The 110,674-nt window shown below is 66.2% G+C and carries 119 protein-coding genes and 1 tRNA gene (1 of these 120 only partly in view); 63 read left to right on the top strand and 57 right to left on the bottom strand.

Annotation, left to right across the window (positions count from 1 at the left end; all coding sequences use genetic code 11):
* The 5 genes from BLU18_RS14730 to btuC all read right to left on the bottom strand — a co-directional run.
* On the bottom strand, positions 1–35 hold the 5' end (the start) of the coding sequence (locus BLU18_RS14730; protein WP_176791170.1) for a hypothetical protein. It extends 187 nt beyond the left edge of the window; 35 of the gene's 222 nt are visible here — the first part of the coding sequence; it begins with the start codon at positions 33–35; its stop codon lies beyond the left edge, outside the window.
* Positions 36–510: 475 nt separating this feature from the next.
* Positions 511–583 (bottom strand) — tRNA-Thr (locus BLU18_RS03485).
* 51 nt (positions 584–634) lie between these two features.
* Positions 635–1,630 (bottom strand): class I SAM-dependent methyltransferase, encoded by a 996-nt coding sequence (locus tag BLU18_RS03480; protein ID WP_092631524.1) that lies wholly within the window; start codon positions 1,628–1,630, stop codon positions 635–637.
* Between the two features lie 15 nt (positions 1,631–1,645).
* Positions 1,646–2,926: an ATP-binding cassette domain-containing protein gene (locus BLU18_RS03475; RefSeq protein ID WP_143025219.1), complete on the bottom strand. Its 1,281-nt coding sequence runs from the start codon at positions 2,924–2,926 to the stop codon at positions 1,646–1,648.
* The gene (gene btuC, locus BLU18_RS03470; RefSeq protein WP_092631521.1) at positions 2,923–3,933 is read right to left on the bottom strand and encodes a vitamin B12 ABC transporter permease BtuC; all 1,011 of its coding nucleotides are present in this window, start codon (positions 3,931–3,933) and stop codon (positions 2,923–2,925) included. Before btuC ends, BLU18_RS03475 begins: the two co-directional genes overlap by 4 nt.
* A 60-nt stretch (positions 3,934–3,993) precedes the next feature.
* Here btuC and BLU18_RS03465 point away from each other — a divergent pair, with 60 nt between their 5' ends.
* The 4 genes from BLU18_RS03465 to BLU18_RS03450 are packed head-to-tail and all read left to right on the top strand — an operon-like array spanning position 3,994 to position 6,715.
* Positions 3,994–5,085 (top strand): PGF-CTERM-anchored ABC transporter substrate-binding protein, encoded by a 1,092-nt coding sequence (locus BLU18_RS03465; protein WP_092631517.1) that lies wholly within the window; start codon positions 3,994–3,996, stop codon positions 5,083–5,085.
* 49 nt (positions 5,086–5,134) lie between these two features.
* Positions 5,135–5,413 (top strand): signal recognition particle subunit SRP19, encoded by a 279-nt coding sequence (gene srp19, locus BLU18_RS03460; protein WP_092631514.1) that lies wholly within the window; start codon positions 5,135–5,137, stop codon positions 5,411–5,413.
* A gap of 2 nt (positions 5,414–5,415) precedes the next feature.
* On the top strand, positions 5,416–5,643 hold the full coding sequence (locus BLU18_RS03455; RefSeq protein ID WP_092631511.1) for an H/ACA ribonucleoprotein complex subunit GAR1: 228 nt from the start codon (positions 5,416–5,418) through the stop codon (positions 5,641–5,643).
* 52 nt (positions 5,644–5,695) lie between these two features.
* Positions 5,696–6,715, top strand: a complete 1,020-nt coding sequence (locus BLU18_RS03450) for a presenilin family intramembrane aspartyl protease PSH (RefSeq protein WP_092631507.1) — start codon at positions 5,696–5,698, stop codon at positions 6,713–6,715.
* Here the strand turns inward: BLU18_RS03450 and BLU18_RS03445 are convergent.
* Positions 6,712–7,179 (bottom strand): PUA domain-containing protein, encoded by a 468-nt coding sequence (locus BLU18_RS03445; RefSeq protein WP_092631504.1) that lies wholly within the window; start codon positions 7,177–7,179, stop codon positions 6,712–6,714. The two genes, BLU18_RS03450 and BLU18_RS03445, sit on opposite strands and share 4 nt — an antisense overlap.
* A 90-nt stretch (positions 7,180–7,269) precedes the next feature.
* Here BLU18_RS03445 and BLU18_RS03440 point away from each other — a divergent pair, with 90 nt between their 5' ends.
* The 3 genes from BLU18_RS03440 to BLU18_RS03430 are packed head-to-tail and all read left to right on the top strand — an operon-like array spanning position 7,270 to position 10,749.
* A complete protein-coding gene (locus BLU18_RS03440; RefSeq protein ID WP_092631501.1) occupies positions 7,270–8,112 on the top strand; it encodes an MBL fold metallo-hydrolase in 843 nt (280 codons plus the stop codon).
* A gap of 44 nt (positions 8,113–8,156) precedes the next feature.
* The gene (locus BLU18_RS03435) at positions 8,157–9,785 is read left to right on the top strand and encodes a hypothetical protein (RefSeq protein WP_092631498.1); all 1,629 of its coding nucleotides are present in this window, start codon (positions 8,157–8,159) and stop codon (positions 9,783–9,785) included.
* A 49-nt stretch (positions 9,786–9,834) separates the two neighbouring features.
* A complete protein-coding gene (locus tag BLU18_RS03430; RefSeq protein WP_092631495.1) occupies positions 9,835–10,749 on the top strand; it encodes a phosphoribosyltransferase HisG-related protein in 915 nt (304 codons plus the stop codon).
* Here BLU18_RS03430 and BLU18_RS03425 read toward each other — a convergent pair.
* Positions 10,746–11,732, bottom strand: coding sequence for a transcription initiation factor IIB (locus tag BLU18_RS03425; protein WP_092631492.1), 987 nt, complete (start codon positions 11,730–11,732; stop codon positions 10,746–10,748). The two genes, BLU18_RS03430 and BLU18_RS03425, sit on opposite strands and share 4 nt — an antisense overlap.
* A gap of 186 nt (positions 11,733–11,918) precedes the next feature.
* On the opposite strand from BLU18_RS03425, the gene BLU18_RS03420 reads away from it, so the two are divergent.
* Positions 11,919–12,740, top strand: coding sequence for a TrmB family transcriptional regulator (locus tag BLU18_RS03420; RefSeq protein ID WP_218124050.1), 822 nt, complete (start codon positions 11,919–11,921; stop codon positions 12,738–12,740).
* A gap of 44 nt (positions 12,741–12,784) precedes the next feature.
* On the opposite strand, the gene panB is transcribed toward BLU18_RS03420, so the two are convergent.
* Together panB and BLU18_RS03410 are read right to left on the bottom strand one after the other, a co-directional pair.
* On the bottom strand, positions 12,785–13,552 hold the full coding sequence (gene panB / locus BLU18_RS03415; RefSeq protein WP_092631489.1) for a 3-methyl-2-oxobutanoate hydroxymethyltransferase: 768 nt from the start codon (positions 13,550–13,552) through the stop codon (positions 12,785–12,787).
* Positions 13,553–13,583: 31 nt separating this feature from the next.
* The gene (locus tag BLU18_RS03410; RefSeq protein ID WP_092631486.1) at positions 13,584–14,492 is read right to left on the bottom strand and encodes a ketopantoate reductase family protein; all 909 of its coding nucleotides are present in this window, start codon (positions 14,490–14,492) and stop codon (positions 13,584–13,586) included.
* 204 nt (positions 14,493–14,696) lie between these two features.
* Here BLU18_RS03410 and BLU18_RS03405 point away from each other — a divergent pair, with 204 nt between their 5' ends.
* Positions 14,697–14,981: a HalOD1 output domain-containing protein gene (locus BLU18_RS03405; protein ID WP_092631483.1), complete on the top strand. Its 285-nt coding sequence runs from the start codon at positions 14,697–14,699 to the stop codon at positions 14,979–14,981.
* A gap of 40 nt (positions 14,982–15,021) precedes the next feature.
* On the opposite strand, the gene BLU18_RS03400 is transcribed toward BLU18_RS03405, so the two are convergent.
* Entirely contained in the window at positions 15,022–15,639 is a 618-nt protein-coding gene (locus BLU18_RS03400; RefSeq protein ID WP_176791169.1) for a TetR/AcrR family transcriptional regulator, read from the bottom strand.
* 138 nt (positions 15,640–15,777) lie between these two features.
* Between BLU18_RS03400 and BLU18_RS03395 the strand changes: the two genes are divergently transcribed.
* The 3 genes from BLU18_RS03395 to BLU18_RS03385 are packed head-to-tail and all read left to right on the top strand — an operon-like array spanning position 15,778 to position 20,600.
* Positions 15,778–17,409 carry a COG1361 S-layer family protein gene (locus BLU18_RS03395; RefSeq protein ID WP_245697867.1) on the top strand — a complete coding sequence of 544 codons (1,632 nt, stop codon included), beginning with the start codon at positions 15,778–15,780 and terminating at the stop codon, positions 17,407–17,409.
* Between the two features lie 6 nt (positions 17,410–17,415).
* Positions 17,416–19,929 carry an efflux RND transporter permease subunit gene (locus BLU18_RS03390; RefSeq protein ID WP_394327317.1) on the top strand — a complete coding sequence of 838 codons (2,514 nt, stop codon included), beginning with the start codon at positions 17,416–17,418 and terminating at the stop codon, positions 19,927–19,929.
* A gap of 53 nt (positions 19,930–19,982) precedes the next feature.
* Entirely contained in the window at positions 19,983–20,600 is a 618-nt protein-coding gene (locus BLU18_RS03385) for a chemotaxis protein CheW (protein WP_092631477.1), read from the top strand.
* Here the strand turns inward: BLU18_RS03385 and BLU18_RS03380 are convergent.
* Both BLU18_RS03380 and BLU18_RS03375 read right to left on the bottom strand, forming a co-directional pair.
* On the bottom strand, positions 20,597–20,995 hold the full coding sequence (locus tag BLU18_RS03380) for a DUF8057 family protein (RefSeq protein WP_092631474.1): 399 nt from the start codon (positions 20,993–20,995) through the stop codon (positions 20,597–20,599). The genes BLU18_RS03385 and BLU18_RS03380 overlap by 4 nt on opposite strands.
* Position 20,996: 1 nt before the next feature.
* A complete protein-coding gene (locus BLU18_RS03375; RefSeq protein ID WP_092631470.1) occupies positions 20,997–21,701 on the bottom strand; it encodes an RAD55 family ATPase in 705 nt (234 codons plus the stop codon).
* Between the two features lie 128 nt (positions 21,702–21,829).
* On the opposite strand from BLU18_RS03375, the gene BLU18_RS03370 reads away from it, so the two are divergent.
* Positions 21,830–22,567 (top strand): RAD55 family ATPase, encoded by a 738-nt coding sequence (locus BLU18_RS03370; RefSeq protein ID WP_092631467.1) that lies wholly within the window; start codon positions 21,830–21,832, stop codon positions 22,565–22,567.
* On the opposite strand, the gene BLU18_RS03365 is transcribed toward BLU18_RS03370, so the two are convergent.
* Complete coding sequence (locus tag BLU18_RS03365) at positions 22,568–22,903, bottom strand: winged helix-turn-helix domain-containing protein (RefSeq protein ID WP_092631464.1); 336 nt, start codon at positions 22,901–22,903, stop codon at positions 22,568–22,570.
* 146 nt (positions 22,904–23,049) lie between these two features.
* Between BLU18_RS03365 and BLU18_RS03360 the strand changes: the two genes are divergently transcribed.
* The 13 genes from BLU18_RS03360 (at position 23,050) to BLU18_RS03300 (ending at position 34,541) form a co-directional block, all read left to right on the top strand.
* The gene (locus BLU18_RS03360) at positions 23,050–23,331 is read left to right on the top strand and encodes a DUF7521 family protein (RefSeq protein WP_092631461.1); all 282 of its coding nucleotides are present in this window, start codon (positions 23,050–23,052) and stop codon (positions 23,329–23,331) included.
* 196 nt (positions 23,332–23,527) lie between these two features.
* Complete coding sequence (locus tag BLU18_RS03355) at positions 23,528–24,199, top strand: archaellin/type IV pilin N-terminal domain-containing protein (protein ID WP_092631458.1); 672 nt, start codon at positions 23,528–23,530, stop codon at positions 24,197–24,199.
* Between the two features lie 70 nt (positions 24,200–24,269).
* The gene (locus BLU18_RS03350) at positions 24,270–24,854 is read left to right on the top strand and encodes a DUF7500 family protein (RefSeq protein ID WP_092631455.1); all 585 of its coding nucleotides are present in this window, start codon (positions 24,270–24,272) and stop codon (positions 24,852–24,854) included.
* Positions 24,855–24,936: 82 nt separating this feature from the next.
* Positions 24,937–25,296, top strand: a complete 360-nt coding sequence (gene cheY / locus BLU18_RS03345; protein ID WP_049936755.1) for a chemotaxis protein CheY — start codon at positions 24,937–24,939, stop codon at positions 25,294–25,296.
* Positions 25,297–25,298: 2 nt separating this feature from the next.
* Positions 25,299–26,525 carry a chemotaxis protein CheC gene (locus BLU18_RS03340; RefSeq protein WP_092631452.1) on the top strand — a complete coding sequence of 409 codons (1,227 nt, stop codon included), beginning with the start codon at positions 25,299–25,301 and terminating at the stop codon, positions 26,523–26,525.
* 1 nt (position 26,526) lies between these two features.
* A complete protein-coding gene (locus BLU18_RS03335; protein WP_092631449.1) occupies positions 26,527–27,027 on the top strand; it encodes a hypothetical protein in 501 nt (166 codons plus the stop codon).
* A gap of 137 nt (positions 27,028–27,164) precedes the next feature.
* Positions 27,165–28,595, top strand: a complete 1,431-nt coding sequence (locus BLU18_RS03330; protein WP_092631446.1) for a FlaD/FlaE family flagellar protein — start codon at positions 27,165–27,167, stop codon at positions 28,593–28,595.
* On the top strand, positions 28,585–29,016 hold the full coding sequence (locus BLU18_RS03325; RefSeq protein WP_092631443.1) for an archaellum stator protein ArlF: 432 nt from the start codon (positions 28,585–28,587) through the stop codon (positions 29,014–29,016). Before BLU18_RS03330 ends, BLU18_RS03325 begins: the two co-directional genes overlap by 11 nt.
* A complete protein-coding gene (locus BLU18_RS03320; RefSeq protein WP_092631440.1) occupies positions 29,016–29,462 on the top strand; it encodes an archaellum stator protein ArlG in 447 nt (148 codons plus the stop codon). Before BLU18_RS03325 ends, BLU18_RS03320 begins: the two co-directional genes overlap by 1 nt.
* Entirely contained in the window at positions 29,459–30,217 is a 759-nt protein-coding gene (locus tag BLU18_RS03315) for an archaellum protein ArlH (RefSeq protein ID WP_092631437.1), read from the top strand. The genes BLU18_RS03320 and BLU18_RS03315 overlap by 4 nt, the downstream gene beginning before the upstream one ends.
* Positions 30,217–31,890, top strand: coding sequence for a type II/IV secretion system ATPase subunit (locus BLU18_RS03310; protein WP_092631434.1), 1,674 nt, complete (start codon positions 30,217–30,219; stop codon positions 31,888–31,890). The genes BLU18_RS03315 and BLU18_RS03310 overlap by 1 nt, the downstream gene beginning before the upstream one ends.
* On the top strand, positions 31,890–33,638 hold the full coding sequence (flaJ, locus tag BLU18_RS03305) for an archaellar assembly protein FlaJ (protein WP_092631430.1): 1,749 nt from the start codon (positions 31,890–31,892) through the stop codon (positions 33,636–33,638). The genes BLU18_RS03310 and flaJ overlap by 1 nt, the downstream gene beginning before the upstream one ends.
* 33 nt (positions 33,639–33,671) lie before the next feature.
* Positions 33,672–34,541: a CheF family chemotaxis protein gene (locus tag BLU18_RS03300; protein ID WP_092631427.1), complete on the top strand. Its 870-nt coding sequence runs from the start codon at positions 33,672–33,674 to the stop codon at positions 34,539–34,541.
* Here the strand turns inward: BLU18_RS03300 and BLU18_RS03295 are convergent.
* From BLU18_RS03295 to BLU18_RS03275, 5 genes are read right to left on the bottom strand one after another with little or no spacing between them, the layout of a single operon-like run.
* Positions 34,538–35,404 (bottom strand): CheF family chemotaxis protein, encoded by an 867-nt coding sequence (locus BLU18_RS03295; protein WP_092631424.1) that lies wholly within the window; start codon positions 35,402–35,404, stop codon positions 34,538–34,540. The genes BLU18_RS03300 and BLU18_RS03295 overlap by 4 nt on opposite strands.
* Complete coding sequence (locus BLU18_RS03290) at positions 35,401–36,615, bottom strand: HEAT repeat domain-containing protein (RefSeq protein ID WP_092631421.1); 1,215 nt, start codon at positions 36,613–36,615, stop codon at positions 35,401–35,403. The genes BLU18_RS03295 and BLU18_RS03290 overlap by 4 nt, the downstream gene beginning before the upstream one ends.
* A 1-nt stretch (position 36,616) precedes the next feature.
* The gene (locus BLU18_RS03285; RefSeq protein WP_092631418.1) at positions 36,617–37,435 is read right to left on the bottom strand and encodes a CheR family methyltransferase; all 819 of its coding nucleotides are present in this window, start codon (positions 37,433–37,435) and stop codon (positions 36,617–36,619) included.
* Complete coding sequence (gene cheA / locus BLU18_RS03280; RefSeq protein WP_092631414.1) at positions 37,432–39,411, bottom strand: chemotaxis protein CheA; 1,980 nt, start codon at positions 39,409–39,411, stop codon at positions 37,432–37,434. The genes BLU18_RS03285 and cheA overlap by 4 nt, the downstream gene beginning before the upstream one ends.
* Positions 39,408–40,478 carry a protein-glutamate methylesterase/protein-glutamine glutaminase gene (locus tag BLU18_RS03275; protein WP_092633596.1) on the bottom strand — a complete coding sequence of 357 codons (1,071 nt, stop codon included), beginning with the start codon at positions 40,476–40,478 and terminating at the stop codon, positions 39,408–39,410. Before BLU18_RS03275 ends, cheA begins: the two co-directional genes overlap by 4 nt.
* Positions 40,479–40,730: 252 nt before the next feature.
* Here BLU18_RS03275 and BLU18_RS03270 point away from each other — a divergent pair, with 252 nt between their 5' ends.
* Entirely contained in the window at positions 40,731–41,162 is a 432-nt protein-coding gene (locus BLU18_RS03270) for a chemotaxis protein CheW (protein WP_092631410.1), read from the top strand.
* 216 nt (positions 41,163–41,378) lie between these two features.
* Positions 41,379–41,981, top strand: a complete 603-nt coding sequence (locus tag BLU18_RS03265) for a response regulator transcription factor (protein ID WP_092631407.1) — start codon at positions 41,379–41,381, stop codon at positions 41,979–41,981.
* Here the strand turns inward: BLU18_RS03265 and BLU18_RS03260 are convergent.
* Positions 41,978–42,406 (bottom strand): universal stress protein, encoded by a 429-nt coding sequence (locus BLU18_RS03260; protein ID WP_092631404.1) that lies wholly within the window; start codon positions 42,404–42,406, stop codon positions 41,978–41,980. The genes BLU18_RS03265 and BLU18_RS03260 overlap by 4 nt on opposite strands.
* 99 nt (positions 42,407–42,505) lie before the next feature.
* On the opposite strand from BLU18_RS03260, the gene BLU18_RS03255 reads away from it, so the two are divergent.
* A complete protein-coding gene (locus BLU18_RS03255) occupies positions 42,506–43,138 on the top strand; it encodes a halocyanin domain-containing protein (RefSeq protein WP_092631401.1) in 633 nt (210 codons plus the stop codon).
* Here the strand turns inward: BLU18_RS03255 and BLU18_RS03250 are convergent, their stop codons facing one another.
* Complete coding sequence (locus BLU18_RS03250) at positions 43,139–45,406, bottom strand: PAS domain S-box protein (protein WP_092631398.1); 2,268 nt, start codon at positions 45,404–45,406, stop codon at positions 43,139–43,141. It lies immediately after the preceding gene.
* A 138-nt stretch (positions 45,407–45,544) separates the two neighbouring features.
* Complete coding sequence (locus BLU18_RS03245; RefSeq protein WP_176791203.1) at positions 45,545–46,456, bottom strand: thiamine-phosphate synthase family protein; 912 nt, start codon at positions 46,454–46,456, stop codon at positions 45,545–45,547.
* Between the two features lie 109 nt (positions 46,457–46,565).
* Between BLU18_RS03245 and BLU18_RS03240 the strand changes: the two genes are divergently transcribed.
* Together BLU18_RS03240 and BLU18_RS03235 are read left to right on the top strand one after the other, a co-directional pair.
* A complete protein-coding gene (locus BLU18_RS03240; protein ID WP_092631392.1) occupies positions 46,566–46,910 on the top strand; it encodes a cupin domain-containing protein in 345 nt (114 codons plus the stop codon).
* A gap of 238 nt (positions 46,911–47,148) precedes the next feature.
* Positions 47,149–47,673 carry a plastocyanin/azurin family copper-binding protein gene (locus tag BLU18_RS03235; RefSeq protein ID WP_092631389.1) on the top strand — a complete coding sequence of 175 codons (525 nt, stop codon included), beginning with the start codon at positions 47,149–47,151 and terminating at the stop codon, positions 47,671–47,673.
* 11 nt (positions 47,674–47,684) lie between these two features.
* On the opposite strand, the gene rdfA (BLU18_RS03230) is transcribed toward BLU18_RS03235, so the two are convergent.
* From rdfA (BLU18_RS03230) to BLU18_RS03195, 8 genes are all read right to left on the bottom strand, one after another.
* Positions 47,685–48,416, bottom strand: coding sequence for a rod-determining factor RdfA (gene rdfA / locus BLU18_RS03230; protein ID WP_092631386.1), 732 nt, complete (start codon positions 48,414–48,416; stop codon positions 47,685–47,687).
* Positions 48,417–48,486: 70 nt separating this feature from the next.
* Positions 48,487–48,789, bottom strand: a complete 303-nt coding sequence (locus BLU18_RS03225) for a cupin domain-containing protein (RefSeq protein ID WP_092631384.1) — start codon at positions 48,787–48,789, stop codon at positions 48,487–48,489.
* 53 nt (positions 48,790–48,842) lie between these two features.
* Positions 48,843–49,757: an ABC transporter permease gene (locus BLU18_RS03220; RefSeq protein ID WP_092631381.1), complete on the bottom strand. Its 915-nt coding sequence runs from the start codon at positions 49,755–49,757 to the stop codon at positions 48,843–48,845.
* Positions 49,750–50,706: an ABC transporter ATP-binding protein gene (locus BLU18_RS03215; protein WP_092631378.1), complete on the bottom strand. Its 957-nt coding sequence runs from the start codon at positions 50,704–50,706 to the stop codon at positions 49,750–49,752. The genes BLU18_RS03220 and BLU18_RS03215 overlap by 8 nt, the downstream gene beginning before the upstream one ends.
* A complete protein-coding gene (gene nosD / locus BLU18_RS03210; protein WP_092631375.1) occupies positions 50,699–52,075 on the bottom strand; it encodes a nitrous oxide reductase family maturation protein NosD in 1,377 nt (458 codons plus the stop codon). Before nosD ends, BLU18_RS03215 begins: the two co-directional genes overlap by 8 nt.
* A 2-nt stretch (positions 52,076–52,077) precedes the next feature.
* Positions 52,078–52,806 (bottom strand): hypothetical protein, encoded by a 729-nt coding sequence (locus BLU18_RS03205; protein ID WP_245697863.1) that lies wholly within the window; start codon positions 52,804–52,806, stop codon positions 52,078–52,080.
* Positions 52,807–52,949: 143 nt separating this feature from the next.
* Positions 52,950–54,947, bottom strand: coding sequence for a TAT-dependent nitrous-oxide reductase (nosZ, locus tag BLU18_RS03200; RefSeq protein WP_092631372.1), 1,998 nt, complete (start codon positions 54,945–54,947; stop codon positions 52,950–52,952).
* A 1-nt stretch (position 54,948) separates the two neighbouring features.
* Positions 54,949–55,455, bottom strand: coding sequence for a plastocyanin/azurin family copper-binding protein (locus BLU18_RS03195; RefSeq protein WP_092633594.1), 507 nt, complete (start codon positions 55,453–55,455; stop codon positions 54,949–54,951).
* A gap of 184 nt (positions 55,456–55,639) precedes the next feature.
* Between BLU18_RS03195 and hemG the strand changes: the two genes are divergently transcribed.
* Positions 55,640–56,926: a protoporphyrinogen oxidase gene (gene hemG / locus BLU18_RS03190; RefSeq protein WP_092631369.1), complete on the top strand. Its 1,287-nt coding sequence runs from the start codon at positions 55,640–55,642 to the stop codon at positions 56,924–56,926.
* A gap of 20 nt (positions 56,927–56,946) precedes the next feature.
* Here the strand turns inward: hemG and BLU18_RS03185 are convergent, their stop codons facing one another.
* Both BLU18_RS03185 and BLU18_RS03180 read right to left on the bottom strand, forming a co-directional pair.
* Positions 56,947–57,180: a DUF2249 domain-containing protein gene (locus BLU18_RS03185; RefSeq protein ID WP_092631367.1), complete on the bottom strand. Its 234-nt coding sequence runs from the start codon at positions 57,178–57,180 to the stop codon at positions 56,947–56,949.
* A gap of 49 nt (positions 57,181–57,229) precedes the next feature.
* Positions 57,230–57,463: a DUF2249 domain-containing protein gene (locus BLU18_RS03180; RefSeq protein ID WP_092631364.1), complete on the bottom strand. Its 234-nt coding sequence runs from the start codon at positions 57,461–57,463 to the stop codon at positions 57,230–57,232.
* Between the two features lie 131 nt (positions 57,464–57,594).
* Between BLU18_RS03180 and BLU18_RS03175 the strand changes: the two genes are divergently transcribed.
* The 5 genes from BLU18_RS03175 (at position 57,595) to BLU18_RS03155 (ending at position 60,676) form a co-directional block, all read left to right on the top strand.
* The gene (locus BLU18_RS03175) at positions 57,595–58,251 is read left to right on the top strand and encodes a helix-turn-helix domain-containing protein (RefSeq protein WP_092631361.1); all 657 of its coding nucleotides are present in this window, start codon (positions 57,595–57,597) and stop codon (positions 58,249–58,251) included.
* 55 nt (positions 58,252–58,306) lie between these two features.
* Positions 58,307–58,723, top strand: coding sequence for a winged helix-turn-helix domain-containing protein (locus BLU18_RS03170; RefSeq protein ID WP_394327315.1), 417 nt, complete (start codon positions 58,307–58,309; stop codon positions 58,721–58,723).
* Entirely contained in the window at positions 58,720–58,992 is a 273-nt protein-coding gene (locus BLU18_RS03165; protein ID WP_092631358.1) for a DUF7521 family protein, read from the top strand. Before BLU18_RS03170 ends, BLU18_RS03165 begins: the two co-directional genes overlap by 4 nt.
* 75 nt (positions 58,993–59,067) lie before the next feature.
* A complete protein-coding gene (gene cysK, locus BLU18_RS03160; RefSeq protein WP_092631355.1) occupies positions 59,068–59,976 on the top strand; it encodes a cysteine synthase A in 909 nt (302 codons plus the stop codon).
* A gap of 61 nt (positions 59,977–60,037) precedes the next feature.
* Positions 60,038–60,676, top strand: a complete 639-nt coding sequence (locus tag BLU18_RS03155) for a helix-turn-helix domain-containing protein (protein WP_092633590.1) — start codon at positions 60,038–60,040, stop codon at positions 60,674–60,676.
* A gap of 102 nt (positions 60,677–60,778) precedes the next feature.
* On the opposite strand, the gene BLU18_RS03150 is transcribed toward BLU18_RS03155, so the two are convergent.
* The 3 genes from BLU18_RS03150 to BLU18_RS03140 all read right to left on the bottom strand — a co-directional run bounded on the left by BLU18_RS03150 (position 60,779) and on the right by BLU18_RS03140 (position 63,027).
* Positions 60,779–61,792 (bottom strand): tyrosine-type recombinase/integrase, encoded by a 1,014-nt coding sequence (locus tag BLU18_RS03150; protein ID WP_092631352.1) that lies wholly within the window; start codon positions 61,790–61,792, stop codon positions 60,779–60,781.
* Positions 61,789–62,157: a DUF5805 domain-containing protein gene (locus tag BLU18_RS03145; protein ID WP_092631349.1), complete on the bottom strand. Its 369-nt coding sequence runs from the start codon at positions 62,155–62,157 to the stop codon at positions 61,789–61,791. The genes BLU18_RS03150 and BLU18_RS03145 overlap by 4 nt, the downstream gene beginning before the upstream one ends.
* A gap of 171 nt (positions 62,158–62,328) precedes the next feature.
* Complete coding sequence (locus BLU18_RS03140) at positions 62,329–63,027, bottom strand: SOS response-associated peptidase (protein WP_092631346.1); 699 nt, start codon at positions 63,025–63,027, stop codon at positions 62,329–62,331.
* 233 nt (positions 63,028–63,260) lie between these two features.
* Between BLU18_RS03140 and BLU18_RS03135 the strand changes: the two genes are divergently transcribed.
* Genes BLU18_RS03135 through BLU18_RS03120 form a run of 4 tightly spaced genes read left to right on the top strand, consistent with a single transcriptional unit; the run spans position 63,261 to position 67,241 of the window.
* A complete protein-coding gene (locus tag BLU18_RS03135; RefSeq protein ID WP_218124049.1) occupies positions 63,261–64,844 on the top strand; it encodes a hypothetical protein in 1,584 nt (527 codons plus the stop codon).
* Positions 64,845–64,900: 56 nt separating this feature from the next.
* Positions 64,901–65,677: a DUF7847 domain-containing protein gene (locus tag BLU18_RS03130; protein ID WP_092631343.1), complete on the top strand. Its 777-nt coding sequence runs from the start codon at positions 64,901–64,903 to the stop codon at positions 65,675–65,677.
* Positions 65,678–65,720: 43 nt separating this feature from the next.
* Positions 65,721–66,470: a ribonuclease H-like domain-containing protein gene (locus tag BLU18_RS03125; protein ID WP_092631340.1), complete on the top strand. Its 750-nt coding sequence runs from the start codon at positions 65,721–65,723 to the stop codon at positions 66,468–66,470.
* A 42-nt stretch (positions 66,471–66,512) separates the two neighbouring features.
* Complete coding sequence (locus tag BLU18_RS03120; RefSeq protein ID WP_092631338.1) at positions 66,513–67,241, top strand: dolichyl-phosphate hexose transferase; 729 nt, start codon at positions 66,513–66,515, stop codon at positions 67,239–67,241.
* Here BLU18_RS03120 and BLU18_RS03115 read toward each other — a convergent pair.
* Positions 67,238–67,435: a DUF5800 family protein gene (locus BLU18_RS03115; protein ID WP_092631335.1), complete on the bottom strand. Its 198-nt coding sequence runs from the start codon at positions 67,433–67,435 to the stop codon at positions 67,238–67,240. The two genes, BLU18_RS03120 and BLU18_RS03115, sit on opposite strands and share 4 nt — an antisense overlap.
* Positions 67,436–67,567: 132 nt before the next feature.
* Here BLU18_RS03115 and BLU18_RS03110 point away from each other — a divergent pair, with 132 nt between their 5' ends.
* Together BLU18_RS03110 and BLU18_RS03105 are read left to right on the top strand one after the other, a co-directional pair.
* The gene (locus tag BLU18_RS03110) at positions 67,568–68,419 is read left to right on the top strand and encodes a polymer-forming cytoskeletal protein (RefSeq protein WP_092631332.1); all 852 of its coding nucleotides are present in this window, start codon (positions 67,568–67,570) and stop codon (positions 68,417–68,419) included.
* Positions 68,420–68,468: 49 nt separating this feature from the next.
* Positions 68,469–69,650, top strand: a complete 1,182-nt coding sequence (locus BLU18_RS03105) for a redox-regulated ATPase YchF (RefSeq protein ID WP_092631329.1) — start codon at positions 68,469–68,471, stop codon at positions 69,648–69,650.
* A 108-nt stretch (positions 69,651–69,758) separates the two neighbouring features.
* On the opposite strand, the gene BLU18_RS03100 is transcribed toward BLU18_RS03105, so the two are convergent.
* On the bottom strand, positions 69,759–70,883 hold the full coding sequence (locus tag BLU18_RS03100) for a pyridoxal phosphate-dependent aminotransferase (protein WP_092631326.1): 1,125 nt from the start codon (positions 70,881–70,883) through the stop codon (positions 69,759–69,761).
* 73 nt (positions 70,884–70,956) lie between these two features.
* Positions 70,957–71,115: a hypothetical protein gene (locus BLU18_RS14725; RefSeq protein WP_176791168.1), complete on the bottom strand. Its 159-nt coding sequence runs from the start codon at positions 71,113–71,115 to the stop codon at positions 70,957–70,959.
* Positions 71,116–71,166: 51 nt separating this feature from the next.
* Here BLU18_RS14725 and BLU18_RS03095 point away from each other — a divergent pair, with 51 nt between their 5' ends.
* The gene (locus BLU18_RS03095; protein WP_092631323.1) at positions 71,167–72,501 is read left to right on the top strand and encodes a DEAD/DEAH box helicase; all 1,335 of its coding nucleotides are present in this window, start codon (positions 71,167–71,169) and stop codon (positions 72,499–72,501) included.
* Between the two features lie 4 nt (positions 72,502–72,505).
* Here the strand turns inward: BLU18_RS03095 and BLU18_RS03090 are convergent, their stop codons facing one another.
* The gene (locus BLU18_RS03090) at positions 72,506–72,886 is read right to left on the bottom strand and encodes a hypothetical protein (protein ID WP_092631320.1); all 381 of its coding nucleotides are present in this window, start codon (positions 72,884–72,886) and stop codon (positions 72,506–72,508) included.
* Positions 72,887–72,968: 82 nt separating this feature from the next.
* Between BLU18_RS03090 and BLU18_RS03085 the strand changes: the two genes are divergently transcribed.
* On the top strand, positions 72,969–74,471 hold the full coding sequence (locus BLU18_RS03085) for a DUF790 family protein (protein ID WP_092631317.1): 1,503 nt from the start codon (positions 72,969–72,971) through the stop codon (positions 74,469–74,471).
* Here the strand turns inward: BLU18_RS03085 and BLU18_RS03080 are convergent.
* From BLU18_RS03080 to folP, 5 genes are all read right to left on the bottom strand, one after another.
* Positions 74,468–75,277, bottom strand: coding sequence for an alpha/beta fold hydrolase (locus tag BLU18_RS03080; RefSeq protein ID WP_092631314.1), 810 nt, complete (start codon positions 75,275–75,277; stop codon positions 74,468–74,470). The genes BLU18_RS03085 and BLU18_RS03080 overlap by 4 nt on opposite strands.
* A 58-nt stretch (positions 75,278–75,335) precedes the next feature.
* On the bottom strand, positions 75,336–75,845 hold the full coding sequence (locus BLU18_RS03075) for a DUF7122 family protein (protein ID WP_092631311.1): 510 nt from the start codon (positions 75,843–75,845) through the stop codon (positions 75,336–75,338).
* The gene (locus BLU18_RS03070; RefSeq protein WP_092631308.1) at positions 75,842–76,774 is read right to left on the bottom strand and encodes an RsmB/NOP family class I SAM-dependent RNA methyltransferase; all 933 of its coding nucleotides are present in this window, start codon (positions 76,772–76,774) and stop codon (positions 75,842–75,844) included. Before BLU18_RS03070 ends, BLU18_RS03075 begins: the two co-directional genes overlap by 4 nt.
* Before the next feature lie 47 nt (positions 76,775–76,821).
* A complete protein-coding gene (locus BLU18_RS03065) occupies positions 76,822–77,505 on the bottom strand; it encodes a 6-hydroxymethylpterin diphosphokinase MptE-like protein (protein ID WP_092631305.1) in 684 nt (227 codons plus the stop codon).
* Positions 77,506–77,613: 108 nt separating this feature from the next.
* Positions 77,614–78,753: a dihydropteroate synthase gene (gene folP / locus BLU18_RS03060; RefSeq protein WP_092631302.1), complete on the bottom strand. Its 1,140-nt coding sequence runs from the start codon at positions 78,751–78,753 to the stop codon at positions 77,614–77,616.
* Between the two features lie 116 nt (positions 78,754–78,869).
* Here folP and BLU18_RS03055 point away from each other — a divergent pair, with 116 nt between their 5' ends.
* Complete coding sequence (locus BLU18_RS03055) at positions 78,870–79,442, top strand: DUF8114 family protein (RefSeq protein ID WP_092631299.1); 573 nt, start codon at positions 78,870–78,872, stop codon at positions 79,440–79,442.
* Positions 79,439–80,212, top strand: coding sequence for an RNA methyltransferase (locus BLU18_RS03050; RefSeq protein WP_092631296.1), 774 nt, complete (start codon positions 79,439–79,441; stop codon positions 80,210–80,212). The genes BLU18_RS03055 and BLU18_RS03050 overlap by 4 nt, the downstream gene beginning before the upstream one ends.
* Before the next feature lie 4 nt (positions 80,213–80,216).
* On the opposite strand, the gene BLU18_RS03045 is transcribed toward BLU18_RS03050, so the two are convergent.
* Positions 80,217–80,654, bottom strand: a complete 438-nt coding sequence (locus BLU18_RS03045; protein WP_092631293.1) for a MaoC/PaaZ C-terminal domain-containing protein — start codon at positions 80,652–80,654, stop codon at positions 80,217–80,219.
* Positions 80,655–80,760: 106 nt separating this feature from the next.
* Here BLU18_RS03045 and BLU18_RS03040 point away from each other — a divergent pair, with 106 nt between their 5' ends.
* Positions 80,761–82,209 (top strand): ATP-binding response regulator, encoded by a 1,449-nt coding sequence (locus tag BLU18_RS03040; protein WP_092631289.1) that lies wholly within the window; start codon positions 80,761–80,763, stop codon positions 82,207–82,209.
* 1 nt (position 82,210) lies between these two features.
* On the opposite strand, the gene gatE is transcribed toward BLU18_RS03040, so the two are convergent.
* Complete coding sequence (gene gatE, locus BLU18_RS03035) at positions 82,211–84,079, bottom strand: Glu-tRNA(Gln) amidotransferase subunit GatE (protein ID WP_092631286.1); 1,869 nt, start codon at positions 84,077–84,079, stop codon at positions 82,211–82,213.
* A gap of 182 nt (positions 84,080–84,261) precedes the next feature.
* On the opposite strand from gatE, the gene BLU18_RS03030 reads away from it, so the two are divergent.
* The gene (locus BLU18_RS03030) at positions 84,262–85,179 is read left to right on the top strand and encodes an HpcH/HpaI aldolase/citrate lyase family protein (protein WP_092631283.1); all 918 of its coding nucleotides are present in this window, start codon (positions 84,262–84,264) and stop codon (positions 85,177–85,179) included.
* A gap of 114 nt (positions 85,180–85,293) precedes the next feature.
* Here BLU18_RS03030 and BLU18_RS03025 read toward each other — a convergent pair whose 3' ends face one another.
* The 3 genes from BLU18_RS03025 to BLU18_RS03015 all read right to left on the bottom strand — a co-directional run bounded on the left by BLU18_RS03025 (position 85,294) and on the right by BLU18_RS03015 (position 86,989).
* Positions 85,294–85,821 carry a hypothetical protein gene (locus BLU18_RS03025; RefSeq protein ID WP_092633586.1) on the bottom strand — a complete coding sequence of 176 codons (528 nt, stop codon included), beginning with the start codon at positions 85,819–85,821 and terminating at the stop codon, positions 85,294–85,296.
* 35 nt (positions 85,822–85,856) lie between these two features.
* Complete coding sequence (locus tag BLU18_RS03020; RefSeq protein WP_092631279.1) at positions 85,857–86,558, bottom strand: DsbA family protein; 702 nt, start codon at positions 86,556–86,558, stop codon at positions 85,857–85,859.
* A gap of 62 nt (positions 86,559–86,620) precedes the next feature.
* Positions 86,621–86,989 carry a VOC family protein gene (locus tag BLU18_RS03015; protein ID WP_092631276.1) on the bottom strand — a complete coding sequence of 123 codons (369 nt, stop codon included), beginning with the start codon at positions 86,987–86,989 and terminating at the stop codon, positions 86,621–86,623.
* Positions 86,990–87,242: 253 nt separating this feature from the next.
* Here BLU18_RS03015 and BLU18_RS03010 point away from each other — a divergent pair, with 253 nt between their 5' ends.
* The 3 genes from BLU18_RS03010 (at position 87,243) to BLU18_RS03000 (ending at position 91,798) form a co-directional block, all read left to right on the top strand.
* Entirely contained in the window at positions 87,243–88,166 is a 924-nt protein-coding gene (locus BLU18_RS03010; protein ID WP_218124048.1) for an acetamidase/formamidase family protein, read from the top strand.
* A 181-nt stretch (positions 88,167–88,347) separates the two neighbouring features.
* Positions 88,348–91,359 carry an FAD-binding and (Fe-S)-binding domain-containing protein gene (locus BLU18_RS03005; protein WP_092631270.1) on the top strand — a complete coding sequence of 1,004 codons (3,012 nt, stop codon included), beginning with the start codon at positions 88,348–88,350 and terminating at the stop codon, positions 91,357–91,359.
* Between the two features lie 52 nt (positions 91,360–91,411).
* Positions 91,412–91,798 carry a cyclophilin-like fold protein gene (locus BLU18_RS03000; protein ID WP_092631267.1) on the top strand — a complete coding sequence of 129 codons (387 nt, stop codon included), beginning with the start codon at positions 91,412–91,414 and terminating at the stop codon, positions 91,796–91,798.
* A gap of 17 nt (positions 91,799–91,815) precedes the next feature.
* On the opposite strand, the gene asd is transcribed toward BLU18_RS03000, so the two are convergent.
* Entirely contained in the window at positions 91,816–92,853 is a 1,038-nt protein-coding gene (asd, locus tag BLU18_RS02995) for an aspartate-semialdehyde dehydrogenase (protein ID WP_092631263.1), read from the bottom strand.
* Positions 92,854–93,074: 221 nt separating this feature from the next.
* Here asd and BLU18_RS02990 point away from each other — a divergent pair, with 221 nt between their 5' ends.
* Positions 93,075–94,862 (top strand): acetyl-CoA carboxylase biotin carboxylase subunit, encoded by a 1,788-nt coding sequence (locus BLU18_RS02990; protein ID WP_092631259.1) that lies wholly within the window; start codon positions 93,075–93,077, stop codon positions 94,860–94,862.
* A complete protein-coding gene (locus BLU18_RS02985; RefSeq protein WP_092631256.1) occupies positions 94,859–95,785 on the top strand; it encodes a biotin--[acetyl-CoA-carboxylase] ligase in 927 nt (308 codons plus the stop codon). Before BLU18_RS02990 ends, BLU18_RS02985 begins: the two co-directional genes overlap by 4 nt.
* Here BLU18_RS02985 and BLU18_RS02980 read toward each other — a convergent pair.
* Genes BLU18_RS02980 through BLU18_RS02970 form a run of 3 tightly spaced genes read right to left on the bottom strand, consistent with a single transcriptional unit; the run spans position 95,782 to position 98,540 of the window.
* Entirely contained in the window at positions 95,782–96,219 is a 438-nt protein-coding gene (locus BLU18_RS02980) for a universal stress protein (RefSeq protein ID WP_092631253.1), read from the bottom strand. The two genes, BLU18_RS02985 and BLU18_RS02980, sit on opposite strands and share 4 nt — an antisense overlap.
* A gap of 53 nt (positions 96,220–96,272) precedes the next feature.
* On the bottom strand, positions 96,273–97,286 hold the full coding sequence (locus BLU18_RS02975; RefSeq protein WP_092631250.1) for an amidohydrolase family protein: 1,014 nt from the start codon (positions 97,284–97,286) through the stop codon (positions 96,273–96,275).
* Positions 97,287–97,316: 30 nt separating this feature from the next.
* On the bottom strand, positions 97,317–98,540 hold the full coding sequence (locus tag BLU18_RS02970; protein WP_092631247.1) for an HD domain-containing protein: 1,224 nt from the start codon (positions 98,538–98,540) through the stop codon (positions 97,317–97,319).
* Between the two features lie 135 nt (positions 98,541–98,675).
* Here BLU18_RS02970 and BLU18_RS02965 point away from each other — a divergent pair, with 135 nt between their 5' ends.
* The 3 genes from BLU18_RS02965 (at position 98,676) to BLU18_RS02955 (ending at position 100,000) form a co-directional block, all read left to right on the top strand.
* The gene (locus BLU18_RS02965; RefSeq protein ID WP_092631243.1) at positions 98,676–98,858 is read left to right on the top strand and encodes a hypothetical protein; all 183 of its coding nucleotides are present in this window, start codon (positions 98,676–98,678) and stop codon (positions 98,856–98,858) included.
* A gap of 175 nt (positions 98,859–99,033) precedes the next feature.
* Complete coding sequence (gene sod, locus BLU18_RS02960) at positions 99,034–99,633, top strand: superoxide dismutase (protein ID WP_092631241.1); 600 nt, start codon at positions 99,034–99,036, stop codon at positions 99,631–99,633.
* Between the two features lie 100 nt (positions 99,634–99,733).
* Positions 99,734–100,000, top strand: a complete 267-nt coding sequence (locus BLU18_RS02955) for a DUF5827 family protein (protein WP_092631237.1) — start codon at positions 99,734–99,736, stop codon at positions 99,998–100,000.
* Here BLU18_RS02955 and BLU18_RS02950 read toward each other — a convergent pair.
* A complete protein-coding gene (locus BLU18_RS02950) occupies positions 99,997–100,569 on the bottom strand; it encodes an MBL fold metallo-hydrolase (RefSeq protein ID WP_092631234.1) in 573 nt (190 codons plus the stop codon). The two genes, BLU18_RS02955 and BLU18_RS02950, sit on opposite strands and share 4 nt — an antisense overlap.
* 54 nt (positions 100,570–100,623) lie before the next feature.
* Here BLU18_RS02950 and thyX point away from each other — a divergent pair, with 54 nt between their 5' ends.
* The 5 genes from thyX (at position 100,624) to BLU18_RS02925 (ending at position 105,226) form a co-directional block, all read left to right on the top strand.
* Entirely contained in the window at positions 100,624–101,367 is a 744-nt protein-coding gene (gene thyX, locus BLU18_RS02945; RefSeq protein ID WP_092631231.1) for an FAD-dependent thymidylate synthase, read from the top strand.
* 63 nt (positions 101,368–101,430) lie between these two features.
* Complete coding sequence (locus tag BLU18_RS02940) at positions 101,431–102,831, top strand: lamin tail domain-containing protein (RefSeq protein WP_245697859.1); 1,401 nt, start codon at positions 101,431–101,433, stop codon at positions 102,829–102,831.
* Between the two features lie 18 nt (positions 102,832–102,849).
* Positions 102,850–104,163, top strand: coding sequence for a glycosyltransferase family 2 protein (locus BLU18_RS02935; RefSeq protein ID WP_092631225.1), 1,314 nt, complete (start codon positions 102,850–102,852; stop codon positions 104,161–104,163).
* A gap of 63 nt (positions 104,164–104,226) precedes the next feature.
* Positions 104,227–104,433, top strand: coding sequence for a TRAM domain-containing protein (locus BLU18_RS02930; RefSeq protein WP_218124047.1), 207 nt, complete (start codon positions 104,227–104,229; stop codon positions 104,431–104,433).
* A gap of 52 nt (positions 104,434–104,485) precedes the next feature.
* Positions 104,486–105,226 carry an MBL fold metallo-hydrolase gene (locus BLU18_RS02925; protein WP_092631219.1) on the top strand — a complete coding sequence of 247 codons (741 nt, stop codon included), beginning with the start codon at positions 104,486–104,488 and terminating at the stop codon, positions 105,224–105,226.
* A gap of 33 nt (positions 105,227–105,259) precedes the next feature.
* On the opposite strand, the gene BLU18_RS02920 is transcribed toward BLU18_RS02925, so the two are convergent.
* From BLU18_RS02920 to BLU18_RS02910, 3 genes are read right to left on the bottom strand one after another with little or no spacing between them, the layout of a single operon-like run.
* On the bottom strand, positions 105,260–105,991 hold the full coding sequence (locus BLU18_RS02920; protein ID WP_092631216.1) for an isopentenyl phosphate kinase: 732 nt from the start codon (positions 105,989–105,991) through the stop codon (positions 105,260–105,262).
* Positions 105,988–107,010, bottom strand: coding sequence for a mevalonate kinase (gene mvk / locus BLU18_RS02915; protein WP_092631213.1), 1,023 nt, complete (start codon positions 107,008–107,010; stop codon positions 105,988–105,990). The genes BLU18_RS02920 and mvk overlap by 4 nt, the downstream gene beginning before the upstream one ends.
* 44 nt (positions 107,011–107,054) lie before the next feature.
* Positions 107,055–107,330 carry a hypothetical protein gene (locus BLU18_RS02910; RefSeq protein ID WP_092631210.1) on the bottom strand — a complete coding sequence of 92 codons (276 nt, stop codon included), beginning with the start codon at positions 107,328–107,330 and terminating at the stop codon, positions 107,055–107,057.
* A 476-nt stretch (positions 107,331–107,806) separates the two neighbouring features.
* Here BLU18_RS02910 and rdfA (BLU18_RS02905) point away from each other — a divergent pair, with 476 nt between their 5' ends.
* Entirely contained in the window at positions 107,807–108,430 is a 624-nt protein-coding gene (rdfA, locus tag BLU18_RS02905) for a rod-determining factor RdfA (protein ID WP_092631207.1), read from the top strand.
* Positions 108,431–108,433: 3 nt separating this feature from the next.
* Here the strand turns inward: rdfA (BLU18_RS02905) and BLU18_RS02900 are convergent, their stop codons facing one another.
* On the bottom strand, positions 108,434–110,365 hold the full coding sequence (locus BLU18_RS02900) for an archaea-specific SMC-related protein (protein WP_092631204.1): 1,932 nt from the start codon (positions 110,363–110,365) through the stop codon (positions 108,434–108,436).
* Between the last annotated feature and the right edge of the window lie 309 nt (positions 110,366–110,674).

Genomic DNA, 110,674 nt, shown 5'->3' with positions numbered 1-110,674 from the left:
GACTCTGAACCCGAATTGTATTTGTAGACTTTCATCAGGAAGGAAGTCTTCGTTACCACTCTCGGTCAGGGTCATATGAACTATCGGACGGAGATGGAAAGAGCCGGGGGTCCTTCGTAGGATTTGTTGAAGTTGATTGTTAGCGGCGAGAAGGGTGGAGAACAGAGAAGCCCCACAATCTCGCCAAATTTGAGATATTTTGTGAGCAGGTTACGTTACACAGCGGGCTTGCGAGATAGATTGATGTAACAACCGTGGGGCGAGCGACATGAGAAAGAGGGAATCACGCTGAGAAAGCCCTAATACCCGTTCTCGCTTGTTAGAGCCTCATTTTTGCTAATCGCAAGACAGCGCGGCTTCCCATAGTTGACCTAAAGAAATGTCACCGGCAATAGAGGGTGGGTAGACCTACTCAAATGTCTTTGTCGAATAGGCGATTTCAGGGGCAGACTCAAGTGTTAGGCCCTGAAAGGTACATTTACGCTCACAAGGGAGCCGTAGGCGACCTTAAGCCGGAGGAGGGATTTGAACCCTCGGCCTATTCCTTACGAAGGAATCGCTCTGCCAGCTGAGCTACTCCGGCGCCACCCAATCGTACTGCCATGGTTCAAATAAGGGTTCCGAAACGGATTGCCTATCGTGACAGGCGAACGTCCAGACAGACGTTGAGTTCGTGGGGGGCGTACGACCGGACGACGTGTCGAGTCGCCACCTCCACGTCGTACCCTTCGGCAGCCTCACGAATCGCTCGCTCGCCCGGGCCGAAGGGGTCGTCCTCGTGTTGGATGTCGTAGTAGTGGAGGGTGCAGTCGTCGCCGGCGAGGGTGACCGCGGCGTCGAGGAAGTCGTCGGCGCTGTGGGGGAGGTTCATCACGATTCGGTCGGCCCAGCCGTCGTAGTCGGCGGCCACGTCGCGCACGTCGCCCTCGATGGCGGTCACGCGGTCCGCGACGCCGTTGCGCCGGGCGTTCTCGCGGAGGTACTCGACCGCCGCGGGGTTGAGGTCGACGCCGACGACCGTCGCCCCCCGCGCGGCCATCGGGATGGCGAAGGGGCCGACGCCGGCGAACATGTCGACCGCCTGTTCGCCCGCCGCGACCTGTTCGGTGACGCGGTGGCGTTCGGTCGCGAGGCGCGGCGAGAAGTAGACTTCGGAGATGTCGAGCAGATACTCGAAGCCGTACTCGCGGTGGACGGTTTCGGTGACGGGGCGGGCGGCGTCGTCCGCGGCGGCGACCACGTCCCAGTCGCGAACGCGGAGGTCGCCTTTCACCTTCGAAGCGCGGTCGACGACGGCCGCGACGGGCAGGTCGGAGTCGAGGATGCCCGTGGCGATATCGCTCGCGCGTGCCGGGTCGTCCTCGTCGAGGATGGCGATGTCCCCGAGGCGTTCGTAGGAGGGGTCGAAGCCGAGGATGTCCGCGGGTGTCTCTTGGCCGTCGTGGGTGGGAACGTCGCGGTAGACGACTTCGTGGGCGTCGTCGAGGGCGTCGGCGTCGGTGACGGGGAGATAGAGCGTGCCGTCGTCGACGACGATTTGGTGGTCCTCGTCGAGCAGTCCCGCCGCGGCGAGTTCCTGTCGGGTCTGCTCCCCCGACTCGCGGGGGACGCGGACGCAGGGCCGGTCCATACTGACGACTCGCCGTCAGGGAGAGTAAGGGCTACGGTCGTGGATCGGTGGGGTGTCGATGGCCCGGCGGACCGCCGCGACGACTGCGTCTGCGTCGTCGTCGACGACGATGCCGCGAGCACGGAGGCGGGAGACGAGTCGTCGCCCCCGCGAACCGGCGACGTTGCGGGCGTCCACGGGACGACCGTCGACGACGACGAGCGGCGTGTCGGCACCGAGGACGGCGTCGAGCGTCGGGCAGTTACCCGGTGCGACGGTCACGTCGGCGACGACGACGGCGTCCGCGCGGCGGACTCGCTCGGACACTGTCGCGCGCGCCTCGTCGTCGACGGGCGCGAAGGGCGGGACGGTCACGAGGTCGGCGCCGATGGCCCGGGCCGTCTCGGCGTCGGCGTCGTCGGTGCTCACGACGCCGACCGAGCACTCGACACCGGCGGCATCGAGACGGTGGAGGTGGGGCGTGGCGGCCCCGCCGCCGCCGACGACGTGGACGGTGGCCGTGGTCGAATCCGGCGCGTCGTCCGCGAACGCGGTCACTGAGGCCGCCCCTGTGACCGGGTGTGTCGTCACCGTCGCCCGCGCGCCAAACGCCGCTTCGAGGGTCGCGGCAGTCAGCACCGACTCGGGTGTCCCGGCGGCGCGAATCCGGCCGTCGTGGAGGAGGCGGAGCTCGTCGCAGTAACGCGCCGCGAGGTCGAGGTCGTGGATGGCCGCCACGACGGTCCGTCCCTCGTCGACGAGGTCGGTCACGAGGTCCAGCGTTCGGACCTGGTGGTTCACGTCGAGGTCGGAGGTGGGTTCGTCGAGGAGGAGGACGGGCGTCTCCTGTGCGAGTGCGCGAGCGAGGAAGACCCGCTGGCGCTCCCCGCCACTCACCTCGGTCACGGGGCGGTCGGCGAGATGGGAGACAGCGGCGCGGTCCATCGCCTCGTCGACGGCGTCACGGTCGGCGCTCGTCCGGGTGCCGAACCGGCCGATATGCGGGGTGCGTCCCATTTCGACGATCCGCCGGACGGGGAACTCGAAGGTCGACGCGGTCGACTGCGGGACGGTGGCCACCAGCTGACTCGTCGCGCGCGAGTCGAGCGCCGACACGTCCTGCCCGGTGACTCGGACCGAACCCTGGTCCGGGTCGAGGACGCCATTGATCGCCCGGAGGAGGGTCGTCTTTCCCGCACCGTTCGGGCCGACGAGACCCACCAGCCGTCCCTCGTCGATGGTCGTCGATACCGAATTGAGGACCGCTGTATCGCCGAGGGTGACGGAGACCGCGTCGATTTCGATAGCGGGCGTCACGGCGCGTGTACCTCCCGCTTGCGGAGCAGGTAGAGGAAGAAGGGCGCGCCCACCGCAGCGGTGACGATGCCGACGGGGAGTTCTGCGGCGCCCGCACGGGCGACGGTGTCAGTGGCGACGAGGAAGGCGGCGCCCGCGAGCGCACTCGTCGGGAGGAGGATGCGGTGGTCCGGGCCGACGAGCAGGCGCATCACGTGGGGGACGACGAGGCCGACGAAGCCGATGACGCCCGCGACGGCGACGGCGGCCGCGGTCAGCAGACTCGATACGGTGAGCAGGAGACGTTTGGTTCGTTCGACCTCGATGCCGAGCGAGTGGGCGTCCTCTTCCCCGAGCAAGAGGACGTTCAAGTCACGCGCGTACGCGAGCAAGCCGAGGAAACCGGGGAGGACGACTGCGGCGGCGACGGTCGCCTCCGTCCACGTACTGTGATGGAGGTGACCCATCAGCCAGTAGATAGCCTCTCTGAGGTCGCGGCCGGCGCTGACGAGCATGAACGAGACGGCCGCACCGAGAAACGTCTGAACGGCGATGCCTGCGAGCAACAGGGTCTGGACGGGCGTCCGTCCGCCCTCCGACGCGAGGGCGTAGACGCCGAACGCGGCGACAAGGGCGCCGACGAAGGCGGCAACGGGGAGTGCGACCGGGACCGCGACGGGCGCGACGATGGCCGCGACGGCACCCGTCGCCGCCCCGGCGGAGATGCCGACGATGGAGGGGTCGGCCATCGGGTTTCGAAAGAACCCCTGCATCACCGTCCCCGCCGACGCGAGGGCGAAGCCGACGACTGCGCCGAGGGCGATCCGCGGGAGGCGAATCGACATGATGATCGTTCGGTGGCTCTCCGGGGCGGTCGCCGTGCCGCCGAGTGCCGCCGCGAGCGCAATCTCCGCGACACTCCGAGCGCCTATCTCGACGGGCCCGATTGTCGCACTGGCGAGCGTCACGGCCACGAGCGCACCGAGTAGCCCGCCGACCCACGCGCCCGTCCGGACGCTCGTTCTCATGGGTTACAGCCGCGCTTGCAGTAGGTAAATATTTGTTGCATACCCCCACAGAAGCGACCGATGCGACTCATTTCGGCGGTCCTCGTGTGCACGCTCCTCGTGGCGCTCGCGGTCGGGGGGACAGCCTCGACGGCCACGGCGGGCGATTCGCCTGCACAGCGAACTGCCGGCGACTGTTCGTTTCCGGTGACGCGAACCGACGCCACGGGGACCGCCGTGACGCTCTCTGAGCGCCCGGATCGGATCGCCACCCTCAGTCCGAGCGCCGCGCAGACGCTCTGGGAAATCGGCGCCCGCGCCCGCGTCGTCGGCGTCTCCGAGTTCGCGGGCTATCTCGACGGCACCGACGACCTCCCCGTCGTCAACACGGCAAGCGGCGGTATCCAGTCCGAACGGCTGGTGGCGCTCGACCCCGACCTCGTGATCGCACCCGGAACGATATCGAACGAGACGGTCGCGACGCTCCGCGACCAAGGGTTGACCGTCTACGCGATGGACACGCCGGCGACCGTCGAGGGCGTCGCTGACGCGACGACGCGTCTCGGCCGCCTCACCGGCGAGTGTACCGGTGCCGCCGAGACGAACGCTTGGATGCGCGCCAACGTCGCCGCCGTCCGCGACGCCGTCGCCGACGACCCCCGCCCGACGGCGCTCTACGTCTTCTCGGACGGCTGGACGGTCGGTGCGGACACGTTCATCAGCGACGTGTTCACGACGGCTGGAACGCGAAACGTCGTCGCTGGCACGGTGTCGGGGTACGCGCGGGTCAGTCCCGAGGTGGTCCGAGAGCGAAACCCCGAGTGGATCGTCTACAACTCCCGCGACGGCATCCCAGACACGGCGGCGTATCGGGAGACGACGGCAGTACGCGAGAACCAAACCGTCGAGGTGGACGTCAACTACCTCAACCAGCCGGCGCCCCGGAGTATCGTCCGCGCCACCCGAACCGTCGCCACCGCGGTCCACCCCACCGCCGTCGACGAAGCGAGTTACGTCCCGCGGTCGGCAGTCGAGCCAGCGAACGCGACTGCGACGACCACCGGGACGCCGACGGGCCGTCAGACGGCCGGCGATGGCCCGGGATTCGGCGTCGTCACTGCCGTCGTCGGTGTCCTGTTCGCACTCCTCCTCGTCCACGGACGCCGCCGTTGACGCCGCCGCCATCCAAAACGGTATTACGGCCGGCCCGCCGCGTACGCGTATGGTAGAGAACGTCATCTGGCCCGCCTACCTCGACGCGTCGAAGACGCGCGCCGAGGGGCGGCGCGTCCCCCGCGAGCAAGCGGTCGACGAGCCGACGGTCGACGAGATTGCGAAGGCCGCCCAGCAGGTCGGCTACGACGCCGTCATCGAACGCGACATGACCTATCCGCGGGAGTACGAACCCCGCGGGCGCGTCCTCGTGAAGGGTGCGGACGACGCGACGAAAAACGACCTCGTCCAGGCCATCGCGGCCTACGTGGACATCCTCCGGGACTGACCGTGCGCCGTCTCGGAACCGTCACCCGGACCGCCCAAGGGCTGGCTATCGTCCGCTACGAGGCGGACGAGGACCCCGACATCGGACTGACCGCCGTCGACGAATCCCTCTCGACCGTCGGCCGCGTCGTCGACGTCTTCGGCCCCGTCGACGCGCCGTATCTCGCCGTCTCGCCCGCGGACACGGTCAGCCTCACCGACCTCCTCGGCTCGAAGCTCTACACTCGATGACCCACGCTCGGAAGTCACAATCCCCAAGCCACCCCCCGCGCAACCGACAGCCATGAACGCGCGCGAGATTCGCGGCGTCGCCGTCGCCGCGGCGCTCTTCTTGTTCGTCCAGCTCGGCGCACTCATGCTGGTCGAACCGTTCGAGACGGCGGGCTACCAGGCCGTCGAGAATCCCTCCGACCCGACGAACAGCCTCGTCTACATCGCCGCCATCCTCGTCGCCACGGCGCTGATGCTCGCGGCCTTCAAGTACGCCTTCGAGTGGGCCGTCAAGGGCGTCGTCGTCTGCTCCAGCGCCCTCGTCTCGTGGTACGTCTTCGCCGTCGTCACCCCGCCGCTGGTCACCCTCGGCTCGCTCAACGTCCTCGCCGTCGCGCTCTCGGTGGGCGTTGCCGTCGCCCTCCTCGTCTACCCCGAGTGGTACGTCATCGACGCCGCGGGCGTCGTCATGGGTGCCGGCGCGGGCGCGCTCTTCGGCATCAGTTTCGGCCTGCTGCCCGCTATCCTCCTCCTCTCCGTGCTCGCCGTCTACGACGCCATCAGCGTCTACGGCACCGAACACATGCTCAGCCTCGCCGAGGGCGTGATGGACCTCCACGTCCCCGTCATTCTCGTGATTCCGCTCTCGCTGTCGTACTCCCTGCTCGACGACGATTTCTCGGGGGCGAGCGACGTTCACGACGACGACGGCGATGCGGACGACGACGCGGCAGTTGAGGGCGACGAGACGACGGCGGACGACCACACAGACGAGGGCGAATCCGACCGCGACGCCTTCTTCATCGGCCTCGGCGACGCCGTGATGCCCACCGTCATGATAGCCAGCGGCGCCTTCTTCTCCCCTGCGCCGTCGCTCGGGGTCACGTTCCTGCCCGCGCTCAACCTGCCCGCTCTGCTCGCCATGGTCGGAACTTTCCTCGGCCTCGGCGTCCTCCTCTGGGCGGTCATGAAGGGCCGGGCTCACGCTGGCCTCCCCCTCCTGAACGGCGGCGCCATCGGCGGCTACCTCCTCGGTTCCGTCCTCGCGGGCGTACCCCTACTCCGTGCGCTCGGACTCGCGCCGTACCTCTAGTCGTCGGCGCCGGCCCGCACTTTCACCGCCATCCCCGTGTCGAAGTCGTGCATGGCATCGGCGGCGAGTTCCGCCCGTCCGACGGCGAGGACGTCGCCCGTCTCGTGGACGACGGCCACCTCGTCGCGCGGGCGCACGTCGTCGTCGACTCGCTGGACGAACTTCGCGAAGACGTTCTTCCCCTCGCGGACGAAGGGTTCGCTCTCGGACCCGACGACGACGCGCCCGGCGGGGGCGTCGAGGGCGTCGACGAGACGGCGCCCACCCTCGAGTCCGAGCGTGAATCGGCCGTCGGTGCCGTAAGAGACGATGCGACCCGCGTCGGCCCGGACCTGTCGCGGCCGCCCGCCCGTCGAGTGCGTGACGGTGAGGTCGTCGCTGGGGGGAAAGAGCGCCGCGCCGGCGCCCGCGCCGAACTGGTAGTCGGCGATGGTTCGAAGCCGAGCGAGTTCGTCCTGCGTCATTGGCCTCCCTCGCGCGTCCACCGGCAAAAGCCTTCCCAGCCAGTCTCGCCCACCACAACGCTTAGACGGCGACCGGACCGAAAGAGGCCCATGGCACACGAACTCGGTGAGAGCGATTGGGGCGACTGGCTCCCGACGGCTATCGCCGACGCCGACCCGGACGGCGTCGCGGTCTGGTATCTCGGCTGCAACGGCTTCGTCCTCAAGGGGAGCGACGGGACGACGCTCTTTATCGACCCGTACTGTGGCCTCGGCGACCCGCCGCGGACGGTGCGGATGATTCCCGTCCCCTTCGACCCCGAGGACGTCGAGGATGCGGACGCGATTCTCGCCACCCACGAGCACTCCGACCACGTCCACGGACCGACGCAGGCGCCCATCCTCGCCGGCACGGGCGCGAACTACTACGCCCCCGACGCCAGCATGGCCGTCGTCGAACGCGTCGACTGGACCGACGACTGGGGCGTCGTCGCCGACCAGTTGGTTACCGTCTCCGAGGACGAGACGTTCGAGGTGGGCGAGTTCACGATTCACGTCGTCCCCGTGAACGACCCCGACGCCGACCACCCCGTCGGCTACGTCATCGAACACGAGGCGGGGACGGTGTTCCACGGCGGCGACACTCGACACGCGGACTCCTTCACCGACATCGCCGACCGGTTCGACATCGACCTCGGCGTCCTCGCGTTCGGGTCGGCGGGGCGACTCCTCGACAAGCAAACTCGCGAGCCGAAACGGACGCAGTGGTACGCCGACGAGAACGGCGTGATTCGGGCGGCGAACGACCTCGAACTCGACCGCCTCCTCCCGAGTCACTGGGACGTGTGGAAGGGGCTGACCGCGGACCCGACGGTCCTGCACAACCACGCGCGGAGCTTCGAGTACCCCCAAGAACTCGAAGTCGTGGAGATTGGCGACCGGGTCGACCTGTAGCGACCGCCGGTTGTTTTATACTACTACTGGCAGCAGTATGGCGCATGGCGAAGGACCCAGCCCCCGACGCCTCGGTATCCGTCACGACGGACGAGGTGCGCGTGGGGAAGACGTTCGAGGCCGAGCGATTTCCGGTCCCGGCCATCGCCTTCGACATCGAGTCGGTGGCCGACGAGCCAGTTCGCATCCGTCTCGTCGACGACATTCCGGAGTCGTTCGCGATGGAGGGCGTCGGCTTCCATCCCGACTACGAGGGGGACAACTGGACGGCGTACCGTGACAACCGCGTCGCCTACGAACGGACGCTGGACCCGGGCGAGGAAGTGCTCACGGTGTACGGCATCCGCATCGACGACTCTGACGAGGCCGCCGACTTCCTCGACGAACCGACGGTCGAACTCATCGAACACGGCGAGGCCGCGAACACGGGCGACGTACTGGGGCGCGAGACGACACAGGTCGTCCGCGACGCCCTCTCCGGCGAGTCGGACGACGAACTCGCCGGCCTCGGCCCCGACGCCGCGGCCGACGAGTCGGCGCCCGAACCTCGCGAACTCGACGACGACTCGGAAGCCATCCTCGGGGACCGGGACGAGTCGGTGACCGCCGTCGACACGTCGGCGGAGACAGCCGAGGAGTCCGACGCGGAGACGGATGAGGACGAGGACATGGAGACTGACGAGGCAACAGACGAGGACATGGAGACTGACGAGGCAACAGACGAGGACGCGGAGACTGACGAGGCAACAGACGAGGACGCGGAGACTGACGAGGCAACAGACGAGGACATGGAGACTGACGAGGCAACAGACGAGGACGCGGAGACTGACGAGGCAACAGACGAGGACATGGAGACTGGCGCGAGTGAGGACACGGAGACGGACGAAGGCGAGGACGAGGAGGCTGACGAGAGTGGTGAGACGGACGAGGACGAGGAAACGGACGAATCCGAGGACGAACCGGAATCCGTCTCTTCCTCGGCGGCCGCCAAGCGGTTCGACCCGCGGGACTGGGACCAGCGACACGAGACGACACACGCCACGGCGGACGAGACAGATGCGACGGCGAGCGAAGCGGACGAGGGTGACGCCGAGCCTACGGCTTCCCCGACTGCCACGCCGGGGTCCGTCGCCGCCGCCCTCGCGGCCGAGATTCGCGCGGGGACCGTCGACGACGACGATTTGGCCGTCATCGACGAGGCACTCGCGAGCGAGGTGCCGACCAGTATCGACGTGCGCGTGAGCCGACTCCAGTCACAGACCGAGGACTTGCTCGCCTACCGCGACGCCCTCGCCGACTTCCTCGACGAGAACGGTACCGCGGAGGAGGTACTGGGCGACGTGAGCGAGGGCCTCGCCGACCTCTCCGAACAGGTCGACGGCCTCGAAGCGTCGCTCGCCGACGCCGACGCGGAGCGGGCCGACCTCAACGCCGAGGTGGCGTCGGTCGCCGAGACGGTCGAGGACGTGTCAGCCACCGTCGAGGACGTGGCCGGCCGCGTCGACACGCTCGAATCCGACCTCGCGGCCGTCGAGACGACGACGGAGTCGCTGTCCGACCGCCTCGACGCCGTCGAGAGTCTGGAGGACGACATCGAGGCCATCCACGACGAACTCGAGGAGTTACAGTCGTTCCGCGAGCAACTGAACAGCGCCTTCGGCCCCGGGGAGTAGGCTCGCCGAAAGCGCAATCGGTAAAGCCCGCGGCCGCCTCGTGCCAGTAATGACCGAGACGGTCCGCGTCGCCGTCCCGCGCAAGGGACGCCCGCTGGAGGCGGTGCTCGAACGGATTGCGACCGTGGCCGACGCCGACGCTCTCGCCGACGACGTTTCTTCCACGCTTCGCTACGAGAAGGCAGTCACCAAGGGGAACGCGACCGCCGACCGGGACGTCTACGCCCGGCTGGCGGCCTACAGCGACCTCACCGATCCCGAGAAGCCGGAGTACACGCTCGTTCGCGACGACCGTGAGGGGAAGCCACGGCGGGTCGTCTTCGACAGCGTGACCGTCACCGTCGGCAGCGACGGACCGGGCGACGAGGTGCGGGTGGAGCTGATCGGGCGCGAGGAACCGTTCCGCGCCCTCCGCACCCACGAGTTCGGCCTCGGCTTCGACAGCGCCGACCTCGTGTTGGAGGAGGTGGTGACCCTCGGCGAGGCGGGCGTCGAATCCATTGCCGACGTGAACGCCCGCATCGACCCGCGAGATACCGACGTTCGCGTCGTGCGAGGGCTCGGTGACACGGTGTATCACACTCTGCTCGCGACGCCTGACGTGCTTCCAGCGGGCGCCGACCTTGACCGCGAGTTCGTCACCGACTACGAGGGGCCGCTCTGTATCTCGCCGCGCTACGAGCGCCTCGTCGAGGCCGTCCTCGGCACCGACGCCATCGAGGGTGTCGAATTCGTCTACCCAGACCCCGCAATCGAGGAGGAGGCCGCCATCGCGGAGTCGGGACTGGGCGTCTATCTCACGATGACCGGGTCGACCGCCCGGGACCACGGACTCGTCGTCGGTGAAGACCTCTTCCCGAGCGAAACGGTCCTTATGGAGAATCTCGCCGAGGCGGGCCCGGCGGCGGAGACGTTGAAGAAGGCGCTGGCGGACGTGGACTTGGAGACGGCGCTTCAGCCCTAGAGGGCGCGCGCTGCGTCGGGGTCCGTCCCTGCTTCGAGGAGTTCGGTGTAACGGTTGCGAACCGTCACTTCCGAGACGTCGCTCACGGAGCAGACTTCCTTCTGGGTTATCTTCTCGCCTTCCAGAATCGAGGCAGCGTAGAGCGCCGCGGCCGCGAGGCCGACGGGGCTTTTGCCGCTGTGGACGCCGCGCTCCATCCCCTCTTCGAGGAGCGAGCGCGCGCGACCGACGGTGTCTTCGTCTAACTCGAGGTCAGAGGCGAAGCGCGGGAGGTACTCCAGCGGGTTGGCCGGTTCGATGGCCAGTTCGAGTTCGCGGACGATATATCGGTAGGCTCGGGAGAACTCCTTGCGCTCGACCCGGCTGACGGGTTCGAACTCGTCGAGGCTGCGCGGGATCGACGCCTGTCGCGCGGCGGCGTAGAGCGACGCCGTCGCCATCGCTTCGATGGAGCGCCCGCGCAGGAGGTCATCCTCCAGCGCCCGGCGGTAGACGACACTCGCCGTCTCCCGAACGCTCTCGGGCAGGCCGAGCGCGGATGCCATCCGGTCGATTTCGCCGAGCGCCTGCTTCAGGTTGCGCTCCTGGGCGTTCTTCGAGCGGAACCGCTCGTCCCACGTCCGGAGCCGTTGGAGCTTCCGTCGCTTGTTGCCGTCGAGCGTGCGGCCCTTGGCGTCTCGGTCCTGCCAGTCGATGACCGACGACAGTCCGTCGTCGTGGAGGAGCTTCGTCGTCGGCGCTCCGACTCGACTCTTCTCCGCGCGCTCGTTGGAGTCGAAGGCGCGCCACTCGGGGCCGTGGTCGATTTCGTCTTCCTCGACCACGAGGCCACACGACTCACACACCGTCTCGCCGTGCGAGTCGTCGACGACGAGCGACGCTTCGCACTCTGGACAGACTCGTTCGCCAGCCTCCCCCCGCTTTTCGGTCGTCTCGTGCTGTTCCCCGCCGGCCTCTCGGAGGGTTTCGGACTCCTGGGTCATGATTGTCAGTTGCGGCGCGTGGCCGCGCGTCTCGTCTCATCCACCGATAGGATTGGTAGTATCTTAATAGTTTCCACTATGTTTTGATTCCAATCGAAACAGCGAGTGTGGTGGATGTTCATGCCACACGCCTTTCGACCCGACTCTTTTTGGTGGTGTCAGCCTTACGCGAGAGAGAGAGTCGTCGTGACGAACAACACCACGCCGGACGCCGGGACCGACGCCCTCGTCGAGGACGTCGTCAGCACGCTTCGAACGTTCGAACTCACCGAGTACGAGGCGAAGTGTTTCGTGGCGCTGACGCGGCTTCGCGAGGGCACGGCCAAAGAAGTGAGCGATGTCGCGGACGTCCCGCGCGCGCGCATCTACGACAGTATGGATGCCCTCCAGGACCGCGGCCTCGTGAGCGTCCAGGAGTCGAAACCCCGTCGCTTCCGGGCCGTCTCGCCCCACGAAGCCGTCGACTTGCTCGAACGCGAGTGCCGGAGTCGACTCGACCGACTCGGAACGGCGCTCCCCCGTCTCGGGTCCCCGAACCGGTCGACCGGCGCGGGCGAAGTCTGGACGATGGAGGGCGAGGCCGCCGTCGCCGAACGCCTCGCGACCCTCCTCGCCGACGCCGAGACGGAGGCGCTGTTCGCCGTCGCGACCGACACGCTCCTGAGCGACGACCTCCTCGACGCGCTGTCGGCGGCGACCGACCGCGGCGTCGACGTGGTGGTCGGTTCACCGAGCGACGCCATCCGCGACCAGATTCGCGAGGCCGACTCCGGGGCCGATGTGGTCGAGACGTGGACGTGGTGGGAGTCTCACCCCATCGACCCCGGTGCCGTCACCAGCGTCCTCATGGTCGACGGCGACGCGTTGCTCGTCAGCGCCGACGCCGCGACCGACCTGCCCGGCGTCCGCAAACACCGCGCGGTCTGGACAGACAGCGCGGAAGCGCCCGTCGTCGGCCTGATGCGCCCGCTCCTCACGAGCGCTATTCGCGACGCCAGTCGCGACTGAATTCCGTCGTTCTATCGCCCAGTCTGTGATTCCGTCAGTAACGACTACGGGAACGACCCGTCCTCGACGGCGTCGCGATACGCCGCCACCGCCTCCTCCATCTCCTCGCGCACGTCGCCGAACGACTCCGCGAAGGGTGGGACAGACTCCGAGAGGCCGAGTACGTCCGTCACGACGAGCACTTGGCCGTCCGTCTCGCCGCCAGCGCCGATGCCGATGACCGGGATGTCGAGCGCGTCGGTTATCGATGCCGCCAGTTCGTCGGGGACGTGTTCGAGGACGAGCGAGAACGCCCCGGCGGCCTCGTGTTTCGCGGCGAGGTCACGGATTTCGGCGGCCGCGTCGTCGGTGGTTCCCTGCTGTGTGTAGCCACCAACCTGATTGACTCGCTGGGGCGTCAGTCCGAGGTGTGCCATCACGGGAATTCCAAGCTCGACCAGTCGCTCGGTCAACTCGACGGTGTGGGTGCCGGATTCGAGTTTGACGGCGTTGGCGCCCGCCTCCTTGATCAGTCGCCCGGCGTTCTCGATGCTCTCGGCCTCGCTTGCCCCGTAACTCAGGAAGGGCATGTCGGCGACGACGAGGGCGTCGTCGACGGCCCGCGCGACGGCGCCGGTGTGGCTGGCCACTTGGTCCAGCGTGACGGGGACGGTGGTGTCGTAGCCGAGCATCGCGTTCCCCACGCTGTCGCCGACGAGCACCACGTCGATGCCCGCCTCGTCGACGATGGCCGCCGTCGGCGCGTCGTACGCCGTCAGCATCGTCAGCGGTTCGTCCCGCGCCCCCCGCTGTATCTCCCGGACCGTTGGCATGGTCACCGACTCGCCCGCCGGGAAATTAACGCTACTCCCTGCGACCCGCATCCGCCTCCCAGCCCCGAATCAGACTGGTGAGCACTCGATTGACCGGCACCGACTCGCCGCGGTCGGCCGCCCGGTCGACGACGAACCCGTTGATGGCGTCTATCTCGGTCCGCCGGCCACGCGCCACGTCGCGATGCATCGACGACTGGTTTCGCGCCGTCTCGCTCGCCACCGTCTCGACGGCCGTCGTCGCCGTCGCCGCCGAGAGGTCGACACCGTCGGCGCGCGCCACCGCCGCCGTCTCGCGGGCGGCCGCCGTCGCCACCGCCGCGAGCGGTCCTTCGCCCGCGACAGCCCCGTTCTCGACGCGCGCGAGCGCTGTCACCGGGTTGATGGCGGCGTTGACCGCCAGTTTCTCCCAGAGCCGACGCCGGATATCGCTCGTCACGTCGGTCGGGAAGTCGGCGGCGCGGAAGGCCGCAGCGACGCGCTCGACGGGGGCCGTGTCGCCCTCGGGACGCCACGGGCCGAGCGTGACGGTTCCGCGACCGAGCCACTCCACGTGTCCCGGGTCGGCCAGTCGCGCCCCGCAGGTCACCGTCCCCGCGACGACGGGCGCGTCCACGTGCGCGGCGAGGACGTCCTCGTTGCCCATCCCGTTCTGGAGGGAGCAGACGGCGCCGTACTCGCCGGTCGCGAGCGTCCGCGCCGCCGCCTCGGTGTCGTAGGCCTTCACGGTCACGAGGGCGAGGTCGGCGTTCGTCCCTGTCCCGTCCGTCGTCGCCGCTGGCTGGGTTTCGAACGTCTCGACGCCGGTGACGCGGAGCCCCGACCGCTGGACCGCCGAGACGTGCGGGTCGCGTCCCACGAGCGTCACGTCGTGAGCGCGCGCGAGGCGGCCGCCGACGAGACTGCCGAGACTCCCCGCGCCGAAGACGACGACTCTCATGTCGGCCGCGCCCGAGAACTGGCCCGCCAGACGCGCGAGGTGGGACCCACCGCGCCGCCCTCGGTGATTGGTTCGTGTGACCCGACGTGCATCGTCGCCCCGTTTCCGCGCGTGACGACAAATGCGTGCTGGTCGGGCAGTACGTGCTATCACTGTAGATAATTAGGCCATCACTTTTATGAGAGACGGTGCGAAGTTCCAAATATGGCTGCAACGGGTGAGAACGAACCGGTGACGACGGTTCCCCACCGGGTCGAAATCGATTGGGACCGTCGGGAACCGATTAGCTTCGCGATTCAGACGGCACTCAGTGAAATCGAAAACTGCTCGCCCGTCGAATTGGCTCCGCTCACCGAGTACGTCGACCCCGACGCACTCGAAGCCTTCTTCAGCGGCTCCGACGAGGAGATTGCGGCGCGGTCGCTCTCGTTCGCGTACGAGGAGTACACCGTCCACGTCGACGGCGCCGGCTACGTCCGAGTCGACTGACGGGGCTCCTAACTGGTCTGCCGAGAATTCTTCCGAACGCTCAATCGTCCGTCCCGTCGAGTAGTCGCGTCTCGACGTAGGTGTTCAGCTCCGCACACACCGCCTCGCTGTCGACCGTGCCGTCGGTCGTCGCTCGGCGCATCGTCTCGCCGGCGAGCACCGTCAGCAGGAACGACGCGACGCTCTCAGCGTCGACCGGCCGGTAGACGCCCTCGTCGACGCCGCGTTCGATGAGCGTCGCGAGGTCACGCCGGAAGCGGCGGTCGTTGGCGCTGAAATAGGAGCGAAACGTCTCGTTGTGCGGGGCCTGCCCCCGGAGTTCGGCCATCACCTTCGTGAGCGACGCGCGTGCTTCGCTCGGGTCCGGCGCCAGGACGAACGACAGGAGCGTCTGGAGGCAGTCGTCGGCGTCGTCGGTGGCCGGTTCGGGTATCTGTGACTCGAAGTGGTCGAGCAGGTATTCGAGGAGTGCGACCAACACCTCGTCTTTGCCGTCGTAATGCTGATAGATGAGCGACTTGCTCTTCGGGAACTCGTCACCGATGCGCTGGACGGTGAGGTCCTCGTACCCGTGTTCGATGAGGGCGGCGTAGGTGGCACGCAGTATCGCCGTCCGCGTCTCGTCGGTGTCGGTCCCGAAGGGGGCGTCGAAGGGCACGGTGACTGAACGTTCATTCACAAGTTATATACTTCGTTCCGTTGACCGTCGGGACACACCCGCCGGGAGTCGCGCCGCCAGGGTCCCCCACTCGCGTTCTGCGGCGACCACACGGTCGGTTCTCGGCCCGACCCCACTATGTCAGCCACTCATCGCTCGCTCCTCCTCGTTACGCTCGTCGTCGTCGCTGCCCTCGCTGCCACCGGTCTCGCGGCCGGGCAGTCCTCCTCCGGCACCGTCATCGGACGCCCGGACATCGACGTGTACGCCTCGACGACCGAAGTCGAACCGGGTACGGAAACCGACTTACAGCTCGTCGTCTCCAACGACGGCCAGCTGCGTCGCGGCGGCCCCGCGGAGTACGAGACCCGGGTCGTTACCGCCCGCGGCGTCTCTCTTGACGTGGCCAGCGGCGACACGCCCTTCGAAATCAACACCGGTCGCGTGGCCGTCGGCGACGTTCCCCGCGGCACGACCACCGCAGACCCCATCTCCATCACCGTCCCGGAGGACGTCTCTCCCGGGCGCTACCGAATCCCCGTCACCGTCTCCTACACCCACTCCGTCAGTGTCGAGTACAGTTCGGTCGGGTCACCAAAGTACAACGACATCAGTCGCGAGGTGACTCGGTACGTCACCGTCCGAGTGCGTGACCAAGCACAGTTCGACGTGGTCGACACCTCATCGGCGGCCCAAATCGGCGACACTGGCAACGTGTCCGTGACCCTCCAGAACGACGGGACGCGGCCCGCCCGCGACGCGAGCATCGTCCTCTCGTCGTCGACGGACGAACTCACGTTCGGGAGTGGGTCGACGAGTTCGACGGGCTACGTCGGGCGCTGGGAACCCGGCACGAACGCGACGCTCGACTACACCGTCACCTTCGCCGACGACGCGGCGGAGCGAAACTACAGTCTCACGGCGACGGTGGAGTACGAGGACACCGACGGTATCGCGCGCAGCGCCGAACCCCTCGCGGTCGGCGTCCGTCCCGACCCCGAACAGACCTTCGCCCTCCGTGACACCGACTCGACGCTCCGAGTCGGGACGGAGGGGCAGTTCTCCGGCACCGTCGTCAATCGCGGCCCCGACGCCGTCAGCGACCCCGTGGTCGTGTTCCAGTCGTCGAACCCCAACGTCAACGTCGAGTCCAGCGAGTACGCTCTCGACGCCCTCGGCCCCGGCGAGGCGAGCGAGTTCGACTTCGACGTGGCCGTCAGCGACGGGGCGAGCGCCACCACCCAACAGTTCAACGTCTCCGTCCGGTACCGGAACGAGCGCGGCGACACGCGCCGGAGCGACGCGCTTTCCGAGCGCGTGACAATCGCTCCCCAGCGCGACCGCTTCAGCGTCGAGGCGGTCAATCGCACCGTCGTCGCCGGGCAGACGACGACGCTCGAACTCCGCGTGACGAATCAGGGCGACGACCCCCTCAGCGACGTGGAGGCCAAGGCGTTCGTCCAGTCGCCGCTGAGTAGCGACGACGACGAGGGCCTCGTCTCCTCGCTCGCCCCCGGCGAATCCGCGACGTTCGTCATCGGCCTGAGCACGAGTGGGTCCGCACTCGAGAAATCCTACCCCGTCTCCGTCGACTTCCAGTACGAACTCCCGGACGGCGACACGGAGGTGTCGAAGACCTACCGCGTCCCCATCACGGTCGACCGACCGGAGAGCGGCGGCCCGCCCGTCGTCCCCATCGCCATCGGCGTCCTCGTCCTCGTCGGACTCGGCCTGCTCGTCTGGTATCGCCGGAGCGACGGAGGCGACTGACGACCCGTGTCGCTGCTCCCGCATCTCGACGTCCAGCGGGTCATCGACACGCTGGACGCGTGGATAGTCGACCGGCCCGGACAGGTCATCCTCTGTTTCCTGCTCGTCTCGGGGCTGTTCGTCGCCGGCCTCGGCGCCGGCGGCACCGACTCCGGGACCGACCAGTTCACGCAGGACGTGCCCGCCGAACAGGCGCTCCAAGAGGTCAACGACAACTTCGAGCGGATTACCTTCGGCGACGATAGCGGCACGACGCAGTTGATTCAGTCGGGGACGAACGTCCTCTCGAAGCCAGAACTGCTGCGGATGCTCCGGGCCCAAAATCGTCTGTCCGAGGACGACGACCTGCAGGTGACGCGCACGTCGAGCGTCGCCCGCGCCGTCGCCCAGACACTCGACCCCTCGGCCGACACCATCGACGACGAGATTCGGGCGGTCGAACGCGCGACGCCCGGCGAAATCGACCGCGCCGTCCGCACGACCGTCTCGAGCGAGCCCGGGCTTCGCGCCCTCCTCAGCGAGGACTACAACGCCCGGTCCGCGTCCGCGTCGGCCACCATCGGGACGGTGTCGCACCGACTCCCCGGCGGTGCGAGCGAGGGACCGGGAACGAGTGGGTCCAGCCCGCTCACGTCGATTCAGCTGCAGGCCCAGTACATCGTCCAGTCGGTCGGCGGCGACATCACCGTCTTCGGGAGCGGCATCACGTCCGAAGAGCTCGGTAACGTCATCAACGACTCGCTCCAGTTGGTGATTCCGGCCGCCGTCGCGCTCATCCTGCTCTTTCTCATCGTCGCCTATCGCGACCCGATCGACCTGTTGCTCGGCCTCGTCGCCCTCGCGATGACGATGCTCTGGACGTTCGGCTTCATGGGGCTCGCCGGCATCGCGTTCTCGCAGTTGCTCGTCGCCATCCCGCCGCTCTTGCTCGCGGTGGGTATCGACTTCGGCATCCACGCCATCAACCGCTACCGCGAGGAACACGTCGGCGACGTGGGCGTTCGCGACGCGATGCGGGTCACGACCGACCAGCTGTTGATTGCCTTCTTCATCGTCACCGGGACGACCGTACTCGGGTTCGCCGCCAACCTGAGCAGCGGCCTCAGTTCCATCCGCGAACTCGGTATCGTCGCGGCGGTGGGTATCGTCTTCACCGCGCTCGTGTTCGGCGTCTTCCTCCCCGCGACGAAGGTGTACGCCGACTGCTGGCGCGAGCGCCTCGGCCTCCCGTCCTTCGGGTCGGCGGCGCTCGGCGACGAGCGCTCGCTCCTCGGACGCGTGTTACCCGTCGGCGTCCACATCGCCCGCAACGCGCCGCGCGCGTTCCTCGTCCTCGTCATCATCTCCACGGCGTTCATGGGGCAGTACGGCGCGGGCGTCGACAGCCGGTTCACGCAGGACGACTTCCTCCCCCCGGAGGAGCCCCCGGCGTATCTGGAGTACGTCCCCGAGCCCTTCCGCCCCGGCGACTACACCGTCACCGAGACGACGAACTTCCTCGAACGCAACTTCCAGACGGGTGAGGAAGACACGACGACGGTGTACGTCGAGGGGCCGTTACACAAGGACTACGCGCTGGAGGCGTTGTGGCGGGCGGGCGAGAGTCCACCGGGGAGTTTCGTCGACGACGACGGTCACGCCCGCGAGACGAGCATCGTGACCGTCATCCGGTCGTACGCGGAGCGTGACCCCGAGTTCGCCGCCTTGGTCGCGCGCAACGACCGCAACGACAACGGCATCCCGGACGACAACCTGCGGACCGTCTACGCCGCGCTCTTGGACTCGCCGGCGCGTGACCGCGCGCTGAACTACATCACCGACGACTACTCCAGCGCGCGCATCGAGTACGCCGTCGAGGCCGACGCCTCCCAAGAGGCAGTCACGGAGGACACCCGCGAGGTGGCCGACCGAGTGCGGTTCGAAGCCACCGCCACCGGCGGCGTCATCGTCCTCAAAGCCGTCTCGGACGTCATCGGCGAGTCGGCCTTCCGGAGCCTCGTCATCGCCCTCGTCGCCGCGGCGGCCTTCCTCGTCGTCGTCTACGGCCTCTTGGAGGGGCGCCCGTCGCTCGGCCTCGTGAACGTCCTCCCCATCGCCGTCACCGTCGCGGCGCTCGCGTCGACGATGCGCTTTCTCGACATCCCGTTCAACGTCCTGACCGGGACCAGTCTCTCCATCGCCATCGGCCTCGGCATCGACTACTCGGCGCACCTCCTGCATCGCTTCGTCGAGGAGTACGACGAGTCGACGGACGTCGACGCCGCGTTGCTGTCGACGGTCCGCGGGACAGGCGGCGCCCTCACCGGCAGCATGCTGACCACCGTCTCCGGGTTGGGCGTGCTCTGGCTGGCGATTTCGCCCATCCTCGGCCAGTTCGGCCTGCTCATCGCCTTGAGCGTGCTCTACTCGTATCTCGCCTCGATTCTGGTCCTCCCGACGACACTCGTCCTCTGGGACCGCTACGTCTCCGCGGGCGCGGGGCGAGCCCTCGCCGGCGAGTGGGTCGAGTATCAGCCCTGAGAACCTGTCGCCCGAATTTATTACGGGGTGGTCCGAATCTCGGCCAAGACCACATGTCCGACCCGACCACACGATCCGACGCGGTGGGAGACGATGCCATCGACTCCGAAGTCGTTCAGGCGCTCTCGGGCGCCGATACGAGCGACGCCGAATCGTCGGTCGCCGCCGTCCTCGAAGCGATGGGCGACGACGAACACACAACTGACGACGACACGGCCGACGAGGAGACGGAGGACGACGACGAAACCATCTCCGTCTTGGAGTTCGTCTTGGGCGACGAGCGCTACTGTCTCGATATCACGTACATCGAGCAGATAGTCGAACGCGGCACCGTGACTCGAATCCCGAACGCGCCGGCGTTCGTTGAGGGCGTCATCGACCTCCGCGGCGACATCACGACGGTCATCGACCCGATGGAAACGCTGGCGGCAGAGTCCGGCGGGGACGGCGACCTCATCGTCGTCTTCGATTCGACGCAGATGGACGACGAGTGGAGCGTCGGGTGGGCCGTTGACGGTGTCCGGCGCGTCTCGACGGTGTCGCTGTCGGCGGTCAAGGAGTCACCCGTCGACGAACCGTGGATCAACGGCGTCGTCAAACGGCAGGAAGACGGCGAGTTCGTCATCTGGACGGAGCCGGGCGAACTGATGCGCGACGGCGACGCGGCCTAGCGCTGGCGAAGAAACTCTGGCAGTTGCAGTCGGTCCATCCCGTCGTCGGGGACTGCGGTCGGCTCGGGCCGTGACATCATGTCTGGCCGGCTCGTCCGCGACTTGGGGGCGTCGGCGGCAGTGTCAGCCTCGGACGCACCCGTCGGTTCGACGACCAGTTCTTCCCACACCGCGGTTCCGTCGCCGCTTCGCCCCGACGCCTTCCGTCGGCCTTCGTCGTACGAGAGTTCGATCAGGCTGCGCTCGTAACTCGTGTCCGCGTCGGCCACCACGCGGTCGTACTCCTCCTGATTGGGTTTACCGAGCGCACGCGCGACGCCGAGGGCGAAGGCGCGTTCGAGCGCCGCTTCCTTGCCCAGATTCTCCCAGTCGGTGCCGAACTCGGTGTCGTACATATCAGGCCTCGATGTCCTGCTCCGGTCGGACGTGCAGGCCATCGTCCTCGAACTCGATGGCGTGGATGTCGCTGTCGATGTCCGTCCCCCGCATCTTGATTATCTGGACGCCCCGTCGCATCCCGTCGCCCTCCATGTAGTTGTGCATGAAGATGACGCCGTGTGCGAGGTAGTGTTCGTCCGCGTAGGAGGTCGGGTCCGTCATCTCGGAGATGAGCAGTGTCGTCGCGTCGACGCGCTTCAGCGAGGTGAGGAACTGGACGAACGCCTCGTGGTTGTCCGGATAGAAATACTGGAGGATCATCGTCGAGTCGATGACCAACCGGTCTATCTCCCGGGAGTTGATGAAACTGACCAGCCGGTTGGTCATGTTCTGGACGCCGGAAGAGAAGTCGTTGCCGCCGGGGCCTTTCAGGAGGCGCTTGGCGTTCGAATCGAAGACGTTCCGGAACTGGAATTTACCGGACTGAGCGGCCTTCTCGAAGCCGAAATTGTAGGAACTCATGTCGTGAATCAGTTCCTCCTCGGTTTCGTGCATGCTCAGGTACAGACACTTCTCGCCGACGCGGGCCCCCTCCGTGACGAAATGCGAGGAGAGGGTCGTTTTTCCGCTCCCCGGCGGTCCGCTCAGGATGTACAGCCGATTTTGGAGGAGCCCCCCCTCGACGAGTTCGTCGAAACCGTCCACGCCGGTGGAAAGCCTCATTGACTGGTACTCGCCACACCCGATGAAATAGGTTGCGTCCGGGTTCTCAGGTCTGATAAGCCCCGGGGGAGCCGCCGTCTCGGGCGCGTTGCGAATTTATTTCAATCAGTCCGCGTAACGGGATTGTAATGACCGAGCTGACGCGAACTGGCATCGAAGGGCTCGACTCGATTCTCGGTGGCGGGATCGTCGACAACGCGACAGTCCTGATCAGCGGCAATCCGGGGACTGGGAAGAGTATCCTCGGGTTGCAGTACATCTACAACGGCGTTCAGGAATTCGACGAGACGGGCATCTATCTCTCTTTCGAGGAGAACCGGGAGGACATCGCCCAAGCTGCGGAGTCCATCGGCTTCGAGAACTGGCGCGAACTCGTCGAGGACGACCAGATTCTCGTCTACGACAAGCAGGAACTCCTCCGACACAACGACTTCAACGACACGCTGGACCTGCTTCTCGAGGAGTTCGAGGAGATGGACTACGACCGCTTCGTCCTCGACTCGCTGACGATGTTCGAGTTGTTCTTCACGGACGAGCAGGAAAAGCGGACGTACCTCCTCAAGTTCTCCGACATCCTGAAGGCCAACGGCTTGACGTCGTTGCTCATCGCCGAGCAGTCCGCCGTCTTCCCCGAACAGGACATCGGCCTCGAGAACTTCCTCACCGACGGGAACATCTACCTGATTCAGACGCCGACGGAGTCGGGCGTCAACCGATACATCTGGGTCGCGAAGATGCGCAAGCAGAACATCGAGACGGACATCTTCCCCATGGACATCACCGACGGGGGCATCACCGTCCACGAGCGAGCCGCGGGCTTCTCGATGATGGGTAGCGGTGGAAACTCCCCGTTCCCCGGCGAGTAATCACTCGGAGAGCTGTCGCCACGCTTCGTCGAGGCGGTTTTTGATCTGCTGTCGTTCCTCGACGTCGACGTCGACATCGCCCTCGCTGAATCGAACGACGACTTCCTCGATGTTTCGGCGATAGACGTTGACGCGGCGCCGCTCGTCGGAGAGCACACGGTCGTGGTGTTCGAGTAGGTCCGCCTCTTGCAGCTCCTCGATGCGCCGATAACAGGTGGCGATGGGCACGTCGAGTTCATCGCTGAGTTCCTGTGCCGACCGCGGTTCGTGAGCGAAACTCAGTATTTGCGGGTTGTACTCGTTGCCCAACACCCGCAGCATCTCGGTCCCGTCCATTCGTTATCAGTTTAGATATGAGGCGTCATAATAAAATGTACTGTTGAGCGCGTGTGCGAGGGCGACGTTGCGCACGGGCGTATCAACGTTGAGAATATCACGGCTAGATTTATATCCTGTTGCGGTAAGGTGGCTCACGAACCCCAATGCTCGTCGTCGAATACCTATACCTCGCCGCCACCGGCGTGTTGGTCCTCTCCGGGCTCACCATGGTCGGGATGGCGATCAAGGCGTACCTCCAGACTACCCGTCGAGCGATGATTCACGTGTCCCTCGGATTCGGTCTCATCGCTGCTGCCGCCATCGCGACTGCAATCAGTGCGTTCGTCACCGACTTCGACGGCGTCCGCTCGCTCCTGTTGGTCAACAACGGACTCTCGTCGCTCGGCTTCATCTTCGTCGTCTACAGTCTGGTAATCTACGACTAATCCTCCGTTCGAGACGATCTCCCTGCACTTCGGCTCCTTCAAATATTCTCTACAGTAATAATCTCGGTACTCTGGGTTTGAGGGCTTCTACCTGCGATTTTCACTACTGATATTCGGGTGCATATCTTTATTACTGATTTCGAGAACGGTAGAGCAGAGCCCGCGGGCACCACGACCCCGGGTTACACATCAAACAATGTTCGAAGAACGAACTGACAGGGGTCAAGTCGGTATCGGGACGCTCATCGTGTTCATCGCGATGGTCCTGGTCGCAGCGATCGCGGCCGGCGTTCTGATCAACACGGCTGGCTTCCTCCAGACGCAGTCTGAACAGACGGGTCAACAGAGTAGTTCGCAGGTCACCGACCGGCTCGAGCCGGTGTCGAAGACGGGGAACGTCTCGGTGTACAACAGCTCGAATAGCCAAGTCGTCGCCGAGGGTTCGGAGAACCTCTCCGCGGCGAACCAATCTCTCAGGGTGAACGAGGTTTCGCTGGTCGTCCAGAAATCGCCGGGCGCCAACGACATCAACATGAGCGCGACGACGTTCGAACTCATCGGGCCCGACGGTACTGACCGATTCCCGTTCACGAATGACACGGCCGTCAACAGCACGCGGGCCCTCCAGGACGACGATGACTCGATTAACGCCAGCCGAGGTAACGGTCTGATCCTGAACAGTCGGACTGACCGACTGGTGGTCACGATCAACATGACCGCCTTCGCCAACAACGATGAATTCGTCGGCGGGCCGCTTGAACCCGGTCAGACGGCGACGCTCCGAGTCAACACCGAAAGCGGTGCGACGTCCATCATCCGCATTCAGGTGCCCCAGTCGCTCTCGGGCGAGGAATCCGTCGAACTATAAACCGCCGCTCCGCGCGGTTCCACCGAATCTTTATGTTTTCACCCTCGCAAGTGGTAACACTGCCCGGGGTATGCCATCAGACTCAGACGACTCCGTCTCGGATCGTGGCAAGGTGCTCACCGAGGAGGAGTTAGACATCACTAGACACGACAACGTGGACGAAATCGACGACGGCCGCTACGTCGTCTCCACCGGTGGGCCGACGAGCGACGACGCCGCCGACGCCCGCGACGAAGAACGCGACGCGTCGGACCCGCCCGAAACCGACGACACGACGTCCGACGACCAGTCGTCAATCACCGAGGCGGACGTCAACGCGTGGCTCGACGACCACTACAGTACCATCGACGCCAAGTACGGCTTCCACGCCACCGCCAAGTTCGACGATGGCGTCAGCCGCCATCAGGTCGTCTCCAACGACGTGGTCACCAGTTTCGAGTCGCTTCTCATCTGGTACGCCCAACACGTCGGCGATGGGACGCCCGTCGAGGATGTACTCGGCATCCTGCTCGCCGAGTCGAGCGTCTCCGTCCGCTACCCTGTTCGGACGCTCACCGGACTGCTCAAGCGCTACGACCTTGACCGCGAGGACTCCATCGACGATCTCATACAGGCCGTCTCCGACGAGCAAGCCGTCGCCCTCTCCGAAGACTGACCGTATCGCCTGCCGGCATCCGTATCAGGACTGAGAATCGCGCCCGAGTCTTTATTTACGGTGTCGTGAATTCACGGGATAGATGCCACCGCAAGTACTACTCGTCGACGATTCGGATTTCATGCGCAACCTCCTGCGCGAGATTCTGGAAGAGAACTTTGAAATCGTCGGGGAAGCCGAGAACGGCGTGGAAGCCGTCGAACTCTATCGCGAACACGACCCCGACCTGGTGATGATGGACATCGTCATGCCCATCCGTGACGGAATCGAGGCGACGAGCGAAATCACCGGGAGCGACCCCGACGCGAACGTCATCATGTGTACCAGCGTCGGTCAGGAGGAAAAGATGAAAAACGCCGTCAAAGCGGGGGCAGACGGCTACATCACGAAACCCTTCCAGAAACCGAACGTGCTGGAAGCAATCGACGACGTCGTGGCCTGACGATGCGGGTTGATATCCAGTCGCTCGGCACGTACAACCGCCTCGCACAGGAGGGGGCGGAACACGCCGCAGCGTCACTGACCCAGATGACGGGCATCGAGACGTACGTCGACGTGACCAACGTCACCCTGATGTCGAAACGGGACGTGGAGGACGTCTTCGGTGGCACGACCTTCGTCGGCGTCCAAATCGGTCTCGACGGTGGGCTCTCGGGACAGACTGCGCTCGCGTTCGACCGTGGGAGTGCAGCGAGCATCGTCGACGTCTTGGTTCCCGGTGCGACGGCGAGCGAAGACGACGAGTTCGACGACATGGCCCAGAGCGGTCTCAAGGAGATTGGCAACATCATGATGGGTGGGTTCGTTGACGGGTGGGCCGACTACCTGACCACGAACGTCGACATGACGCCGCCGACCTACGTCGAACGCGACGGGACCGACGTGTTGCCGAACGGGGCGCTCGAACGCGCTGACGAGGAACACGTCTTCGTCTTCGAGAGTCAGATGACCGCCGTCGACGAGGAGATAGACGCCTACATCTACATGCTCCCGGAGTACGGCGCCTTCGCGGAGATGCTCGAAGCCAGCGACGACCACGAGGACGCCATCCCGATGGACAAACTGACCGTCTTCGACGAGATGACGCGCCAGGGCGCCGAACGGGCCGCCCAGAACGTCTCCTCGATGACGGGCATCGAGACTGACGTTGACGTGAGTCGTCTCAGCTTCGTCCCCATCGAGGACGTGCCGAACACGGCCCGCGACGAGGTGTATCTCGGGACGGTCATGGAGTTCAAGGGGACGCCCGGTGGCTATCTCGCCATCCTCTTCGACGAGCCATCGGCCCGGACCATCGTCGACGCGACGGTGCCGATGGAACTCGACGAACCACTCGGTGACATGGGCGAGAGCGCCATCGAGGAACTCGGCAACATCATGACCAGCGGGTTCATCGACGGCTGGGCGAACGTGCTCCAGACGAGCATCGATCACACGCCCCCGGAACTGGTTCACGACATGGGGACGGCCATCCTCAGTCCCATCGCTGGCCGCCTCGGTCAGTCCCAGGAGTACGCGTTCCTCATGGACTCGGCCGTCGTGACGCCCGAGGGGGAGTTCAACTGCGAAATCTACGCCATCCCGGACGAGCGAAAGCTCAAGGAAGCCCTCGACTCCCTGTTGGTCGAGCGACGCGACGAACTCGAGGCCGATACAGAATCGCTCTTCTAACATGGAGACGTATGGCGCAGAACCGACGTCGAGTGCGACCCAGAAGCGCGTCGGCATTGCGGAGTTCGCCGTCACGGACGGGGGCGCCGTGCTGTCGACGAGCGGCCTCGGTTCCTGTCTCGGCGTCGCACTCTACGACGAGCGGGCGGGCGTCGCGGGCCTCATCCACACCATGCTTCCGGCAGCGCCGGAGGACTGTCCGAATCCGGTGAAGTACACCGACACCGGCATCGACACGCTCCTCGCGGCCATGGCCGCTGAGGGGGCGACCACCGCGAACGTCACGGCGAAGTTGGCCGGCGCCAGCGCCATGTTCGACTTCGACAGTCAGGAGGAATCCATCGGCGACCGGAACGTCGCCGTCGCTCACGAGGTGTTCGACCAGCGCTCTATCCCCATCGTCGCCGAAGACGTGGGCGGCGATTCGGGGCGCTCGATCAAGTTCCGTGGCGACACGGGTGAGTTACTCATCGTCTCCAGCGGCAACGAAACCCGTCTGTAGCGCCGCGCTGACGCGTCAGACGAACGTCATGCGCATATCAGAATTGATAACTTAAGGACAACGATTAAAGTGAGTGCAGGCGTGAAAACATACGATAGCATGGGTTCGACGGAACGTCGCGTAACTGAGGGGGCCGCATGGAGCTTCTAGAGCGGTTTCTCGGTAGCGACGACGACGAGTCCAGCGCCGACAGCGGCGAGGACGACATGTTCTTCGAAGAGGACGACGACCTCGACGATTTCGGGGGCGACTTCGAAGACGACGGCCTCGGATTCGACGAAGGTGACGAGGGCGGCGGCGGCGATGCGGCGACCGCCGAACTCGAGGGCCGAATCGACGAGTTGGAGAACGAAGTCGCCAGTCTCTCCTCGACGGTGAGTACGATTCGCAGCGAGAACGAGGAGATAAGCAATACCGTCGAGGACGTGGAAGAGAACGTCCGGAAACTGCTCGACATCTACGAGATGGTCACCCGCGGCGTCAACCCCTTCGTCGACGACGCGCAGGCCGGCGGTGGGGGCTTCGACGCCGGCGGTGGCTCGATGAGTCTGTTCGACAACGACGACGGCGACGACGAGGCCGAAGACCTGGACTCCGACGTCGCCGATGCCGAGGCGGAGGACTTCTTCGACGACGACTTCCTCGACGACGAAGAGGACGACGACGGTTTCGACGACTTCGAGACGACGGACAGCGATTCGACCACTTCAGAGACCATGGAAGACGACGAAGACGACTCCGACGACGCCGGCAAATCGTTCGAGGAACTGAAAGACGAGTACGACAGCGGCGACGCCGACTGGGTCGACGAGGATGACGGCCTGATGGACGACGGCGATGACTTGATGGACGATGGTGACGACCCCATCGACGACGACGGCGACGACCTGATGGATGACGACGATGACTTGATGGACAACGGTGACGGCCTCATCGACGACGGTGACGACTGGGACGACGACACCGAAATCGGCGACGAGGCCGGGGTGGACGACTCCTTCGACGACGACTTCGACGCCGACGACGGCCGCGGCGGTGACGACGCCTTCGACACCACCGACTCTGTCGACGAGCCCGGTGATACCGAGGCGGAACCGGCCGAGATGGTCACGGACGGGGCCACGGAACAGGCGCCGCCGACGCCCGACACCGACGACACGGCACAGGCCGGCGACCTGCAGTTCGCGGCCAACACGATGATGCAGGGCGCCGGCACGACGAAGCCGTACCTCGAAACCGTGCCCGCCGGCTACGTCGGCGATATGCTCGTCATGGAGTGGCTGGAGTATCTGGTCGAGCAGAGCGACGTGGAGGACGCAGTCCGAGCGGTGGAGTACTACCGCCGCGTCCAGTGGGTCGGCGAGGACGCCGCGGACGAACTCCGCGATTTCCTCGTCGGCTTCGGTGACTTGGACGCCGACCGCGAGGTGACCGGGCCGCCCTCGGCGCTCTCCATCGACCACCACGTCGCTAGCCTGCGATACATCAGCCGTCTCACGGGGTCGACCGCGGACTCGGTCGTCTTCGACTGCTGGAGCGGTGACGGGGGGGTTCCCTTTGGGCTTTAGCGTCAGCGGTTCGGCGGCGATAATCTTCGTCGGCCTGTTTCTGGCCTTCTCGACGGCGTACACCGCCTCGGCCAACGGGTTCGAACGCGTCAGCGACGCCACGGCGGCGGTCGACGACCAGACGCTCGAACGCCAGAACACGGCGCTTAACGTCACGACGGCCACCTACGACGCCGGCAACGAGACGCTGATCGTCGACGTGGTCAACGAGGGGAGTACGTCGCTGTCGGTGAACGCGACGGACCTCGTCGTCGACAACACGTACCGGACCGACTTCGCCGTGCGAAGCGTCGACGGCGACAATTCGACGTCGTTGTGGCTCCCGGGCGAGCGACTCCACCTCGAAGTCTCGATGTCGACGCAGCCGACCCGAATCAAAATCGTCACTGGCCCCGGCGTGGCCGCGACGGAGGTGGTCTGATGGCGAGCGTCTCGGCATCGCACCTGATTCTGTTCATCGCAAGTATGGTCATCGCGGCGGGTGTCGCCGGGACGTTCACGCAGGGCGTGTCACGGCTGAGCCAGGGCATCGACGACCAGAGTCTCGAAGTGTCCGAGGAAGTGCGAACGGACATCGAGGTGATTAGCGACGCCGGTAGCCCCGTCTACGACAACTCGTCGAACACGGTGACCATCCTGGTGAAGAACACGGGTACGTCGACGATACCGGCCGAATCGCAGTTCATCGAGATACTACTGGACGGACAGTACCAGACGAACGTCACCATGACCGTCGTCGACGGTGACCGGTGGCGGCCGAACAACGTCGTCCGCCTCGAAATCGGGGGCGCCGACCTCTCGTCGGACGACCACCGCGTGAAACTCATCGTCAACGGCGACGAGGAGGTGTTTCGATTCCGATCATGAGTCAGGCTGGCACTAACCTACTGTCGCTCGGACTGGAATCGCACGACCGCCTCAACAAGGAGCTCGGCGGCGGTATCCCGCGAGGGAGTATCGTCCTCGCCGAGGGGGATTACGGGGCTGGCAAGAGCGCCCTCTCCCAGCGGCTCACGTACGGCTTCTGCGAGGAGGGCCACTCTGTCACCTTCCTCTCGACGGAGCTGACGACGCGCGGGTTCATCGACCAGATGCATTCGCTGTCATACGACATGGTGGACCACCTCCTCGACGAGAACGTCCTCTTTCTCCACGCCGACTTCGACACGAGTGGGACGTTCTCCGGCGAGGGCGACGGCGAGCGCAAGGAACTCCTCAAGCGCCTGATGAACGCGGAGGTGATGTGGCAGTCGGACGTCATCGTCATCGACACGTTCGACGCCATCCTCCGCAACGACCCGCAGTTCGAGGCGCTGGTCCGACAGAACGAGGAGCGACAGGCCGCCCTCGAAATCATCGGCTTCTTCCGCGACATCATCTCGCAGGGGAAGGTCGTCGTGCTGACGGTCGACCCCTCGACGGTCGACGAGGAAGCCATCGGCCCGTTCCGCTCCATCGCGGACGTCTTCCTCGAACTCGAGATGGTGGAGGTCGGCAACGACGTCCGCCGACAGATTGCCGTCAAGCGCTTTGCCGGTATGGGACAGCAGGTTGGAGACTCGATCGGCTACTCCGTCCGCTCCGGGACGGGAATCGTCATAGAAAGCCGTAGTGTCGCATAATGACAGAACTCGGAACCGCCACCCCGTCGGACGAACTCAAGCAGATTGCAGCCTCCCGGCCGCACCTCCGCGACCATCTGAAGAAGTTCAAACAGATTACTGGCGAGTTCCCACTGCTCATCGACGAACCGACCAGCGACTACGAGACAAGCCGGCCGAACGTGCTCTATCACATCGGCGGGCCCATCTACTGCCACATCTACGGCGACCTGGGGCAGGACATGAAGTATTACGCCATCGAGCCGTCGCTGTCGGGCAACGAGCAGACGCTCTTCTCCCAGATTCGCGACAAACTGCTCGACCGCAGCGTCAACAAGTCCGTCCCCGAGGAGGAGTCCGAGTACGACGACCGAATCGAGGAACTCCTCCAGGAGACGACGACCATCGAGCGCGACCGGAGCGGCCTCCGATACTGGCTCGACCGCCTGCTCCAGTTTTTGAACCTCGGTGACATCCGCGTCAGCGAGCAGACCTACGAGAACATCCGCTACCGGCTCAACCGCGACATCGTCGGCCTCGGACCGCTGGAACCGGTTATGCGCGACCCCGCCAACGAGGACGTTCACGTCATTGGTCCCCACCAGTGCTACGTCGACCACGGCACCTACGGCCTCATCGAGACGACGGTCGATTTCGGCACCTCGGAGCAGTTCGACTCCTGGATTCGGAGCATGGGCGAACGCATCGGCGACCCCGTCTCCGACTCCAACCCCATCGTCGACTCGACGCTCCCGGACGGCTCCCGTCTGAACGTCATCTACTCCGACGACGTGAGCGTTCAGGGGCCGAGTCTCACCATCCGTCAGGGCGACGAGACGCCGCTCTCCATCAACCAGATTACCAAGTGGGGGACGCTCTCGCCCGAGCTCGTCGCCTACCTCTGGCTCTGTCTGGAGAACGAACAGACCGTGTTCGTCGTCGGCGAGACGGCGTCCGGGAAGACGACGACGCTCAACAGCATCATGTCGTTCATCCCGCGGGACTCCAAAATCTACACCGCCGAGGACACCGCCGAGGTGCTCCCGCCCCACGACACGTGGCAGCAGTTGCTCACCCGAGAGGGCGGCGCCGAAGGCGACTCCGACGTGGACATGTTCGACCTCGTCGCCGCGGCACTCCGGTCCCGCCCCGACTACATCGTCGTGGGTGAGGTCCGTGGCGAGGAGGGTCGGATGGCGTTCCAGGCGGCCCAGACCGGCCACCCCGTCATGCTGACCTTCCACGCGAGCGACATCGTGTCGATGATTCAGCGGTTCACCGGCGACCCCATCAACGTCCCCGAGACGTTCATGGACAACGCCGACGTGGCGCTGTTCCAGAACCGAGTCAAGCAGGGCGACGACGTGCTTCGCCGCGTGACGAGCGTGCAGGAAATCGAGGGGTACTCCAAGGAGATGGACGGTGTCGTCACCCGACAGGTGTTCAGCTGGGACCCCGTCGAGGACGAAATCGTCTTCCAGGGGATGAACAACTCCTACGTGCTCGAAGAGCAGATTGCGACGCTGCTCGGCTACGCCGACACGCGCGACATCTACGACGACCTCGACTTCCGGGCCCGACTCGTCGAGCGCATGATCGAGGAGAACATCCTCGACTACCACGAGGTCAACGAGGCCATCAAATCCTTCCAGCGCGACGGCGTCGAGGGTCTTCCGTTCGATATACACAAATAATGGCCTCCTCTGAACCGACCTCGGAGAGCGGGACCGACATCACCGCTTCGGAGACGCTCGCGGACATCGTCGAGGCCTACGAGCGCATGGATATGGAGATGTCGCGGTATCTCCTCTTCATCGTCCTGCCATCGGCGGTGTTTTTCGTGGGGTCGGTCGCCATCGCCATCTTCGTCGACCTGCCGCTCTCGGTTCAGCTTCCGATTCCGCTTCTCGGCGGCCTCGTGCTCGCCGCCGCCGTCGCGTACCCGAAACTCCTCGTGAGCCAGGAGCGCGTCGAGATGGAGAACCAGTACCACCTCCTGATGACACACATGACGGTCCTGTCGACGACGAACATCGACCGCATGGAGGTGTTCCGCAAACTCGCCGAGGAAGAGGAGTACGGCGCCCTCGCCACCGAAGTCGACCGCATCGTCCAACTCGTCGACACCTGGAATCAGAGCCTCGACGACGCCTGTCGCCGCCGCGCCCGGCGCATTCCCAGCGACCACCTGGCCGATTTCTTCGACCGCCTCGCCTACACCGTCAACGCCGGGCAGGAGCTCAGCGAATTCCTCCTCAGCGAACAGCAGGTGATGATACAGAACTACGTGACGATGTACGAGAGCACGCTCGACAACATCGAGGTCATGAAAGACCTCTACCTCTCGATGGTGCTCTCGATGACGTTCGCCCTCGTGTTCGCCATCGTCCTCCCCATCCTGACGGGGACGAATCCGACGATGACCGTCGGCGCCGTCATCGTGCTCTACGCGTTCGTCCAGACTGGCTTCTTCCTCGTCATCCGGACGATGTCGCCGTACGACCCAATCTGGTACTATCCGGACAACGTCCGCCCGCGCGGCGAGTGGACGATGATCGGCAGTCTCGCCCTCGGTGCCGTCGGCAGTCTGGTCCTCGTCGCTCTCGTCGTTGGCGACCTGTTCGGCATCGGGCCGGGCGTCACCGACTTCCTCCCGGTGTCGACGCTCCCACGACCGCTATACATGGCCATCCCCGTCACGCCGCTCGCGATTCCGGGTGTCGTCTTCCGCCTGCACGAGGAGCGCATCAAGGCCCGCGACGGCGAGTTCCCGAGTTTCATCCGGGCGCTCGGGGCCAGCGAGACGGCGAAGCAGTCGACGACCACTGCCGTCCTCAAAACCCTGCGCAAGAAGGACTTCGGCCCGCTCACCGAGGACATCGACGACCTGTTCAAACGGCTGAACATGCGTCTCGACCCCGACCGTGCGTGGCAGTATTTCACCGCCAACACGCGGTCGTATCTCATGCAGAAGTTCAGCGAGATGTACCTCGTCGGTAGACAGATGGGGGGCGAGCCGAAACAGTTGGGCGAGCTCATCAGCGAGAACATGAACCACGTCAACCAGCTCAGACAGCAGCGTCAGCAGGCGACGGTGACGATGATCGGTCTCCTCTACGGTATCACCGCCGCCTCCTCGTTTGCCTTCTTCATCGGCTTCAAAATCGTCGACATCCTCGCCGGCATGTCTCTGGACCTCGGTTCGAGTTCCTCGTTCTCGGCCGCCCAGCTCATTCACACGCAGGTGTACGACCTCCCGGTCATCCAGTTCATGCTGCTCGGCGTCGTGATGATCAATGCCGTCCTCTCCTCGCTCATCATCCGGACCGTAGACGGTGGGCACAAGGCCAACGCCCTCCTACACTTCGTCATGCTCACCTGGATCGGCTGTGTTATCGCCGTCCTCACCATGTCCGTCGTGGGGGGGTTGCTGGATGTCTGAACGGCAGGGTCGCGCCACTTGTGAGGTGGTGCCGTGAGCGAACGCGTCATCGCCGACTTCGTCGGCGAGTTCTTCCTGACCGATATGGACCGTGACGACCCGGTTCAGGGTCGTATCGTTATGAGTCCGAAGCGTCTCGTCCTCGCCGCTGACGACCACAAGGTGACGATTCCGACCGACGATATCTTCGACATCGCCGTCGGTCACGTCCCGCCGGAGATGCGCGCGTTCTTCAGCGACTCCGTCACCATCGCCTACCGCGAGGGCAACCAGCGCCGGATGGCGGTCATCGAAGCCGAGAGCAACACCGTCGACAAGTTCTCCACCGTCCTGTTCAAGGCGCATCTGAACGGGCAGACGGCGCTGGTCCAGCATCCCGCCCGACGCGGGGGGCGCGTCGTCGATTCGCCCGTCACCAAGGCTCGCCTCGCCGTCGACGGCAAGACGCTCTCGTTCAGCGGCCCGGACACCGACTTCTCCATCCAACTGGCGACGGTGACAGACTTCGAGAAGGAGACCCGTGCGCTCGACGGCGAGGACCGCCCCGCACTCTCCGTGAGCCACGTCCCCGGGACGACGACGCTCGTCACCGTCGTCTCCCTCCCCTCCGAGCGCGTGATGAACCTGCTCGGTCGCTACTTCCGCTTGGAGTACAGCGACCTGGTGGAGGACCTCGCGGACGTGTCCCTCTCCGACGAGGAGGTGGAGGTCCTCGTCGCCATCTACTCTGCCGGCGAGGGGGTCGACCCGCTCTCTGTGGTCTCCGGGGACGCCAGTCAGACGACGATGGTGTTGAACGGGCTTCAAGAGAAAGAGCTCGTCGCCGACGGCGACGCGGGCGTCGTCCTGACGCCGAAGGGACGCGTCGTGGTGAACAGTCGCCTTGAAGAGGTCAACACTTAGTTGTCGTTCATCGCCTCGCTGGCGATGTTTCGGCCGCGTGCGTTGAGCGCGACTTCCCGCCGGACGCGAATCTCCTCGATGATGTCGAGTTCGATGAGGCGGTCGAACACCTCCTCGACTTCGTCGACGTCCATCCCGAGGAAGTCGGGGATTTCGAACGGCGAGACCCCGGAGTAAAGCGCCATCAGCACCTCGTTCTGGCGCTCGGTGAGGTCGACGCCGATTTCGGTCTGACTCTTGCCTTTCTTGAGCAGGGTTTCGAGAATCGTACACCGTCGCTGCGCCCCGGAGATGTACGTCTGGACGCTCGTGCCCTCCTCGCTGTGCTCGACTTCGATGACCCGTCGCTTCTCGTCGTTGACCGAGCGCTCGTTGGTCTCCATCGACCCGATGTCGTCGAGGTCGATTTCGACGAAGGAGCCGTCGGCGACGGCGAGGGCGACGGCGTTCTCCTCGATTTTCAGGCGGGCCTTCTCCCACTCGGCGTCGGTAACGACGCCGCCCTCGACCGCCGGGTGGCGAGCGAGGATGACGGTCCGGTCGAGGAGCGCCCGATACAGCATTCGCTCGAACGATTCGCTGTCCTCCGCGGAGACGAGCACCACGTCGTTGGAGGCGAGTTGGAGGCTGACGTAGCCCGACACCTTCGCCACGAGTTGGTTCACGTCCGTCCGCCCTTCGAGGCTCTGAATCTTCGGGAGCGGGATGGTCCGCTTCCCGCTGTTGCTCGCGAGCACCAGCCGTTTGTTCGAGAGGAGGATTCGCCCGCCCGTCCACTCCGCGTCGTTCAGCTCTCGGCCGTCCTTGACGACCTGCGTGAACTTCCCGCGCGTGTCGACGATTTTGCGTTCGCCCTCGCTCATCGTCGCCCTCCGAGTTTCGACAGTGCCGAGAACGCCTGTTTGCGGACCGATTCGTCGTCGGTGCGGTCGAGCATCCCCTCCAGTTGCTCGCGGGCCCGTTCCCCGCCGACCTTGCCGAGGACGAACACCGCCTTCGACCGCGCCTCGGACGAGCAGTCCGGGTCCTCAAGCAGGTCGAGCAGTTCGTCTTCGACCGTCTCGCCGCCGAGTTCGACGAGGCTCGTCGCCGCGAACTGCGCAGTCGTGCCGTCGTCGGCGTCGAGGGCGCTGATGAGCGCTTCGACGGCCTCGTCCCGGCCCACGTCGCCCGCGACGCGCCCGAGGAGCCACGCCACGTTGCGCCGCTCTCGGGGCTGACGGCTCTCCGTCAGGAGTTCGACCAGCGGGTCGACGACGCTCCGGTCCGCGGCGCCGAGGCGGTCGACCACCGTCTCCCGGATGCGGTGGCTCTGCTCGGTGGGCGCCGCCGCGAGCAACTCGACGATAGAGAAGACGGCCGCCCGCCGGACCGTGTCGCTCTCGTCGTCAAGCGCCGTGATGAGCGGGTCGATGGCCGCCGCGCCTCGGTAGCTGCCGAGCGCCATGACGGCGGCGTACCGGACTTCTTGGTTGTCGTCTTCGACGGCATCGAGAAGCGGCGAGAGCGCGCGGTCGGTGCCGATGGCCGCGAGGGCGTCGGCCGCCTCGCGGCGCACGTCCCCGACAGGGTCGGTGAGTCGATTCGCGAGTGCGTCACTCGCTCGCTCGTCGCCGATGGCGCCGCAGGCACGGGCTGCCCGCGCGCGAACTCGCGGGTTCGGGTCGTCGAGCGTCTCGACGAGGGTCGGGAGCGCGCTGGCGTCGCCCAGCTGGCGGAGCGCGTTCGCCGCTGCCATCCGAAGCTCTGGACGGTCCGCCGAGAGCGTCTCCACGAACGCCTCAGCGCGCACCCAGTCGGCCCCATCCGCGTCGACACCAGCCATCTCGGCGACGAGTCGCTCGATGGCCTCGGGGCCGATGCGGTCGAGGGCGTCGATGGCGGCCCCGCGAACCGCCTCGTCGTCGTCGCTCTGCGCTCTCTTGACGAGGGCGTCGACCGCCTGTGGTTCGTCGTCGACGACGTCGCCGAGGATGGACGCCGCTCGCTCGCGGATGGACGCCGAGTCGCTCAGCTTCAGGTGGTCGAGCAGGGCGTCCACGTCGCCGTCCTTTTCGAGCTGGTAGAGGGACATGTTACGTTCGACGGTACACCCGCCGTCGCTTGTCTACCGTCTCGATCGCGTCTCGACTCTCGCGCGGCAGCGTCTCGGTCATGCCGATGACCAGATAGCCGCCCTCGCGGAGCGAGGAGAGCACGGTGTCGACGACGGCCCGCTTCGACGCCGTGTTGATGTAGATGAGCAGGTTCCGACAGAGCGCGAGGTCCACGTCGCCTTTCGGCTCATCGGCGATCAGGTCGTGCTGTTCGAACCGCACCAGGTCTTTGACCTCCGAGCGGACGGCGAACGTGTCGCCGTCGCGTTCGACGTAGCGTTCGGCGTCGTCGAGCGGTTCGAGTTCGGACGCCACGTCGCGGGTCGTCGTCGTCTCGTAGACGCCGTCGCGGGCGCGCTCTAGCACGTCGGCGTTGATGTCGGTGCCCACGATTTCGAGGCCACGCGTCCGAATCTCGTCGTCGTCGAGGGCGAGCATCGCCAGCGAGTAGGGTTCGCGCCCGTCCGAGCAAGGCGCACTCCACACCGTCGTTCGCCCGCGCCCGTCCGTCAGCTCGCGGAGCGCGTCCCGAATCGGCTCCCACGCCTCCGGATTGCGGTAGAAGCTGGTCACGTTGATGCTCAGTGAATCGAGGAGCGCCTCGGGTTCCTCGGGGTCCGAGCGCACGACATCGAGATACTCGTCGTACGTCTCGGCGTCACAGCGGCGCATCCGCGCCGAGATGCGGCGGTCCAGATACGACTCGTTGTAGTACGAGGACTCGAAGTCGAGGTGGCTCTCCAGGTGGTCGAGCAGGGCGTCGAACGCCGCGTCGGTCTCGGACGAGTCGGAGCTCATAGCGTCACGACATCCAGGATTGGCACGATGTTCCCGTCGCCGAGCACCGCCGTCCCACTGAGTCCGGGAATCCCGCTCAGGACCCCTTCGAGCGGTTTGACGACGACCTCTTCCTGTTTGTTCACCGTGTCACAGCGGAGTGCGGCCCGGCGCTCGGACTTGCGGATTCGGAGCACCATCCCGTCGCCGTTGGCCGTCTCGCCGGGCACGTCGAGCTCCGACGCGAGGTCGACGACGGGGTAGATTTCGTCGTCGTGCTCTATCATCGGCTCCTCGTTTATCGTCTCGATGTCGGGCAGGCGGCTCACTTCGTCGATGTTCTTGATGGGCACGCCGTACTCCTCGTCACCCACTTCGACGAACAGCACCTTGACGATGGCGACGGTCACCGGGAGTCGGAGGGTGACGGTCGTTCCTTCGCCGTGCTCGCTCTCGACGTTCACGGAGCCGTCGAGCTGTTTGACCGTGCTGTGGACGACGTCCATCCCGACGCCGCGACCGCTCACGTCGGTCACCTCGTCGGCGGTGGAAAAGCCCGGATGGAAGACCAGGTCGTACACTTCCGAGTCCTCCATCGATTCGAGTTCCGCCTGAGAGCGGACGCCCTTTTCGAGGGCCTTCTCCCGGAGTTCGTCCACGTCGAGGCCGCGGCCGTCGTCCTCGACGGTGATGGTGACGTGGTCGCGCTCCCGGTCCGCGCGGAGTTCGATGGTCCCCTCCGGGTCCTTGCCGGCCGCTTCGCGCTCAGCGGGCGGTTCGATGCCGTGGTCGACCGCGTTCCGCAGGATGTGCATCAGCGGATCGCTGATTTCGGTCAGGATGGTCCGGTCGAGTTCGATATCCTGCCCCTCCATCCGGAAGTCGATATCTTTCTCCTGCTCGCGGGCGAGGTCACGCACCAGTCGCGGGAACTTGCTGATGACCTTCCGCATCGGAATCAGCCGCATGTCCATCACCGTGTTCTGGAGATTCCCGGTGATCTTGTCGAGTTCGCCGAGCGTGTCGCTCGCGCCGCCCACGTCGCCGTCGTCGACGGCGCGACGGAGCTTGATGCGACTGGTGACGAGCTGTTCGACCAGTCCGTGCAGGTCGTCGAGCTGGTCGACGTCGACCCGGACGGAACTGATATCGCGTGACGAGCCGTTGCTCGTGCTCTCGGTCGACTCCTCAGTGTCCGCGTCGGCCGATTCCGCGTCCGTCTCGTCGTCGACGGTGGGTTCCGCGTCGTCCGTGCGCTCGCTCGTTTCGTCGTCTTCGCCCGCTTGCGACAGGGTCGCGTCGTCGATGGCGGACACGCGGTCGAGCGTCGTTCGGAGTTCGTCTTCGGTCGTCGACGCGACGACGACGTCGAAGCCGTCGTCGTACTCGCCGTCCTCGATGGCCTCGGGGTCGGGCGTCGAATCGACGAGGTCGCTCTCCTCGCGGATGGCTTCGAGGACGAGCATCCCGTCGACGCCTTTCATCTCCGAGTCGCCGATTTCGACGGTGACCTCGAAGGTGTCGACTTGGTCGGTCGTCTCGTCCGCTGTGTCGTCATCCTCGTCGCCTCCTGCGCTCGTCTCGTCGCCTCCTGCGCTCGTCTCGTCGCCACCGGCGCCCCCGTCTTCGATGACGGTGCGAATGTCGTCCTCCAGGTCCTCGGTCTCCACGTCGACGGTGCCGTCGTCGTCGATGGATTCGACGGCGAGTTCGAGGCGGTCGACGCCCGCGAACACGAGGTCCATCACCTCGGGTGTTACCGTCATCTCGCCCTCCCGGACCTCGTCGAGGAGGTCCTCGAGGGCGTGTGCGAGGTCGCTGGCGTCGTCGTACCCCATCGCCCCGAAGTTCCCCTTCAGGGTGTGCGCCGTCCGGAAGATGTCGTCCATGGCTTCCTGGTCGTCGGGGTCCGACTCCAGCGCCAACAGGGAGTTGTTGAGGTCGGTCAGTTGCTCTTCGCTCTCGTGGACGAATGCTTGGACGTACTCGTCAGTCATGCGTTCACCTCAATCCGGGTCGCGTCGAGGATGCCGTCCGGCACGTCGTCGCCGGCCAGCACGTCGTCGACCGCCCCGAGTTCTATCGCTCGCTTCGGCATCCCGAACACCGCCGACGACGCCTCGTCTTGGGCGATGACGTGACCGCCGGCGTCTCGAATCGCGCGGGCGCCCTCCGCGCCGTCCGCACCCATTCCAGTGAGGACGACGCCGACGAGGGGGCCGTCGACCGTCTCCGCGGCCGACTGCATCGTCACGTCGGCGGCCGGACGGACGCCGTGTTCCGGCGGGTCCTCGGTCAGTTTCACGCGGAGTCGGTCGCCGCCGGCGCCGGCGACGACGAGATGACTGCCACCGGGGGCGACGAGCGCTTCACCGCCGCCGATTCGGTCGCCGTCGGACGCTTCGCGCACGTCGTACTCGCTCGCCGCGTCGAGGCGGTCGGCGAACCGTTCCGTGAACGCGTCGGGCATGTGCTGGACGACGATGATTCGGAAGTCGGCGTCGCGGGGGAGCGCCCCGACGACGCGTTCGACGACCGTCGGCCCGCCAGTCGAGGAGGCGATGAGCACCGTCGCGCCCTCGTACTCGCTGTCGGTCCGTGTCGGGCGCTCACTGGGTCGCTCGCTCGACGACCGACTGCTCGCGTGGCCGCCGTCTACGTCGGCGCCGGCGACGGCTTTCACCTTCTGGACCAGTTGCGTCTCTTTGCTCGACATCTGCGTGCTGACCTCTCCACCGGGTTTGGTGAAGAAATCGACCGCGCCGGCGTCGAGGGCCTCGAACGTCACATCGGCGCCGTCGGCCGTGTGCGCGCTCAGCATGAGAATCGGCGTCGGACGCTCCGCCATGATGCGCTCGACGGCCTCTAGCCCGTCGACGTCGGGCATCTCGAGGTCCATCGTCACCACGTCGGGTTCGTGTTCGAGGACGGCCGTCACCGCCTCGGCCCCGTCGGCGGCTGTCGCGACGACGTCGACGCCGCCGTCGTCGAGCATGTCGGAGAGCATCGTCCGCATGAAATGCGAGTCGTCGACGACGACGGCCCGAGGCGTTGCTCCGGTCATCGACGCCCCGCCCCACTCGTTCCGCATCGCGCCCGCGGCGTCGCGACGGTCTGGAGCAATCCGTCGGTTCCGGGGGGGATTCGTCCGTGCATACGTTGCTCGTCCGTTCCCGTAGCGTCGAAATAAATACACCGGCACGGTTATCAGAACGGATAATCCGACCAGTACGCTTAACCGGAGATTTGTCGATAGGACAGGTATGCAGCCACGCGACGGGCGGCAGATATGGATCTACGTCGAACGGGGGGACCGATGAGCAAAACGGCGTCTCGCGCTCGAACCGTCCAGTTGCTGGAGTTCGAACTCGGCTCGGAGACGTACGCGGTCGACATCGCACACGTCGCCGAAATCGTCGACGTGAACGACCTCACGGTCGTGCCCAACGCGCCCCGACATGTCGAGGGCGTGATGGACCTTCGCGGGAAGACGACGACCATCGTCGACCCCAAGTCCGTGTTCGGCATCGACAACGACGGTGCTCGACAGCGTATCGTCGTCTTCGACCAGGACCACACCATCGGCGGGAAGGCGGTGGGGTGGATTGTCGACGAGGTAGAACAGGTCGTGGAGGTCGACCGGGAGGACGTCGAACCCTCTCCTGTCGACGACGACGCGGTCCACGGCGTCATAAAGCGCGAGGGCGAATTCGTCATCTGGGTTCGCCCGACCGTCCTCGATGCCTAGTGCATCCCGGACAGACGCCCGTATCGGGGCGTCAATCCGACGACCTGTATCACGCCCGAGAATTCGGCCAACAGTTTCATATACAGCGAGTGGGTTCCAACAGTCGAAGCTGAGCCGGCGAGATGTCGGTTCTGGGGCGGTGCGGTGGGTCGGCCCTCTGCCGATTTCGATGGCTGTCGATTCCCCGCGCGCCACCTGCGACCAAGGAGCCAGACAATGACGACCACGCTCTCAGACGCGACGGTGCTCATCGTCGACGACGAGCAGTCGCTGGCCGATCTGTACGCGTACTGGGTCGACGAGTTCGCCGAGGCGCGCACGGCCTACGACGGAACAGAGGCTCTCGAAAAGCTCGACGAGACCATTGACGTCATGTTGCTCGACCGCCGGATGCCCGGTCTGTCCGGCGACGAAGTCGTCGAGGAAGTCGAGAAGCGGGGCTTCGACGTTCGCATCGTCATGGTGACGGCCGTCGACCCCGGGTTCGACATCGTCGACATGGGTATCGACGACTACCTCATCAAGCCCGTCGACCAGCCGGAACTCGTCGAAACCGTTGAGCGCATGGTCGTCCGGAGCACGTACGACGACCAGTTACAGGAGAAGTTCCGCCTCGTCGAGAAGAAGGTCACCCTCGAATCGGCGAAGACACCACACGAACTCGAGGAGAGCGAGGAGTACGCCGACCTGATTCGCCGCCTCGACGCTATCGAGCGTGACCTCGACAGCGCAGTCGAAGAGTTCGACGACTCCGATTTCGCCGTCGCGTTCCGCGAACTCCCCAACGGCGGGTCGGTCGATTCGACCGAAGGCGATTAGCGGACGACGGTCACCGGCACCGGCGACCGACGGACGACTGTTTCTGCGACGCTCCCGAGGAGCACGCGTGTCACACCTTCGCGCCCGTGACTGCCGATAACGATGGCGTCCACGTCGTTGTTCTCCGCCCACTCCACAATGGCTCGTGAGGGCATGCCAATCATCGTCTCCGTCTCCACCTCGACGCCAGCGCTCTCTGCGCGCTCGCGTGCGTCAGCGAGAATCGATTCCGTCCGCTCCTCGGCGGACTCTTGCAGTCGTTCGAACGTGCTCGGTGCGGCCTCGATAGAGCCGTAGCCCATGTCGGTCGGGTCGATGATAGACAGGACCGTCAGGTGCGCGTCGGGATACTCTTCGAGCGCGAATTCCAGTGCGGTGTTTGCGGGATCCGATCCGTCGACGGGGACGAGCAGTCGTTTCGACATCTTGTCTGTCCATCGGTTCGACGCCCCCGTAAGCGTGGGGGTATTCTCGCCGCGCGGTGGATAGTCAGGTTTTCGTAGGATGGCACCCAACCCCTCGGTATGGGAAGCCATCGTTCCGCCACGCGACGCGGGTTTCTGACGACCGTCGCGGGCACGGCCGTGACGGCGGCTGCCGCCGGCACCGCCACAGCGCAGGCGTCGTTCGGCGGCTGGATGAGCGACGTTGGCAACTACAGCGAGGTCGCCGACGCGACCGGACAGGACGAAGTGACCGTCTCTGTCGGCGCAGAGGGCAACGGCGGCGCGTTCGCGTTCGACCCGCCGGCCGTCCAGGTCGACCCCGGGACGACGGTCGTCTGGGAGTGGACGGGCGAGGGCGGTCAGCACAACGTCGTCGCCGAGGAAGGCGGCGACTTCGAGAGTGAACTCACCGCAGAAGCAGGGTTCACCTTCGAACAGACCTTCGACTCCGAAGGCGTCGTCAAGTACTACTGCCAGCCCCACCGGGGACTGGGGATGAAAGGCGTCGTCGTCGTCGGCGAGATACCCGAATCCGACGGCGGCGGTGGTGGCGAAGGTGGCGGTGGCGGCGGTGGTGGCGGCCCGGCCGTCCCCGATAGCGCCAAGTCACTCGTCATCGCGCTGACGACGGGGATGATGTCCATCCTCGCGCTCGCGTACTTCTTCATCCGCTACGGCGGCGACTACGGCGACGCGTACGACAGCGCCTGATTACTCGATTCGCTCGACGCCCGTGATGTCGAAGCGGGCGCCGCCGTCCTCGCTGTCGCCGACCGCAATCTCCCAGCCGTGAGTTTCGACCACGTCGCGAACGATGGTGAGTCCGAGTCCGGTGCCGTTCTCGTTGGTCGAGTACCCCGATTCGAAGACCCGCGTCCGGTCCTCGACCGGAATTCCCACGCCGTCGTCGGCGACGTAGAAACCGTCGTCGAACGCCCCGACGGTGACGACGTGTGAGTCGGGCGCCGAAGACTGTGTATCGTTCGTCGGGCCGTGCTCCACACTATCGCCGGACTCCGTCCGGCTGTTCGTGGAGCCGTGCTCCACGCTATTCCGAAACAGATTCTCGAACACCTGCGCAAGCTGGCTCTCGCTCGCCCGAATCGTGCAGTCGATATCGTGTTCGAGTCGGGCGTTACCCGTCGCGACGTTGGCCCAGCACTCCTCGACGAGCGTCCCGAGGTCGACTGGATGGCGGTCATCGTCGCCGCTGGTGAGCGTCAACAGGTCGTCGATTAGCCCGCTCATGCGGTCGAGCGCGTTCGTGGCGACGTCGACGTGGGCCGATTCACACTCCTCGCTCGCGAGTTCGAGATGGCCCGCGGCGACGTTCAGCGGGTTGCGGAGGTCGTGGCTGACGACGCTCGCCAGCTCTTCGAGCCGTTCGTTCTGTCGCCGAAGTTCGCGTTCGTGTTCGACGCGCTCGCTCACCTCGCGCGCCGTCGAGAGAATCGCTGTCTCACCCCGGTACGGGACGCAGGTGGCGCTGACCTCGACGGGGATGTGTTCGCCCGATTTCGTCTCGTGAGTCGTCTCGAAGCGCGTAATCGTGTCGCTATCGAGCCTCGCCAGCCGTTCCGATTCGACCGCCGCGCTCAGATTCGGGTCGATGTCCGGCGGCCGAAGCGACAACAGTTCCTCCCGCGAGTAGCCCAACCGCTCCACCGCCGCGTCGTTGACGACGCGGAACGGCTCGCCCCCTTGCCTGAGGAAGACGGCTTCCGGAAGCCCCTCGAACAGTTCCCGGTACTCGGCCCGCGACCGTTCGAGTTCCCGCTCGTACCGTTTCTGTTCCGTGACATCGAGGAGTGTGCCCATAATCGCCGGCTCGCCGCGGTAGTCGATTCGGCCGCCGTGGACCTCGAACTCGATGCGCGACCCGTCGCGCCGCCGTCCGCGGAGCGTGTACCGCAGGTCGTCGACCTCGCCGGACTCGCGTCGTCGCACGTTCCGTCGGAACGTCTCTCGGTCGTCCTCGACTACGAGCTCGATCGGATTCACGTCGAGTAACTCCGCCTGTGTGTAGCCGAACATGGCCGCGAGGCGAGGGTTGACGTAGACGAACTCGTCGTCCTGGATGACGTAGACGCCGACGAGGTTCTGCTCGACGAGTCGTCGATACTTGGCCTCGGACTCGCGCAAGTCCGCCCGAACGTCAAGTCGGTGGAGCGTGTTGGCCACGTCGTCGCTCAGCGTTTCGAGCACGTCGCGCTCGGCCGGGGTGATTTCGTCGCTCTCCGGCGCCCCGACGACGAGCGCCCCGTACCGTGTCGAGTCCCGTGTCAGCGGCATCGCCGCGACTGTCGAGCCGCCGCGGACCGCGTCGCCACCGTCCGTCTCGACTGCGGGCGTGCCGTCTATCAGCGCCGTTCGGACGGCGGGAATCGAATCGAGGGAGAAGTCGTCTGGGTCGTCGGCGACGACGGTGCGGGCGCTCACCTCCCCGTCTTCGAGGGTTCCGATGGCGATCCACGCGTATCGCTCGACGGTGCTCAAGCGTTCACAGACCGCTCGCTCGGCGGCCGTCGCGTCGTCGGTCCGGACGAGCGTCCGCATCACATCACTGGCCACCGTCTCGAGGTGGTCGATGTGGGTCGCGTGTTCGTCCGTCCGGCGCTCGGCGACGGCCGATTCGACCCGTTCCGCCAGTACCGCGTACGGCTCCGTCACCCCCTTTCGGACGTAGTCGGTCGCCCCCGCGGCGAACGCCTCGCTCGCGACAGCCTCGTTTCCGTCGTCGGTGAAGAGGACGAACGGGAGGTTAGCGTCCCGCTCTCTGACGGTTCGAAGGAAGTCCAGTCCGTCGCTGTCCGCCACGTCGTACTCGCTCACGAGGCAATCTATCGGCGCCGATTCGAGGCGGTCGAGCGCCGCCCGTGGCTCGGGCTCGGCCGTCACGACGAAGCCATCGGCGGCGCGTTCGAGGTCACTCGCGACGGCCTCGTCGTCGACCACCAGTACCCGAATCTGTTCCCCCATCTGAATGTAACATCTATCGGCTCCGATGACATTTAGTTTACCGGTCGGTGGCCGCGAGTACGGTTTATTGTAAATCGTCGCCGGTGGCTCGCCGAGACGGGCCGGCGAACCACCAGAGCACAGCTACGATAATCCGTATCAGCCGATTCGGTCGAGAATGGCGATAGCTCGCTCGACAGCGTCGACGGCACTCGTCCCGAGGACGTACGTAATCGGTTCGATGCCGAACGCGCCCTCGTGATAGAGCACTTGCGGGACGCCCGTCTCGAACAGGTCGTCGAGTCGCTGGCGCCGCCCCTCGTACTCGGGGTCGAAGTTGGCGACAGTGAGGGAGTCCGGCACGGCAGCCAGCAGGGCGTCGCTGGTCGCGAGGTTGACCGCGCCGCGGACCGTCTCGTCGGCCGCGGTGGCCGCCAGAAGCGTCGTCGCGACGTGGTGTGACGCGCCGAACTCGGGGTTCGCCGGGACATTGAGGCCGCCGCGCATCGCGTGGATGCGTCCCGGAACGGCCGCTACCTCGGTCTCGTTGCCCGGCGATGGGAGCGCCATCGCCACGTTCGTCCCGACGTTCGGGACGTGGTCGGCGACGGCCGGCGCGTTCGAGAACTGCCGAACCGCTCGTCTGACGTTCGCCAACACGTCGCGTTCGGCCTGCATGGCCTGGTCGCGTCCCCGAACGCACAGGTCACAGCCCATCCCCTCCAGCGCGGGCATCTCCTCCTCGTGAATCGCACAGATGGGGCCGCGGTCCTCGAAGGCGCGCACGAGTTCCAGCAGTTCGGCGAGGGCTTCGTAGTCGTCCATCGTCTCATTCTCGAACCCCTCGGCGATGCGTTCGACCGTCGCCTGCAGTCGCGGGTCGTCGACGAACCGCTCCTCGTCACGTCGCTCGTCCGAGAGATACTGGCTCACCGCGGCCTGCGACACGCCGAGTCGGTCCGCGATGGCTCGCTGTGCGAAGCCACGCGCTTCGAGTTCCGCGGCCAGCATCGACCGGACCGTCGGCAGGAATCGCTCGACGACGATTTCGCTCGGCAACTGCACCGTCACGGCGACACCCTCCGCCGTCTCCAGTTCATACCCCAACACGCGGCGGCCGCGACTTATACTGTCGGCCGGATTCACCAACTCTTTCGAGTCGGCATCCGAACCACCGCTCATGCGACCCGTCTCCTTCGACGACGCCGAGACGTACGAACCGGACGAGGGCTGGCGCCGCGTGTCGCTGGCCGGGAGCGACCAGTTCTCCTTCGAGTGGTTCGAGAAACCGCCTGGGCACTCCTCGCCGATGCACGACCACGAGAACGAACAGGTCTGCCTGGTGTTACAGGGCGAGATGACCGTCTACACCGAAGACGACGCGGTGACGCTCGGCCCCTACGACTCCGTCCTGCTGGAATCCGGCGAACCCCACCGCGTCGAGAACACGGGCGAGGAACGCGCCGTCGGCCTCGACGTGTTCGCTCCGGGACGCTCTTTCGACTTCTGGACCGACCGGGAGTAGCGCCCTCGAACGCGTGGTAGAATATCATCAGTTAGATTACTATAATTGTTCTCGCGAGCATCGGCAACGTACGGAGTACATTTCGAGCGCCTGAAAGCTGGTTTTGGCACGCTCTACTCCATCGATGCCCCGAAAACATACTCGAAATCGTGCGATTTCGAGGATATATTGTAACAACCCATAAGTCCTTGTCACTATTTCAGCAGCCTTATATAATGGAGTTGGAAACGGGTGACCGATGTCACGCAAGCCAACTCGGTTCGTGAGTCGACGACAGTTCGCGGCGACGTTCGCGGGCGTCGTACTCGCCGGTTGTTCGAGTGGTGGGAGTGGCGGCGAAAGTAGCGACGATGGAAGTAGTGGCGACGGAAGCACCGCGACGGCGACGGGGACGCCGGAGCCCACGTCCACGTCGACGGCGACGGCCACCCCTTCCCCGGAGGCGGACGTAACCATCGAAGTCGGTCCCGATGGGAACTACCTCAATTTCGTTCCGACACGAGTTCGACTCTCGAAGGGCGACACGGTCGAGTGGGTGTTCAAATCCTCTGGGCACAACGTCTGTTGTCACCCCGAACACAGCTCGAAGGCCGTGCTCCCGGACGGCGCGGAGCCATTCGGCAGTCATCCGTCCGGCAACAACGAGGCAGTCGACCCGACCGGGTCGCGCTACACGCACACCTTCGAGACGGCGGGCGACTACTCCTACGTCTGCGTGCTGCACGCGCACAACGGCATGGTCGGGCATCTGACGGTCCGGTAGACCGTTCCTCGTCAGAGCCCAACGACTGCCAGTACGTCGGCGAGATACGGGCCGTTGAGTAGCGCCCGCGACCCCTCGAATACCCCGAACAGGGCGGCGGCGGACCGTTCGCTGACGCGTTCCCGATTCGTCTCTTCGGCGTGTGTCTCGCAGACGTACCCGCGTTCGACCGCCGTCTGGAACGACGCGCTCGCCGAACAGTCCGGACAGCGAAGCTCTACCTGTACGTCCACGTCAGCCCCCTCGGCGTCGGGCAGGCGTCCCGTGGACGCCAGCGACGACAGCACCGACCGAGTCTTCTCGGCGGCCTGTGTCGTCGCCATTTCGACGGTGTTGGTCTGCCAGTCGGTCGACGCCGTGGCTGGCTCTTTCGTGGCGTCGAGACAGTCTTTGAGGTGGTGGCGCATCGTGCTCCACGACACCAGTTCGTCGGCGAGGCGGTCGATGTCGAGGCCATCCGCCGCCAGGTCGGCGGCCAGTTCCTCGCGTTCCGCGCTCGCGTCGCCCGTGACGAGTTCGTACTCCCGGTCGAGGTGGACGCTCGTCACGTCGCGCCCGTGGGCGTCGTAGCGTCGCCGGAGCACCTGCTTGTTGAACCACTCGGTGAGTGGCTTGTAGCCCTCGGCATTGTGACCGTCTCGCCCCGTCCAGCGTGCGACCAGATACTCGTCGACCGAGTCGTACGCCGGGTCGTGGATGGGCAACGCGTAGCGTTCCAAGAGCGTATCGACCTTGCAGACCATCCCAGTCACACGTCAGTCTACCCGATAATAAGGGTACTGTGAGGGGGTGGTCGGCGCCCCCGCTTCGTCGTCACTCTTCGGTGGGTGCGAAGACGACGACGGCGGTGCTCGGCTCTATCGCGCGCGGCGAGATTTCGCGCTCGCCGCTGAACTGGACGAGTTCGCCGGCCGTCACCTCCAGCGTCTCCCCGTCCAGCGACAGTTCGAGATGGCCGGAGACGAGATGGAGGACGATGTCCGTCCCGGGGTGGGTGTGGTCCGGAACGTGTTCGTCGGCGTCGAGTTGGAGTCGAACGGCGCGCGGGCGGTGCGCCTCGAATATCTCCGCGTGCGGCGTTGCCGTCAGGTCGTCGAGCGTCGTAAGTTCCGACATTCCGTCGACCCTTCGTCGCCGCCGGGAGTGAGCGTTCGGCCGAACGTGTTCGCCTAGATGGACCGCCGGCGGAAGGCGACGACGGCCCCCGCGACGGGCAGGACTATCCAGGCGACGAGCGCGGCGACGAGGACGGGCGCCGTGAGTCCCGTCGTGGTGAGGACGCTCGTGAAGCCACCCGCCGTCGCCGACACGCTCCGAAGCACGAGCACTCGGAAGATGTCGCCGGGGTTGGCGAGGACGGCGGCCGCGACGACCGACTGGGGCAGGTCGAAGGCGGCGACGAGGCCCAACGCCAGCAGGTCGTGGACGAGGACGAACCACACCCACGCGGCGAGGGCGGCGCCGAGGGCGTGGGTCTTCTCCCGCGCGAGCGTCGAGGCGAGGACGCTGACCCCGAGGAAGGCGAGGGCGGCGCCGACGGTGATGAGGGCGACGCCGGCGTACGCGCCCAGCACGCCCGCGCCAGCGAGGCGGACGAACGCCGCGCCGCCGAGCGCCAGTCCGATGAGAATCCCGCCGGTCAGCGCCGCCGCGCGGCCGAGATACGTCCCGACGATGACGGCGGTGTTCGACAGCGGGAGCGTGAGGAGCATCTCCAGCGACCCGCTCTCGTCGGCGCCGACGATGGTGTCGAAGCCGGCCGCAAGCGCGGCCAGCGGAACGAGGTAGACGCCGAGTTGCGCGAAGCTCGCGAGCACCGCCGAGGCGCGCGCGGGGCCGACGTTCGAGCCACCGAGGAACACGAGCGCCGTGGAGAACAGCGCGAACAGGACGGCCGTGCCCAGCAACCACCGCCGCCGAACCGCCAGTCGGTACTCGCGGGCCGCGACCCGAGTCACGTCACGCGCGGACGCGACGATGGACTTCGTGCCCGTCTCGGTCGCCGTCGCCGTCTGCATCTCCGCGACCGAGTCCGCTTGGGTGGCAGTCGCGCCGCCGTCGGTCGTCGGCGTCTCGTCAGTCATCGCGCTCACCTCCCGTCGAGAGGGCGACGCCACGACTCGCGGTGACGGCGTCGCGGAACACGGCGTCGAGGCCCGGTTCGGATATCTCCACGTCGACGACGGCCGTCGCGTCCCGGAGTCGGTCGAGGACGTCGAACACCCGGTCGCGGTCACAGTCGAGGCGGAGTCGGGGCGGGTCTGCGGTCGCAGTCGTCACGCCGTCCCACGACGCCACGCGTTCGGCGACGGTCGCGGCGTCGTCCTCGACAGTCGCGGTCACGGTGACGGCGTCGCCGGTCGTCCGCCGGAGGTCGGTCACGTCGCCCGCGACGCGGACACTCCCGTCGTCCAGAATCACCACGCGGTCACAGAGGCGCTCGATTTCCGAGAGCACGTGTGACGTGACGAGGATGGTGATGTCCGTCTCCTCGGCGAGCGCCTCGATGATGTCGTGGAAGTTGCTGACGCCAACCGGGTCGAGGGCGGCGGTCGGCTCGTCGAGCAACAGCACGTCGGGGTCGCCGACGAGCGTCGTTGCGAGGCCGAGCCGTCGGTTCATGCCGTTCGAGTAGCCGCCGACGGGGCGGTCCGCGGCCTCGTCCAGTCCCACCGTGTGAAGCACGCGTTCGACGCGGTGCTCTCGCTCGTCGGCCGGGAGGCCGCGGATTTCGGCGTGGAAAGTTAGCACTTCACGCCCCGTGAACGACGGGGGAAACCCCGCGCTCTCGGGCAGGTAGCCGACCCGCTCTCGGAGCGTGGCCCCGGCGTCGGGCGTGAGTCCGCCGACCGACACCGTGCCGGCATCGGGCGTCTCGTGGCCGACGAGCATCTTGAACAGCGTCGTCTTGCCAGCGCCGTTACAGCCGATGAGGCCGACGGTCTCGCCGCGGTCGACCGACAGAGAGACGCCGTTCAAGGCGGTGACGCTGCCGTATCGTTTCTCGACGTCCTGAAGTTCGATTTCACTCATAGTAACGCCTCCAGTTCTCGTGTGGGGGGCTGACCAGCGGGTGGTGGTCGACGACGCCCGGCGTCTCGATGAGGGGGACGGACTGTATCCCCAGACGCACGGCGTCGAAGGCGGGACTCGACGCGAAGACGGACGCTGCCGGCTGCTGTCGCGTGAGGCGGTCGAGTGCGCCGTCGGCCTGGAACCGAACGTCGCTGACGCCGTCGTGGTCCACGTCGACCGCGTTGGCGTCCGACCAGTAGTTGCCACGCTCGCTGTCGTTCCAGGCGACCTGTTCGCCGATGACGGCCTTCATCGCTTCGTCGTTGCGGATGAACGAGTTGCCGTAGCCGCGTTCGCGGACGCTCCCCCCGGTGAGGTGGACACCAACGTCGTTTTCGAGCACGAGGTTGTGCGCAATCGTGTTGTCGAGGGAGTTGTAGACGAACAGTCCATTCTCGTTCCCGACGAGGTCGTTTCCGGCGATGCGGGTGTGGTCGACGCTCTTGACCAGAATCCCGTGGCCGCTACTGCCGGTGTTGTTCACCGCCGTGTTGTTGACGACTTCGAGGCGGTCCGAGAGCATCAGCGCGTATCCTACGTCGTTGTCGAACGCCGTGTTGTTGGCGAGTCGACAGTCGTCGGAGTACATGTAGTGGACGCCGTAGCGGAGGTCCCACATCGTGTTGTTCCGGGCCACCACGTCGGAACTCCACGAGAAGTAGATGCCGTCGCGGACGTCCGTGATGGAGTTGTTCTCGAGGACGGCGTCGTGGGCCTCCCAGAGCTGGATGCCGTTCCCGCGGTTCGAGAGGCGACTGATGGACTCCCGGCCGACGATGGTCGTGTCACGAATCGTCGCGGACGTGGCGCCGTTGACCCAGACGCCGAACGTCGTGTTGGTGACGCGGACGCCGTCGACGGTGGCGTTCGCGCCGTTGAGCCACACCGCGGCGTCGTTGTCGGCGGTGCTGTAGCCCGCGTTCCGCACCCAGACGTGCCGCACCGTCACGTCGGAGGCGTTCACCGTCAGCACCGTCCCCTCGCCGTCGCCGGAGACGACCGCTTCGCTCGGCGACGCGCCGACGATGCTGACGCCCCGCGTCTCGACGGTCACCGGCCCCGACACCTCGCCGACGACCCGGATGGTGTCACCGGGCGCGGCGGCGTCGAGTGCCGACGCGAGCGTGTCGTAGCGGTCGCCCCCGACCGTCGCGTACCCGTCGCTCGGCGGCGCGGCGAAGTCGTACTCTGCCGGTACCGAGGCGTCGAACGCGATTCGGTCGGTCTCCTCGACTGGCGCACTCGGTGCCGCGACGGCGGCGCCGACGCTCGTCACGAGGAGTACGACCGTTGCGACGGCGAATCCGCGCTCGAACCGTCCGGGCATGGCTACCTCCCTCCCGCTTCGTCGACGGATGCCGTCCGTTCGCGCTGTCCGAGACGCGCCGCGATTCCGCGGGCCACGTCGCCGGCCGTCGCGGTGCTGTCGCGGTAGTAGAACGCCACGACCAACAGTCCCACCGCGAGCATGGCCATGTACGCCCCGACGCCGAACCGGGAGTAGCTCGTGATGTTCGCTACCTTGTACGTCCCCCAGAGCGGCGGCGTGAACCCCTCCACACCCATCACGGGCGCGCCGGGGTCGAGGTGGTGGCCGGCCTGGTAGAGTCGGTACTGGATGTCCGCGAGCATCACGCCGAACACCGCCGCCGTCCCGGCGAGTTGGGCGAAGAGTCCGCGTTTGAGCTTTCGGGTGCTGGGCGCCAGCGCGACGAAAGCACTACACGCCGACACCACGACGAACGCCAACGGGCCGAACGACCACTCGGGCACGTTGACGGCGTACTCGTGTGGTTCGTAGTTGGGCTGCCAGTACACCGGGTCCGGGTAGTAGAAGCCGATGTACTTGTTCAGATTCGCCATCTCGGCGTAATCACCCGAGATGCGCGGATACGCGTACAGGTGTAAGTTGAGCGTCGTGCTCGGGTACTGGACCGCGTGGACCTCGATGGACCACATCGGGAAGAGTAGCGCCGCGACGAACAGCACCGCCGCTACCAGTGGGAGCCCGCGACGGAGCTCCAAGAACGCTGACTTGGGTGGGAGTTCGTAGCTCATGGTGTCACCTCGCGCCGGGGTCCGTCCGACGAACCCCAGTGTCAGCCACGCGGGCCGCTTGCACACCCCGCGTGACTGCTGGGGCCGTCGACGCCGACGTCAGTCGGGGTCAGTGGCTGGGTCGGCAATCGACGACATACCGCTCAGCCATCGCGTGGCTCCACGATCATCCGCGAGCGCATCTCGAGGTGGAGTGCGCTGCAGAAGTACGTGCAGTAGAACCAGTACACGCCAGGCTTGTCCGCGGTGAACGTGACTTTCTGGGTGTCCTGGGGCGCGATGGCGAGGTGGATGTCGTACTCGGGGATGGCCAGTCCGTGGATGATGTCACGGACGCCCTCGATGTTCGTCACCGTGAGCGTGACTTCGTCGCCCTCCTTGACGGTGAACTCGCTGAGGCCGTACTCGGAGCGCATCGACGACATCTTCACGTCCACGGACTGCTCGCCCGTGCGCTCGACGCCGGAGTTCTGCTGGGTGACGAACTCCTTGTCGGTCCGGTAGTCGGACTTGTCCCACGTCGTCGCCGGGTCGAGTTTGTCCTTGTGCGCGAAGACGCAGTCGTGTGGCTCCGGATACGCCGGGTGATCCGCGACCAACTCCATCTCCTTCTCGCCCTGCCCGATGTGGATGAGCTGGTCGTTGTCCGGGTGAATGGGGCCGACCGGCAGGAACCGATCCTTGGAGAGCTTGTTCAGCGAGACGAGCCACTCGCCGTCTGGGTCCGTCGTCATCGCCTCCACGGCCTGAATGTGGCCGGGGTTGTAGTGGACGTCCTGCTTCTCGAGGATCGGCTCCGTCGAGTTGTTCTCCGCCTCGACGGCGGCCTCGATGTCCCACTTGACCGCCTGCGAGTCGATGAACAGCGAGGTGTACGCGTGGCCGTTGCCGTCGAAAGTCGTGTGAAGCGGGCCGAGACCGACCTTCGGACGGCCGGCGACGACGTCCTCGGGGTCGCTGGACTCGTCGAGCGCGTCGATATCCAGCATGGTGACCGTCGGCGACAGCTTGCCGGCGACCATCGCGTAATCGCCGTTTGGCTCCACTTCGACACAGTGGGGGCTCTTCGGCGTCGGGATGTATCGCACGATGGGGTTGTCGCCCTGATTGAGGGAGCTCTCTTGGGTCCCGTCGACGATGGGGACGCCGTTGACCTCCTCGTAGTTGCCGTTCTCGACGGCTTGCTCGATGGCCGGCACGTCGAAGGCCTTCACGTAGTCGCGGTCGTCGTGGGTCATCCCCGAGACTTCGACGGCCTCCTCGGAGTTGTACGCCGAGGAGATGGCCCAGCGGCCGTCCTTGTCGGTGTCGACGATGTCGAGGTTGCCGTCGACTTTCACCTGCCACTCCGTCTCCATCGTCTCGGGGTTGATGGCCGCGAACAGCGACTCGTAGTTCTCGGGCGAGTGCACGTCACGACCGTCATTCGGGAGCGGCGTCCGGAACTCGCCGTTGCCGAAGATGTACTTCGTGTCGGGACTCTGGACGGTACACCCGTGGATGGCCTGCATGTTCGGCACGTCGGTGATGGCGTCCGTCTCGAAGTACGTGAGGTTCACGCGGGCGAGTCGCCCGTTCGCCTTGTCGTTCACCCAGAGGTACTCGCCGTCGTAGTCGCCGTCCGTCTCGGAGAGCACCGGGTGGTGGTTGTCGCCCCACGTGTAGTCGCCGGCGTCCTCCAGCATCTGCCGGGTTTCGTCGTCGTACCCGTAGCCCCGCGAAGCGTCCTTGTTGAACACGGGGATGCGCATCAGGACGCGCATCGACGGGATGCCCATGACGCGGATTTCGCCGGACTGACCGCCGGACCAGAAGCCGTAGTACTCGTCGTGTTCGCCGGGTTCGACCAAGTGCTCCGGCGTCGACCCGCCCGAGGACTGCTGGTTGGACCCGCTCTGACCGCCGTTCATCAGGCTCCCGGTACAGCCCGCGAGCCCGGACATCACACCGGTCGCTGCGCCCGCTTTCATGAAGTCACGCCGGTCGAGTTCGAGACCGGCGAGGTTCAGGGACGGGGAGTCGTCGCTCGGCGTCGGCTCGTCGACCTCCGCGAGGAGGTCTTGGAGTTCTTTCTCGTGTCGCTCGACCAGTGCGTCGGGGTCGAGCACGTCGTCGTCCGAGTCGGATGGCGTGTTGGTCATATCAAACCACCTTGATGGAGCCGACCATCCCGCTCATCTCGTGCGGGATGCAGTAGTACTCGTAGGTGCCGGTCGTCTCGAACGTGTGTTCGTACGTTTCGCCCTGTGCGATGGACCCTTGGTCGGGGTAGGCGTCGTTGGCTGCCTGCTCGCTCTCGGCGCCACCGGACGCGAAGTACGTCGCCCCGTCGGGAATCTCGCCCTCGTAGGCCGTCACCGAGTGTGCGACGGCGCCGACGTTCTCCCAGGTGACGGTCGTCCCCGCGGACACCTGGATCTGCTTGGGCGCGAACGCCAGTTCGTCCGTCATTTCGACCGTGCTGGTCTCGGTCCACGACCCGGAGCCACCGCTCCCGGAACCGCCGCCGGAATCGCCGGTCTCAGTGGCCTCGGAACCGCCACCGCCTCCGCTGCCGCCGCCGGACCCCGACGAACAGCCGGCAAGTGCGACCCCGCTCGCTGCGCCTGTAAGCGCTAGAAAGCGCCGACGCGAATAGTGCTCGTTCATGCTTGCCTCCACTTGGCAGTCATACCGAGACCTACGTATATCGTCGCGCAAAATCCGGAACGCTGGGAACGCCCCCGAACGTGTTCGGGTCCCTGTCGGTGGGGTGTCTTTCTCTGTGGTGTCGGCGCCCCGACGAGAACATCTTCGGCGCGAACTACACCTGCGTCCTCACGAATCGTCAGCTATGACAGTCGGCATCGTCGGCGGCGGCATCACGGGCTTGGCGCTGCAGCACTACCTCTCGGCAGAGGGCGTCGAGAGCGTCGTCTTCGACGCCGCGTCCGAACCCGGCGGCGTCATCGACAGTCGTCGCGTCGAGGGGCGCGTCCTCGATTTCGGCCCGCAGCGAACCCGGCTCTCGCCGCCGCTCGACTCGCTGGTCGACTCGCTGGGCCTGCGCGACGAACTCCGCGAGGCCGACGACGGCCCCCTGTACGTGTATCGGGACGGCGCGCGCCGCCGCGTCCCGTTCACGCCCCGGGAGGCCGTCGAGACGGACCTCCTCTCGTGGCGGGGCAAACTCCGCCTGTTGGCGGAACCGTTGACGGGGCCGCCACGCGACCAGGAGACGATAGAGACGTTTCTGACGCGCACGCTCGGGCGCGAGGCCGCGCAGTATCTCGTTGGCCCGCTCTACGCCGGCGTCTACGCCTCTCACCCCGACGAGATGCGGGTGAAACACTCCTTCGGGCGCGCGCTCGACGCCCACGACGTGTCCGGGAGCCTCCTCGTCGCGGCCGCGAAGGCGGCGCTCCGCGGGGCGGACCTGCCGCCGGCCGTCACGTTCGACGACGGCATGCAGACGCTCCCCGAGGCACTCTACGCGGCCCACCGGGACCGGGTCCACCTCGACACGCCGGTCGAAGCGGTTCGCGACGCGGCCGAGGGGTTCCGACTGGAGACGCCGTCTCGGTCGGTCCCGGTGTCGACGGTGATTCTGACGACGCCCGCCGCGACCACCGCCGGCCTCCTCGACAGCGTCGCGCCCGAGACGGCGCAGGCGCTGGCCCAGCTGACGTACAACTCGCTGGTCGTCGTTCACCTCGCCGCGGAGGCGACACTCGACGGGGCGGGCCATCAGGTCCAGTACGACGAGGACTACCGGACGCTCGGAGTCACGTACAACGCGAGTCTGTTCGGACGCGACGGCGTCTACACCTGTTATCTGGGTGGGTCGCGGTATCCGGACTTGCTCGACGAATCCACCGCGACCCTCCGCCGTCTCGCGGAGAGCGAGTTCCGCGAGATGACGGGCGTCGACGCCCGCGCGTTGACCGTGCGCCGGCGCCCGAACGTGATGCCCGCCTACGACACGTCGTGGGACGCCCTCGACGACGTGGCGACGCCTCCGGGAATCCATCTGTGTGCGAACTACGAGTCACGCGCGGGGCTCCCGGGGCGAGTTCGGCAGGCGAAAGGAGTGGCGACGCGAGTGGCAGCAGTCGCGACCGGCGACCGCATGGCAGTGTGACGCCGGCGGGCGATTCGCAGCTACTTCTTGGGGAACGTTGCGACGAACTTGTCTTCGTGCTGTCGTTCGACGTTGTAGCCTTCGGGGTCGAACGCGTCGACTTCGGCCTGCATCTCGTAGAACAGCGGTTTCGGGTCGTGGTCGTTGATTAGCGTCAGCTCCTCACCGCTCTCCAGGTCGTCAAACGCGTTGTGAATCTTCGGATGGCGCTGCGAGGGTGGCAGTTCACGGACGTCGATGGTCGGTCCTGGCATGCACGTTTCCCTCGTCGTTATCGTCCCCTGCCAGTTTCTCCGAACATGTTCACGCGTGGGTAATCGACACGCGCCACTCGTCCGCTGCCACCTGCGTCGTCTCGTACTCGAATCCCCGCTGTTCGAGCACGTCGTACAGCGGTTCGGGTTCGAAACTGTTGACGAGGACGAGCGTCTCGCCCGCCGGCAGCGTTCGGAGCGCGTCTTGGATGTCGCTGAACGGTTCCCCCTCGATTTCGCGAGCGTCGAGTTCCTGAACGTCGTCAGCGGTACTGGCGCTCATACGCTACACCTCGGAGCGATAATATAAACAGATTCTCCCGATGGTGTTCGGGTGGGTCTTCTGTCTCCCTACGTGAACATGTTCGGGGCCAGCGATTGGGGGACGAGTCGAATATATTCGACTGAACACCGATGCCCCAAGCCAACCTCACCGTCACGATTCCGGAGGGAGTATGGATCGGTGACGTCTCCCGACGCTACCCGGACGCGAGCATTCGCATCCTGGCGGCGCTCGCGGACGACGACGCCGGCGTGGGACTCACCGAAATCACTGCCCCGGACCTACAGGACGTCGTCGCCGACATCCAGTCCAGCGACTCGGTGACCGAACTCGAGGTGTTACAGCGGTACGAGGACACGGTGCTCGTCCAGTTCGAGACGACGATGCCCCTGCTCCTCTTCCCGGTACAGGGGTCGGGCGTCCCGCTCACGATGCCGTTCACCATCGAGGACGGCGAAGCCGAGTGGGAGCTCACCGCCCCGCAGCATCGACTGTCCGAACTCGGCGAGCAACTCGAGGCGTTCGACATCCCGTTCACGGTCAACGAGGTACACCAGCGCATCGAACCCGAGCAACTGCTGACCGACCGGCAGCTGCGACTCGTGACCGCCGCCGTCGAACACGAGTACTACGACACGCCGCGAGGCTGTTCGCTCACGGAACTCGCGGACGAGTTGGATTTCGCCAAATCGACGTGTAGCGAGACGCTGCACCGCGCGGAAGGCAAAATCGTCAAGCAGTTCGTCGAGAACGCCGACGAGGCGACCATCGAATCGACGCATCCATGAGATGCATCGCTCCCGCACGCCACTATGACGCGCCGAACGCACACGCTACAAGACCATGACTATCAACGTCTCTCACTCCGACCGCTCTCGCGAGGAAGCCATGGGTGACCCGTTCGCCCCGGACCCACCCGACCTCCAGGACGTACTGGACGCACTCGACGACACCGCGTGTCACACGATCATCGAGCATCTCGAACGCCCGATGACGGCGGCCGAACTCTCCGAGGCCTGTGACATCCCGGAGTCGACGATGTACCGCAAGCTCGACCTCCTCAGCGACGCGTCGCTGGTCGACGAACAGATCGAAGTCCGGTCGAACGGGCAACACACCACGAGATACACGCGCAACTTCGATGCGGTCCGCATCGAACTCGACGAGGACCGCACCATTGACCTCGATATCGAGCGCCGGTCGCAGTCGCCGGACGAACAGCTGGTCGAACTCTGGTCGGACGTGCGTAGCGAGACATGAACGCGACGACAGTCGTCGTCGCCCTCAAGACGCTGACCCTCGCTCTCGGAGGGTCCATCACGTTCTACGCGTTCAAGGCCTCTCGGCGAACCGGGTCGGACTCGCTCCGAGCGCTGGCGCTCGGGTTCGGCACCATCACGCTCGGCGCGCTCCTCGCCGGCATCGTCGACCAACTGCTACCGCTCGACCACCATCTGGCGCTCGTCGTTGAGAGCCTCTGTACGACGCTCGGGTTCGCCGTCATCCTCGTCTCGCTGTACGTCGATTGACCGACAGTCGTAGGGTTTGAACACCCACGGTTCCGTGGGCCGATTCGGAAGGTTCCTCGCACCGACTGTAAACCGATGCACGTCGCAGCCGATAGCACCGAACTCATCGGCCAGACGCCGCTGGTCCGACTCAGTTCGGTGGCCGAGAACGTTGTCGGAAAGCTCGAATCGTTCAACCCGAACCAGTCGGTGAAAGACCGCGTCGGGGTCGCGCTAATCGAACGCGCACGCGAGGAGGGACACCTCGATAGCGACACCACCATCATCGAACCGACGAGCGGCAACACCGGCATCGGCCTCGCCTTCACCGCCGCTGCGAAGGGCAACGACGTAATCCTCACCATGCCCGAGTCGATGAGCGAGGAACGCCGCCAACTCCTCGGCGCCTTCGGCGCCGAAATCGTCTTGACGCCCGCCGATGCGGGGATGGACGGCGCCATCGAACGCGCGCAGTCGCTGGCGGACGAGATGGACAACACCTTCGTCCCCCAGCAGTTCGCCAACGGTGCGAACCCGTGGATTCACCGCCAGACGACCGGCCCGGAGATATGGGAGGACACCGACGGCGAGGTGGACATCGTCGTCGCCGGGGTGGGCACCGGCGGGACCATCACCGGCGTCTCCGAGTACATCAAAGAGGAACAGGGCAAAGACGGCCTCCAGTCCGTCGCGGTCGAACCCGCCGAATCGGCCGTGCTGTCCGGGGAGGACGCGGGGTCGCACGGCATTCAGGGCATCGGCGCCGGGTTCGTCCCCGACGTGCTCCGACAGGAGTTGCTCGACGACGTGGTGACCGTCACTCGCGACGACGCCGTCGATATGGCTCGCCACCTCGCCACGGAGGAGGGGATTCTGGTCGGCATGTCCGGCGGCGCCGCCGTCGACGCCGCAGCACAGGTTGCCGACCGCGTCTCTTCGGAGGAGCTGATCGTCGTCATCCTCCCCGACACCGGCGAGCGCTACCTCTCGACCGACCTCTTCTGACGCCCGCCCCGCGAAGATATTCGGGGCTACTGCCTTGCTCGACGAACGGCGACCGTTCACTATGGCGTCTGGACTGCGCATCGACCTCAACGTGAGTGACCCTGGGACGTGCCCCGTGGCGCGCGTCTCGGGCGAGTCCGACACGCCGGCCAGGTCGGTTTCGCGCGCTTCGATTCCGGACTCGGAGGGGCGAATCGCCGAGGAGTTCACCGTCGGCGCCTCCGCGACGGTTCCCGAGAGCGGCGTCTCCGAAGTCGCGTCCTACGACTCACACACCGTCTATCGCTTCCGCCGGTCCCGAGAACAGCCGTGTGTCTGTGAGCGCGTCGAGACGTTCGGCTACCCCGTCTCCGACGTTCACGCCACCGACGGCTCGCTCGCCATCACCTTCCACGCCCCGGACCTCGACGCCGTGCAGGCCATCGTCTCGGACCTCCGGGAGCGCTTCGGCGGCATCGAACTCCGGAAACTCACCGAAGTCGACGGCGACAGCACCGACCTCGTGTTCGTCGACCGGAGTCGGCTCACCGCCCGCCAGCGCGAAGTCGTCCGGGCGGCCTACGACATGGGCTACTTCGAACACCCGAAGCGGTCGAACGCCGGCGAGGTGGCGAGCGAACTCGACGTGTCGCGTGCCACGTTCCGAGAACACCTCGCTGCCGCCCAGCGGAAACTGCTCGATGCGATTCTGAACGCCTGAGGCGTGTGATTTCTCGACGTTAGTTCCGAACGTTGGGGTCGAGATTCGAATATAGATTTCGTATAGCGAAATACAGTTTATCTATCGCGCTCGCGACGCCACTCACGTCAATTTGTAGATGTTTTCTTCGTAGGTAATCCGCACTCGGTCACCCCAGTCGTGGGTGTAGGTGTCGATGATGTCGCTCGCCACGTCGCCGCGGAGGTACTTCACAATGCCTCGGTCCCCGGTTCGGTCCCGGAGGTGGGTCGTGAAGAAGTGCCGGAAGTAGTGGGGTGTGACGTTCTCTTCCGCGCCGCCGCCGTCGCGGTGCCACCCGCGTTCGCGCGCGTGGGATTCGACGACGTGGTGGACGGCGTGTGGCGTGACGCGTTCGCCCCACCCGTCGCGCGTGCTCACGAAGAGGGGGTTCGCACGGGCGGGGTCCGGACGAATCGCCAGCCAGCGACTCAGCGCGCGGCGGAGTTCGTCGTCGACGGGGACGACCGTCGCTCGCTTGCGCTTGTTCGCCGCCGTCCGCTCTTCGCCGTCGATTTCGTCGCCGACGGCGCGGTCGGCGGCGACGAACAGTGCGTCCCCGCGTCCGTCGAGCTGCGGGCGGACGGACACGTCGAGTGTGTCGCGCGTCACCGGAATCGAGAGGTCTCGAAGGTCGAGATTGCAGAGTTCGCCCACGCGTACTCCGGTTTTGAGCAGCGTCAGAAGGAGTGCGCGGTCGAGGGGATGCGCCACCGACGTGACGAACTCTCGCATCTGGGGAATCGAGATTTCGCGTCGCGCCGGGTCGGTGTTGATTCGCTCGTCCATCTCCTCGACGACGAGCGTCATGGGGTTGGAGTCGAAGGTTCCGACTTGGGTCATGTAGGCGTAGAATCGGTGGAGGTAGGCGGCGTAGGTGGCGACGGTGCTCTCGGCGACGGTGCCTCGGAGGCGGTGAATCCACGCCATGCAGTCGCGGTGCTCTGCGGTGGCGGGGGTCGCTCCGCGCTCGGCCGCGAGGAACGACTCGAACTTCCGGAGGACGCGCTCGTAGGCGGCGCGGGTGCGGTCGGTCTTCCCGTGGTAGGTCATGTCTTGCAGGAAGTAGCCCACGGGGTCGTCGACGGTGTCGCTCATTCGTCTGTCAGGGTGTAGCCGCCGTGGCGTCCGCTGTACTGGACGACGTTCGCCTCCTGCAGTTCGTTCAGCGTCTCCTCGAGTCGGTCTTCCACGCCGTCGGTCACCTCGTCGAGCAGGGCGTCCCACGAACGGTGTTCTTCCACGTTCAGGGCGTCTTTCACCCGGGGTTCGAGCCCCGAAGACCCGCCTTCAGCGGGTTCCTCTGTGGACGGCTGCTCGGGAATCTCGAAATCGCGTCGTCCGGCCTGTACCATCGTTCGCACGAACTCGCTTTGACTCATCCCGAGTCGGTCGGCGTGCTCCTGCCAGCGTTCCTTCTGGTAGGGCGGGACGTACGTCTTCACCGGGACTGTGTCTCCCATACGTGGTCCTCGATTGCCGGTTACTTCAAAGTAGTCCTAGTTGGCCGAATAAAGACTCTTATTTGTGGTTGTAGTGCTGTGAATGACGGTCAAATATCGGTGTATTTGTGGAAATGGGCCCAATTTTGCCCCCAAAGTAGTACTACGGGCACAAATACAATATCTCACCACTCACGCCTCGCTCGTCGCTCGAATCAGCGACGGGTCGTCGTGACTCGGGTCGTTCACGCGCGTCGAGACTGGATGGGCCGACAGGTCGCTCGCGGGGTAGGGGTCACAGCACGCGAGTGCCTCGTCGATATCGCCGTGGAGCCACGTCGACTCCTCGGCGGGGTCGAGGATGACCGCCATTCGGTGGTGGAGGTCGGCGACCAGCTCGTTCGGCTCCGTCGTCACGATTGCGAAGGTGTCTATCGGGTCGGGGTCTCTTGAGGCGCCGCCGTTGCCGAACTCCCCCAGGCCGGTCTGTCGAGTCGGTGGCTGCCACCGTGACCAGATACCCGCCATGGCGAACGGGCGGTCGTCCTCGAACGCCACGCGATAGGGCTGTTTGCCCGCGTCGCGGTCGACCCACTCGTAGAACCCGTCTGCGGGGACGAGACACCGCCGGTGTTCGATGGCGTCGGCGAACGTCGGCTTGTCGGTGACCGTCTCCGCCCGCGCGTTGATCGGTGCGTTCGACCCGTCGTCGGCCCACTCGGGGACGAGTCCCCACTCCATCCGAGTGAACTCGTCGGATGTCTCGCCCGTGAGTACCGGGAGGTCCTGGCCGGGCGTACAGTTGTACCGAGGGTCGAGGTCAGGAGTCGCCGTCTCGAATCGCTCGGCGAGTTTCGATGCCGGTGTGAACAGCGTGTACCGACCACACATTGGCGGTCGTTGGGTCGGGCGCGAGATAAACCAGTCGACGCTCGACGTTCGCACTCAGACGAATAAACTGTATGTCGCTATACAAAGTATGGGGTACTCGACTGTGCCATTTTCGGCGTCGGCTGGGGCGTCTCGGGCGTGGTCTCGACACACGGGGCACGCCTGCCCTCTGCCCGACTGACCCGCTCCCCCACCGACATTCTCATACCCGTCCGGTCACGACTCGGTGGCACATGCCCTCCGTTGACGAGCTACTCCTGCTGATACGGGACCGTCTCACCGACCTGCACGCTCGACACCCGCAGGCGGTTCGGAGCGCCGCCGTCCTGCTGGGTCTCGTCGCGTTCGGCCTCGTGTGGTTCTTCCGCCCGTGGTTTCACACCGTCGTCTACGGCGTCTACACGACGCCCGTCCTCCCGATTGCGGCGGCGCTCGGACTCGGGGTGGCGGTACTGCTCCGCCGACGCCTCGGTACCGTCGCCGATGGACAGGTGGGCTTTGCCGTCTTCGTCGTCGTCCTCCTCGTCGGGTCGAGCGTTGGTGGCCTGCTGACGGGGGCACAGCTCGGGCAGGATACGATGGCGCGGGCCGACACCGCCGACAGCCTGTCCGAGACTGACCCCGCCCGTCCGCGCGTGGTGACGAAATCCGTCGCCGAGCGCTACGCATCGAACACCCTCAACTTCCCACAGTACCGCATCGATGGCGGCGACATCACCGTCCGGAACGGCACACCCTACTGGTCGTACGCGCTCGCTCCCGACGGCACCTTCAACCACTACACCAAGCGTCAACACGGGACGGTCCTCGTCGACATGAGCCAGCAGAACGCCGAGGTTGACACCGTCGTCGGCGACGTCGAACGGGGCGTCGGCCCGGCCTTCTACAACAACTACCGGTTCGCGACGCTCAAGCGCGCGAACTACCTCGTCGAGTACGAAGACCCGTTCATGGTCGTCGACGAGGGCGAGCAGTATATCGCCGTCCCCTACACGAAACCGGAGTTCCACTGGCTCCCGCTTCCCCACACCACCCCCGAGTGGGGCGGCGTCGTGTTGATACACGGCGACGGGCGCGTCCAAGACCTCTCACCGTCGGCGGCCCGCGACCACCCCGCGCTCCGCGAGCAGAAACTCTACCCCTTCGATCTGGCGCGAGAATCCGTCGCGGCGACCAAGTATCGGAACGGCATCGTCAACACGTTCACGAGCCACGAAGACGAAATCGAAGTCGCACCGGTCCCCGGCGAAGACAACGACCAGCCGTTCCTCGTCTTCACCGAGAGCGGGCCGGAGTACGTCGTCGCCGTCGAACCCTACGGGCAGGCACAGGGACTGAAAGAGGTGTGGACTATCGACGCCCGGACCGGTGAGTACGAAACCTACTCGCCCGACTCCTCGCTGTTCGGCGCGCGCAAGGCCACCGACTACGTCCGGCAGGCGGCGCGCACGACCGACTGGAACCGCTTTATCCCCTCCGAACCGATTCCGGTCGTCGTCGACGGGCAACTCTACTGGGAGGTGCGGGTCGTCCCCGAGGACAGTAGCGGCATCGCCTACATCGCCTTCGTGAACGCTCAGTCGAGCGACGTCAACGAGGTGGATACGACCCCCGAGGTGACGGCGTTCCTCAACGGGGAACGCGTCGCAGACCAGCCCGAATCGACTGACGACGACACGGAGCGCTCGCCGCGCATCGTCGTCGAACGCGTCGCCCCGAACGGGACGGTCGTCGAGACGATGAAGGTGTACGACAACGAGACGGTCCGAGTGGTACCGGGATCGGCGCAGGCCAACGACACCGCGACGAGCGACTGACCGGTCGGCCCATCCGCACCTATTTGTCCGCCGAGCGAGAGTGACAGACTGCCCTCATGTCACTCGACGTTGCAGCCGCACTCGAGAACGGATTCTCCCGCATTCCGACGCGGGTGGCCGGGCTCCTGTTCGTGGCGTACCTCGCCATCGGTATCGTGTCCTCCGTCGCCGCCGAAACGCTCAGAGTCGCAGCGATGGACGCCCAGCAACCGGACGCCGCACTCACACCGACGACGCCGGGCGTCGGTGGCTCCGGTGTGCTCGCCCTTGACGTCGGGCTTCCCGTCGCTGCCGTCCTCTTTCTCGTCCAACTCGTCGTCGCACAGGTCGTCGGCGTCGTCGCCATCCGGACATTCGTCAGCGACGCTCGGCGCACGTTCCCCACCGGCGTCAGTCGGCACCTGCCGTGGGTCGTCCTGAACGCCATCATCGCGAGCGTCGTCGTCAACGTGTTCATCGGCCTCGGGACGCTTCTCCTCGTCATCCCCGGTATCTACCTCGCCGTCGGGCTGTACTTCGTCCAGTTCGAAGTCATCGCCGCCGAAGAGAACGCTATCGAGGCCCTGCGCACCGGGTGGGACCTGACCAAGGGTGAGCGTCTCGCAATCTTCCTCCTGTTGCTGGTCATCCTCGCCATCGGTATCGCGAGTGCCGTGCCGAGTCTCGTGCTCGGATTCGTCGGGGCGCCGCCCCTCCTGACCGGACTGGTCGGCGTCGTCCTCGGTGCCGTCGCGAACGTGTTCACCGTCGCCATCGGCTCTCGGGCGTACGTCCAACTGAAGCCCGACGGCTGGTCGCCCGACTTCGTCACGTCCGATCCCTTCTCGTACTGACCGCAAGCGCGAGGTTTTTGCTCCCTCGCCGGCCAGTACGCGTGTGCGAATCGAGAACAGCTTCATCCCGGTCCGCGGCGTCGGCGAGGCGACCGAGCGCCGCCTCTGGGAGGCAGGCGTCACGCACTGGGACGACTTCGACGGCTCCGTCGTCGGGCCGACGACGGCCGACCGCATCCACGAGTTCGTCGATATCGCCACCGACCACCTCCGGCGGGGCGACGCTCACTTCTTCGACGAATCGTTCCCCTCCGGCGAGCGCTGGCGCCTCTACGAGAACTTCCGCGACGACGCGCTCTTTTTCGACATCGAGACGACGGGTCTCGACGCGGCGCGCAACGACGTGACGACGGTGAGTTTCCACCGCGGCGGCGACACCACGACGCTCGTCCGCGGCGACAACCTCACGGCGGGCGCCCTCCGCGAGCAGTTCGCGGACGCCCCGCTCATCGTCACGTTCAACGGCGCGCGGTTCGACGTGCCCTTCCTCGAGGACTCGTTCGACCTTGCCATCGACGTGCCTCACCTCGACCTCATGTACCCCTGCCGTCGCCTCGACTTGACCGGCGGCCTCAAACCCATCGAGAAGGAGGTGGGCATCGACCGTGACCGACCAGACCTATCCGGCGAGGACGCCGTTCGCCTCTGGCGACAGTACGAACGCGGCGACGATGCCGCCCTCGACGAACTGGTATCGTACAACCGCGAGGACACGGTGAACCTCGAACGCCTCGCCGATGTGGTCACGAATCGCCTCCATACGACCTGCTCTCCCGCCAACACGACCTTTTAGGCAAACCTAAATGCTCAAGTAGCGGGACCAGCAGATACGGGTATGAGCGATTTCACCTTCGACGACGTGGCCGTCGTCATGGGGACGTACAACGAGGAGGAAGCGATTGGAGGCGTACTCGCGGACATCGACCGAGTGACCGACGGGCGGGCCGAGGTTGTCTGTGTCGACGGGTCCGACGACCGAACGCCCGATATCGCGCGCGGCATGGGCGCCACGGTCATCGAACAGGAGCCACAGGGGTACGGCGTCGCCGTCCGCGAGGCGGTGTTGACGCCCGACCGTCCAATCGTCGTCACTACCGACTGCGACGACACCTATCCGATGGAGCGCCTTCCGGACTTCCTCGACCGAATCAACCAGGGGTACGACGTGGTGAGCGGTGACCGCATCTCGCCCGGTCCGGAGACGATGCCGCTACTCAACCGCCTCGGCAACCGCGCCTTCGCCGCCCTGGCCAGTCTCTTCCTCGGCCAGCGGTTCCACGACGTGACGACCGGGATGCGCGCCTACCGGCGCGAACTCCTCCACCGAATCGAGTGGACCGAGAACACGGGCCTCTCCGCGGAACTCCTGATGCGCCCCGCCGCGCGCAACTACCGCGTCGCTGAACTGCAAATCGAGTACGACGAACGCGCGGGCGAGACGAAACTCGACCCGTTCCGCGGTGGCGCGGCCATCGCGAAGTCCATCTGCCGAATCGGTATCGAAGAACGCTTCGACACCTCGCTGGACGCCGTGACGACGACCGATACCGTCGAACGCACCTAGTGGATGATGTCGCCGATGCGACGCGGTTCGCCGCTGAGCGTCGGTTCCTTCTCGACCATCTGTAGCACCTCGTGGTCGGTCACGTCGGGGTACTGCTTCTCCACCGCGTCCTCGATGAGCGCCTTCTCGAGGCGGAATTCGGTCCCTTCGTAGACGACGTCGACACCCTGCTCGTCGAACGAGAGCGTAGTCATAGCCCAGCCTACTCGGCGCCCGGAAAAAACCCTGCCGTCCTACGGGCGCCTTCGTCGGCCACGTGTCGCCGCCCGTCCCGTCAGCCCTGCGTCTGACGGTCGTTTTAATATCCGTAGCGAGAACACAGGCGCGTGGCACTCGGGAGGGACCCGCTCGACGAGTTGAAGATACCCGACGGGACGACCGTCGAGGAGCACGACCTCGTCACCGACGGCGACGTCATCGTCGGCGGCCAGGGCACGGTCGAGTTCGGCGTTCGCGGCCGCAACGTCATCGCCGGCGAACGCGTCCGCTTCGGCGGCGACATCGAGGCCGAGAGCGACTGCCGACTCGACATGTGGTGTGACGTGGCCGGGAACGTCCTCGTCGGCGACGACGCCTACCTCGGCGAACGCGTCCACGTCGGCGGCCGCCTCATGGTCTCCGGCGACCTCGACATCGGCGACGACGTGGAAATCGACGAGGGCTTCGAGGCCAACGGCTGGATCGTCATCCGAAATCCGGTTCCGACCCTCGTCTTCTACTTCATCGTCCTCTCCCAACTCCTGCGCGTCGGCGAGACGGACGCCGCCGAGGAAATCGCGGAGGCCCTCGGCGGCGACGCCCCGAACGACCCGCTGGTGATCCCGCGCGGCGGCACCGTCTCCGACGACTCGTGGCAGGTGTCGACGCCCGCGACTGTCGGCGACGACTGCCGTCTCCACGGCAATCTCCGCGCCCGCACCATCGAGATGGGCGCCGACAACAACGTCTTCGGGAGTCTCCGCGCCCGCGGCGACGTGACCGTCAGCGAGGGCACGCGCATCCACGGCGACGTGACAACCCGCGGCGGCACTGTCGAACTCGCCGAAGACGTTCGTATCCTCGGCGACGTGTCGTGTGCCGACCTCGAACTCCACGAGGACGCCGTCGTCGACGGCTCCATTCGCTCGCGCGGCGAGATGCGTATCGTCCGCCCGGACGCCGACCGCGACATCGAGTGAGCGTCGCTGGGACCGAAAGTAAATTCCCGCCGACTCACCCACAGCCACTATGCTCTCTCTCGCGCTCGCGGGCAAGCCGAACGCGGGCAAGTCGACGTTCTATCAGGCCGCAACGCGCGCCGAGGTCGACGTGGGGAACTACCCCTTCACGACCATCGACGCCAACCGCGGCGTGACACACGCGCGCACCGACTGTCCCTGTCTCGCACTCGACGAGCGCTGTGGCCACGAACGGTGTCACGACGGCAAGCGCTACGTCCCCGTCGAACTCCTCGACGTTGCGGGCCTCGTCCCCGGCGCCCACGAGGGGAAGGGCCTCGGCAACCAGTTCCTCGACGAACTCACGAACGCCGACGCCATCGTGAACGTCGTCGACGCCGCCGGCGAGACCAACGCCGAGGGCGAACCGGTCGAAGTCGGGGCCTACGACCCCGTCGACGAAGTCGACTTCGTGGAACGCGAGATGGACCAGTGGCTCGCGGGCATCATCGCCAGCAACTGGGAGGGTGTCGAGCGGAAGTCTCGCTCGCCCGAGTTCGACATCGACGAGGCGCTCACCTCGATGCTCACCGGGTTCGGGGCGACGGTGGCCGACGTGGCCCCCAGCCTCCGCGACTTGGAGTATCCCGAGGACCCGATTCAGTGGACCGACGAACACCGCGAGGCGCTGGCCGAGGAGATTCGCGCCCGCACCAAACCGCTTCTCATCGCCGCCAACAAGGCCGACATCGCCCCGCCAGAGAACCTCGACCGCCTCCGCGAGACGAACAAGCCTATCGTCCCGACGACGGCGGACGGCGAACTCGCCCTGCGCACCGCCGCCGACGCCGGCGTCGTCGACTACGACCCCGGCGACGCCGACTTCGACATCGTCGGCGACGTGACCGACGCCCAACGCGAGGGTTTGGACCGCATCCGCGAGGTGATGGCCGAGTACGGCGGCACCGGCGTGCAGGCCGCCATCGACCACGCCGTCTACGACCTCCTCGACCACATCACCGTCTACCCCGTCCAGAACGAGACGCGCTGGACCGACGGGAGCGGGACCGTCCTCCCCGACGCCATGCTCCTCCCTGCGGGGTCGACGCCGCGTGACCTCGCCTACGCCATCCACTCCGATATCGGCGAGGGCTACCTGCACGCCGTCGACGCGCGGTCGGACCGCCGAATCGGCGAGGACCACGAACTCGAAGAGGGCGACGTCATCAAAATCGTTAGCACCGCGAACTGAAAGACGGATGGAGGACCCGTTCGTCAGCGGGTACTCCAACTCACGACGCGTGGATAGTTTAACGTAGCGTTTACCCCACTCACCCCCGTTTATTCGCGTTTATCCGCCTCACTCGCGCAGGTCCGTGACGACCGATTCCATCACGTCGAGTGCCTCCCGGAGCGTCTCCGTATCGTTGGCGTAGGAGATGCGGGCGTGGCCCGCGCCGTGGTCGCCGAAGGCGTCGCCGGGGACGACGACGACGCCGCGGTCGATGCAGGCGTCGACGAACCCGTCGGGCACCTTCGGCATGGCGTAGAACGCCCCCTTCGGCGTCGGCACCTCGACGCCCATCTCCTCGAAGCGGTCGAGGAGGAGATTCCGGCGCTCCTCGAACGTCGCTCGCATCTCGTCGACCACGTCCTGTGGGCCGGTCAGGGCCGCCTCGGCGGCGTACTGGGCCGGCGCGGACGCACAGGCCTGCACGTACTGGTGGACGCGGAGCATTCGCTCGACGCGCCGCGACGACGCGGTGACCCACCCGAGTCGCCACCCGGTCATGGAGTAGGTCTTCGAACAGCCGTTGACGGTGACGACGCTGTCGGTGTCGGCGTAGGTCATCGGCGAGTGGTGCTCGCCCTCGAAGACGAAGGGTTCGTACACCTCGTCGGAGACACAGACCACGTCGTGTTCGTCGGCGATGCGGGCGAACTCGCGGATGTCCTCCTCGGGCGAGACGGCACCGGTCGGGTTGCCGGGGCTGTTGACGACGAAGACGGCGGTGTCGTCCGTGATGGCCTCCTCCACCGCGGCGGGGTCGAGCGTCAGGTCGTCGCGCAGGGGGACGGGCTTGGGCGTCCCGCCCGCGACTTTCGTCAGCGCGTCGTAGGAGACGAAGCCGGGGTCGGGGAAGATGACCTCCTCGCCGGCGTCGACGTGGGCTTCGAGGGCGAGGTGGAGCGCCTCGCTCCCGCCCGCGGTGGCGATGACGTCGTCGGGGTCGACGGCCACGTTCTGGTCGCGGGCGTGTTTGTCGGCGATGGCCTCGCGGAGGGGCTGGATGCCTCTGTTGCTCGTGTAGGCGTCGGCCTCGCCGGCTTGGATGGCGTCGACCGCTGCTTGGCGGGCGTGGTCGGGCGCCGGGAAGTCGGGTTGGCCGAGGCCGAGGTTGATGGCGTCCTCGCCCGCGGCTTCGAACACCTCGCGGATGCCGCTGATCGAAATCGACTCGACGCGTGCGGAGAACTCGCTCATATCCACCAACCGGGACCGCCCCGGCATAGGTGTTGCTTATACTGTCTCCTGTATCGACGTCCAGCCGACAGTGTTACTCGCCTTCGTGGGCGTCCCGGAGCGTGGAGACGTGGTCGCCGAGCTGTGACAGCGCCGCGTCGGCGTCGATGTAGCCATCGTCGTACTCGTCGTAGACGCGTTCGGTGGCGTCGAGGAACTCCGTTACCGCCGCTTCGAGGTCGTCGTCGCTCATACGCTAGCCCGGGGGCGGAGGGCATTTATTTCCACCTCTCGAACCTCGACCGTGACTCTCGTCTGCCGGTTCGAGGACGGCACTATCGCGCTCGACGGCGACGTGCCCGACTCGCTCCCCGTCGCCCTCGACGAGCGGAGCGGCACCCACCGCCTCCCCGCCCACCGCTACGCCGCCCTCCGGCAGGCCCTCGACGACGCCGGCGTCGACTACGAGGACCGCGTCCTTGACCTGCCGGCGCTCGACCTCTCGACGGACTACGACCTCCGGTCCTACCAGCGCGAGGCCCTCGACGCGTGGACCGCGAACGACTGCCGGGGCGTCCTCGAACTGCCCACGGGGAGCGGCAAGACGGTCGTCGCCGTCGCCGCAATGGCCGCGCTCGGCACGCCGACGCTCGTCGTCGTCCCCACCGTCGACCTCCTGACCCAGTGGCGCCGCGAACTCGAAACGGAGTTTGACGCTCCCGTCGGCCAACTCGGCGGCGGCGAGCAGACGGTCGAACCTATCACGGTGTCGACCTACGACTCCGCCTATCTCCGCGCCGACGAACTCGGCGACCAGTTTGGCTTCGTCGTCTTCGACGAGGTCCACCACCTCGGTGGCGAGGGGTATCGCGACGTGGCGCGACTGCTCGCTGCCCCTGCCCGCCTCGGCCTGACCGCCACCTTCGAGCGCCCCGACGGCGCCCACGAAGTCGTCGCTGACTTGGTCGGCCCCGTGGTCTACGACCTCGCCGTCGACGATTTAGCCGGCGAACACCTCGCGGACTACGACCTCCGACGCATCGAAGTCGACCTCACGCCCGAGGAGCGGGCGGCCTACGAGGAGGCACAGGGCACGTTCGTCGACTACCTCAAGACCAGCGGTCTCTCGCTCACCTCGGGTAGCGACTATCAGGAACTCGTCAAGCGGTCGGGGAGCGACCCGCGGGCGCGGGAGGCCCTCTTGGCCAAACAGGACGCGCGCGAAATCATGATGAACGCCGACGCAAAAGTCGAGGCGCTGGCCCGACTCCTCGACCGCCACCGCGACGAACGCGTCATCGTCTTCACCGCCCACACGGACCTCGTCTACCGACTCTCGGAGCGGTTCCTGCTCCCGGCCATCACCGGCGAGACGGGCGCCAGCGAGCGCCGGTCGATCCTCGACCGCTTCCGGCGAGGCGACTACACGCGAGTCGTCACCGCGAACGTCCTCGACGAGGGGGTGGACGTGCCCGACGCGAGCGTGGCCGTCCTCCTCTCCGGAAGCGGGAGCGAGCGCGAGTTCACCCAGCGACTGGGGCGCATCCTCCGCCCCAAATCCGACGGACGCGAGGCGATTCTCTACGAAGTCGTCAGCGCCGAGACGGCCGAAGAGCGAGTCGCGGAACGACGGCGCTGACGCGTTAGAGCCAGGCCGTGTTCACCGACCCGTCGCCCGCGAAGTCCTCGTAAGGGATGTCGGAAAAGTCGAAGACGATGTCCCGAGACGCGCCGGCGGCGACGGTCACCGACCGCTGTTGCTCGCTTCGGACCTCGCCCGCCTGGACCCGGATTCGGAGCGTGCGCGTTCGCTCGCTCGACGAGCGGTTGGCGACCGTCGCGACCACTCGGAGATGGCCGTCGTCTGCCTCTTCCACGTCCAGATTTCGGACCCCGAGCGTGCGGTCGGCCGGCGCGGGCCGGTCGCCGGGCGTCGGCGGCGTCCGCGGCCCCGACGCCTTCGGGAGCGAGGAACACCCGCCCAGTAGCGGCAGGGCGAGTGCGAGCAGGCGGCGCCTGTGCATACCCGACCCTCCCTCGCGACGGTCAAACCGTTGTCGGTGCGGGAGCGGCGGGTCTTTAGGCGCGCCGGGCCGAAGGGTCGCCGTGCTCACGAAGGACCTCCTCCGGGTGTCGCGGGCGGGCGGCGGCTACCACCCGCAGTTCGCGGACCGCGCCCACCGCCCGCTGGCCGCGCGCGTCCTCGGCACCTTCGCGGACCACGTCGACCGGCCGCGCGCGACGCTGGAGGACGCCCTCGCCGACCTGGAACCCGACGCCGACCACTTCAAACTCGTCCGGGGGTTCGCCGCCCTCTGTGAGCGTGACGCCACCTTCGAGACGCGGGCGGCGGTCCCGCCGGAACGCGCCCGCCGACTCACCTTCGAGGCCGCCGAGGATATCGGCGTCGTGACCGAGGACGACCGCGACCGGGCGCTCGCCCGCGCCGCCGACCGCCTCGGCGTCGACGCCGGCGCCCTCGACGATGCCCTCTACGCCGACCGCGACCCCCGACAGATTCTGAGTGACTTCGACCCGCGCTGGGACCCCGACGGCCTCGTCGAGCAGTACAACCTCTCGCTGGCGCAGACGGCGCTGTTCGACGCCGTCGAGGTGCGCGTCCGGAGTTCGGACCCGCGGACGTTGCTCTCGGCGGTCAAACGCCTCGGCCTGATGTACGAGATTCGCCGCACTGACGCGGGCCGCGAGGTGGTCGTCACGGGACCGGACCACCTCTTCCGGCGGACCCGCCGCTACGGCACCGCCTTCGCCCGACTGCTTCGCTCGGTCGCGAAGACCGACGACTGGCGCCTCGAAGCCACCGTCGACGACCGGGGCACCGAGCGAGAACTCGTCCTCACCGACGACGACGTGTCCGTCCCCGGCGTCGACCCCGTGACCGAACCGACCTACGACAGCGGCGTCGAGGCGGACTTCGCCGCTCGCTTCACCGCGCTCGATTTGGACTGGGACCTCGTGCGCGAACCCGAACCCCTCGCGGCGGGGACGCGAGTGATGATTCCAGACTTCGCCTTCGAGTACCGCTACGCCGACTTCACGGTGTTTTTCGAGATCATGGGCTTCTGGACGCCCGAGTACGTCTCGAAGAAACTCGACCAGCTCGCCACCGTCGAGGACGTCGAGATGCTCGTCGCCGTCGACGAGAGTCTGGGGGTTGGCGAGGACATCGAAGCCCGCGACCACCGCGCCATCCCGTACTCCGGGTCGGTGCGCGTCAAGGACGTGGTCGACGCCCTCCGCCACTACGAAGAGGAGCTGGTCGCCGAGACGCGTGCGACGCTTCCCGACGAACTCCGGCCCGACGCCGACGTGGTGACGCTAGAGCAACTCGCGGCCGACCACGGCGTGAGCGTCGACGCTCTCGACGACGTTGCCGTCCCCGACCACGACCGCGTGGGGCGAACGCTCGTCCGGCCCGCCGTCCTCGACGACCTGCGCGACCGACTCGAACCCGGACAGACGCTCGCCGAGGCCGAGGCGATTCTCGACGAATACGGAGTCGACGACACCAGCGCCGTCTGCTCGACGCTCGGCCTCCGCGTCGAGTGGGAGGGGCTGAGCGGTGGGACGCTCCGCCGGGCCGACTAGACGAACTGCGCGAGTTCCTCGTTGAACCGCTCGGCCTCCTCCCAGAACGGGCAGTGGCCGCTCTCTTCGAAGCGGAGGTGCGTCGCATCGGGCATCTCGGCTTCGAGCCACGCCCCCACGTCCGTCGGGAAGATGTCGCTCTGCTCGCCGTATATCAGCAGGGCGGGCACGTCCACCTCGCTCACCACCGGGCGGAGGTCACCGTACGACATGTCGAGGAAGATGTCGATGGTGACGCTCGTCGGCGTCTTCGTCGTCTCCGCGTACATCTCGTCGACGAGGTCGTCGTCGATGGTGTCGGCGAACATGGCCTGTACGAACGGCTTGCCCGCGGACGGTCGGTCGTACTCCAGATTGGTCGCGAGTTCGGTCGCCGCCTCGCCCGAGAACGTGCCCAGCAGCCCGTGTTCCCACTCGTCGTCCGTGTGGAAGTTCGGGCTCTGGTCGACGAAGACCACCTTCGCGAGGCCGTCGGTGCCGAACTGGTCGACGTAGTTGAGGATGACGGCGGTCCCCATCGACCACCCGACCGGCGTCACGCCCGTCAGATCGAGGTGGTCGAGCAGTTCGCGCACGTCGCGGGCGTACTGCGCAAGCGTGTGTCCCGCGTCGGTCTTCCCCGACTTGCCGTGGCCGCGGAGGTCCATCGTCACGACCCGGTGGCCCGCCTCGACGAGGGGGTCGACGTTGCGTTGCCACCAGTACGTCGAGTTCATCGTCCACCCGTGGATGAGGAGAATCGGGTCACCTTCGCCGCGGTCCTCGTAGTAAATCGGAACACCGTCGTTGGTTTCGAAGTATGCCATCGGTCGTCTCCCTTCGGCGAATCTACATGTAGGGTGTTAGTGGTTTCCCCGCTTCCCACTACTCCGACAGCGACGCCCGCCGCCCCTTCGGAATCACCGACCGCAACTCGTCGTGGACGTACAGACCGACGCCGATGGGTTCGAGGCCGCCCGCCAGCTCGTGCGCGACGACGAGATACCCCCAGTCGCCCTCCCACTCGGGGTCGACATCTTCGCCAGCGAGGAAGTCCACGGCGTCGTCGTCGTCGAGTTCGATGACGTTTCTCGTCGCCAGCGAGCCAAATCGCTGGACGGCGTTCGTCGTCGGCTTCCAGTGCTCCTGTCGCGTCCGCAGGAACGTCATGCCAAGTCCCTCCACGTCGGTCGGGGTCGGCAGGTCGGCGGCGAAGGCCCACACCTTCCCGGCGCCTTTCTCCCAGAAGGTGTACCCCTCGAACGTCTCGGCGGGGACGCCGAAGCGGTCGGTCCACCAGTCGACGACTTCGGCGCGCGTCGCCCGGCCCGCGACGTTGCGGTCCTCGGCAGTGGCGGGCAGGCGGTCGAACTGCTGGCCGTCGTTCTCGCTCATGCGCCCACCTCCAGTTTCGCACAGAAGAACCCGCCCGTGTCGTTGTGATGTGGGTAGATGCGAAGCGCCTTCTCGACGCTCGGGTCGTACGCCTCGTCCTGCCACTCGGTGACGCCGGGGACGCCGTCGAGAGGCGTCTCGAAGTCGACGAGGCGGCAGTCCTCCTCGTCGAGGACGTGGTCCAGGACCGCCTCGTTCTCCTCGGGGGCGAACGTGCAGGTGGAGTAGACGACCGTGCCCCCGGGGCGAGTGGCCTGAATCGCTCGCCGGAGGATGCCCTTCTGGACGCCCGCGACGCTGTGGACGTGGTCCAGACTCCACGTGTCGAAGGCGTCCGGGTTCTTCCGAATCGTCCCCTCGCAGGAACAGGGCGCGTCGACGAGGACGCGGTCGAAGGCGTCGACGCCTCGGTCGTCGGCCGCGTTCTCGCCCAGCGGTTTCAGCGAGAAGTTGCGGGCGTCCTGGTTCGTGACGACGAGGTTCGTCACGCCGAGGCGCTCGGCGTTGTGTCGGAGCGCCGACAGGCGCCCGAGGTTGTTGTCGTTGCCGACGAGGAGGCCCCTGTCGTCCATCAGCGCCGCGAGTTGGGTGGTCTTGCTCCCCGGCGCGGCGCAGGTGTCCCACACGCGCTCGCCGGGTTGGGGGTCGAGAACCCGCGCCGGGAGGTTCGACACCTCCTCTTGGCCGTGAATCCAGCCGTGGGCGTGGGGCCAGTTTCGACCCGGCGAGTCGTTCGGGAGTCGGAAGACGCCGGGGTGCCAGTCGGTCGGTTCGTGGGCGATGCCTTCGGCGTCGAGGGCGTCGGTCGCGCGGTCGACCGTCGCCTTGATGGTGTTGACGCGGACGACCGAGGGGAGGGGCCGTTCGCAGGCCTGCCTGAACGCCTCGAAGTCGTCGACGAGCGATTCGTACCGCTCCAGCGGAGTCATGGCGGCGCTTCGCAGGGCGTGGCTTAGTGGGTTTCGACCGGCGCCCGCTACATCGAGGCGATGTCGTCGCGCCGGCCGTCGAGGACGGCGAAGTGGTCGTCGCGGCGACGCTCCAACCAGTAGAGCAGGCGCTCGGCCCAGACCAGTTTCCGCCGCTTCGTCTCGCTCACACCCTCGTCGTCGAAGTCCCACCCCGGAAAGACGAGGGTGTCGGCGCCGAACGCGTCGGCCAGAAAGGCCCCGCGGTCGCCGTCGGTGAACCCACCGTAGTTCACGACCGGGCCGCGGGGTTCGGCCTGCGTCGTCGGCAGGACGTGTTCGTCGTCGAACCGCGGCACCCACTCCTCGACGGCGGGAACGTTGTCGCCGTGGGCGTGGACCGCGACGGGGACGCCCTCGCGGGTCAGCGTCCGGGCCGTCGCCGGCGATTTGTCCAGGTCGGTGACCATCAGATCGACGGCAACCCCGGCCTCGCGGAGGCGCTTCGCGGCGACGGAGGCGGCGACCACCACGTCCGCCTCGGCCGCGAGACGGCGGTCACGGTCGCTCGTGAGCGACGGTCCCGCGCCGGCGACGGCCACCGTCGCGCCCCGCATCGCGGCGAGTCGCGACTCGTCGAAGGGGTCGGTGAGGGTGGCCAGTCGGTCACGCGCCCGTTCGTCGGCGGCGGGGTCGTACCCGAAATCGGCCAGAATCTGCTCGTACGCGTGGCTCCACGTCTGGTAGTTCATCGAGGACCAATAAGGACACAATAGCCGGCACGACACCAAGTACCCCTACCCGAGTGTCGCCCCGGCGTCCACGCTATTTGTTTCGAAGCGTCTGGCATAAGTTTTCTCTTACTCGACAATCTCCTCGACCGCCGCGAGTGCGGCGTCGAGCGCACTCGATTCCCCCGACGCGGCGTCGACGACCTCCGACAGGTCGGCGGGCGTCCCCACGAGCAATCGACTGGTGCCCGACCCGGCGAGGGCGGCGTTCGTCCCGCTGACGGCCTCGGCGAGTGTCTCACGCGCCGTCGGCGAGAGGTCGGCGAATTCGAAGACGCGCACCACGCCCCGCCGCGCGAGTTCGCTGCCGCCGTCGACCCGGTCGAGGTGGCGGCGCAAGTCGCCGACGGATGTCACGTCGAGCTCTTCGACGGCCACCTCGCCACCGTGTCGCACTCGCTCGCGCGCGAACGCGTCGCCGACGAGGGCGGCGTCGCGCGTCTCGGCCACGTCGTGGGTGCGGACGATGTGTGCGCCGCGTTCGACGGCCATCGCGGTGGCCGCGAGGCTGACGGGCAGGGCCTCCTCTGTCGAGCGCCCGGCTAGGTCGCGCAGGAAGTTCTTCCGGTTGATGGAGACGAGAATCGGTCGGTCGAGGGCGCGAAACTCACGGAGCCGGTGGAACGTCTCTCGGTCGTCCTCTAGTGTTTTCTCCTCGCTCCACCCGCCGAACGCGGGGTCGACGATGGTCTTCTCGGTCAGGCCCTCGCGTTCGAGGGCGGCGTAGATGTCGTCCACCGCTTCGATGGCGCCCGGCCGCGTCAGGTCGGGGGGACTGGCCATCTTCACGACGGCGGCGTCGCGTTCGGCGCAGACGCGGGGCATCTCCGGGTCGGCGAAGCCACAGATGTCGTTGACCATGTCGAAGCCGGCGTCGAGGGCCGCTTCGGCGACTTCGTGATAGCGCGTCTCGATAGAGAAGACGGCGTCGCCGGAGACGGACTCCATCGCCGCCACCGCCGTCTCGAGGCGGTCGAGTTCCTGTTCCGCGGACAGCACCTCGAAGCGCTTGTTCGCAGATTCGAGGCCCACGTCGACGATGTCGGCGCCCTCGCCGATGAGCTCCTCGTCGACGTAGGCGGCGGCCTCGCCCGCGTCGTCGAACACGCTCGGCTCGTAGGGCGATTCCTCGCTCACGTTCAACACCCCCATGAGTCGCGGCGGATAGTCGTCGCCGATGCCGAGCCCCGCGGCGTCCACGTTTCGCATGGGCGGCTTTCGGGCCCCGACCACCATATGCGGACCGGTGGTCGACGGCGAGGCCACGACTATCAGTCCCGCCGACAACGCGCTCTTTTTACCGGTCGCGACGCTACCTCGGCCCAATGGCAAAGGTCAGCATCGGCCTCCGGGGCTGGCGCTTCGAGGAGTCCGAGGTGTTCACCGAGGACGGCGAGTTCAAGCCACTCGACGAGATACCCGAGGAGCCACGCGAGCGACTGGTTCGGCTCACCTACCTCGTCGAGGAGCCGTGCGACGCCTGTTATCTGGAGCACGGCGACGAGCACATCGAACGCTGTGCGCCGGCGGCCATCGTCTACGGCGAACCCGGCGACGAACTCCTCCTCTGTGACGACCACGAGGCCGACTTCCTCTACTGGTATCGAGAAGCGGGCGGGAAGGCCCACCGCGGCGACCCCGACTTCCGCGAGCAGTTCCACGACTGGTTCGCGAACGGTGGCCGGGCGCCGGACGCGTACGGCGGCCTCGACCACGTCGAGACCGACCCCGACACGCTCCCCGCGCCGCCGGGCCCCGAGGAGGTCCACCAGCGCGTGAACGAGTCCTTCGAGGGACGGACCATCGACCTGCGCGACGACCGAGACGAGGAGACGGGCGACGACGAGGACCTCGACCTCGACGACGTCGACCTCGGCACCGACTACCCGTCACGATGAGCCGGGACCCGCCGGTCGTCGTCGTGGTCGACGCCAAGACGCCGGGCAACATCGGCACCATCGCCCGCGCGATGAAGAACTTCGGGATGACGGACCTGAAGCTCGTGAACCCGCCGGAGCTCGACCCCGACGGCGAGGCGCACGGCTTCGCCGGCCACGCCCGCGAGGACGTCCTCCCGAACGCCGACGAAGTGACCTTCGAGGAGGTAGTCGCAAACTACCACACCGTGGGCTGTACGGCTATCACGGGCGAGGACAGCCGTCGCCACGTCCGCTTCCCGTTCAAGACGCCGCGGGAACTCGCCGACAGCCTACGGACCGTCGACGCGCCGACGGCGCTCGTCTTCGGGCGCGAGGGCCGCGGCCTCGACAACGAGGAACTCGCCCAGCTGGACGAGGTGTGTTCCATCCCCGCCAGCGACGACTACCCCGTCCTGAATCTGGGGCAGGCAGCGACCATCCTGCTCTACGAACTCCGGGACCTGACCGTCGAGGAGACACAGCTCCCGGACGTGGAACGGGAGCGAGCCGAGGAAGCCGACATCGAACGCTTCCACGACTACGTCGGCGACTTCTTGGACGCCAGCGGCTACAAACCAGTCAAGCGAGACAAGACGCGGCGACTCGTCCGCCGCCTCGTGGGGCGCGCCCACCCGACCGACCGCGAGATTCACACGCTGCTGGGCGTCCTCCGGCGCGCGACGGCCCAACTCGACCACCGGTCGGAACTCCTCGACGAGTACGACGAACCCGACCGCTGGGACAAGTAACCTCTCACGCCCGCGCGACGAGCACCAGCGCTTCGAGCGCGAGCACCGTCTTCTCGCCCGCTGTCGTCTCGACGCCCCAGCGCACGACGCCGTAGTCCTCGGTCCCGCTCTCCTCGTCGACGCCGCGAATCGTCGAATGAATCGTGAGTTCGTCGCCGGGGTGGACCGGTGCCGGCCAGCGCAGGCGGTCGAGGCCCTTCGCGCCCATCGTTGCCGTCTCGTCGAGGAAGCCCTCGACGAACAGGCGCATCGACATCGCGGCCGTATGCCACCCGCTCGCTATCAGGTCGCCGTACGGGGACTCGGCCGCTCGCTCGGGGTCGGTGTGGAACCACTGCGGGTCGTAGCGCTCGGCGAATTCGACGATTTCCCCTTCAGTCACCTCGTAGGTGCCGTGCGATTCGCCGTCCCAGCGGTCGACGTCCTCGAAGAAGACGGTCATCGGTCGGTTGTCACACCGCGGGGGCAAGTCGGTTTTCCTCGCTGGGAATGTCAGGCCTGATAACGCGGGCCCAACCAGTTAAGTGGTCGCTGGGTTAGCAAGGGTAATGCGAACTCGGTCGACCGAGCGGATTCGCGTCCTCTGCGTGGACGACCTGCCGTCCGAGAAGCGAATCACCAGCGTGCTCGCCGCGGCCGACAACCGGTTCGACCTGACGGCTGCGTCGAGCGTTCGAGAGGCGGCGAGGCGACTGGATGAGGCCGACTGCGTCGTCGCTGACCAAGACCTCGCGGACGGAACCGGTCTCGAACTACTCAGACTCGTTCGCGAGCAGTCCGCGGACTGCCCGTTCGTGCTCTTCACCGGGTCGGGCAGCGAGGCCGTCGCGAGCGACGCCGTCTCTGCGGGCGTCACGGCGTACGTTCGACGGATACCCGACCGCGACGACCGCGCCGTGCTGTCGAACCGGATTCGGGCGTCGGTGAGTCAGCGTCGAGCGGAGGGCGAGAGCGCGACCCGGCAGGCCGACCTGCGGCGGAGCGAGCGCCAGTTCGAGGCTGTCTTCGAGGACCCCAAGATGCTGGTCGGCCTCCTCTCTCCCGACGGCCGGTTGCGAAAGGCGAACCGGACGGCGATGCTGTTCGTTGACGCGGCCCACGAGGACCTCGTCGGCCGGCCGTTCCACGAGACGCCATGGTGGACCGACGACATCCGCGACGACGTCAGTCGATGGGTGGACCGGGCCGCAGACGGCGAATACGTGGTGTACGAGGCCGACCACAGCCACACCGCTGGCAACTATCGGAGCGTGAGCGGCACCATCCGCCCCGTGACCGACCAGACGGGGACGGTCGTCTCGCTCATCGCCTCGGCCCGCGACATCACGGAGCGGCGCACGCACGAACACGAGTTACAGCGCCGCAACAAGCGCCTCAACGAGGTGGCGAGCCTCGTGTCCCACGACCTCCGAAGCCCGCTGAACGTCGCTCGCGGGCACCTGTCGGTGGCTCGCGACGGCCGTGACGACGACCACCTCGACGAGGTGGCCCACGCGCTGGACCGCATCGACGACTTGGTCGGCGACCTGTTGACGCTCGCTCACGACGGCGAGCGGATGAGCGAAATCGAAGCCGTCGACCTCGAATCGACCGTCGAGGAGTGCTGGCGGAACGTCGCGACCACGGAGGGGCGACTCGATGTCGAGACGAATCTCGTGGTTCGGGCGGACGCGGGCCAACTCGGACACCTGCTGGAGAACCTGCTCGGGAACGCCCTCGACCACGGGGGCGACGACGTGACCGTCACGGTCGGCGACACCGACGAGGGCTTCTACGTCGCCGATGACGGCGTCGGCATCCCCGAAGAGGAGCGCGAGATGGTCTTCGAGGACGGCTACACGACCGCATCGGCGGGGACGGGCGTCGGGCTCTCTATCGTCCAGCGCGTCGCCGACGCCCACGGCTGGTCGGTCGCGGTCGTTGAGAGCGAGTCGAGCGGGACCAGATTCGAGATAACGGGCGTCGAACGCGCGTCACGGTCGCAGACGCTGAACTAGCCTACGTCCGCTTGCCGATTTCCTCGCGGAGAGCGTCGCTGACGACTTCGCCGTCCGCCTTCCCGCGGAGCGCGCCCATACATTCGCCCATGAGCGCGGAGAACGCGCCCATGCCTTCCTCCTCGACTTGGTCGGCGTTGCGTTCGACTACTTCCGCGACGGCCTCGCGCACCTCGCTCTCGTCGACGCCGGAGAGGCCAGCCTCCTCGACGGCCTCCTCGGCGGTGAGGTCGGGGTCGGCGGCCAGCGTTTCGAGCACCTGGTCGACGCCCTCTTTCGCCAGGTCGCCGTCCTCGACGAGCAAGAGGACCGCGCGCAGGTGGTCGTCGGTGAGTCGCTCGACGGGCACGTCATCACGCCGGAGTTCGGTCAGCGTCCCCTCCAGCACGCCCGCGGCGAAAGTGGCGTCGACGCCCGCGGCGACGACGTCCTCGAAGAGGGGCATCCGGCGCCCGTACGCGACCTGTTCGGCGAGGCCGGCGTCAAGGTCGTACTCGGACTGGTAGCGCTCCACCTTCTCGGTCAGGAGTTCTGGCTCCTCTACGTCGCTCGGGTCGAGTTCGACGGGCGGCACGTCCGTCTCGGGGTACATCCGCGCCGCGCCGGGCAGGGGGCGCAGGTAGCGGGTCGTCCCCTCCTGGGTGGCGTCGCGCGTCTCCTCGGGGACGCCCTCGATGGCCGTCTCCGCTCGCTCCGCGACGGCGTCGATGGCCAGCTCCGCCGTCTCGGTGTCGTCGGCGACGATGGCGACGGCGTCCTCGGGGCCGGCGCCCACGGCATCGCGGAGCGCGTCGACTTCCGCTTCGGTGACGCCGTAGGCTGGCAGCTCGTCGGTGTGGAAGATGCCGCCCGCGCCGTGGCGCTTGGCGTGGTCGGAGAACTCCGTCCCCAGTCGGCGGTCGGGCTGAATCTCGCGGCCGACGAGGCCGTCGAAGCCGTAGAGCGGGACGGCGGTGACGGAGCCGCCGGAATCGAGTGCGCCGCGAATCACGCCGCTGTCGGTGTCGGCGAAGGTGTCGGTCACGTCCTGCGGGTCGCCGACCGAGGCGTCGCGCGCCGCGAGTTCCTCGGCGATGTCGAGGAGTTCGACCTGTCGGCCCACCTCGTAGCGGACGATTTCGTCGATTTGGTCGAGCGCCTGCACGCCCTTGATTTCGACGCGCGCACCCTCGGCGATGGAGACGTTCACGTCCTGGCGGATGGTGCCGAGGCCGCGCTTGACCGACCCCGTCGAGCGCAGGAGCATGCCGATGCGCTCGGCGGCCTCGCGGGCCTGTTCCGGACTGCTGATGTCGGGCTTGGTCCCGATTTCGACCAGCGGGATGCCGAGTCGGTCGAGGCTGAAGCGGACGCCGCCGTCCGTCTCCTCGACGCGGCCGGCGCTCTCTTCCTCCAACAGGAGGTCCTCGATGCCGACCGGCCCCTCGCTCGTCTCGATTTCGCCGTCCTGTCCGACGAGGGTGGTGCGCTGGAAGCCGGAGGTGTTGGAGCCGTCGACGACGATTTTCCGCATGACGTGGGCCTGGTCGACCGGCGTCGTGTCGAGGAGGGTGGCTATCTGCATGGCCACGTCGAGGGCTTCGTCGTCGATGCGGTGGGGCGGTTCGTCGTCCTCTTCGACCAGACAGGTGGTGTCGAAGGCCAGATACTCGAACTCGCGGTCGACGCGACTCTCCTCGACCGCCGCCTCGTCGAGTTCGCCGAGTTCGCTCTTCGTCGGGTGGAGATACCGCGAGAACCGCCGCGTCGACGCCTCGGGTTCCCGACGCTCGGTCGGGCACGCACAGAACAGTTTCGTCGCGGTGTCGAGTTGCTGGTGAATCTCCAGCCCCGCGACGAGACCGAGTGCCTCGTAGTCGTACTCGCTCATTGCGCGTATCTCTACTCGGGGAGCCTAAAAGCGTTCAGTCTGCGGTCCGTGGTGGGGTGGTATCGTTTCGCATTCGACCATTGTCGACAACGGACGAAAACGGGCTCGTCAGTCCCCGAAAATGCAGATACTAAGGAATCTTTATCTGGCCGTGTGCGGCTTTTATGTAATGGTGAAAGCACATGTCTGAAGACGTCGAACTCCGGCGAACCCAGCTTGCGACCCCGGCTAGCGACCCCGACTTTATGGAGAGCGCGTCTCGGAGCGACGCGGACGAGGTCTTCCTCGACCTCGAAGACTCCGTCGCCCCGAACGCGAAAGTCGAAGCCCGTGAACCCCTCATCGAAGCCGTTGAGGAACACGACTGGTCCGACAAGATTCTGTCGTTCCGGATGAACGGCATCGACACGAAGTGGTGGTACGACGACATCATCGAGGTCGTCGGCACCGTCGGTGAGCAGATTGACGACATCATCGTGCCGAAGGTCGCCGGTCCGAGCGACATTCACACGGTCGAGAACCTCCTCGAACAGGTCGAGGAGAACAACGGTCTCGAAGTCGGCGCCATCGGTCTCGAACCCCAGATCGAGGACGGCGATGGCATCCACAACGTCTACGAAATCGCGCACGCTTCCGACCGTCTCTCTTCGATCATCTTCGGCCCCGGCGACTACTCTGCCGCGATGGGGACGCCCGGCCTCGACATCGGGCAGTTCCCCGACTACCCCGGTCACTACTGGCATCACGCGCTCTCGGAGTGTAACTCCGCCGCGAAGAGTGCCGGTCTGCCGTGTCTGGACGGTCCGTACGCCGACATCGACGACCCCGAAGGCTTCCGCACGTCCGCGGAGCGCGCCAACATGATTGGCTGCGACGGCAAGTGGGCCATCCACCCGAGCCAGATCGAACTCGGCAACGAAGTCTTCGCCCCCGACCCGGACGTCGCCGAGCGCGCCGAGCGCATCGTCGACGCCTACGCGGAAGCGATGGAAGAGGGCAAGGGCGCCGTCTCCGTCGACGGCCAGATGGTCGACGAAGCCACCAACAAGATGGCTCAGGAAATCGTCGCCAAGGCCCGCGCCGCCGGCATCCTCGACTAACGACCCCACTCTCGAACGTCTTCTCGTTTTTTCATACGGTTTATTGTAAGTCATCACCGGTAGTTCGCCGGCCCGTCTCGGCGACCCACCGGCAAACAGTTACAATAATCCGTCTCACTCCACCGGACAGCCGCGAATCTCGCCGCCGCGCATGCCGTCGGCCAGCCAGTGAATCGACAGGACGAGCGCCACCAGCGCCAAGAGTGCGAACTCCAGTCCGTCGAGTGGCAGGAGCGTCACCAGCCCCGCGACCCCAAAGAGCGAGAGGACGCCCGCGAGAATCGCCGACCCACAGGCCGCACACCCCGCGCCGAGCGTGCCGAGGACGACGCCGAGGAGGCTCCCGCCGCCGCTCTCGGCCGACAGTCGGTGTTCGCGCACGTGGTACGAGACCAAGGCGATATCGACGCCGACGAGAAGAGCCACTGAGACGACGAGCAGTCCAGTTATCGGGCCGTAGGAGGTGCCGACGAACGGATACAGTTCGAGGAGAATCGACGCCGGCACGCGGCCGGCCAGCGCGTCGCCGACGACCGGCAGGTTCTGCGACAGGACGAACCCCGTGAGCGCGACGACGGCGGCCACCCCCCCGAGAACGGCGTAGCCGGGGACGCCGAGGACGAGGCGCGCGGTCCGGGCCATGAGACGCCAGTCGGCGCCGCGGGTGGGGAGCGAAATCACAGCTCCAATGCCTGCGTCACGAAGTCGAAGCTCACCGACCCCGTTGCTCGCGTCCGATACTCGCCGTCCCGGAAGAGGAAGACGGTCGGCGTGCCGCTCACGTCGGCCGCCTCTGCCGCCGACACGTCCGTCTGGACCGCCTCATCCATCGCTCCGGACTCTGCATCTGCGACGACGGCGGCGGCGTCGACGCCGGTCTGTTCGTCGAGGAACGTCTCGGTCCGGTCCAGTACGTTCTCGGTGTCGAAGGCGTCCTGTCGCTCGAAGTAGTGGCCGAGGAGCGACCAGAAGGCGTCGGCGTCGCGGGCGTAGGTGGCTTCGAGGGCGTGAATCGCCGGCTCGCCCCACGGGTAGACCAGCGGCGCCGTCCGCACGACGAACGCCGCCTCGCCGGGGTCGACGAGCTCGCGTCGAATCTTCGGAACGGTCGTTTCCTCGAACGCCGCACACCGGGGACACGAGGGGTCCTCGAAGGCGACGATTGTCGCCGTCGCGGTGGCTGGGTCGGGGCCGAGTCGTGGCTGGGCCGCGAGCGCCTCGCCAACGGGGTGGGTATCGAGAGTCGACGGGTCGTCCCCGGTTCCGTCGCTCCCACCATCACTCCCGCGCCCCCCGACACACCCGGCGCCGACGACGCCGACGCCGCCAGCAAGGAGTCCGCGTCGTGTCACGTGCGTGGCGCCGGCTGTGTCGTCCATGGCGATAGGAGGGACTGCCAGCAAAAAGATACTTCGCCGCGTGGGTGCGGCTCGCGCACGACCTATTCGAGCGGTTCGACGAGTTCCACGACGTGGCCGTCGGGGTCCTCGATGAACGCAGTGCGCGCGCCGGCGGCGGGCTGGTCGCCCGGCTCTTCGACGACGCCGTAGTGGTCGACGTCCTCGAAGACGGCGTCCACGTCGTCGACGCCGATGGCGAGGTGGTCCCACGCCGTTCCCTGCTCGAACTCGGTTTCGCCCTCGGTCTCCGAGAGCTGGAGTTCGACCCCGTCGGGGTCGGCAACGTAGCGGTTCTCCGTCTCGCCGTCCGGCGTCTCGAACGACCACGATTCCTCGAAGCCGAACTGCTCGTAGAACTCGATGGACTCGTCCGCGTCGGCAACGTTCAGGCAGACGTGAATCAGGTTCATTGCGTCTCGCACTCGCCGCGCGGGCGACAAAAAGATGGCTGAACGCCTCAGACCGCGAGGTCACGACCGATGGCGAGCATCTGCCGTCCGACACCGCTTGTCCGTACTGCGTCCAAACGATGCGATTCTCTCCAGTTATTCGGTCCTGTTTTGTATTCGGTGACTATTTCTCACTATTAGGAAATATCATGTAACTATATCCCAGAATAACAAAATATATTACAACTATTGCGTCTATAATCAAACGAAAACCGTGACGAAACACCAACTCACCGAAGACGTTCAAGGCGAGTACCACTACACGGTCGGTCCGTACGCCGAGCCAGTGCTCGAAATCGAACCGGGCGACACCGTCGAGGTGGAGACCCACGACGCGTTCGGAGGGGCCATCGAGACGGAGGACGACCTGCCGAGCGAGGTGCTCGGTGATTACCTGAATCCGCAGAACGGCCCCATCTACGTCGAGGGTGCGGAGCCGGGTGACGCTCTCGCAATCACCATCGAGAGCATCGAGCCGCGCGGCCCGCAGCCCCGAGGGACGACGTGTACGGTCCCGAACTTCGGGGGTCTTTCGGCGACGGATCGAACGGCGATGCTCCACGACCCGCTCCCGGAAATCGTCAAGAAACTCGACGTGACGACCGAGGGGACGGTCTGGAACGACGACATCACCATCCCCTACGAGCCGTTCATCGGAACGATCAGCACGTCACCGGAGATAAACTCCGTCGACGCCCTCACACCGTTCAAACACGGCGGCAACATGGACCTCCCGGACGTCCGCCCCGGCAACACCGTCTATCTGCCCGTCGAAGTCGAGGGTGGGTACGTCTATCTCGGCGACTGCCACGCTGCGCAGGGTGACGGCGAACTCTGCGGGGTCGCCATCGAGCACCCGACGAACACGACCATCACGGTCGACGTGGTCGAGGACTGGGAGCTCACGTGGCCGCGGCTCGAATCCGACGAGTTCATCATGAGCATCGGGAGCGTCCGACCGATGGAGGACGCCGCCCGCGCCGCGTACGCGGACCTCATCGCGTGGCTCGCCGACGACTACGGCTTCGACGAGATGGAGGCGTACATGCTCCTGACACAGGTCGGCCACGTTCGCCTCGGTAACATGGTCGACCCGAACTACACTATCGGCGCGGGCATCAGCAAGGAGTATCTGTAACACCGCCGAGAGTGCCTCGCGCACCCCCAGGCCCTCGTTCGATTTTGTCCGAGTCACGTGCTAGCCAGTATCGAACGCGGCAACTATTACGCCTCATAAATCATTATAATCGCCGGACGGCGTGGAGGGGGTCACATTCGGTAACGCAGGAGTTATAACCGCTGAGTGCGGTGTGCGACGCATGGCCATTGATGAACATTCATCGGGTTTAGACACCTCAGCCGATTCGCTGGGGCACGACCATCCCGACGCTGACGAGTACCAAGCACTCGCCGAGGACCTTCGGGCCGGGGTTCAGGGGGACGTCTCCTTCGACGAGTACGCGCAGGTGCTGTACGCGACTGATGGGAGCATCTATCAGGCAAAGCCGGCAGGCGTCGTGCTGCCGCAGAGCGTGAGCGACGTGCAACACACGGTCGAAGTCGCCGCCGAACACGGCGTCCCGATTCTGCCGCGCGGAACGGGGTCGTCACTCGGTGGGCAGACGGTCGGACCGGGCTGTGTTGTCATCGACTTCACGCGCTATATGGACGACATCGTCGACGTGGATCCCGACGACCAGCGGGCAGTCGTGCAGCCCGGCGTGGTTCAGGACCATCTCGACAATCGCCTCGCGAACCACGGGCTGAAGTTCGCCCCCGACCCCGCGTCCTCCAACCGGGCGACAGTCGTGGGCGGCATCGGCAACAACTCGACGGGTGCACACTCCGTCCGCTACGGCATCACTGACGCCTACACCGAGGAACTCGACGTGGTGCTGTCTGACGGGTCGCTGATTCACACGAAAGAAATCGTGCTCGACAGCAGCGAGTGGGAGGAGAAAGTCGAGGGCGACGGCCTCGAGGCCCAGATTTACGAGACGACGCGCCGCCTCGTTGAGGAAAACGAGGAGGAAATCGACGACAAGTACCCCGACCTCAAGCGGTCGGTGTCTGGCTACAACCTCCAGAAGGTCATCTACGAGAACGACGCTGGCGAGGAGGTCATCAACCTCTCGAAGCTCTTCGTCGGCGCCGAGGGGACGCTCGGCGTCATCGTCAAGGCCGAGGTGTCGCTCGTCACTCTCCCCGAGGAGACGGCGCTGGTGCTGTACTGCTTCGACGACCTCGTCGAGACGATGCAGGCCGTCCCGGAGGCACTGCAGTTCGACGTGGGCGCCGTCGAGTTGATGGACGACGAGGTGTTCCAACTCGCCGCCGACTCGACCGAGTACGCCCAGTACGTCGAGATGATTCCGGAGGGAACGAAGGCGGCGCTCATGCTGGAGTTCGACTCCGAACTCGTCGACGACTTCGAAGACGCCATCGCGGAGACCAACGACTACTTCGTCGAGAACGGTGACGCCTTCCACGCTATCGAGGCCTACACCGAGGAAGACCAAGCCGACATCTGGAAGCTCCGCAAGGCCGCGATTCCCCTGCTCATGGGGATGAAAGGCGACCCCAAGCCGTACCCGTTCATCGAGGACGCGACGGTGCCGCCGGAGGAACTGGCCGAATACGTCTTCGAGTTCGAGGAAGTGCTCGAGGACCACGGCACCTCCGCCGCCTACTTCGCCCACGCCGGGAGCGGAACGCTCCACATTCGACCCATCCTCAACCTCAAAGAGGACGAGGGCATCGAGAAGATGCACTCGATTACGGAGGACGTGACCGACCTCGTCCTCGAACACTTCGGGTCGTTCTCGGGCGAGCACGGCGACGGGATGGCCCGGACGGAGTTCAACCCCAAGATGTACGGGGAGGAAATCTGGACGGCGTTTAAGGAACTGAAGACGGCGTTCGACCCCGACTGGCATCTGCATCCGGGTAACGTCGTCTACCGCGAGAGCGCCGACGACATCGGCCCCGACTCCGAGCGCGGCGTCGGCGCCGACATGCGGGAGAACCTCCGCTACGGGTCCGACTATCAGTCCGTCGAGCCCCAGACGGCGCTCGATTTCGAGGACGAAGGCGGCTTCTCCGACCTCGTCGAACTGTGTAACGGCTGTGGGACCTGCCGACAGACCGACTCGGAGGTCATGTGTCCGACCTACCGCGCCAGCGAAGAGGAGATTCAGACGACGCGTGGTCGCGCGAACATGCTCCGCGCCGCCATCAGCGGCGAACTCGACGAAGACGAAATCTACTCCGACCGATTCCAGGAAGAGGTCATGGACCTCTGTGTCGGCTGTAAAGGCTGTAAGAGCGACTGCCCGACCGGCGTCGACATGGCGAAACTGAAGACGGAGGTTAAACACCAGTACCACCAAGAAGAGGGTGTCAGCCTCCGCGAACGCGTCTTCGCCAATATCGACACGCTGTCGAAAGTCGGCTCGATGTTCGCCCCCGTTTCGAACATCGCGCCCAAGATTCCGGGCGCCCGCGCCGTCATGGAGGAGGCACTCGGCATCTCGCGCGAGCGAGAGCTTCCCACCTTCTCGAGCGAGAGTCTCGAATCGTGGTTCGAGAGCCGCGGTCGGTGTCAGGTCGCGCCGAGCGAGGCCAACGACCAAGTCCTGCTGTTCCCGGACACCTACACGAACTACATCTACCCCGAAGCGGGGAAGGCAGCGATTCGCGTCCTCGAGGCGGCGGACATCTTCGTCCGCATCCCCGACGACGTGGCGCCGTCCGGTCGCGCCGCCTTCTCGTCGGGGATGCTCGACTTGAGCCGCGAGCGCGCCGAACACAACGTCTCGGCGCTCCGCGACGCCGTCGACGACGGTTGGTCGGTGCTGTTCATCGAACCGTCCGACGCCGTCATGTTCCAGGACGAGTACCGTGACCTGCTCTCTGGCCCCGCCGTGGAGGCCGTCTCCGACGCCGCCTACGGCATCATGGAGTACGCCGACGTGACTGGGATGACCGACGTCGTCGACTTCGGCACGCCCCGACAGTCGCTGTCGTACCACGGTCACTGCAACCAGAAGGCGACCAACAAGGACCACCACGCCGTCGGTGCCCTGCAGGGCGCGGGCTACGAGGTGGATTCGCTTAACACCACCTGCTGTGGGATGGCTGGTTCCTTCGGCTACCACGAGGAACACTACGACATCTCGCAGGCCATCGGCAGCCTCCTCTTCGAGGAAGTCGAGGAGAGCTCCGGTGACGTGGTGACGGCGCCCGGCGCTTCCTGTCGTTCGCAGCTCGGCGACGAGTACGACGACAACCCGCCGCACCCGGTCGAGAAGCTCGCGGACGCGCTGGACTAACGTCGTCCGGGCGTCCCCGGGATATATAGCGACTCGCACAGACTCCTCCGCCATGTCACAGGCGGACCTCGTCGTCACTGTCGACGACATGGAGATGGACACAACGTGGCTGGACGAGAGCCCGACGACGCGAGAGGCGATTGCGGACGCCCTCCCGCTCTCGGGGACGGCCACGCGCTGGGGAGACGAACTCTACTTTCGAACGCCGGTCGACGTCGACGCGGAGCCGACGGCTCGTGCGGAGGTCGAACCCGGCACGCTCGCCTACTGGCCGCAGGGCAACGCGCTCTGTCTCTTCTGGGGGCCGACGCCGGCGAGTAGCGGGACGGAACCGCGGGCCGCGTCGCCGGTGAACGTCGTTGCCCGAGTCGACGACCCGTCGCCGCTGTCGAGACTGGCGGACGGGGCGGGCACGACGATGCGCGTGACGGACGGATAGAAAACGAGCGGCGGCGTCTACAGGTAGCCGTTCTCGTGGAGGAGTTCGCCGTTGAGGAGGCTGGCGCCCGCGGCGCCGCGGACGGTGTTGTGTGCGAGGCAGTTGAACTTCACGCCGTTCTCGGTCGACTGCACGCCGCCGACACAGATCTGCATCCCCTGACCGCGCATGCGGTCCATCCGGGGCTGGGGTCGCTCGGGGTCCTCGAAGACGTGAATGAGCTGGTTCGGCGCGCTCGGGAGGTCGACACCGGGGAACTCCCGCATCGCGTCGGCCACGTCGCTCACTTCGGGGTCGTCGTCGAGGTCGACGAAGGCGTTCTCGAGGTGGCCGTCGAGCGTGGGGATGCGGTTACACGAGGCCGCGACGTCGGCGTCGTGCCACTCGATTTCGGCGCCGTCGAAGTCACCGAGCAGTTTCCGGGACTCCGTCTCCATCTTGTCTTCCTCGCCGCCGATGTGCGGGATGGCGTTGTCGAGGATTTCCATGGAGGTGACGCCGGAGTAGCCAGCACCGGAGACAGCCTGCAGCGTCGAGACGTTGATGCGGTCGAGGCCGAACGCCTCGTCCAGCGCCGCCAGCGGCGGAATCATGGTGATCGTCGAGCAGTTCGGGTTCTTGACGAGCGCCCCGTCCCAGCCGCGTTCGTCTCGCTGAACCTCGATGAGGTCGAGGTGGTCCGGGTTGATTTCGGGAATCGTGAGCGGAACGTCCTCTGCGAGACGGTCGTTCGAGGAGTTCGAAGAGATGACGTAGCCGTCGCGCGCGAAGTCCTCCTCGACGTCGACGGCGACGCTCGACGGGAGCGAGGAGAAGAGCAGGTCGATGTCGTCCGGCACCGCGTCGGGCTCGGTGCGTCGGACCGTCGTCTCCGCCACGTCGACGGGGATGGGCGTGTCGACGCGCCACTTCGCCGCCTCGCGGTAGGGCTTGCCCGCGCTCTCGTCGCTGGCGGTGAGCGCCGCGAGTTCGAACGTCGGGTGGTCGTCGAGAAGCTGGATGAATCGCTGTCCGACCGCACCGGTGGCACCGAGGATACCGACTCGTACAGACATTACTCTCCCGTGTGGGTCACTCGCATAAGGCCGTTTGGATTCGATGCTCGGAGGGTGGGAAGTGACCGAACGAACGGCGCGCGACGCTCGTGGTTGTCGCCGTCAATCAGCATCGGCGATGTCGACTGCGACTCGACAGCCCAGACGGCTGGAACGCCGCACGCGTCAACGTCGCTCTAATGACCGATACACTAACGGGGGGATTGGTCGTACAGACCCGCATGTTCAGGAAAGTTCTCGTCGCGAACCGCGGCGAGATTGCGGTGCGCGTCATGCGCGCGTGTGAGGAACTCGGCGTTCGAACCGTCGCCGTCTACAGCGAGGCCGACACGGATGCGGGGCACGTCCGCTACGCCGACGAGGCGTACAACGTCGGCCCGGCCCGCGCCGCGGATTCGTATCTCGACCAAGAGGCCGTCCTCGAAGCGGCACAGAAGGCCGACGCCGACGCCATCCACCCCGGCTACGGCTTCATGGCCGAGAACGCAAAGTTCGCCGCCCGCGTCGAGGAGAGCGACTGCACGTGGATTGGCCCGCCCTCCGACGCCATGGCGCGTCTCGGCGAGAAGACCAAAGCGCGAACGGTCATGCAGAACTCCGGCGTCCCCGTCGTCCCGGGGACGACCGAACCGGTCGAGGACCCCGCGGAAGTCGAAGCGTTCGGCGAGGAACACGGCTACCCAATCGCCATCAAGGCCGAGGGCGGCGGCGGTGGGCGCGGGATGAAAATCGTCCAGTCGCCCGACGAAATCGAGGACCAACTCGCGGCTGCCAAACGCGAGGGCGAGGCCTACTTCGACAACGACTCCGTCTATCTCGAACGCTTCCTCGAAGCTCCACGTCACATCGAAGTCCAAATCGTCGCCGACCACCACGACAATGTCCGTCACCTCGGCGAACGGGACTGCTCGCTACAGCGTCGCCACCAAAAGGTCATCGAGGAGGGGCCGAGTCCGGCGCTCTCGGACGACCTGCGCGAGCGAATCGGTGACGCCGCCCGGCGCGGCGTCGGCGAGACGAACTACACCAACGCCGGCACCGTCGAGTTCCTCGTCGAAGACGGCGAGTTCTACTTCCTCGAAGTCAACACCCGAATTCAGGTCGAACACCCCGTCACCGAGGAGATAACGGGCATCGACATCGTGAAAGAGCAGCTTCGGGTCGCCGCGGGCGAGGAGATTAGCTTCACGCAGGACGAAATCGAGGTCGAGGGCCACGCGATGGAGTTCCGCATCAACGCCGAGAACGCGGCCAACGACTTCTCGCCCGCGACGGGGCGGCTTGAGACGTACGACCCGCCGGGCGGTATCGGCGTCCGCGTCGACGACGCGGTCCGGCAGGGCGACGACATCGGCGGCGACTACGACTCGATGATCGCCAAGTTGGTCGTCGGCGCCAGCGACCGCACGGAGTGCCTCGCACGCGCGGAACGGGCGCTCCGCGAGTTCGACATCCAGGGCTTCCACACCGTCATCCCGTTCCACCGGCTGATGGTGACCGACGAGCGATTCACCGCGGGCACGCACACGACCAACTACCTCGACGAGGAGCTCGACCACGAGCGCATCGAACGCGCCGTCGAGCGCTGGGGGCCGGACGAAGCCGAGAAGAGCGACGACGACGAGGAAGTGACCGAACGGGAGTTCACCGTCGAAGTCAACGGCAAGCGCTTCGAGGTGAATCTGGAAGAGCGCGGCGCGCCGCCCGTCCCGACAGTCGAGGGTGATCGCGGCGGTATGGACCGGCCCGAGGCCGCCACGAAAGACGATAGCGGCGGGGCGGCCGCGCCCGGCGACGGCGAGCAGATAAGCGCCGAGATGCAGGGGACGATTCTCTCCGTCGACGTCGAGGTGGGCGACGAGGTGGCGGCCGGCGACGTGGTGCTCGTCCTCGAGGCGATGAAGATGGAGAACGACGTCGTCGCCGAGGCGGGGGGGACGGTGACCGACGTGCTGGTGAGCGAGGGCGACAGCGTCGACATGGGCGACCCGCTCATCGTCCTCGAATGACGACCACCCGACGACGCCTCCTGCGCGTCATCGCCGACGCCGACGGCCCGGTGTCGGGGCCGGCACTTGCCGAGGAACTCGACGTTTCGCGCGCGGCCGTCTGGAAGCATGTCGAGGCGCTCCGGGAGGCGGGCTTCGGTATCGAGAGCGACACCGACGGCTACGCCCTCCACTCGGTGCCAGCGTACGGCGGCGACGCCATCGCCGTCGGTCTCGACGCACCGTACTCCGTGGAGTACCACGACCGCCTCCCGAGCACGAACGACCGCGCCCGCGAACTGGCGGTCGAGGGTGCGAGCGATGTTCTCGTCGTCGCGGGCGAGCAGACGGGTGGGCGCGGCCGTCTCGACCGGGCGTGGGCCTCGCCGCCCGGCGGCGTCTACGCCAGCCTGCTCTGTCGCCCGGACCGCCCGCCAGCGCACGCGCCGATTTTCACCCTCGCCGCCGCCGTTGCCGTCACGCGCGCCTGCCGCGAGGCGGGCGTCGACGCCGTCATCAAGTGGCCAAACGACGTGTTACTGGCGGGCGACGAGCGAAAACTTGCGGGGATTCTGACCGAGATGGAGGGCGAAGCCGACCGGATTTCGTGGCTTATCGTCGGCATCGGTGCGAACGTCGACGTTGCCGCCGCGGACCTCCCCGAGACGGCCACGAGCGTTCGCGAGGCGGGCGGGACCGCCGACCGCCGGCGCTTCTGTCAGCGCATGGTCGAAGAATTTCACGCGCTCGACCCCGAGGACGTGCTCCCGGCGTGGCGCGACCACGCCGTGACGCTCGGGCGAGCGGTGCGCGTCGACACGCCGGGCGGGGTGGTGGAGGGCGAGGCCGTGGACGTGCGCTTCCCGGGTGCGCTCGTCGTCCAGACCGACGACGGCGAACGCGTCGTCCACGCGGGGGACTGCGAACACCTCCGCCCTGCCTAGTCGACCGGGACGGTCGTCACCGGAATCGACGACGCTCGGATGACGGACTCGGCGACGCTCCCCAGCAAGAGGCGGTCGATGCCGCCCCGGCCGTGGGTCCCCATCACGACGAGGTCACACCCCACGTCTTCGGCGTAATTGACGATTTCGCGACTCGGCTTCCCCTCCGTGATGACCGTCTCGACGGGCACGTCGGCGGCGTCGGCGAGCTCTTCGACGCGCGCCACGGCTTTCTCGGCGTCCTCCCGGAGGAGACGGTCGACGCTTTCCCACGACGACTCCATCCCCAGACCCGCGTAGGCGTCCGTGCTCAGGACGTAGAGCGCGTGTACGACAGCGTCGTTGATCGCGGCCACCTCGATGGCGTGGGCGATGGCTCGCTCGACGCCGTCCGAGCCGTCGGTCGGGACGAGAATGTGCTCGTACGCTGCCATGGGTATTGGTATCAGGCTACGCTACATAACTCTTGACACGGTCGAGACTCCGCCTACAACACGACGCGCTGTACGTCGTCGACGCCCGCGCGCCGGACGACAGCCCGGACGGGGTCGCGAGCACCCGCGAGGTTGTCGGTGTCGCCGTCGAGGACGAGCAGTTTCGCGTCGCGCCCGGGTTCGACGAGTCCGCAGTTCGCGTCGACGAGGTCGGCGCCGTTTATCGTCGCCATCCGCAACACCTCCTCGGCGGGCACGCCGCCAACCTTCGACGCGAACTCCATCTCGCGGAACATCGACGGGCTGTTGAGCATGACGTTGTCGGTGCCGAGCGCGACGCTCGTCCGGTCACAGAGGTCGGCGATGGGCGGCGTGCCGACGCCGGTGACGAGGTTCGACCGCGGGCAGACGACTACTGGGACGCTCTCGCGTTCGATTCGGTCCAGATGGTGGGGTTCGGGGTGGACGACGTGGACGAGGAAGGTGGGGTCGAGGTCGAGCGCCGGCGAGAGGTCGTGTGGGTCGCGTTCGCCCGCGTGGATGCCGAACGGCTTGTCCGCGGCGCGGGTGGCGGTGCGACGCTCCTCGAAGTCGTCGTCGCGGGCACCGCTGGCGCCGAAGCCGTCGCCAGCCTCCATCGCGGCGACCGTCTCGCGGCCGAGGACCGTTGCCTCGATGTCGAGGCCGTCGAGTGCGTCACGGATGGCGCGGACGCCGTCGACGCCGCCCTCGCGGAATTCGACCGTTCGGGCCGTCCCCGAGCGCTGCATGAAGCGGAGCGAGCGCCGCATCGCCTCGACTTTCTCTTTGGTCGAGGCGGCGCGGAGCAGTCGGTGCTTGAGGCCGTCCGGCGGTGCGACGAGGTCGTCGAGCGAGAGGCCCGCACCGGCCTCCTTGGCGATGGAGTCGCCGATGTGGGTGTGTGCGTTGACGAACGCGGGGCAGATGATGGCGTCCGAGTCGGTCTCCGTCTCCTCGATGGCGACGATTTCGCCGTCGTCGACGACGACGCGACCCTCGACGGGGTCGAACGCCCGGCCGCGGAGGACGAGGCCTTCGAGTTCCATACCGTCACCGGGGTCGCGCGGGCCTTGAACCTATCCGAACTCGTCGAGGGTCGCGTCGAGGCCGCCGCGAACCTCCGAGACGGGGGCGCCGTCGACGTCGAGACCGAGCGTTCGGATAGCGATGCGGCCGACGCGGTCGACGGCGGCCGCGGGGGCGTAGACGCCGAGTCGCCACTGGTTGCGCCCGGCGGTCCGGAGCGCACTCACAAGCGGTGACTGACGGTCGAGGCGCCGTATCTCGCCGTTGACGACGACCCGCGACGACGACTCCCGAATCTCCGGTTCGGGCGGCACGTCGAGGACGACGGCGTCGGGGTCGAGGTCAGCCTCGTCCGCGATGTCGCGTTCGAAGTCGCGGATTCGCTCGTGGTCGGCCGTCAGGAGTGCGTCGGGCACGTCGGCCAGCTCCGCCCACACCGCGCGCTTGTAGAGGTCGCGGGTCGAGAGGCGGTCGGCGAAGTCGGCCGTGGCGTCGGTGCGCCGGAGCGTCACGAGGAGGTCCGAATCGTCCCACCGCCGAACCGTCTCGGCGTCGTAGTCCGTGGTCGTCAGGAGGCGTTCGGTCGCCCGCCGGAGCATCGCCTTGCCGATGCGGGCGACGTGGTGGGTGTAGACGGTCGGGTTCATGAGTGCCCGCGCTAGGAGGAGGCTCTCGGCGGTCTGGACGTTCCCCTCGGCGAGGACGAGTTCGCCGTCGACGAAGGTGAGTTCGCGGACCAGTCGCCCGTGGTCGATGGTGCCGTACGGGACGCCGGTGTGGTGGGCGTCGCGGACGAGATAATCCATCCGGTCGACGTCGAGTTCGCCGGAGACGAGCTGGCCGTAGCGCCCCTCGCCGGCGACGAGGTCGGCGACGGCGCTCGGGTCGAGGTCGTGGTCCCGGAGGACGGCACCGACCCGGCCGCGGGCGAGGAGGTCGTCCACGTCGTCGTGGAACTTGCCCGTGTGGCGATAGAGGAGGCGTTCGACGTTGTGGCTGAAAGGGGGATGGCCGACGTCGTGGAGGAGGGCGGCGGCGCGGACGCGTTCGGCGGCGCGGCCGGCCACGCCGAGGTGGTCGAGCGCCTGTGAGGCGAGGTGGTAGACGCCCAGACTGTGCTCGAAGCGGGTGTGGTTGGCCGACGGATACACCAGCGAGACGGTGCCGAGCTGTCTGATTCGGCGGAGTCGCTGCATCGCCGGCGTGTCGAGCAACGCCTCGGCGACGCCCGTCACCTCGATGTGGTCGTGGACGCTGTCCTTGATCGTCGCCATGGCGGCCCTTCGCCGTCCTGCAGTATAGTCCTCGGGGCCGTGAACCGTCCTCGCCGAAACTGCGGGGACCGTACCTGTTATCCGGTGGTGGGAATCACCGGAACACTTTTTATTTCTGTGTCGAATATTGCGTGTATGGGAATCCCTAACGCGGCACTGTATGGCAGTGTAGGTGGACTCGCGGGGCTCGCGGGCGTGTACATCACGTACGCCAACCCAGACTGGTTCCTCGCCGTCCTCCCGGTGATGTTGCTGGCAGTGGCACTCTACATGTACCAGCTGGAGCCCGTGGTTTCGGACGGCCCCATGCAGGGCTGACGCCGTCGCTCTGAATCGATTGAGGCGACGGTCGATGGGTTCGAACGACCCCTCGGGATGTCGGCGCCCCGACGAACCGCTATTTTGCCCGCACGACAGCCCATGAGAGAGGTTAGCGTACGGTTCCTCAAAGCTTAACAGCGTCCCGATACATCAGACTAATGGAGGTTACATCATGAGCTACGAACTCGATCCACTGCCGTACGACTATGACGCTCTCGAGCCGCACATCTCCGAACAGGTACTCACCTGGCATCACGACACCCACCATCAGGGCTACGTGAACGGCTGGAATAGTGCCGAGGAGACGCTCGAAGCGAACCGCGAGGACGGCGACTTCGGCTCCTCGCCGGGGGCCATCCGGAACGTCACCCACAACGGTTCCGGACACATCCTCCACGACCTGTTCTGGAACTCCATGTCGCCGGAGGGTGGCGACGAGCCGACCGGCGATCTGGCCGACCGGATCGAGGAGGACTTCGGCTCCTACGAGGCCTGGAAGGGCGAATTCGAGGCCGCTGCCGGCGCTGCCGGTGGCTGGGCGCTGCTGGTCTACGACAGCTTCTCGAACCAGCTCCGCAACGTCGTGGTCGACAAGCACGACCAGGGCGCGCTCTGGGGCAGTCACCCCATCCTCGCGCTCGACGTCTGGGAGCACTCGTACTACCACGACTACGGTCCGGCCCGCGGCGACTTCGTCGACAACTTCTTCGAGGTCGTCGACTGGGAGGAGCCGAGCGCTCGCTACGAGCAGGCCGCCGAACTCTTCGAGTAACGCGACGACTCGGCCGACCTGACATTTCTTTCGACGCCGTTCGGTGAGTGGCGACGCTAGCAGTCGGTAGCGTTTACGGGCCGGCCCGCCAACGACGGGTATGCCGCGAGCCAAAGACGCGTTCGACGAACTCTACCCCTGTGAGTTCTACACGCCCGAAGAGTTGCTCGACGCCGACCAGATGTACACCATCGCCGAAATCGGCCGGTTGCTCCAAGGCCTCGAACCCGACGCCGAACTCGACGAGGGGACCGAAGCCGTCCTCGTCGACTGGGCGGTGCCGTGGGTGATGGTCAACGCCGGCAACCTAATCATCGCCGAACCGCCGACCGACGACGACCCGGGCTACTACGGGCTGAAGACCTAGCGCCGCGCCGCTTGCCCCGCGCGTTCGATGGTCGCGTACGCGCTCTCGGTCACGCTCGGCCCGTGCCCGGCGTGGAGAGCGCCGAGGTCCGGGTCGACGGCGTCGTGGAGGCGGTCGATGCTCCGAATCAGCGTCTCGCGGTCGCCCTCCTCTAGGTCCGTCCGCCCGAACGCCCCGTTCGCGAACACGAGGTCGCCCGCGAAACACACCGACGCCGTCGGCGCGTACAGGCAGACGTGGTCGTCCTTGTGTCCCGGCGTGTGGAGGACGGTGTAGTCGTGGTCGCCGAGTCGGACCGTCTCCCCGAGTTCGGTGTCGACGGCCGGTTGGCTGGGGTCGTAGCCGACCGTCTCCACGTCGAACGCCGCGCGCACGTCGTCGACGTTCCCGATGTGGTCGCCGTGAGTGTGGGTGAGGACGACGGTGTCGAGGCCGTCGACTCGTGACTCGATTTCGGTGACGACGTCGAAGTTGGCGCCGGTGTCGACGAGGGCGGTCCGGTCACCGGAGACGAGAAAGACGTTGCTGGTGAAAGCCTGCACGTCCGCCGCGAGGTTCTCGACTGCCATGGCGACGGGTAGCGGTCCAATACGTTTAGGTGGTCCGGGGTACCCCTCGAAGCTATGGAGGTCACACTGCTCGAAGCGACGCCGGACCCGGAGCGCGTAATCTGTACGGCGGCGCGAAACGACTACCTCACGGAGTTCGTCGGCGACATCTCCTTCGAGGAGGCGATGGACGAAATCGAGGGGGAGACGATAGACGAAAAACGGCGGACGCTCATCGGCCACTTGCTGGACCACGGCCACTTCGGCCCGTTCGAACACCCGCAGGCGACGTTCGCCATCAAGGGCGTCAGCCGGTCGTGTATGGCCCAGATAACCCGGCATCGCCACGTCAGTTTCGACATCCAGAGCATGCGCTACGTCTCGTTCGACGACGTCGACCCCGAGGCCGTCGAGGAGGGCGCGATGGTGGTGACGCCGCCGTCGGCGACCGACCCCGACTGGATCGGCCGCAACCAATCCAGCGGCTCGGTCGACGAGGAGACGGTCGCGGAACGAGAGCGAATCTTCCGCGAGACGGTTCGGAACTCGGTGGAGTCGTATCAGGAACTCCTCGACCTGGGGATGCCGCCCGAGGACGCCCGCTTCGTTCTCCCCATCGGCACCGAGGTCAACATCGTGATGTCGCTGAACGCCCGGATGCTGATGCACGTCGCGGACATGCGCGCCGCCGCCGACAGCCAGTGGGAGATTCGCGAGATGACCGAGGACATCCTCGACCTGGCCGCCGAGTGGTGTCCCGCCACCTTCGAGCATTACGAGGAGCACATGAAGGGCCGCAAGAACCGCCTCGCCCCCTGAACGCACGCGAACTGTTCGATTTGGCCGCCCCCTTTTACCTCGGAAGCTAGTACGACCGCCACAGTGACCCAAGACACGTCCGGTGGGCAGTCTGGCTCGCCGATTTCGCGGCGGCGGTTCGTTCTCGGCGGTGCGGCAGGCGTACTGGCCGTCGGCGGTGCTGGCGCGTATCTCTCCTCGCAGTCGTCTCCCTCCGAGCAGACCTATCTCCTCCAGCAGGGGTATCTCCGGTGGGAGGTCGAACCCATCGACGGCGGCGACACGACCATCGAAGAGTTCTACGACTATCAGGACGGCACCGGCCACCCGGACTCGTCGGTCATCGAGGCCGACGCCGCGTCTCGGATGTTCGTCTACGACGGCCCGGTCGACCGGTCGCTCGTCTTCCTGCACGGCAGTCCGAACGTGGACCACGGCGGGTCGGCGACGTTCTCCTTCTCGGGGTTGAGTCGCGACCAGGGCGAGTGGGCCGTCCGCGACGACCCAGTGGACGTGGACGACGACTTCGAATCGTGGAACAGCGGCAACGCGAACGTGCGCTGGGAGTGGGGCGCCAACGCCACCGACGGCGGTGCGTACTGGGGCGTCCTCGACCGCTCCGATTTCACGGTCAGCGTCACGCCGGCCGAACTCCGCGGCGTCGACTCGTGGCGGTTCCGGTCGGGCGAACTCGGGGACCTCGATACGTACGACCTCTCGCCGGCCAAGCCGGCGAAACTCAAGCCCGCACGCGGGCGAACGGTGAAGCGCGCGAACGTCGACATCACCCCCGACTCGTCGTCGAACGAGTTCGACCCCTACGCCGAGGAAACACTCACCGTCGCGGTCCGGGCGCCGCCCGAAGATGCGGATTCGAGCGAGTGGGTCCAGCCGTCGGCGCTCGACCCCGGCAACTACGCGGTCAACTTCGGCTCCAAGGAGTATCTCGCCGGGCAGAACGCCGCCCAGCCACAGACGTATTTCCGGCAGGACGGCGACCTCTATCTCCAGTACAAGGCCCGCGCTGCGAACTTCTCGCTCGATTCGGCGTACGGCTATCTGGTGACCAAGACCGGCGAGAAGACGTTCGTCCGGGGGCGCGACGTGGTGCGGCCCGGCGGGTTCGATAACGTCGACACGGAATCGGCCGAACTCGTCGTGACCGACCTCAACATCGACCCCGAGGGCGGCGACCGCGAGAACCTCGTCGACGAGTACGTCGAGTTCAAAAACGACGGCGACGAACCACTCGACCTGACCGGCTACGACATCGAGGACGAGGAGGGCTGGGTGTTCCACATGCCCGACGGCTTCACGCTGGCCGCAGGCGAGCGGTTCCGCCTGCACACCGGCGACGGCGAGTGGACGGACACAGACCTCTACTGGGACGTGGAGTATCCCGTGTGGGACAACGACGGCGACACGATTACGGTGCTCGACGGTGACGGAGCGACCGTGCTGGAGTACTCGTATCCGCGCCGGTGAGTCGCGGAGTAGCCCACGATGAGCGAGGACGACGAGACGGACAGTTCTGTCAGTCACGACCGGGGTACGGCATCTGACGAGCGACGCGTGATGCCGCTGGCGGCCGACCGTCTCATCGCGCTCTACTTCATCCTCGTCTTCGTCGGGGGTGCGCTCGCGACGCTCGGCGACCCGGCGAGGATTCCGCACTACGCCTCACTCCTCCCCTTCGTCTACGTCGGTCTCTGGCTGTTCGTCGCGATGTACGCTCTCGCCACGGGCGTCTGGGCGTACGAGGCCTATCTCGGCTGGCGTCACGACCCGCCGCCGCTGGCGTACGGGCCCGAGGACGTACAGGTTCGGATTCTGACCGTCGCCGCCGAGGACGTCGTCCAGGAGACGGTCGACGCCCTCCCCGAGGCACTCGCAGACCGTCACGTCGTCGCCGAGGCACCCCTCGATATCGATGGCGCGACGGTCGACGTCGTCCCCGACGAGTTCTCGTGTGACGCCGCGGACAAGGGGCGGGCGCTGGAGTGGGCGCGGCGCGAACTCCCCTGTGACAAGCCCTTCGTCCTCTTTCTGGACGAAGACACACTCGTCACGGAGTTCGAGGGCCTGCCCGACGCCGACATCGTGCAGTTTCGGGAGCGCCCCGTCTTCACGGGGTCGTATCTCACCTACTGGTCGGAGGTGCTCCGCATGGGGTATCAGACCGAACAGACCGGCTTCCCGGCGCTCGATATCCCACTCTACGCGTGGGGCGGGGGTATCGCGGTCAGGCAGTCGGTCGAGGAGTCGGTGACGTGGGACTTCGAGACGCTCATCGAGGACACGGTGTTCACGTGGCAGGCCGCCCAAGACGGCGCGGATTTCGAGACGATGGACACGAAGTTTCGGAATCAGGCGCCGCCCTCGCTCCGGGCGATGTTCGAACAGCGGCGTCGCTGGCTGACGGGGACGCTCCGCGACGAGGCGTACCTCCCCGTCGGATACCAGTCGCTGATGACGCTCCGAAACGTCGCGTGGGCGTTCAGTCCCGCCACGGCGTTTCTCGTCCTGTTCAGCGGCGCGATTCCGACGCAGACGCCGGGGAGCGGCCTGTTTCAGGTCGTCGCGTGGGTGATGTTCGGCTTCTCGCTGGTCTGGGTGTGGCGTGGGTGGCGCTACTACGGCGGACTCTCGCTCCGAACGCTTCCCGTGTTCCTCTGCTATCCGTTCGTCGTCGCCGTCCACTCCGCCGGCGCGGTGTGGGGATTCGTCTCTCCACCGGCGTCGTTCGAAACGACGACGAAGGCGGACGAATCGGCGGACGAAGCGGCAGTCGACGACGGCGATTCGACGGACGAGTGACGACGAGCGACTGGACGTGTCGTCCCCCCGACTTATTTCTGTCTGCGTGTGATGATGACACACATGGTTGATTCGCCAGTTACACCCGGAGACACCTACGTCGTCGCTATCGAGGAGCTCGGCTCGGAAGGCGACGGCGTCGGCTACGTCGACGATTTTGCGGTGCTCGTCGACGACGCGACCCTCGGCGAGACGGTGCAGGTCGAGATTACCGACGTGGATTCGAACTTCGCGCGGGGTGACGTGGTCGACGCGGAGTTCGGAATCTAACGACGGCCGAAGGACCCCGAACGCTTTCTGCCCGGCCGCCACACCTGCGTCCATGCGACTCACGTTTCTCGGCACCGGGAGCGCGATGCCACTCCCCGACCGGGCCCAGACCGGACTGTTGCTCGAACGCGACGGCCGGCGTCTGCTGGTCGACTGCGGCGCGGGCGTTCTCCACCGTCTCGCCGCCACCGACCCAGGGTACGAGGGCGTCTCGACGGTACTTCTCACCCACCATCACCTCGACCACGTCGCCGACCTCCTGCCCCTCTTGAAGGCGCGGTGGCTGGAGGGGTCGGACTACCTCGAAGTCGTCGGTCCCCGTGGGACCAAAGCCCTCGTCGACGATTTGCTCGACACCTTCGACTACCTCGACGGCCGCGTCGACCTGCAAGTTCGCGAGGTGGGTGCGTACGACTTCTCGGTCGCGGGGTTCGACGTACGCGCCCACGAGACGCGGCACTCGGTCGACGGCCTCGCCTATCGCTTTGCCGGCGACGACGGTGACCTCACCATCAGCAGCGACACCGAGGCCTTCGAATCGCTGGCGGCCTTCGCCGACGGGTCGGCCGTGTTCGTCCACGACTGCTCCTTTCCCGACGACGTGGACGTATCCAACCACCCCACGCCGTCGGTACTCGGCGACGTTCTCGCGGGCCACGACTACGGCCGGGTCTATCTCACACACCTCTACCCACACACGGAGGGGCGACACGACGAGATGCTGTCCGCGCTCAAGTCGCGATACGACGGCGACGTGCGCTTCGCCCGCGATGGCCTGCGAGTGAACTGTTAGTTCCGGGGCGGCGGCCCCCTCCGGTCGCGCGAGTCAGTCGATTCGCGTCCCCGGTTCGCCGCCCGAGAGGAACGTCGAGAGGTCGTCGGCGCCGAAGACGTAGGCCGGGGCGTCGAGTTCGAGGAGGGTGCGCACCTTCCCGGCCATCCCGCCGGTCACGTCGGTGGCGTCGCTCTCGCCGAGGGCCGACGCCACGGAGTCGAAGTCCTCGATGTGGTCGATGACCGCGCCGTCCGCGTCGTAGACGCCGTCGACCGTCGAACAGAGGCCCACCCGGTCGGCGTCCAGCCCCTCGGCGAAGCGAACCACCACCTCGTCGCCGGAGACGATGGTCGCGCCCTCGCCCTCGTGAGCGAGTACGTCGCCGTGGCTGACGGGGACGAACCCCTCACCGAGCATCGTCCGCACGGAAGGGATGGGGAAATCGAGTGCGGCGTCGGCATCGCGGGCGCCCGCCGAGAGCGGGTGGACCGGCAGGGCCGACACGTTGCGGTCGTGAAGTCGCGAGAGGACGAACCGATTGAGCGTCGTCATCGACCCGTGGATTTCGAGGGCGGCACTGGCGTCGGTCGTTCCCTCGGTCACGCTCACGCCGTGGGCGTCGGCGTAGTGGTGGCCGAAACTCCCAGCGCCGTGGACGAGGGCCACCTCGTCGTCGCAGTCGGCGATGGCGTCTGCGGCCGCCGCCAACGCCTCGCCGTCCAGCGTCTCCGCGCGCTCCTTGTCGGTGATGAGGCTCCCACCGAGTTTGAGGACGGTCGTCATGCGACCCTCCGCACGCCGTCGTCGGCGAGCTCGGCGCGGAAGGCCTCCTCACAGCCCGGCGTGAATCGAAGGCCGGTCAGCGTCTCCGGCGTCGGGTCGAGTGCGACGATACAGCCGCCACCGCCCGCGCCCGTGAGCTTCGCGCCGTGGGCGCCCGCCTCTCGCGCCGCCCACACCATGCTGTCGAGGGAGCGCGAGGAGACGCCGAGCGACTCCAGCAAGCCGTGATTGAAGTCCATCAGACGGCCGATTTCCTCGATGCGCTCCTCGACGGACTGGTCGGCCGCCGGGTCGCTCGGGTCGGGGTCGAGGAAGCGCTCGCCCCGGCGGACGATGTTGCCGATGGTGGTGATGGTGTCCGCGGCGAAGTCGTAGCGGTCTTTCAGCGCTCGTACGCTCGCGACGAGTTCGCCGGTGTCGCCCGCGCCGCCGTCGAAGCCGACGACGATGGGGAGGTCGGGGGCGTCGATGCTTCGGCAGTCGTCGCCCTCGACGCGGACCGCGCCGCCGACGGCCGAGCAGAACGTGTCGGCACGCGACGCCTCGCCCTTCTGGACCGCCGCCTCGGCGCGATACGCGCGGTCCGCGAGGTCCTCCACCGAGAGCGGAGCACCGAGTTCGCGCGTCGCGGCGTCGATGCCGGCCACCGTCACCGCCGCCGAGGACCCGAGGCCCGCGCCGAGCGGAATCTCGCTCTCGACGGTGATGTCGAAGCCGGCGTCGGGCGCGTCGGCGGCGTCGCGGGCCTGTTCGACCGCCGCGTCGATGTAGCCCATCGCGGCGTCGACGAGGGAGGCCGGCACGTCCACGTCCGGTCTGTCGTCGGTCGTGCCCGTGTACTCGACGGTGAAGCCGTCGAGACTGAGGTCCGACGCCTGGACGCGAACGTGGTCGTCGTCGCGAGCCTCGACGCTGATGGTCGCGCGGCGTTCGATGGCACAAGGAATGGCGGGTTCGCCGTAGACGACGGCGTGTTCGCCGAAGAGATACACCTTGCCCGGTGCGCTCGATACCGTCATACCCGCCCTATGCTCCGGCCGTCGCTTAAGCGGTCCGGATACGCCTACTCGAGGTCTGCCAGCTCTTCGAGTTCGTCCAAGTCCTCCGTCTCGCCGCCGAGGAGTTTCTTCGCTGCAAGCGCGACGAGGGCGATGACGAGGACGACTGCGAGGAGTTTGCCCGCCTTCTTACCGGGGCAACCACACCCACTCGATTCGTCCGTCTCGTCGTCGCTCTCTTCGGTCGGTTCCGCCTCGCTCGTGTCGTCACCGAGCGTCGCAGGGCCAATCTGAATCTCGTCGAGGTGAAGTTCGAGGAACGTGTACTTCTTGTCTGCCATACCGAACGTTGCGCCACGAGCGACTTGACGGTTGTGTCTCCGCGGACAGCCTCCCCAGTTGCGACACGGCAATGCGGGTGTGATTCTGCGGAGCAGACTAACGCAGTATAAAGAAAACTCAAAAAATGTTTATTCATATAGGGCCTCCTATCTTCTTCTTTCACATCAATTTTCACCCATATCCTCCACTAATTTCTGAATTAGAAAATCAAATATGGGTCAAATGGAGGAATTAAACAAAATACTGTGATATTTTCTGATTCGATTGGGTAGATATGGAAACAGCCGTACTGTCAATCGGATATCCTCGAAAAACGACGATAGGTGGCGTATTAATGTGGTATTCGAGGCCAACATTAATCTCGACTACGTTCGACATCCATCCAGTATTCAAAGAAAACTCAAATAGAGTTTCTTAATGAGCGAGCCATCTCGACGCACGGATTTTATGTGCTCACGACGCGGTAGCGACTCGCATGGACGAAGACGACGATACGGGTCGGGTGCGAAACAAGGTCGCTCGCCTCATCGCGGCGTACGACCTCGGCGACTCGTTCGGGGACGAACTCGAACGTCTCTGGACCGCAGAGGGCCAAGAGCGCCGGAGTCTCCGCGACCTCGCCGACCGCTTCAATCGCACCCTCCTCGAGAGCGCGATGGCGGAGGCTGGGGCGTCGACCGTCGGCGGCGAAGTGGACAACCTCTATCGACTCCTCACCGACGACAACGTGAGTAGCGGGATGCGAACGGAGGCGCGGTCACGCTTGGAGCGAGAGGGAGTTGATGTCGACCAGTTAGAAACCGATTTCGTGACCTATCAGGCGATTCGCTCGTATCTCACCGACTATCGCGACGCGACGTACGAACGCTCGGACGGCCGGCAGGTCGACACCGTCCTCGATACGGTGGGTCGGCTCCGCGCCCGACTTCGCTCCGTCACCGAGGACCGCCTGGAGCGTCTCCGCGACACCGACCGCATCACCCTCGGTGACTTTCGACTGTTCGTCGACGTCGACGTCCTCTGCGAGGAGTGTGGTGGTCAGTACGGCGTCGTCGACCTGCTGGAGCGTGGCGGCTGTGACTGCGATACCGAATCCTGACCTTCAGATGCTCGTGATTCGCGGGTGTCGGTCGTCCAGCGCTTGTGCGTCCTCCGGCAACAGTGCGACGACCAGGAACGTCGCGTAGTCGGCCATGTACTCGACGAGCGCGGCGATGCGCTCCGAGTCGATGGCCTCCAGCGAGTCGAGGAGGACGAACGGGACCGTCTCGTGGACGTCGTGGACGAGATACCCTGCGAGAGCGAACACCAACCCCGTCACCTCGCGTTCGCTCTCGCTGAGGTGGTCGATTGTGTCCTCGTAGGTCGCGCCCGTGTCCGTGCTGCGGACGATGTGAAGTTCGAATTCGGTCCGTTCGACCGTCTGCCGACCGTCGCGCACCTCGCGCTCGACGGCTTCTATCCAGATGCGCTCGAGATTGTCGTAATCCAGCACGTCGAGCACCGTGTCCATGTGCTCGTTGAACCGCTCGACGGCACTCGCTTCGATTTGGTCCACGCGGGTCCGCAGGTCGGTCAGTTCCGCCTCGATTTCCTCGCGTCGGGACTTGAGGTCCGACTCCTCGGCGAGCTGTTCTTCGACGGTTCCGATGCGTTCCACCACGTCGTCGAGCGTCGACTCCAACTGCCCGAGTTCGAACTCCAACTGGTTCGCCTCTTTGTGGAGGTCGAGCACCTCGCTGAAATCGTCCGATTCCAGGTCGTCTATCTCCGATTCGAGCGTTTCGATCTCCTCGCCGAGTCGTTCGCGCTTCGACCGGAGGTCCTCGAGTCGCTCCTCGCGGTCGTCGATTTCCGTCTCCACGTCGGCGAGTTTCCGTTCGACCGTCTGCTTGCGCTGTCGTTGCTGTCGGTGCTCGCGTTTCTCGTCACGGAGGTCGGACAACTCCGACTCCAGACTTCGGACCGTCTCGAGTTTCTCGCGCCGAACAGTTCGCAACTGCGCGACCGTCTCCGTGATGCGCTCCTCGTCGACTTCGGAGCCACAGGTCCAACAGACGACGATGTCCTCGACGAGTGCGTCCGTGACGGCGCCGTCGTTCTCGCGGAGTGCTGCAATCGAATCGCTCTGCCCCTCCAACTGCTCCTCGTTGAACTGGATGACGTCTTGGAGGTCGCTCACTTCGGCTTCCAGCGTCTCCTTTCGATTTCGGAGCTGGGTGATTTGCTCGTCGAGGTCGTCGTGCTCGGCCATCGGCGTCTCTGGGAGGTCCGACAGTTCCGCCTCCAGTTCCCGTCGCTCGGCGGTGAGCGATTCGATGCTCTCCTGCTGGAGGTCGATGTCCGAGCGCACCTGCTCCAGTTCCGACCGCTTCTCGCGAACCGTCTGTAACTGCGAGTCGAGGCGCTGCTTCTCCGCGCGCGTCTCGTCCACGTCCGCGTCGAGGGCGTCGATATCAGCCTCTTTGCTGGCCAACTCCGCCCGCTTGGTTTCGATTTCCGCTTCCAACTCTCGACGCCGCTCTTCGAGCGACGGCAGCTCTCGTTTCAGCTCCGAGAGGTCCTCGAGTTCGTCGTCGATGCGAGCGCGTTCGCGGTCGAGACGCTCGATTTCGGCCTCGATGGCCTCGGTGTCGACCGGGCGCATGATGAGCTCGCGAAGGTCCTCTTCGCGTTCGACCGCTCGCCGCGCCGCGTTCGACTCCAAGAGGAACGCGAAGAGGTCGGCGAGTTCCGTCTCTTCGAGATACGGAACACCGTCCGTCGTCACTGTCCCGTTCGCACGTTCCAGCGTTCGAACGTAGCGCTCGTCGCCCATGTGGAGTTCGACACGCCCCTGTTCGGCGTCGGCCTTCAGCGAGGTGTCGTCGCTCCCAAGCACCGCCATGATGGAGCGGAGAAGCGACGTTCGATTCGTCGCGTTACGCCCCGTCAAGACCGTAATCCCGGGCGAGAAGGAGACGGTCGTCTCCTCGATGCCACCGACGTTCCGTACCTCGAGTTCGGCCGGTCGCTCCAGCGTATCGGTGTTCACTGTATCCCAGCATGGTGGGTATCTGATAAAAGCGTTACCGTGGGGCGACCCGTCTGATTAAACACTGTCACATCACAGCCCGCAGTTCTGATAACAGAAGTACGGTTGTTATCTCTATCCTGCAGTGACTCACGACGAACGCTATCGAACGCTTCTCGATAAATTCCGCTTTCCTACGTCCGTCTCTCAGTCACGCAACTATTGCCCATCCGTGGGAGTCTACGCTCGAAACAGTTGGAGTCGGACTATTATTCTGTCTCGTATCAGATTCTGTGTTTGAGATACGCGAACGATTAAGTAGAACGAACT

The sequence above is a fragment of the Haloplanus vescus genome (assembly GCF_900107665.1).
GTDB classification, from domain to species: domain Archaea; phylum Halobacteriota; class Halobacteria; order Halobacteriales; family Haloferacaceae; genus Haloplanus; species Haloplanus vescus.
Note: the sequence above shows the minus strand (reverse complement) of the source record. Positions and strands in the feature narration are given on the sequence as shown.

Coding starts and splice junctions, on each gene's coding strand:
- BLU18_RS03480 (WP_092631524.1), bottom strand. CDS start 1,630: ATGGACCGGCCCTGCGTCCGCGTCCCCCGCGAGTCGGGGGAGCAGACC.
- btuC (WP_092631521.1), bottom strand. CDS start 3,933: ATGAGAACGAGCGTCCGGACGGGCGCGTGGGTCGGCGGGCTACTCGGT.
- BLU18_RS03465 (WP_092631517.1), top strand. CDS start 3,994: ATGCGACTCATTTCGGCGGTCCTCGTGTGCACGCTCCTCGTGGCGCTC.
- srp19 (WP_092631514.1), top strand. CDS start 5,135: ATGGTAGAGAACGTCATCTGGCCCGCCTACCTCGACGCGTCGAAGACG.
- BLU18_RS03450 (WP_092631507.1), top strand. CDS start 5,696: ATGAACGCGCGCGAGATTCGCGGCGTCGCCGTCGCCGCGGCGCTCTTC.
- BLU18_RS03445 (WP_092631504.1), bottom strand. CDS start 7,179: ATGACGCAGGACGAACTCGCTCGGCTTCGAACCATCGCCGACTACCAG.
- BLU18_RS03440 (WP_092631501.1), top strand. CDS start 7,270: ATGGCACACGAACTCGGTGAGAGCGATTGGGGCGACTGGCTCCCGACG.
- BLU18_RS03435 (WP_092631498.1), top strand. CDS start 8,157: ATGGCGAAGGACCCAGCCCCCGACGCCTCGGTATCCGTCACGACGGAC.
- BLU18_RS03430 (WP_092631495.1), top strand. CDS start 9,835: ATGACCGAGACGGTCCGCGTCGCCGTCCCGCGCAAGGGACGCCCGCTG.
- BLU18_RS03425 (WP_092631492.1), bottom strand. CDS start 11,732: ATGACCCAGGAGTCCGAAACCCTCCGAGAGGCCGGCGGGGAACAGCAC.
- panB (WP_092631489.1), bottom strand. CDS start 13,552: ATGCCAACGGTCCGGGAGATACAGCGGGGGGCGCGGGACGAACCGCTG.
- BLU18_RS03410 (WP_092631486.1), bottom strand. CDS start 14,492: ATGAGAGTCGTCGTCTTCGGCGCGGGGAGTCTCGGCAGTCTCGTCGGC.
- BLU18_RS03405 (WP_092631483.1), top strand. CDS start 14,697: ATGGCTGCAACGGGTGAGAACGAACCGGTGACGACGGTTCCCCACCGG.
- BLU18_RS03395 (WP_245697867.1), top strand. CDS start 15,778: ATGTCAGCCACTCATCGCTCGCTCCTCCTCGTTACGCTCGTCGTCGTC.
- BLU18_RS03385 (WP_092631477.1), top strand. CDS start 19,983: ATGTCCGACCCGACCACACGATCCGACGCGGTGGGAGACGATGCCATC.
- BLU18_RS03380 (WP_092631474.1), bottom strand. CDS start 20,995: ATGTACGACACCGAGTTCGGCACCGACTGGGAGAATCTGGGCAAGGAA.
- BLU18_RS03375 (WP_092631470.1), bottom strand. CDS start 21,701: ATGAGGCTTTCCACCGGCGTGGACGGTTTCGACGAACTCGTCGAGGGG.
- BLU18_RS03370 (WP_092631467.1), top strand. CDS start 21,830: ATGACCGAGCTGACGCGAACTGGCATCGAAGGGCTCGACTCGATTCTC.
- BLU18_RS03365 (WP_092631464.1), bottom strand. CDS start 22,903: ATGGACGGGACCGAGATGCTGCGGGTGTTGGGCAACGAGTACAACCCG.
- BLU18_RS03360 (WP_092631461.1), top strand. CDS start 23,050: ATGCTCGTCGTCGAATACCTATACCTCGCCGCCACCGGCGTGTTGGTC.
- BLU18_RS03355 (WP_092631458.1), top strand. CDS start 23,528: ATGTTCGAAGAACGAACTGACAGGGGTCAAGTCGGTATCGGGACGCTC.
- BLU18_RS03350 (WP_092631455.1), top strand. CDS start 24,270: ATGCCATCAGACTCAGACGACTCCGTCTCGGATCGTGGCAAGGTGCTC.
- cheY (WP_049936755.1), top strand. CDS start 24,937: ATGCCACCGCAAGTACTACTCGTCGACGATTCGGATTTCATGCGCAAC.
- BLU18_RS03340 (WP_092631452.1), top strand. CDS start 25,299: ATGCGGGTTGATATCCAGTCGCTCGGCACGTACAACCGCCTCGCACAG.
- BLU18_RS03335 (WP_092631449.1), top strand. CDS start 26,527: ATGGAGACGTATGGCGCAGAACCGACGTCGAGTGCGACCCAGAAGCGC.
- BLU18_RS03330 (WP_092631446.1), top strand. CDS start 27,165: ATGGAGCTTCTAGAGCGGTTTCTCGGTAGCGACGACGACGAGTCCAGC.
- BLU18_RS03320 (WP_092631440.1), top strand. CDS start 29,016: ATGGCGAGCGTCTCGGCATCGCACCTGATTCTGTTCATCGCAAGTATG.
- BLU18_RS03315 (WP_092631437.1), top strand. CDS start 29,459: ATGAGTCAGGCTGGCACTAACCTACTGTCGCTCGGACTGGAATCGCAC.
- BLU18_RS03310 (WP_092631434.1), top strand. CDS start 30,217: ATGACAGAACTCGGAACCGCCACCCCGTCGGACGAACTCAAGCAGATT.
- flaJ (WP_092631430.1), top strand. CDS start 31,890: ATGGCCTCCTCTGAACCGACCTCGGAGAGCGGGACCGACATCACCGCT.
- BLU18_RS03295 (WP_092631424.1), bottom strand. CDS start 35,404: ATGAGCGAGGGCGAACGCAAAATCGTCGACACGCGCGGGAAGTTCACG.
- BLU18_RS03290 (WP_092631421.1), bottom strand. CDS start 36,615: ATGTCCCTCTACCAGCTCGAAAAGGACGGCGACGTGGACGCCCTGCTC.
- BLU18_RS03285 (WP_092631418.1), bottom strand. CDS start 37,435: ATGAGCTCCGACTCGTCCGAGACCGACGCGGCGTTCGACGCCCTGCTC.
- cheA (WP_092631414.1), bottom strand. CDS start 39,411: ATGACTGACGAGTACGTCCAAGCATTCGTCCACGAGAGCGAAGAGCAA.
- BLU18_RS03275 (WP_092633596.1), bottom strand. CDS start 40,478: ATGACCGGAGCAACGCCTCGGGCCGTCGTCGTCGACGACTCGCATTTC.
- BLU18_RS03270 (WP_092631410.1), top strand. CDS start 40,731: ATGAGCAAAACGGCGTCTCGCGCTCGAACCGTCCAGTTGCTGGAGTTC.
- BLU18_RS03265 (WP_092631407.1), top strand. CDS start 41,379: ATGACGACCACGCTCTCAGACGCGACGGTGCTCATCGTCGACGACGAG.
- BLU18_RS03260 (WP_092631404.1), bottom strand. CDS start 42,406: ATGTCGAAACGACTGCTCGTCCCCGTCGACGGATCGGATCCCGCAAAC.
- BLU18_RS03255 (WP_092631401.1), top strand. CDS start 42,506: ATGGGAAGCCATCGTTCCGCCACGCGACGCGGGTTTCTGACGACCGTC.
- BLU18_RS03250 (WP_092631398.1), bottom strand. CDS start 45,406: ATGGGGGAACAGATTCGGGTACTGGTGGTCGACGACGAGGCCGTCGCG.
- BLU18_RS03240 (WP_092631392.1), top strand. CDS start 46,566: ATGCGACCCGTCTCCTTCGACGACGCCGAGACGTACGAACCGGACGAG.
- BLU18_RS03235 (WP_092631389.1), top strand. CDS start 47,149: ATGTCACGCAAGCCAACTCGGTTCGTGAGTCGACGACAGTTCGCGGCG.
- rdfA (WP_092631386.1), bottom strand. CDS start 48,416: ATGGTCTGCAAGGTCGATACGCTCTTGGAACGCTACGCGTTGCCCATC.
- BLU18_RS03225 (WP_092631384.1), bottom strand. CDS start 48,789: ATGTCGGAACTTACGACGCTCGACGACCTGACGGCAACGCCGCACGCG.
- BLU18_RS03220 (WP_092631381.1), bottom strand. CDS start 49,757: ATGACTGACGAGACGCCGACGACCGACGGCGGCGCGACTGCCACCCAA.
- BLU18_RS03215 (WP_092631378.1), bottom strand. CDS start 50,706: ATGAGTGAAATCGAACTTCAGGACGTCGAGAAACGATACGGCAGCGTC.
- nosD (WP_092631375.1), bottom strand. CDS start 52,075: ATGCCCGGACGGTTCGAGCGCGGATTCGCCGTCGCAACGGTCGTACTC.
- BLU18_RS03205 (WP_245697863.1), bottom strand. CDS start 52,806: ATGAGCTACGAACTCCCACCCAAGTCAGCGTTCTTGGAGCTCCGTCGC.
- nosZ (WP_092631372.1), bottom strand. CDS start 54,947: ATGACCAACACGCCATCCGACTCGGACGACGACGTGCTCGACCCCGAC.
- BLU18_RS03195 (WP_092633594.1), bottom strand. CDS start 55,455: ATGAACGAGCACTATTCGCGTCGGCGCTTTCTAGCGCTTACAGGCGCA.
- hemG (WP_092631369.1), top strand. CDS start 55,640: ATGACAGTCGGCATCGTCGGCGGCGGCATCACGGGCTTGGCGCTGCAG.
- BLU18_RS03185 (WP_092631367.1), bottom strand. CDS start 57,180: ATGCCAGGACCGACCATCGACGTCCGTGAACTGCCACCCTCGCAGCGC.
- BLU18_RS03180 (WP_092631364.1), bottom strand. CDS start 57,463: ATGAGCGCCAGTACCGCTGACGACGTTCAGGAACTCGACGCTCGCGAA.
- BLU18_RS03175 (WP_092631361.1), top strand. CDS start 57,595: ATGCCCCAAGCCAACCTCACCGTCACGATTCCGGAGGGAGTATGGATC.
- BLU18_RS03170 (WP_394327315.1), top strand. CDS start 58,307: ATGACTATCAACGTCTCTCACTCCGACCGCTCTCGCGAGGAAGCCATG.
- BLU18_RS03165 (WP_092631358.1), top strand. CDS start 58,720: ATGAACGCGACGACAGTCGTCGTCGCCCTCAAGACGCTGACCCTCGCT.
- cysK (WP_092631355.1), top strand. CDS start 59,068: ATGCACGTCGCAGCCGATAGCACCGAACTCATCGGCCAGACGCCGCTG.
- BLU18_RS03155 (WP_092633590.1), top strand. CDS start 60,038: ATGGCGTCTGGACTGCGCATCGACCTCAACGTGAGTGACCCTGGGACG.
- BLU18_RS03150 (WP_092631352.1), bottom strand. CDS start 61,792: ATGAGCGACACCGTCGACGACCCCGTGGGCTACTTCCTGCAAGACATG.
- BLU18_RS03145 (WP_092631349.1), bottom strand. CDS start 62,157: ATGGGAGACACAGTCCCGGTGAAGACGTACGTCCCGCCCTACCAGAAG.
- BLU18_RS03140 (WP_092631346.1), bottom strand. CDS start 63,027: ATGTGTGGTCGGTACACGCTGTTCACACCGGCATCGAAACTCGCCGAG.
- BLU18_RS03135 (WP_218124049.1), top strand. CDS start 63,261: ATGCCCTCCGTTGACGAGCTACTCCTGCTGATACGGGACCGTCTCACC.
- BLU18_RS03130 (WP_092631343.1), top strand. CDS start 64,901: ATGTCACTCGACGTTGCAGCCGCACTCGAGAACGGATTCTCCCGCATT.
- BLU18_RS03120 (WP_092631338.1), top strand. CDS start 66,513: ATGAGCGATTTCACCTTCGACGACGTGGCCGTCGTCATGGGGACGTAC.
- BLU18_RS03115 (WP_092631335.1), bottom strand. CDS start 67,435: ATGACTACGCTCTCGTTCGACGAGCAGGGTGTCGACGTCGTCTACGAA.
- BLU18_RS03105 (WP_092631329.1), top strand. CDS start 68,469: ATGCTCTCTCTCGCGCTCGCGGGCAAGCCGAACGCGGGCAAGTCGACG.
- BLU18_RS03100 (WP_092631326.1), bottom strand. CDS start 70,883: ATGAGCGAGTTCTCCGCACGCGTCGAGTCGATTTCGATCAGCGGCATC.
- BLU18_RS14725 (WP_176791168.1), bottom strand. CDS start 71,115: ATGAGCGACGACGACCTCGAAGCGGCGGTAACGGAGTTCCTCGACGCC.
- BLU18_RS03090 (WP_092631320.1), bottom strand. CDS start 72,886: ATGCACAGGCGCCGCCTGCTCGCACTCGCCCTGCCGCTACTGGGCGGG.
- BLU18_RS03080 (WP_092631314.1), bottom strand. CDS start 75,277: ATGGCATACTTCGAAACCAACGACGGTGTTCCGATTTACTACGAGGAC.
- BLU18_RS03075 (WP_092631311.1), bottom strand. CDS start 75,845: ATGAGCGAGAACGACGGCCAGCAGTTCGACCGCCTGCCCGCCACTGCC.
- BLU18_RS03070 (WP_092631308.1), bottom strand. CDS start 76,774: ATGACTCCGCTGGAGCGGTACGAATCGCTCGTCGACGACTTCGAGGCG.
- BLU18_RS03065 (WP_092631305.1), bottom strand. CDS start 77,505: ATGAACTACCAGACGTGGAGCCACGCGTACGAGCAGATTCTGGCCGAT.
- folP (WP_092631302.1), bottom strand. CDS start 78,753: ATGCGAAACGTGGACGCCGCGGGGCTCGGCATCGGCGACGACTATCCG.
- BLU18_RS03055 (WP_092631299.1), top strand. CDS start 78,870: ATGGCAAAGGTCAGCATCGGCCTCCGGGGCTGGCGCTTCGAGGAGTCC.
- BLU18_RS03050 (WP_092631296.1), top strand. CDS start 79,439: ATGAGCCGGGACCCGCCGGTCGTCGTCGTGGTCGACGCCAAGACGCCG.
- BLU18_RS03045 (WP_092631293.1), bottom strand. CDS start 80,654: ATGACCGTCTTCTTCGAGGACGTCGACCGCTGGGACGGCGAATCGCAC.
- BLU18_RS03040 (WP_092631289.1), top strand. CDS start 80,761: ATGCGAACTCGGTCGACCGAGCGGATTCGCGTCCTCTGCGTGGACGAC.
- gatE (WP_092631286.1), bottom strand. CDS start 84,079: ATGAGCGAGTACGACTACGAGGCACTCGGTCTCGTCGCGGGGCTGGAG.
- BLU18_RS03030 (WP_092631283.1), top strand. CDS start 84,262: ATGTCTGAAGACGTCGAACTCCGGCGAACCCAGCTTGCGACCCCGGCT.
- BLU18_RS03025 (WP_092633586.1), bottom strand. CDS start 85,821: ATGGCCCGGACCGCGCGCCTCGTCCTCGGCGTCCCCGGCTACGCCGTT.
- BLU18_RS03020 (WP_092631279.1), bottom strand. CDS start 86,558: ATGGACGACACAGCCGGCGCCACGCACGTGACACGACGCGGACTCCTT.
- BLU18_RS03015 (WP_092631276.1), bottom strand. CDS start 86,989: ATGAACCTGATTCACGTCTGCCTGAACGTTGCCGACGCGGACGAGTCC.
- BLU18_RS03005 (WP_092631270.1), top strand. CDS start 88,348: ATGGCCATTGATGAACATTCATCGGGTTTAGACACCTCAGCCGATTCG.
- BLU18_RS03000 (WP_092631267.1), top strand. CDS start 91,412: ATGTCACAGGCGGACCTCGTCGTCACTGTCGACGACATGGAGATGGAC.
- asd (WP_092631263.1), bottom strand. CDS start 92,853: ATGTCTGTACGAGTCGGTATCCTCGGTGCCACCGGTGCGGTCGGACAG.
- BLU18_RS02990 (WP_092631259.1), top strand. CDS start 93,075: ATGTTCAGGAAAGTTCTCGTCGCGAACCGCGGCGAGATTGCGGTGCGC.
- BLU18_RS02985 (WP_092631256.1), top strand. CDS start 94,859: ATGACGACCACCCGACGACGCCTCCTGCGCGTCATCGCCGACGCCGAC.
- BLU18_RS02980 (WP_092631253.1), bottom strand. CDS start 96,219: ATGGCAGCGTACGAGCACATTCTCGTCCCGACCGACGGCTCGGACGGC.
- BLU18_RS02975 (WP_092631250.1), bottom strand. CDS start 97,286: ATGGAACTCGAAGGCCTCGTCCTCCGCGGCCGGGCGTTCGACCCCGTC.
- BLU18_RS02970 (WP_092631247.1), bottom strand. CDS start 98,540: ATGGCGACGATCAAGGACAGCGTCCACGACCACATCGAGGTGACGGGC.
- BLU18_RS02965 (WP_092631243.1), top strand. CDS start 98,676: ATGGGAATCCCTAACGCGGCACTGTATGGCAGTGTAGGTGGACTCGCG.
- sod (WP_092631241.1), top strand. CDS start 99,034: ATGAGCTACGAACTCGATCCACTGCCGTACGACTATGACGCTCTCGAG.
- BLU18_RS02955 (WP_092631237.1), top strand. CDS start 99,734: ATGCCGCGAGCCAAAGACGCGTTCGACGAACTCTACCCCTGTGAGTTC.
- BLU18_RS02950 (WP_092631234.1), bottom strand. CDS start 100,569: ATGGCAGTCGAGAACCTCGCGGCGGACGTGCAGGCTTTCACCAGCAAC.
- thyX (WP_092631231.1), top strand. CDS start 100,624: ATGGAGGTCACACTGCTCGAAGCGACGCCGGACCCGGAGCGCGTAATC.
- BLU18_RS02935 (WP_092631225.1), top strand. CDS start 102,850: ATGAGCGAGGACGACGAGACGGACAGTTCTGTCAGTCACGACCGGGGT.
- BLU18_RS02930 (WP_218124047.1), top strand. CDS start 104,227: ATGGTTGATTCGCCAGTTACACCCGGAGACACCTACGTCGTCGCTATC.
- BLU18_RS02925 (WP_092631219.1), top strand. CDS start 104,486: ATGCGACTCACGTTTCTCGGCACCGGGAGCGCGATGCCACTCCCCGAC.
- BLU18_RS02920 (WP_092631216.1), bottom strand. CDS start 105,991: ATGACGACCGTCCTCAAACTCGGTGGGAGCCTCATCACCGACAAGGAG.
- mvk (WP_092631213.1), bottom strand. CDS start 107,010: ATGACGGTATCGAGCGCACCGGGCAAGGTGTATCTCTTCGGCGAACAC.
- BLU18_RS02910 (WP_092631210.1), bottom strand. CDS start 107,330: ATGGCAGACAAGAAGTACACGTTCCTCGAACTTCACCTCGACGAGATT.
- rdfA (WP_092631207.1), top strand. CDS start 107,807: ATGGACGAAGACGACGATACGGGTCGGGTGCGAAACAAGGTCGCTCGC.